The organism is Hansschlegelia quercus, assembly GCF_004310425.1.
GTDB classification, from domain to species: domain Bacteria; phylum Pseudomonadota; class Alphaproteobacteria; order Rhizobiales; family Methylopilaceae; genus Methylopila; species Methylopila quercus.
This window is the reverse complement of record NZ_SIUB01000001.1, coordinates 1-113,831: the sequence shown is the minus strand read 5'-3', so window position 1 is coordinate 113,831 and position 113,831 is coordinate 1. Positions and strand designations below refer to the sequence as shown.

Sequence of the window (113,831 nt, the reverse complement as noted above, 5' to 3'; positions counted from 1 at the left end):
AATGCGCTCGGCCGCGTGACTGCCGCCCGCGGCGAGGCAGGAGACGATCAGCGCCGCGATGCGGAAGGCGTTCAGGCTCATGAAGCCGATGGAACGCCTGACGTCGTTAACGCCGCGTTTCGCTCAGATCAGCACGCCGGGATTGAACAGCCCGTTTGGATCGAGCGCGGACTTCACCGCCCGCATCATGTCGAGCTCCACGCTCTGCTTGACCGTCGGCAGCAGCCCCCGCTTCAGGCGCCCGACGCCGTGCTCGGCTGCGATCGAGCCGCCATAGGCCTCGACGATCCCGTGGACGACCTCGTTCATCGCACTCCAGCGCTCGAGATAGGTCGCCTTGTCCACGCCTACGGGCTGGCTGACGTTGAAGTGGATGTTGCCGTCCCCAAGGTGGCCGAAAGCCACGACGCGGGCGCCGGGCTCGAAAGCCTCGACCGCCGACGTCGCCTCCGCGATGAACGCCGCGACGCGTCCCAGCGGCACGGAGACGTCGTGCTTGATCGAGCCGCCTTCCTTGCCCTGAACCTCCGACATGCCCTGCCGGATGCGCCAGAAAGCCTCCGCGTGCTCGCCGGAAACCGCGATCGCCGCGTCCTCGACGATCCCGGTTTCGAAGGCTTCCGCCAGAGCGCTTTCGAGCGTCGCGGCGAGGCCGATCGAGAGCGGCGACGAGAGTTCGACGAGCACGTACCAAGGGTGAGGCTCGGAGAGCGGATCGCGCGTCGCGGCCATGTGCCTGAGCGTGAAGTCGAGACCGATGCGCGGGAGGATTTCACAGCCCGTGAGCGCCGAGCCGGCCTTCGCGCGCAGCAGCCGGAACAGCGCCAGAGCTGCGGCGGGGGAGGGCACGCCGCAGAAGGCGGTCGCGACCTCACGGGGAGCCGGAAAGAGCTTGAGCACGGCGGCGGTGACGATGCCGAGCGTGCCTTCCGAGCCGATGAACAGGTGCTTGAGGTCGTAGCCGGTATTGTCCTTTCGGAGCCGGCGGAGGCCGTTCCAGATGCGTCCGTCGGGCAGCACCGCCTCGACGCCGAGCACGAGGTCGCGGGTGTTGCCATAGGCGAGCACGCCAACGCCGCCGGCGTTGGTCGCGATATTGCCGCCGACGGTGCAGGAGCCCTCCGAGCCTAAGCTGAGCGGGAACAGCCGGTCCGCGGCCTTCGCCGCATCCTGGATCGCAGCGAGCGTGACGCCCGCTTCCGCCACGATCAGGTTCTCGTCCGCATCGACCTCGCGGATACGGTCGAGCCGCTTCGTCGAGAGTAGGATAGCGCCGCCGCCCTGGTCCGGGGTCTGCCCGCCGACGAGCCCGGTATTGCCGCCCTGCGGGACGATCGGAGTGCCGGTCTCGTGCGCGAGCCGCACGATCGCTGCGACTTCTTCGGTGCTGCGCGGGCGGATGACGATCGCCGCGCGGCCTTTGTAGAGTCCGCGAGGCTCGACGAGGTGCGGCGCGGCGTCTTCGGCGTCGAGCATGTCGTTCGGCGCGACGAGCGCGGCGAAGCGGGCGACGAGGTCAAGCGGCATCGGGAGGGTCATGGCGGGGAGAGTATAGCGCGGCCGTGGGCGGGCCGCTTGATGATCCGCCGCCTCGAGCCCCGGACTTGATCCGGGACCCAGAGCCGCTGAGTGGGCAGGAGTCTAGCAGGCGCTACGGGACGTCCGCGCGTCTGGGTCCCTGATCAAGTCCGGGACGCGAGGTCGAGGGTCGGTCGGGCGTCGCGCTCTACCCTCGCGGCGCCGCCGCCCGCTTGAGCCGGTCTCGTATGGCGTCGCCCAATCCTCCGACCGGGATCGGCGCCACCGCGATACGCGCGACGCCTGTCGCATCCAGAGACCGAAGCGTTGTGAACAGGCGCGCCGCGGCTTCCGCGAGATCTCCTGACGCACTGAGCGTATCCCGCACCCCGTCCGTGACATCGTCCGGACCGAAGCCAAGCCATGCCTCTCCGGCTGCCGGCGCCGCGGCGTCCAGCCGAAGCGCGGCCGCGGGAGCGTAATGCGAGGCGAGGCGGCCCGGAGAGGCCGGGGCGTGCTCGTCTTCGGCGGGGAGCGCGAGCGCCCGGCCGAGCGCCGCCTCGATCGCTTCGCGCGGGACCCCGCCCGGCCGAAGCAAAGTCGCCGCGCCGCCGAGACAGGCGACGATCGTGGATTCGAGCCCGACCCGCGTCGCGCCGCCGTCCAACACAGCGTCGATCAGCCCATCGAGGTCGGTAAGCACGTGATCAGCCGTCGTCGGGCTCACTCGCCCTGAGCGATTGGCCGACGGCGCCACGATCGGGCGTCCGGCCGCGCGAAGGATCGCCTCGGCGATGGGATGATCCGGCGCGCGCACCGCGACCGTTTCGAGGCCCGAGCGCGCGAGTTCGCAGACCGGGCAGCCCGAGGCGGCGGGGAGTACGAGGGTCAGCGGCCCCGGCCAGAAAGCGGCGGCGAGCCGTTCCGCGTCGACATCGAAGACGGCGACGGTCCGAGCCTCCACGACTGAAGGAACATGCGCAATCAACGGGTTGAACGAAGGTCTTCCCTTGGCGCCGTAAAGCGAAGCGACCGCGGCAGCGTTGCCCGCATCCGCGCCAAGGCCGTAGACCGTTTCGGTCGGAAACGCGACCAATCCGCCGCGCGCAAGCAGAGCGCCGGCTTCTTCGGCGTCTTCCGGCGTCAGTTCTCGGGTTGTGCGGGCGGTCAATGCGATCTGTCCCTTGGGCGAAGAGCGCATTGACGGTCCGCCGCCCCGTCCGTCAAGCGAAGAGGCGGAAAACGGAGAACGCTCCATGACGTATCGCGCGCCCGTCGCTGAGATGCTGTTCACCCTCGACCATGCGGCGGGGCTCGCTCGCGCGCGCTCTGAGGGTCTCTACGGCGACATCGACACGGAGACAGTTGCGGCCGTGATCGAGCAGGCCGGCGCGTTCGCGACCGACATCATCGCCCCGCTAAACCGCGTCGGAGATCGTGAGGGCGCGCGTTTCTCCGATGGCGCAGTGACCACGGCGCCGGGCTATGCGCAGGCCTATCGCACCTGGTCCGCAGCCGGGTGGAACGCAGTGTCGGCCGAGGAAGCGCATGGTGGGCAGGCGTTGCCGACGGCGGTGTGGGCGCTGACCAGCGAACTCTGGGCGCAAGGCTCGATGGCCTTCGGACTCTGTCCTCTGCTGACGCATGGCGGGATCGAATGTCTCGAGCGCCACGGTTCGGACGAGATCAAACGGATCTATCTGCCGAAGTTGGTCGCCGGCGAGTGGACGGCGACGATGAATCTGACGGAGCCGCAGGCCGGCACCGATCTCGCGCTGCTTCGCACGCGCGCCGAGCGCGCAGACGACGGCTCTTATCGCATCAAGGGCCAGAAAATCTTCATCACCTATGGCGAGCACGACATGGCGGAGAACATCCTCCACCTTGTGCTCGCGCGCTTGCCGAACGCACCGGAGGGTGTGCGCGGGATCTCGCTGTTCCTCGTGCCGAAACGCCTCATTGAAGAGGGCGGCGAGCTGGGCGCGCGCAACGACCTCGTCTGCGCGGGCATCGAGCACAAGCTCGGCATCCACGGCAGCCCGACCTGCACGATGGTCTTCGGCGAAGGAGAGGGCGCCATAGGCTACCTCGTGGGCGAGGAGAACCGCGGGCTCGCCTGCATGTTCACGATGATGAACAACGCCCGCCTCGCCGTAGGCCTGCAGGGCGTCGCCATCGCCGAGCGTGCGACGCAGGCTGCCCTCGCTTACGCGCATGAGCGTCGACAGGGGCGGTCCGGGGGCAGCCTATCGCCGAGCCCCATCGTCGCCCATCCGGACGTGCGACGCATGCTCATGACGATGCGCGCTTTGACGGCGGCGGCCCGCGGGATCTGCTACCGCGCCGCCGTCGAACTCGACCGCGCCAATCGCGCGACGGACGACGTCGAGCGCAAGGCGGCGCACGAACGGGCGAGCCTGCTGATCCCGATCGCGAAGGCGTTCTCGACCGATATCGGCTGCGAGGTCGCGTCGCTTGGGCTGCAGGTCCATGGCGGCATGGGCTATGTCGAAGAGACCGGGGCCGCCCAACACCTGCGCGACGCTCGCATCGCGCCGATCTACGAGGGGACAAACGGGGTGCAGGCGATCGATCTCGCCACCCGCAAGCTTGCGCAGTCTGACGGTGCGTCGGCGGAGGAGGTGCTCGCGTCGATCGAAGAGACAATCTCGCGCCTCCGCGCCACGGGGCCGGCGCTCGGCGACAGCGCCGCCCGCCTCGCCGAGGCGAAGGCGGCGCTTGGGCGGGCGACCGCGTTCATGCGCGAAGCCGCGAACGATCAGGCGGCGATCCTCGCCGGCGCGACGCCTTATCTCCGGCTGTTCGGCCTGACGCTCGGCGGGGCCGCCCTCGCCGAGAACGCGCTCGCCGCGATGGGGAGCAATCAGGACGGCGGAGCCTATGTGGCGCTCGCGCGTTTCCATGCGGAAAACCTTCTCGGAGGAACCGAGGGCCTAGCGCGCGCCGTCATATCCGGCGCGGCGTCTTTGGGAGAGGCGGCGGACGCTGCGCTCGCGCTCTAGATAAGGTTCGTCGCGCACGGTCAGGACTTCTGGTATCCCAGAAAGAAAAGCCGTCCGGGAGGCCGTCCGTTGAGCACGCTCTACATCACCCATCCTTCCTTCGCCCAGCATCTCGTCACGCCCGGTCACCCCGAGCGGCCTGACCGCATGCGCGCGGTCGAACAGGCGCTCGAGGCCGAGACGTTTCAGCCGCTGATGCGCGTCGAGGCGCCGCTCGCGGAAGCCGAGGTCGCGGCGCTCGCGCACCCCCGCGCGTTCGTGGAAGCGTTGGAAGACGCCCGACCCCGCGAGGGCATGGTGATGATCGACGGCGACACGATGATGAGCCCCGGCACCTGGGAGGCGCTGCTGCGCGCGCTCGGCGCCTCGACGCTCGCGGTCGATGAGGTGATGGCGGGCAAGGCGAAGAACGCCTTCTGCGGCATGCGCCCGCCGGGTCACCACGCGGAGGCGACCACCGCGATGGGCTTCTGCTTCTTCAATAACGCCGTCGTCGCCGCGCGTCACGCGCAGAAGACACACGGCGCCCAGAAGGTCGCGATCGTCGATTTCGACGTCCACCACGGCAACGGCACGCAGGCTCTCGTCTGGGACGACCCGACGCTGTTCTACGCCTCGACCCACCAGATGCCGCTGTTTCCCGGCACCGGCGCGCGCTCGGAGACCGGCTGCGGCAACGTCGTCAATGCGCCGATGCGGGCGGGCGACGGCGGCGCGAAGTTCAAGGAGGCGTTCGACGACGCCATCCTTCCGGCGCTCAGGACCTTTTCGCCCGATCTGCTGATCATCTCCGCCGGCTTCGACGCCCACGCCCGCGATCCGCTCGGCGGGCTCTACCTCCAGGCCGCAGACTACGACTGGATGACGCGCGCGCTGATGGAGGTGGCCGACGAGCACTGCGGAAGCCGTATCGTGTCGGTCATGGAGGGCGGCTACGACCTCAAGGGCCTTGCGGAATCGTCCGCCGCTCATGTCCGCGCCTTGATGGGGGCTTGAGCTTCGCGCATGAAGGCGGCCCGGACGCTTCACGAGGATCGCCCATGACGGACGCCGCAGCCGACGTCTCTACGCTCTCCTTCGAGGCGGCGTTGGCCGAGCTAGAGAAGATCGTCGCGCGGCTCGAGCAGGGCCAGGCGCCGCTCGAGGAATCGATCGAGATCTACCGGCGCGGCGAACTGCTCAAGGCGCGCTGCGACGAGTTGCTGAAGCGCGCCGAGGCGCGCGTCGAGACGATCGCGACCGGCTCCGGCGGAGCCGCTGTCGACGTCCGCCCGCTCGACCCGGAGTAGACGACGATGATCATCGTCTATGCGGCGCGCGACGGCGCGCTCGCCCAGGTCGCGCTGACGGATGGACGCGTGCCGAACGACGCCGTCTGGATCGATCTTCTCCAGCCGACGCCTGAGGAGGACAAACTGGTCGAGGCCGCGGTCGGCGCGAGCGTTCCGACGCGGGACGAGATGGTCGAGATCGAGCCTTCGAGCCGTCTCTATATCGAGAGCGGCGCGCGCTATATGACGGCCTCGGTGCTGTGCAATGTCGACACGGCGACGCCGGTGCTCTCCGCGGTGACCTTCATCCTGACGAAGCAGGCGCTCGTCACCGTCCGCTATGACGATCCCAAGCCGTTCCAGATTTATTCGACCCGGGCCTGCAAGGCGCAGGCGGGGGAACGGACCGCGGAGGCCGTGCTGATCGGCCTGTTCGACGCTATCGTGGACCGGGTCGCCGACATCCTCGAGCATGTGGGGGCCGACGTCGACGATCTGTCACGCATCATCTTCCAGCGTACGGGCTCGCAGGCTTATCGCAAGCCCTACCAGGAACTGCTGAAGGCGATCGGCCGCAAGGGCGACCTGAGCTCGAAGTCGCGCGAAAGTCTGGTCACGCTCCAGCGGGTTTTTCTCTATCTCACCGCGGAGATCGAGGGGGCGAAGCCCTCGAAGGACACCAAGTCGCAGATCCGGACGCTGCAGCGGGACGCGTCCTCGCTCACCGAGCACGCGAGCTTCCTGAACGACAAGGTCACCTTCCTGCTTGACGCGATGCTTGGTATGGTCGGCTTGGCGCAGAACGACATCGTAAAGCTGTTTTCGGTCATGGCGGTCGTGTTCCTGCCGCCGACGCTCGTGGCCTCGATCTACGGCATGAACTTCGAGCACATGCCAGAGCTTAAATGGGCTCACGGCTACCCGTTCGCGCTCGGGCTGATGCTGGTGAGCGCGGTTCTGCCGTACCTGTTCTTCAAGTGGCGTCGCTGGCTCTGAACTGCGGCCGAAGCGCGCATTTCATCGTCGATCATTACACATCGTTATCGAACCTCGACGTAGAGAATGAGTTGCCGTCCATTCTCCGGTCACACGCATGCCCCTCCTCGAGGTCTTCGATGAAACTCAGGTGACGAGCGCGACCGCGCTTCTGGCCATGTGCTGCGGCGCGGGGCTCGCTTGGACGCTGGCGCTCGGCCCCGCGGTCAAAGCGCGAATCGTTGGTCCGTTCGGCGCGGTCTGGACCGGCATCCTGGCGCTCTCCTGCGCGGCCGCTCACTGGGCCGTCGCGTTTTCCACCTTTGCGACGGCGGCGCCCTACGCGGTCTACGACGCCACCATGTGCTTCGTCGCCATTCTGGTTTCGCTGGTGATGAACGGCGCCGCGGCGGGCTTCGCGCTGCCCCACCTCAGGCGCAACGAAGTCGGTATGGCAGCGGCGGGCGGCGCGATCATCGGCGCCGCGGCGGCGGTGACTTTCTACATCGGCCTGGCCGCGGTTCGCGTGCCGGGCCGCGCGGTTCTCGACATCGGCGAATTCGCTCTTGCGGGCGGATTAGCGATCGCCGGTTGCGCGGCCGCCATGGCGATCGGGGCGCGTCTAAGCTCGACCATCGGCCGCACGGCGGCGGGCGCCATGGTGGCGTTGTCGCTCGTGATGTTCGCTGTGCTCGTGCATGGGTCGGTGGGGATCGTGACCAACCTGCGCGTTCCGCTGCCAGGCGACGCCCTTGGCGCGGACGTCGTCAGCATGGGGCTGGCGGTCGTCTATCTCGGCGTCCTTGTCGGGCTGATCGTACTTCTGGGCGTGGCCCCCGCGGGAATCCGCGCGGAATGGGAGCGCGACCGCGCCTTCGCCGATCTGACCCGCGAGGGCATCGTGATCTGCGAGGACGGCAAGATCGTCGACGTGAATCTGTCGGCCGGACGGCTCATGGGGCTCGACCGAGTGGCTTTGCGCGGGCGCGCGTTTCGCGACTTCCTGGACGCGCCCGATCCGGACCGCATCCTATCCGCAAGCCTCGCGAAGCCTCAGGAAGTCGGCCTGCGCGCCACCGGCGGCGAGGGCATGTTCGTGGAGATTTCGAGCCGGGACCTCACCAGCGACGGCAAGCGGCGGCGGGTCTTCACGCTTCGCGACCTCAGCGACCATAAGCAGAAGGATCACCAGATCCGCCACCTCGCCTATCACGACCCGCTGACTGGCCTCGCCAACCGCGCCGCCTTCAACGAGGCGCTGGCGAGCTCCATGAAGCGCGGCGGCGAGGTCGCCTTGTTCTGCATCGACCTCGACAAGTTCAAGGAGGTCAACGACGTCTTCGGCCATTCCGCCGGCGACGAGATCCTGAAGACCGCCGCCCGACGCATCATCTCGGCCGGCCCCAACGCCATGGCTTTCCGGCTCGGCGGCGATGAGTTCGTCGTAATCGGCACTGGCGCGGACGCCGGCGACGCCAACAAGCTGGCCGCCTTGTTCGCCGAACGCCTGAACACCGAGACCACAATCGCTGGCCGCACGATGCGCTGCGGCGCAAGCGTCGGCTACGCCGTCTTTCCGCATCACGGCCAGACCGCGGATGCGCTGTTCGCGAACGCCGACGCCGCGCTTTATCGGGCGAAGGCTGACGGGCGCGGTCTTTCCCGCGGATTCGAACCGGAGATGGACCTCGCGCTCCGCGAGCGCCGCGCCCTGCAACAGGACCTCGCCACCGCGCTTTCGCGCAACGAGCTGTTCCTGCACTGGATGCCGCAGGCCGACACCAAGACCGGCGAGATCAACGGGTTCGAGGCGCTCGCCCGCTGGAAACACCCGGTGCGCGGCGTCGTCCCGCCGATCATGTTCATCCCAGTCGCCGAGGAGACGGCCGCGATCGTCCAGATCGGCGAATGGGTGCTGCGCACCGCCTGCCGCGAAGGCATGCGCTGGCCCAAGCCCGGCAAGGTCGCGGTGAATCTCTCACCCGTTCAGTTTCAGCACGGCGACATCGTGCAACTCGTCCACTCGATCCTGCTCGAGACTGGCCTTCCCGCCGAGCGTCTCGAACTGGAGATCACCGAAGGCGTGCTGCTCGACGATCTATCCGGCGCGCTGAACACGCTCCGTCGGCTGAAGGCGCTCGGCGTGCAGATCGCGATGGACGATTTCGGCACCGGCTACTCGTCGCTGTCCTACCTTCAGGCCTTTCCCTTCGACCGGATCAAGATCGACGCCTCGTTCATCCAGACGCTGTCGACGAGCCCGCAGGCTAAGGCGATCGTGCGCGCCGTCGTCGCGCTCGGCGCGAGCCTGGATATGCCGATCACCGCCGAGGGCGTGGAGACGCCCGAGCAGCGCGCGTTCCTGGCCGAGCTGAACTGCGAAGAGATTCAGGGCTATCTCGTCGGGCGGCCGAGCCCGGTCGTTTCGTTCGAGTCGCCCTTCATCAAGCAGCGGATGCGCGCGGCCGGCTGATCGCCGCGTAGTCTGAGGCTGGCCGACCGCGCCAAGGGCCGTCGGGGCAGTTGAAGCGATCAAGGTCGCCTTACGAAGACGTAGTCGGCTTCGTAAGGCGCGTTCGCTTGTGCGCCGACATCCTTGCACGCGCCCTGGAGCACGCCGCCCTCGGTATTGATCCGCAGGACGATGCTGACGCCATCCAGTTCGCCCGTGCCGGCGTGACTTTGAACGCTGACGCGTAACCAAGGGATGTCCTGCGCCGGCCGGGCGCTATCCGCTTTCCCGACCGCCTTGCCCGTGATCCGGCTACCGTCACGGTATTCCCAGCTTGGGCCGGCGAAGTGATGTCCAACCTTCTCCTCGCCGAGAAACAGGTCAGCTTCGGGAGCTTTGAACGTCCACTCGGGCGAGCCGTCTCCGCCAGCCTTGCAGTCATAGATCTGCGAACCCTTCGCGTGCAGGGTTAGCGCAATCTGGTCATCCGGGAACCGAAGAGCCGCGCGCGGATCATCGACTGCGTATGTCTGGGTCGCGACGAGAAACGCCGACACAATGATCGCTGACGTCAGGCGGAAGCGGAAGTTCATGAGCTTGCCAAACCGGATTATGATGCGGCGGCATCGCCGCATGCTGCCATCCCGTCACTTCATTGAGGCGGGATTTGGTCCGGCCATGCAGCGATCATGTCTGGTCGGAAAGCGAAATCCTTCGGCGGCGCAATCCTTCGCCCGACCCGCCGTCACACGTGCTGGCCGCCGTTGATGTGGATCTCGGCGCCGGTCACGTAGGACGAGGATTCCGTGCACAGGAAGTAGATCGTCTTCGCCACCTCGTCCGGAGTGCCGAGGCGGCGGAGCGGGATCTGGGCGACCATCTTGTCGGTGCCGGGCGACAGGATCGCGGTGTCGATCTCGCCGGGCGCGATCGCGTTGACGCGTACGCCGAGCGGTCCGAAGTCCGCCGCCATCTCGCGCGTCAGGGCGTTCAGCGCCGCCTTCGAGGTGGCGTAGGCCGCGCCTGCGAAGGGATGCACCCGGCCGCCGGCGATCGAGGTCACGTTGACGATGGAGCCACGCGCCGCGGTGAGCTCGGGAGCGAGGCCGCGCGCCAGCATGATCGGCGCGAAGAAGTTGACCTGGAACACCGTCTTCCAGTCATCGAGCGCAGTGTCGATCGCGCCCAGTCGTTCGCCGCCCGAGCCCTTGGGCGAGATACCGGCGTTGTTGACTAGCGCTTGCAGCGCGCCGCCCTCCAGCCGGTCGCGGATCTCCGCGATCGCCGCGACGGTGCTGTCGGTATTGGCGAGGTCGACCTGGATGTGGTCCTCCGGTCCTGCACCCCACGGGCATTCCTCGGGGAAGGCGTGGCGCGAGCAGGTGATGACGCGCCAGCCCGCCGCAGAGAAGCGCTTAACCGTCGCATGGCCGATGCCGCGGCTGGCGCCTGTCAGCAGCAGGGTTTTCCGCGGCTCGTTCGAGCCCGCAATGCGAGGACGAGGAGCAAGGGCCGGCGCGGGCCCTCCGGCCTGCGTCATGGCTGGCGACGCTGAGGTCGGCGCCACCGCCTGGCCCGCGCGGGCGCCGGTGAAGGGGCAGGTCGCCGGGGTGTCCGTCGACGTGTCGTCGGGCGTGCTCATCAGTGGTCCGTTCCGAGGGGCATCAGGGATAGAGCCTGGTCCGGCTCCACCCGCCGTCGCCGCCGCGCGTAAAGGTCGCGCGGTCGTGAAGACGATAGGGCATATCGAGCCAGAACTCGACGGAGATGGGGACGATGCGGAAGCCTGACCACCATGTCGGTCGCGGCGGCTCGCGGCCTTCAAATTCGGACTCTCTTGCGGCCACGGCATTCTCGAGTTCCGCGCGCGAAGACAAAGGATGCGACTGGTGCGACGCCCATGCGCCGATGCGGCTCATGCGCGGCCTTGTCGCATAATAAGCATCGGCCTCTTCGGCGCTCACCTGCTCCACCGTCCCGCGGAACCGAACCTGCCTGCGGAGCGATTTCCAGTGGAACACGGCGGCCGCTTTCGGTTGGGAGCTCAGCTCCATGGCCTTAGCGCTGCCGAGATTGGTGTAGAACACGATCCCGCGGGCGTCGTAGCCGTTCATGAGAACCACGCGAACGTCGGGCATGCCGTCCGCATCCACAGTCGCCAGCGCCATCGCGTTGGGGTCGTTCAGCTCCGTCCCGCCGGCTTCCTGGAGCCAGCTCTCGAACACAGGGAACGGGTCGTCCGCTGCGTGGAAGTCACGCGACATTAACTGCTCCTGCCGTTGACTGTCCGGGCGATCAAGGAGTTCCCCGGTTTGATGCGTAGCCTCGATCAGCGCGCCGTCTCAGGCGCTTCATCTACACGAGCCTCGGTCGCCCCGCGAGCGTCCGGCGCCGCGTTTGCGATCGTACTGGGTTGCGCTCTCTCCGGGTGCAGCATCTCGTACCCGCTGACGGGCGGCGACAAGGATGACCTCCGCACCGGCTCGATCCAGCCTGCCGTGACGCCAGCGCCGCGCGACAAGGTGACTTCGCAGCCGCTCGCGCCGCCGCCCGGCGCCGCCGCCCCGGAGGGGGCTGCGGCCACGCCCGCCGCCTATGCGCCGACCGCGCCTCAGCCGGCCGAAGACACGACACTGAACCCGTCCGACTGGGCTTACGCGCGCGGCGCGCTGTCGATCGCGATGAGCGCCGACGCGACCTACGCCTCCGTACCCTGGGCCAACCCCGATTCCGGCGCGTACGGCTCGTTCAGCGCGACCGCGGGCCAGACCACCGAAAATGGCGCGACCTGCCGCGCCTTCTCCGCCACGCACAGCGCCGGCGGCGCCGAAAAACGGCTCGAGGGCAACGCCTGCCGCACGGCTTCGGGGCACTGGGAAGCCGTGTCGATCCATACGGCGCAAAGTCACGCACTCTGAGGCGCGAGGCCCTGTTGCATTGCGGCAACAGACGCCCACATTGAGGGCGAACGACGCGTCGGGCTAGACTGTCCGCCGCAACCACCTCGAATGCATGGATACCGTCTCCGCGATGCGCGACCCCTATGACGTGCTCGGCGTGGCGCGCCAGGCGACCGCGGCCGAGATAAAGAAGGCCTATCGCCGGCTCGCCAAGACCTGGCACCCCGATCAGAAGCCCGACGACCCGACCGCCAAGGAGCGTTTCTCCGAGATCGGCTCGGCATACGATTTGCTGTCCGATGAGACCAAGCGCGGCCAGTTCGACCGCGGCGAGATCGACGCTGAGGGCAAGCCGCGCTTTGCGGGTTTTGGCTCAGGGCAGGGCGGTCCCTGGGGGAACACCGGCGCTGGCGGTCCTTTCCGCCAAAGCGGCGGTTTCGGCGCCGGCGGCCCGTTCGGCGGGGCCAGAGCGGCGGGCGGCGAGGACATCATCGACGAAATCCTCGGCGCGTTCGGCGGCCGCAGGCCGCGGCGCGGCGCGGGCCTTGGCGGCGAGCCGCCGAAGGGCGAGGATCTGCGGGTCGAGGTTTCCGTACCGTTCCGCGACTGGGCGCGCGGCGCGAAGCAGCGCGTGCGCCTGCCGACCGGCAAGGAGCTCGACGTTACGATCCCGGCAGGGATCGAGGACGGCAAGTCGATCCGCCTCCGCGGGCAGGGCCGGCCAAGCGGTTTCGGCGGCGAGAGCGGCGATGCGCTGGTCGTCGTCCGCGTAACGCCGGATCCGGCTTTTCGTGTCGAAGGCCGTGACGTGCGCGTGACCGTGCCCGTGACGATCTATGAGGCGGTGCTCGGTGGAAAGGTCCGCGTGCCGACGCTCGATGGCGCTGTGGAAATGACGGTGCCGGCAGGCTCAGACGGCGGTCGCACGCTCCGGCTACGCGGCAAGGGCGTCGGCGCTACGGGGGAGGCGGGCGATCTGCTGGTCGAGCTCCGCATCGTCCTGCCGAAGGGCGGCGACCCCCGCCTTACCGCGGTAGCGGAGACCATGCGCGACGAAGCGCCTTACGAACCGCGCGGCTGAACCGCGGCGCGCGAGCCACTATGAAACGCGCTGTGAAGGTCGAGCGCTCACGTCCGCTTGAGTGGCGTGAGGGGCTATGCCATAGGCAGTCGCCTTAAGCGCTGCCGCCGAGCGCGCGTTTCGAGGTGTTTTCATGACGGATGTCCGGGGTCTGATGGCTGGAAAGCGCGGGCTCGTGATGGGCGTCGCCAACAACCGGTCGATCGCCTGGGGCATTGCGAAGGCGGCGGCGAACGCGGGCGCGAAGCTCGCCTTCACGTATCAGGGCGATGCGTTGCGCAAGCGCGTCGAACCGCTGGCCGCCGAACTCTCGGCCGAAGTCGTCGGGCATTGCGACGTGACTGATCCGGCGACGATCGACGCCGTGTTCGAGAAGACGGGCGAACTGCTCGGCGGGCTGGACTTCCTGGTCCACGCCGTCGCCTTCTCCGACAAGGACCAGCTCGACGGCCGCTACATCGAGACGACCGCCGACAACTTCCACAAGACGATGTTCATCTCCTGCTACTCGCTAACCGCGGTTGCGCAGCGGGCCGAGAAGCTGATGAACAATGGCGGCTCGATCCTGACGCTGACCTATTACGGCGCCGAGAAGTGGATGCCGCACTACAACGTCATGGGCGTCGCCAAGGCCGCGCTCGAGGCCTCCGTGCGTTACCTCGCCGCCGACCTTGGCCCGAACAACATCCGCGTCAACGCGATCTCCGCCGGCCCGATCAAGACGCTGGCGGCCTCCGGGATCGGCGACTTCCGCTACATCCTGAAGTGGAACGAGCTCAACGCCCCGCTGCGCCGCACCGTGGCGATCGAAGAGGTCGGCGACAGCGCGCTCTATCTGCTCTCCGATCTCGGTCGCGGCGTCACCGGCGAGGTCCACCACGTCGACGCCGGCTATCACATCGTCGGCATGAAGAACCCCGACGCCCCCGACATCTCGGTGGTCGGCTGAGCGGCGCTCACGCGCCGCTTATCCCCCTGATCCTCGTCCGCCACGGCGAGACGGACTGGAACGTCGAAGGCCGCCTGCAGGGCCGTCGGGACGTGCCCCTCAACCCACGCGGCCGTGATCAGGCGCGCGCGGTCGGGCGGTTGCTCGCGGGCGCCGTTCCCGATCTCAGCAAGCGCCCGTTCTTTGTCAGCCCGCTTACGCGCGCCACGGATACCGCCCGGCTGCTGCGGGAGGCCGCAGGGCTTGATCCCGATCTCTTCGTCACCGAGGAGCGCCTCGCCGAACTCGGCTTCGGCGCCTGGGAAGGCTCGACCATGCGCGAGATCCGGGAGAGGGAGCCGGCGGAGGCCCGGCGCCGGGACGCCGCCCGCTGGACCCACCGGCCGCCCGGCGGAGAGAGCTACGAAGATGTCGAAAGCCGCCTCGCGACTTTTTTCGCCGCCCTCGATCGGCCATCGGTGATCGTGGCGCATGGCGGCGTCATCAGGGCGGCGCTGGCGTTGCTCGGCGCCGGAGCCCGCGAGACGTTACCTGGCCTTCACGTAAGGCAGGGGCGAGCTATTCTTTTAAATAGCGAGGGCTGGCGCTGGCTTTCACAGTAACGTGATAGTTGAGCCAAATGTAAAGAAAACGTGATCGCGTTTAGCTCTTTGTCGGGCTTCCCCTGCGACATACTGGCATGCCACCTATTGCATACCAGCCATGCAAAAAAGCTGGCAATCGACCGACTGGGCATGCGCGGCGAAGCCGGCTGCGGTCGAAGAAAAAAGTTCTTGGGAAGAAACGCTCCAACGAGGCGCGGCGGTCCAAGGTCGTCAGCCAGAACAAGACGGGGAATGTGATAATGAGCGCACCATCGAATCCGGCGTTGCGGCCGGACGTAAAAGAATCAACGCGCTGGCTACAGATTGTGGTCGGCGTCATCTGCATGATTGCGACCGCGAACATCCAGTACGCCTGGACGTTGTTCGTGCCCGAGATCCAGAAGAGCTTTGGTTGGGATCGCGCGAGCATCCAGGTGGCGTTCACCATTTTTGTTCTGGTGCAGACGTGGCTGACGCCGATCGAAGGCTATTTCATCGACAAATACGGCCCCCGCGCGATGGTCGCCATCGGCGCGGTCTTCATGGGCTCGTCCTGGATCATCAACTCCCAGGCGACCTCGCTGATGGGCTTCTACGTGGGCGCGGCGATCGGCGGCGTCGGCGTCGGCTGCATCTACGCCACCTGCATCAACAACGCGCTGAAGTGGTTCCCAGATAAGCGCGGCCTTGCGGTCGGCCTCACCGCCGGCGGCTATGGCGCGGGCTCCGCGGCGACCATTCTTCCGATCGCGGCGATGATCGAGTCGAGCGGCTTCCAGCAGACCTTCCTGGTGTTCGGCATCATCCAGGGCCTGCTCGCCTTCACGGCGGCGTGGTTCCTGCGCGGTCCAAGCGCTTCCGAGGTCAAGGTCTCCGATAAGATCGTCCAGACCCGCAAGGACTACACGCTGAAGGAAGCGCTCAACACCAAGCTCTTCTGGCTGATGTTCCTGATGTTCATCTGCGTCGTGACCGGCGGCATGATGGCTGTCGCCCAGCTTGGCGTCATCGCGCAGGATCTCGGCGTTAAGAACTTCCAGGTGAACCTTGGCTTCGCGGTCATGGCCGCCCTGCCGCTCGCCTTGATGCTCGACCGCATCATGAACGGCATCTCGCGTCCGCTGTTCGGCTGGATCTCGGACAATATCGGCCGCGAAAAGACGATGCTGATCGCCTTCACGCTGGAGGGCCTCGGCATCGTGGCCCTCGGCTATTTCGGCTCGAACCCTTACGCCTTCCTGATCCTCTCAGGCGTGGTGTTCCTGGCCTGGGGCGAGGTCTACTCGCTGTTCTCCGCGCTCGCCGGCGACGCCTTCGGCACCAAGCACATCGGCAAGATCTACGGCGTGCTTTACTGCGCCAAGGGCATCGGCGCGCTGTTCGTGCCGGTCGGCAACCTGCTGATGGAGGCGACCGGCACGTGGTCGACCGTACTCTATACGGTCGCCGCCATGGACCTGTTCGCAGCCTTCCTGGCGATCACGCTCCTGCGCCCGGTGCTGGCCGCCCATGTGAAGCGCTCCGGCGTGGCGAACCCTGCGACCCTCGACGGCCCAGCCTCGCCTACGCAGCCGACGCTGGCGCGCGCCTGACGAGACAGGCGGGACCGGAGGCCTCCTCCGGTCCCGCCTCCAGATCACGCGGGCGCCGCGAACCGAATACCCCAGTCTCGGAACCTGTCGGGGACGAGGCCAACTCGCGGGCTTCCATAGGGAGCCCGCGTTTTTCGTTCTGGCGGGCGGGCGGACTAGGCTGGCAGGACGACCGAAACGTCGCTGCGAAATGCCCGGCGAGCGACGCTGCTGGCCCCGATCTCGCTCCTCCGTTTATCCTGGCCGCCATAGCCGCTTAGGGCGCTGACATGACCGACACCGCGCAGAACAAGGCGAACGTGATCGCCTTCTATGAGCTGATGTTCAACGACTGCCGGCCGCGCGAGGCGATCGAGCTTTATGCCGGCGACGAGTACATCCAGCACAATCCGCATGTCGCGAGCGGCAAGGACGGCTTCATCGGGTATTTCGAGCGCATGGCGCGCGAATGGCCTGGCAAGCGGGTCGAGGTGAAGCGGGCGATCGCCGAAGGCGATCTGGTGACCCTCCATTGCCTCCAGCATTGGCCGGGCGACCAGGACTATGCGGCCATCGACATCTTCCGATTGGATGGCGCGGGCAAGATCGTCGAGCACTGGGACGTGCTTCAGGCGCTACCCGAGGCCTCGGCCAATCCGAACGGCATGTTCTGACGCGGGCGGCGCTTTCCGAGGCCCCCAACGGCTCGATCTGGTCGACGGCGCACTAGCCGGTCACTCACCGCGACGCGCGCTCTGAGCCACGGCAGCCTTTCCCACGCGCTGTCGCCAAGCCTAGAGGCGCGTCCGAGCCGCATAACAAAAGCGGCGGGCTCAGGACTGTCCCGAACCCGCCGCCTGCAGTGTTGCTCAGGTCGAACGCTCAGACCTTGCCGAACTTACCCGAGGCGTGCGCCAGCATGGTGTAGACCTTGCCGGTGTCCGAGGTCAGGTAGGTTTGCGTCATCGCCTCGTTCGGATCGTCGCCCGCGACCTCCTCAATGAGCTTCTCGAACTCGTCGACATAGCGGTCGACGGTGGTCCGGAAGTCCGGATCGGCTGCGTATTTACGTCGGATGTCCTCGAAGGTCTGCTGGCCCTGCAGCGTGTAGAGCCGGCGCGTGAAGACGTCGCGCTCGCCGCGGCGGTAGCGGTCCCAAAGCTCGGCGACGGCCTTGTCGTCGATCATCCGCGTGATGTCGATCGACAGCGTGTCGAGCGTCTCCAGCGACTGCGACGCGGCGTTGGCGTCGCTGCGGGGCTCCTCGTCGCGTGAGGCGCGGGCGAGCAGGCCCGAGATCCAGCTGCCGCCTTCGTCGTCGCCGAGCGAAGCGGGAGCGGAAGCCGAGGGCAGGGCCGCGGCGGGCGCCGGCGCGGGCCGGGCTGGAGCCGGACGCGGAGCGGGCGGGGTCTGCGTCCGCACGGGCTCGCTAACCGTCGCCGTGCGCGGAGCGGCGAGCGCCTGGGCGCGGACGGCGCGCTGGCCGGCCTCCGCCACGTCGAGGCCTGCGCCGTGGCGCGCTGCGATCTCGCCCAGCGCCGTCAGCGCCTTGATCTGGTCGGCGACCACGCGGCGCAGCTCGCCCGCGCTGTGCTCGGCTTCCTTCGGCATTTCGAGTACGCCCCGACGCAGCTGCTCGCGCGTCTGGTCGAGCTCGCTCTGGATCGATGCCGTCATCGTCCGCATCTCGCGGGCGACCTCATTGAAGCGCGAGCTCGCGTCGGTGAGCATGCGGCCGATCTCGCGGGACGCCTCCTCATTGACCGCCTTCAGGGCGCTCGAGGTGCGCTGGCGCTCGGCCTCGCTGGTGTGGCGGACCTTCTCGAACTCCGACGCGATCGACTGGGTGGTCGCGCCGACCTGGGCGGCAAGGCCTTCGGCGACGCGGCTTGCCCGCTGCTCGGACTTCGAAAGCGAAGCGTCGATCGAGGCCGAGAAGCTCTCGAGCGACGATGTCAGCTCGCGCGCCTTCTGGCCAAGATTGACGCCCAGCGCGTCGAGCGCGGTGCGGCGCTCTTCGAGTGCGCCTGCAAGACGCCCCTGTGTATTGTCGAGATGCTCCGCAACGCGGGCGAGGGCGTGCTGCTGTCCTTCGAGCTGACGGGAGACTTCGCCGACCCGGTCGAGCACGCCGGCCGAGATGTCGCGCAGCGACGCCACCTGGCCGCCGACACGCTCGCCGGTCCTCGTAGTGGTCTCGGCGATGTCGGCCATGATCTCCTCGAACGCGTTGACGCGTCCGCTGAGGTCGGTTTCGACCGCGCCGAGCTTGCGCGTCGCGCTGTCCAGCAAGCCCTGCAGCGCGCCGTTGGCGTCCGAGAGACGCGAGAGGGCGTCCAGAAGCTCGGCCGTGAGCGCGCTCTGCGTTTCCGTGAGCTCGGCGACGGCGCGCTTGCTCTCCCGGGAGATGGTGCGGGCGAGCGACGAGGTCGCCTCGGTGACGGCCTCCTGCAGCTTGCCGCTCGACTCGTCGAGCTGCTCGATCGCCTTGGTGGTCTCCGCGCCCATCGTCTCGCCGAGCCGCTGGGCCGTCAGGCGCAGGCGGTCGGAGACCTGGTTGAGGTTCGCCACGGCGGAAGCGCCGCGCGTCTCGAAGGTCGCGACAAGGTCGCCGTTCAGCGCGTCGATGGTCTCGCGCAGCGTCTCGCCGCGTGCCCCGATGAGTTCGACAAGCGCGGAGGCGCGTTCGTCGAACTTGGCGGCCACGTCCTCGCCGACATTCGCGAGCTCGCGTGTGACCTCGCCGCCCTGGCGGCCGAGCCGCTCGAGCAGGCCGGCGCCGTTGCGGTCGATCGTATGGGCGAGTTCGCCGATCTGGGCGTTGAGCGCTTCCGCGGTGTCGCTCGCAAGCCTGGCGAGCTCCGCCTCGACGCGGGACGAAGCGTCGCCCATCGCCTGCGCCACGCCTTCGACGCGGCCGGCGATGCGATCAGCGACATTCTCGCCGCGCTCGTCGAGCGAGGCGGAGACCGAGTCGAGGCGACCGAGCACGGTCATCTCGAAGCGGGCGATGCGGGTGTCGAGCGTGTCCGCCACCTCGATCGCCTTGGAGCCAAGAGCGCGGTTCACCGCCTCGGCCTTGCCGTCGAAGGACGCGACCAACTCGTCGGTTCGGGCCGACAGCGTAGCGGCGAACTCCGCCGCGCGCTGGGCGAGGGCGGATGCGACGCCGGTGGAGCCTTCGCCGAGCGTGCGGGCGAGCTCCAGCGTGCGCTGGGCCAGCGTCTCGTTCAGCGTGCGGGTGCGCGAGCTCAGGCCGTCGTCGATCCGCGTGATGCGGCTCTCGAGCGAGAGCGCGAGATCGCCCATCCGGGTCGACATCTGGTCGTCGAACGAAGCGAAGCGGCTCGCGAGCAGCGCGTCGAGATCGCCCGCGCGGGACGTGAACGTGTCGGCGCGGGACGCGATGCCGCGCTCGAGGTCGGCCGCTTTGGCGTCGAACTGCGCGAGATGCGCGGCGACGGCGGCGGTGAGCCGGTCCGCGCTGTCGTCGAAGCCGGCGAAGCTCTCCGCCACCGCCGAGCCGACGGCGCCCGCGCGATCGGCGAGAGCCGCGATCCGCTCGTCGAGCGCGCCGTCCAGCGCGCCGATGCGCGAAGAGAAGGTGTCGAAGCGCGCGCCGAGTGCGCTGTCGAGCGCCGAGACGCGGTTGTCGAAGGCGCCGAGCCGCTCGCCGATGATGCGGTCGAGCGTCGAGATCTTGATGTCGATCTTGCCGATATGAGCGCCGACCGTCTCGTCGATGTCGCCGACCTTGGTGTCGAGCGATGCGACGCGCTGGGCAAACGCTCCGTCGAGGCGGATGATCTGGTCGTCGATGGTCGCGACCCTGTCCTCGAAGGAGCCCATCCGAGCCACGATCGTCTCGCCGACCCGCTCGACCCGATCGTCGAGCGTCGCGGCGTGCGAACGCGCAGCGGCGTCGAAGGTCGCGATCTTGTTGGCGATCTCGTGAACCACGCGGTCCGCGCCGCTGTCGATCGCGCCGACATGGGCGTAGGCGGCTTCCTCAAAGGCGCCGATCCGCGCCGTGATGGTCTCGCCGACACGCTCGATGCGCTCGTCGAAGCCTTCCGCCTGCTGACGGGCGACTTCGTCGAACGAGTCGATCTTGGCTGCGAGCTCGGCGCCGACACGGCCGGCGCGCTGGTCGAGAGAGTCCGCATGCTCGCGGGCCACGCGATCGAACTCGGCGACCTTCGCTGCGATCTCCGATGCGACGCGCTCGGCGCCGCGATCGAGCGATTCGACGTGAGCCTGCGACGTTTCCTCGAAACCGGCGAGCCGGGCCGCAACGTCCGCAGAAAGACGTTCCGCGCTCGACGCGATCGCGCCGACATGATCGCGGGCCGAGGCGTCGAGCGCGCTGATGCGATCGGCGACCTCGCGGTCGAGGCGGGAGATTCGCTCGTCGAGGGCTTCCGCCTGGCTGCGGGTGACCTCGTCGATGGCGCCGAGGCGCTGGCCGATCTCGTCGGCCACCTGCGCCACGCGGTCGTCGAGCTTTTCGACATGCCCGCTGGCCGCTTGGTCGAAGTGGGCGAGCGTGTCGGCGACCGCTTCGATGCGCTGGTCGAGGGACACGGCGACCTTGTCGGTCTCCGTGGCGAGGCGGCGTTCGACCTGGGCGACGCGCTCGGCGAGCACGTCCGCGAAGCGGCTGCTCTCGGTCGAAAGGCGCTCGACGAGCGCCGGGCCGTTGGTGGAGAGCGTCTCGTCGAAGCCCGCAAGCTGCATGGAGAGCTGGTCGCTGAGCGCGCCGCCGCGCGCGGCGATGGCGTCGCTGAAGGCGCTCGCCGCGTTCGTCAGCGCCTCGCCGACCCGTTCGCCGCGCTGCGCGACCGAATCCTCGATCTCGCCGACGATCCGATCGAGCTGCTCGCGAATGGCGTCGACGCGGTTGTTCATCAGGCCGCCGAAGATGACGACCGATTCCTCGAGCGTTCCGCGGGCGCCGGCCGCGCCCTCCTCAAGACGGATCGCGACATGATTCGCGGCTTCATTGAGCATGCGCTCGGCAAGGACGATTTCGCCGGTGAGGCGGTCCCCGAGCGACGTGCCGGCGGCGTCGAAGCGCGCCTCAAAGGTCTTGATGCGCTCCTCGAGCGCAGCGGCGGTCCGCTCGTCGGCTTCGGCGAAAGCGAGTTCGGCCGCCTGCGAACGCTCCGCGACCGCGGCCACGATGCGGTCTTCGACCGACGCGAGGCGCTCCTGGAGGTCGCCGCCGCGGACCACGATCGTGTCGTGGATCCGCTCGGCGGTATCCGCCAGCGTCATGGTGAGCTGGCCGCCGCGGTCGGAGATCAGCTCCGACACGGTGTCGCTGGTGGAGGCCAGACGTCCCTCGAACTCCCGGAGCTTCTCGACCATACCCTCGTCGAGGCGGCGGGTCGCGGCTTCAAGCGCCGCCTGCGCCCCGGCGGCGCGCTCGTCGATCGTCACGCCGATGCGGTCGCCGCTCGCCTTCAGGCGATCCTCGAGGTCGCCGCCGCGGACCACGACGACGTCATGGATACGCTCGGCGGCGTCGCCCAGCGTGTTGATGAAGATGGCGCTACGCTCGGCCAGCACGTCGGCGATGGTGACGCCGGCGGTCTCGATCTGCTCGCGCGCCTCGCCGGCGCGGCCGTCGATGGTCGCGGCGATGCGGCGGCCGGCTTCGTCGAGCGTCTGCTCGGCCACTTCGCTGCGCACCACGATCGCGTCGTGCACCCGGTCGGCCGCGCTGCTGATCCGGCCGGCGACGTCGTCGCCGCGCGCCTCGAGCAGGCCGGCGATACGCTCGCCGTCCTCGCGGAACTGCTGCGCGAGATCGCCGCCCTTGGAGACGATGGCCTCGTGAATACGGGCGCTCGCCTCGACGATGCGCTCCGACAGGTCCTCGCTCCGCGCGGAAACCTCGTCGACCAGCGTCCGGGCGTTGGCGTCGAGACGATCCGAAATTGCGGCGCCATGGGAGCCGAACAGCTCCGCGGCGCGCTCGCCCGCGTCGCGCAGCGTCGCGCCGATTTCCTCAGCGCGCTCCGAAATCGTGGTCTCGACGCTGCCGCCGACGTCGCGGAGCGAGAGAGCGGCGGCCTCGGCCCGCGCGGAGATGGCGGCGACGATGCCTTCGGCGTGATCGCCGAAGCCTTCGGTGAGCACCAGGCCTGCGCGCTCGAGGCTGTCCGTAAACAGGGCTCCGCGGGCGGCGAACTCGCCCGACAGACGCGAAGCGTTCGCAGAGAAGCGTTCGATAACATCATCGCCGCGGGCGGCGAAGGCCTCGGTCACGTCGGCCACGCTCTCGCTGAGCCGGCTCGGCAGCTCCACACTGCGCGCATCGAGCGCGTCGATGATCTCGCGGCTGCGGGACTCGATCACACCGTCGAACCGCGCGCCGGCCTCGCCAAGCGCTTCGGTCACCTCGTGCGAACGGCGCCCGATCGTCTCGAGAATCTCGCCCGAGCGGACGTCGAGGACGCGGTGGAAATCGCTACGCGTCGCGGCGAGCGAGTCCGTCACGGCGCCTGCGCGCGCGGAGAAGGATTCGGTCAGATCCGAGCCGGTGCGATGAAGCGCCGCCACGATCTCGTCGGACTTGCGAGCGAGCCGCTCGGTAATGTCCGAACCGAGGCGGTCGAGGCTTCCGACGACGTCGTCGCCGCGCGAGCTCAGCGTCAGCGTCGCCTCAGTCGCGGTGGCGGAAAGGCGCTGCTCGAATTCCGTGCTCGCCGCAGCAAGCCTTTCGGTCAGCAGGTTGGTGCGCTCCTCGAGCGCGTCGACGATGTAGCCGCCGGAGCTCTCGAGCGCCCGGCGGGAGGCTTCCGAACGCTCGACGAGCAGGTCGGCGAGCTTGCGGCCGGTTTCATCGATGTCGCGCGCGACGTCGCCGCCGCTGGTCGCGAGGCGCTCGATCATCTCGGCGCCGCGGCCGCCGATCGCGGCCAGCATGTTCTCGCCGGCGCGCTGGATGGCCTGTGCGATCTCGTTGCTCTTCTCGTTCAGGTCGGAGGCCGCGCGCTCGCCGGATTCGGTGACGTTCGAGGCGAGAAGCACGGCGGCCGCGTTGAGGTCACGCGCCAGAAGGTCGTGGGCGCCAGCGATGGTGTCGCGAAGCTGCTGCGCGTTGCCGTCGATGCCGTCGCGCTGCGCCTGGATCTCGGCGATCAGCTTGCCGACGCGGACCTCGTTCTCATGGAACGAGCGTTCGAGCGCGGAAACCTCGCCGCGCACCATGGATTCCAGATCGCTCGCGCGGGCGACCGCGCGCTCGACGCCATCGCCCATCGCAGCAACTTCGCGGCGAACCGCCTGACCGAGCGACGACACCGCATCAGCGGAGGAAGCGTCTGGCTCCGCGAGGCGCAGCGCGACCTCGGTCATGGAGCGGGCGACGAGCCGCATCTCCTGCGCGCGCCACGACATCATGGCCAGCACGAAGAAGAACACGACGGGCGCAATCATGCCGCCGACGACGGCCGCGAGCTGAGCTTGCGAAGCCGGCTCGGCGAGGTCGAGCCCGCCGCGGCCAAAGCCGAGCACGCCGAACAGATAGACCGCCCCGAGGACGAGCCAGGCGACCGAGGCGATGGCCGCGAGGATGAACGGGGTTTTGGAGGGCTTGCGCTGGAGGGCGTAGACGATGTGGGCGAAGGAGCGGGCGTCGTCGTTCGCCGGAGCGCGGCGGTTGCGATCGAGCGAAGGGGCGGGGCGTTCTGCGGGCGGGGTAAGAGGCGGCTCGGGACGCGCCGCGGGATTCTGCGGGATCGGAACCGGCTTCGCCTGCTCGACCGTGGCGTCCGCCCCCGGCGCCATGAGGCTCAGAGCCTCTTCGATCGCGGAAAGGGCGGCCTCGGCCGGATCCTTCGCCTTGTTGACGTTCGCCATTTCACCGCCTCGCCCGTACGCTTTACCCATCGGTCGCACAGAGCGAGCCCGAAGGTCTTGCGTCAGATCTTGGAATACGCACCAAGCGCCTGACAGACCTACGAATTCGCCCAGCGATCGCACCGTCATCCCGTTGGCGCCGCGTCGCCTTCGGGATGCCTTATCACGCGATGCGATGCTAGCGACGATCCTGCCGCTAGAGAACCGTGGAATCACTTGATTAGCAAACGTCGTTAACGCCTTGTTCACCATCTTCTCAAAGAGCGCGCCCAAGCCATGATCGTCTAGGGCCGGCGGACATGCGAGGAGAAGCAGTGAGGTTGGGGAGAAGGCCCCAATCCTTAACCCTGGCGTTCGGGAGTCTGGACGACGAGCCCGTCGAGTTCGGGCCGAATGGCGATCTGGCAGGATAGCCGGCTGTTCGGGCGGACGTCGTAGGCGAAGTCCAGCATGTCCTCCTCCATCGGCTCCGGTCCGCCAACGGCTTCGACCCAGGCTTCGTCGACATAGACGTGGCAGGTCGCGCACGAGCAGGCGCCGCCGCAATCGGCGTCGATGCCGGGGACGTCGTTGCGTACGGCGGCTTCCATTACGGACGATCCGTCAGGAGCCTCAACCGTGCGCTTCTCGCCGGACTGATTGATGAAGGTGATCTTCGCCATGAGCCGCTCGCCGGATGTGAGGCGCGCGGGCAAACGCGCGCCGCCTCGGGCGGGCTCTTTAGAGCGTTTTTGAAGAACGCGCCAGTTGGCGGCGCGTCCGCGTCAGTCGCGAATTGTGTCGATCGATCAGTGGTCGAGGCCGAACCGCAGCTCGATCGCCGAGGTCACCTCGGCCACCGCTTCCGCGAGCTCCGCAAGCGCCCGACCGGTCGGCTCGCCAGACTTGGCGGAGCGCTCCAGTTCGTCGGCGGCGAAGGCGACGCGATTGGCGCCGACGCCGCGGGCCGAGCCCTTCAGCGTGTGGGCCACGTCCGCGCGTTCGGAGGGGCTGGTCAGCGCCTCGAACCGGAAAAGGAGGACGCGCGCCTGACGGCGAAACAGCTCCAGCACCTCGTGCTCGAGGTTGCGGTCGCCCATCGTCTGGCGGTTGAGGTGCACGACATCGATCGCCGAAGCGAAGGCGCTGCTCGCACGTTGTTCGTATTGTTCCATGATGCTCATTGTGACTTCACGCTCCGATCCCGCTTTAGAGTCACGCTGCGGGACGACTCCTCGTGTTTAGCTCGACCGTCATGTCGAGATTGCGGCGTCAATGGTTCAACATTCGCTACGGTCTTTTTCTTTCGGTGCGCCGTGGCCAATTCGCAACGCCTTCCAGATTGCGCCCAGTTGTTTGAACCCTTGAGCAACTGACCGTTCATCAGCCGTTCACTGCGCTGCACAATGACGGTCGCCCCGCAAGGGTTAGCGGGCGGTGAAGAAACATGGTTGAGAAGCAAGGATTCGCTCACCATCTCCAGCGTCGCGCAGCGGCCGCTCGCGCGACCGTCTTGCGGGAGTCCCATGCGCCGACTGATCCTGTTCCGCCACGCGAAATCCGATTGGCCGGAGGGCGACGTCGACGACCATGACCGGGCGCTCGCGACGCGCGGCCGCCGGGCTGCGCCCCCCATGGGCGCGTGGCTCGCCGGGCGCGGCTTCCGCCCGGACCTGACGCTCTGCTCGACCGCCCAGCGGACGCGCGAGACTTGGGCGCTCGCCGCCAAAGCGTTTTCGCCATCGCCGCCTGAGCGGTTCGAAGCGGACATCTACGAATCGTCCCCCAAAACACTCCTCACGCTGGTGAAGAGCGTGGACAGATCTGTCCAGACACTGATGATCGTGGGCCACAATCCCGGTTTGGAACAGTTGGCAAAAGTACTTGCGACGAAAGGCGATCCGGAGGCGCGGCGTTTACTTTCGGAGAAGTTTCCGACCGCGGCCATCGCCGTTTTCGACTTCCCCATCGACGACTGGTCCGCCCTCAAGCCCGGCGGGGGGAGGCTCGACCGGTTCGTCACGCCGCGTGGTCTCGGGATCGGGGCGCAATGAGCCTCGAAAGCTGGCTCGACGAAGCCCGGATCGTCGCGCGCAGCCTGGCGGACGCCGCGGCCGGCGCGCTCGATCCTACTATCCGTCTGGGCGTGACAGGTCTCTCTCGCGCCGGGAAGACGGTATTTCTGACCGCGCTCGTCCAGGCGCTGACAAGCGGCGGACGGCTGCCGGCGTTCCGCGCCTATGCGCAGGGCAGGGTGGCGGGCGCCAGGCTCGCGCCGCAGCCGGACGACGCGGTGCCGCGCTTCGAGGTCGAACGCCATCTCGGCGCGCTGCTCGCTTCCGATCGCGCTTGGCCCGAATCCACCAACCGCATCTCCGAGCTCCGCGTTGTCGTGGACTTCGAAAGCCGCGGCTTCTTCTCCAGCTCGCGGCCCGGCCGCAAGCTGACCCTCGACATCGTCGACTATCCCGGCGAATGGCTGCTCGATCTCGCGCTGCTCAGCCAGGATTTCCGCACCTGGTCGCGCCGCACGGTCGAGACCTCCAACGGGACGACGCGAGCGCCGATCGCCGAGCCCTGGCGAGCCCATCTCGCGACGGTGGACCCGCTCGCGAAGGAGAACGAAAGCGTCGCGCGTGAAGCGGCAGCCCGCTTCACCGCCTATCTCCGCGCCGGCCGCGCCGACCGCGTCGCGCTCTCGACGCTGCCGCCGGGGCGCTTCCTGATGCCGGGCGATATGGAGGGTAGTCCCGCGCTGACCTTCGCCCCGCTCGCGCTGCCGGCGGAGGGCGACGCGCCGTCGGGCTCGATCTGGGCGATGATGGAGCGGCGCTACGAGGCCTATCGCAGCCATATCGTGAAGCCGTTCTTCCGCGACCACTTCTCGAGGCTCGATCGCCAGGTCGTCCTGGTGGACGCGCTCGCGGCGCTGAACGCCGGACCGGAGGCGGTGGCCGATCTCGAGACTGCGCTCTCCGACGTGCTGCAGGCGTTTCGTCACGGCCAGAACTCATGGCTGTCGAGCCTGTTCCGGCCGCGCGTCGACCGGCTGCTGTTCGCCGCCACCAAGGCCGATCACCTTCATCACACCAGCCATGACCGGCTGGAAGCAATTCTGCGGCGTCTGGTCGGGCGCGCGATCGAACGCGCGGAGTTCGGCGGCGCGACCGTCGATGTCGTCGCGCTCGCCGCGGTGCGCGCGACCCGCGAGGCGACGGTCCGGCAGGGCAGGGACGAACTTCCGGTCATCGTCGGCGTGCCCGAGGTGGGCGAAGGCTCCGGAGGGCAGCATTTCGATGGCGAGGAGGAGATCGCGGTGTTCCCCGGCGACCTGCCGACCGATCCCGAAGTCGCGCTTCGAAGCGGCGGCTATCGCGGGCGCACCGTGAGCGAGGCCGACGGCGACATCCGCTTCGTGAAGTTCCGCCCGCCAAAGATCGTCGCCGCGGGCGGTCCGGCGCAACTGCCCCATATCCGGCTGGACCGCACGCTGGAATTCCTGATCGGAGACGCGCTGGCGTGAATGAACAGACGCAAAGCCCACGCCGGCCTGCGGCCTTCCGGCTGAACGATCCCGCGGTCACGCTCGCTCGTCCCGACGAGGCGACCTCGACCGTCCGGGGCGGCGTCGTGCTGACGGCTGATCCGGACCCGTTCGAAGCCGAGCCCGCGGCCATTCCCGTCAAGCCGCGCCGGAAGAAACTGACTCTAGGCGGCCTGTTCTGGGGCGCGCTCGGCGCGCTCGGCTCCATGGCCGTCGGCCTCTGGGCGACGCGGGTGGTGGAGGATCTGTTCGCCCGCTCCGACTGGCTCGGCTGGATCGCGCTCGGCCTCGCCGCGCTTGCGGGCTTGGCGGCGCTTGCGATCGTGATGCGCGAAGCGCTTGCCTTGATGCGGCTCGGCAAGATCGAGGATCTCCGCGCTTCGGTGGAAGAGACCCACAAGACCGACGACGCCAAGGCGGCGCGCAAGGTCACGAGCGAGGTCGTGACGCTCTACGCCACGCGGCCCGAAACCGCTCGGGCGCGCGCGGCCATCGCCTCCAACGACGACGAGATCGTCGATGGGTCGGACCGGCTTCGGATCGTGGAGCGTGAGCTGATGGAGCCACTCGACCGCGAAGCGACGCGGGCGATCGCCGCCGCCTCGAAGCGGGTATCGGTGGTCACCGCCGTTTCGCCGCGGGCGCTGGTCGATCTTGCGGTGGTGCTGATCGAATCGATGCGGCTGATCCGCCGCATCGGCATGATCTATGGCGGCCGGCCGGGCACGCTCGGCTTCCTCAAGCTCGCCAAGCATGTTGGCGCGCATCTCGCGGTCACCGGCGGCATGGGCGTCGGCGACGGTTTGCTCGAGCAGGCGCTCGGCCACGGCCTCGCAGCGAAGATCTCGGCGCGCCTCGGGGAGGGGGTGCTCAACGGAATCCTGACCGCCCGAGTCGGCCTCGCCGCCATCGCGGTCTGTCGGCCGATGCCCTTCGTCGAGCGGCGTCCGCCCTCGGTCCGTGAGGTGGCGGGAAACCTCTTCGATAGGACTTCGGCGAAGCCCGAATAAAAAACCGCCGACGCGGGACTGCATGCCGCGCCGGCGGGGTCATCAGTTGATCGACGCCCTGGCAAGATGCCCTGACGTTCTGAGGGTGGATACGGGCCAGAACACGTCCTGGATTGCAAGCCCAAAAATTGGCGCAAGTCCTTGTGGGGTAGTGAAATCCGGCGATCGAGGATCAGCCGCCGTTCTGTCCGCGGTTGCGGAGCGTCTGGTCGGCGAGCACGATCGCCATCATCGCCTCGCCGACAGGCACGGCGCGGATGCCGACGCAGGGATCATGGCGGCCCTTTGTCGAGACATCGACCTCTTCACCGGCCTCGTTCAGCGACTGCTTCGGCGTCAGGATCGAGGACGTCGGTTTGACCGCAAAGCGCGCCACGATCGGCTGCCCGGTGGCGATGCCGCCCAGCACGCCGCCCGCGTTGTTCGACAGGAAGATCGGCTCGCCATCGGGCCCCACCCGCATCTCGTCGGCGTTCTGCTCGCCGGTCAGCCGCGACGCCGCCATGCCTGCGCCGATCTCCACGCCCTTCACCGCATTGATGCTCATGAGCGCGCTGGCGAGCTCGGCATCCAGCTTGCCGTAAATCGGCGCGCCGAGACCGGGCGGCACGCCCTCGGCTACGACCTCAATGGTCGCGCCGACCGAGGAGCCGGATTTCCGGAGACCGTCGAGATAGCCTTCCATCTCCTTGGCCGCGACAGGATCCGGGCAGAAGAAGGGGTTGCGGTCGACTTCCTCCCAATCCCAGCGGGCGCGATCGATCTCGATCTCGCCCATCGCGACAAGCGCCGCGCTGATCTCGACGCCGGGGATCACGAGGGATGCGATGGCGCCCGCCGCGACCCGGCTCGCGGTCTCCCGCGCCGAGGAGCGCCCGCCGCCGCGATGGTCCCGCACGCCGTATTTTGCGATGTAGGTGAAGTCGGCGTGGCCCGGTCGGAAGCTCCGGGCGATGTTGGAATAATCCTTCGATCGCTGGTCGACGTTGCGGATCATGAGCGCGATCGGCGTGCCGGTCGTGGTCAGCGTCCCGTCTTCGGCCTCGATCACGCCGGACAGGATCTCGACCTCGTCGGGCTCGCGGCGTTGCGTCGTGAAGCGGGACTGACCCGGCCGACGGCGGTCGAGCGCGGCCTGCACATCCTCGCGCCGAAAGGAGAGGCGCGGCGGACAGCCGTCGACCACCGCGCCGATGGCGGGTCCGTGGCTCTCGCCGAATGTGGTGACCCGGAAAAGGTGGCCGAACGTGTTGTGGGACATAAGCGCGAGGCTATGCCACGGCTGAAGGCTCCCGAAAAGCGGCGCTGTCCACCGAAACTTCGGCGCAGGCCTGGGGTTCTCCTAAGGAGAGTTGCGGCGAGCGGCGAACTTCGCGCTAAGCTTCGCGAGCGTTTCCGCCGATTCCCCCGGACTCCACATATCCATGTCGACGCCCCTCGAAAGCATCGCCGCCGGCGAGACGCCCTACGTCTTCTTCGATCTGGAAACCACCGGGCTGACGCCGAAGCGCGACCGGATCATCGAGATCGCTGCGCTGCGCTTTGATAGAAACACGGGCGAGCTCGAAACTTTCCAGACGCTCGTGAAGCCTGACCGAGCCATCCCGGCCTTCGTGCGCGCCATGACGGGCCTCGACGACGCAGCGTTCGCGGAGGCCCCCGACGCCCGCGAGGCGCTCGACGCCTTCTTCGCCTTCGTCGGGGACGATCCTCTGGTCGCCTACAATATCGGCTTCGACCACGCCTTCCTTGTCGCCGAAGCCGAGCGGGAGGGACTGACGGCTCCGCCGACGACGGTGTGCGCCATGCGCTTCGCGCAGTCGCGGATCAGAGACGTGCCGAACCACCGGCTGGAGACGGTCGCTAAGGCCCTCGACTGTCCGCGTCCGCGCGCCCGCAGGGCGATGGAGGATTGCCTGACCGGCCTCACAGTGTTCGAGAAGACGCTGGAGCTCTGAGGGCGTCCGGGGGCCGAAGCGCAGCAGCCCGCCAGCCCTTCAGTGCGTCTCGACCTTCGTCGTCGACTCTCCGCTGTCCGCCTGCTTCTGGGGCGCCGCCGCGACGCGGTCGACGGGCTCTCCGCCACAGGTCGTGTCAAGCCGGGGCCCGAGCCAGGCGAGCGCTGGACCGAGCTCCCGCCGCCAAAGCGCCCATTCGTGCCGGCCGTCGACGATCCTGAGCGTGCTGTCCACGTGTCGCCGGAGCAGAGCGAGGTGCAACTCGGTCGTGCCCTGGATGATGCCGCCGAGGTCGTTGTCGCCGGCGTTCAGGTACACGGCTGGCTTCGGCGTCTCGCCAAGACCGAGCGTCGATACGCGCGGGAACAGATTCCAGGCGTTGAACCGGCCGACCTTGAAGGGCGCGCCGAACGCGCCGTCGTAGAAATTCTTCGCGCGCTTCAGCCGGTTGGTCATCTCGGGTCTGATCGGCTGGATGATGCTGCCGGACAGGCTGATCGCTGAACCGAATTCGCGCGGGTGGTCGAACGCGTAAAGCAGAGCGCCATAGCCCCCCATCGACAGCCCCGCGACCGCGCGTCCGGAGCGGCAGGCTGCGGTCGGAAGGCTCGAGTCGACCGCATCGACGAGGTCGCGCGTGATGGCCGTCGCCATCATGCCTTCGCCGCCGGGATCGGGATTGTTCACGTACCAACTGTTGCCGGCCAGCGGCATAACGACGACGGTCGGCGGAATCCTCTTCGCGGCGATCGCGCGATCCATCGTCTTGGCCAGGTCTCCGGCATCCAGCCAGTCAGCTTCGCCCGGTCCGCCGCCGTGTAGCAGATAGAGCACCGGCCAGCGCTGACCGGGAGGAGGCGCCTCGGCGGGCTTGTAGAGGCTGTAGCGGATCGACTTACCGAGCGCCGCGCTCGGGGCCTTGAGGCCGCGCGTCACGATGCTGCTGGTATGCGGCTGGGGCGCGGCTGCGAGCGGATAGACCGCCGCCACGAGGCAGGCGGTTGAGGCTGCGACCAAGGCGCGGACTGACCACATGGCGAGCGCTCGCGAAGTGCCGGGAGCGGCTGACCCGGCGGCGCGTGCCGTCACCAGGGAGCCTGTCACAAAACATTAACGCCGCATTGCAGCGAACGTCACGTGCGAAAACGTCACGGCGCCTGCCGCGGTCGCTCGAAGTTAGGACTTGGATGCGTCTCAACGATGTTCTCGCTGCAGGTCGGATCGAGCCTAGGCCCAAGCCAGCGCAGCGCATCCAGGAGGTTCGCACGCCATGTCGGCCAGTCGTGGCCGCCGGGTCCAACCCGAAAGGTGCTGTCTATGCCCAAGCGCAGAAGGTCGATGTGGAAGCGCGTCGTCGTCTGAAGCAGGCCGCCGCGGTCACGGTCGCCGACTGCGAGGAAGATGTCCGGCTTCGGCCCTCTTCGCAGGGCCGGAAGGCGTTCAAACAGCGTCCACTGGTTGAAGCGCTCACGCGATAGCGGCCTGCCGAAAGCCCCGTCGTAAAAAGCGTTCGCTCGTTTGAGCCGTCCCGGATCGTTCGTCGGGATCCGCGGCGCGATCGCGCCGGAGAAGCTGGCGGCGGCGACGAATTCGTCTGCGCGGTCGATCGCGAACAACAGCGCGCCGTAGCCCCCCATGGAGAGCCCTGCGACAGCGCGGCCGGAGCGGCACGCTGCAGTCGGATAACGAGGTCGCGAATCAGCGCCGTGCGCACCATCCCGGCGCCCCCCGGATCGGGGTTGTCGACGTACCAGCTGTAGGGCGACTGCGGCATCACGACGAGCGTTGGCGGGATCGCGCCCTCGTCGACCGCCTGATCGACGATCTCGTTGACCGCCCCAAGATCGAGGAGCCCGCTGTCGCCGGGACGTCCCTCAAGGAGATAGAGAACCGGCCAGCGCTCCGCCCCCCGCGGGTCGTCCCCGGGCCGGTAGACGTTAAACGTAACGGGGCCCTGCAACGCGTCGCTGTAGGCGGTCTGGTTACGCTCTACAGTTCCAAAGCCCTGGGCTGCGGCAGGCGGGGCCACGGCAAGGGCGGAGGCGCAGAGCGCGCAGCGGATAAGGCGGGCGACCATCGATGGCGGGACATAGCGCCAGACGGCGATGCGCCACCGGGTTTAAAGCTTTCGTGAATGCTGGTGCGGACGGCGGGACTCGAACCCGCACGCCTTGCGGCGCAAGATTTTAAGTCTCGTGCGTCTACCGGTTTCGCCACGTCCGCCCGTGGCGCGATATCGCACGAAAACGGCGCGCCGCGAAAGCGACGCGCTTCGATCATTGCGGTTGCGCTCAGAGCCCGCGATAGCGGGTCAAAACTTCCGCGTGCTCGAGGCCGGCCTGCTCGAGGTCGAACTTCCGCGGGGCCGCATGCGCCCGAACCGCCGCGCCGACGCGCCCTGCGGCTGCGATGCTCTGCACGAGGTCGATCGCGCGACGAAGCGTCTCCGGCATGCGCAGAACGGGCATCTGACGGCCCGTCGCCAGATAGATGTTGCGGGCCATGGCATTCTCCTTGAGCTCTGACGCGCTTCTGCGTCTAAGCCAAAAGTATAATCTCCTGCTTGGGGCGCAATGCGGGAGCTTGCGCACGAGCTATGCGAAAATGCTCGCACTTGGGTGCCGCGGGCGACACGTTTCGTTAAAGTTGTTCTATTTCCTCAGCGCTGAGAGCATGGCTTTGACAGCTCTTGCGGCTGCAGCCAAGGCTTCGCCATCGCGCGAGCGCAGGACGAGATTGGTGTTGAAGCCGGTCTCGTCGACATAGGGGTAGCTGCCGATCGCAACGCCGGGATGCGCCCTCTGGACCGCGGCTAGCGGCATCGCGATGTCGCCCTCCTTGGCGTCCGCGCGGATGGTGGCGCTCTCGATGACCACACCGGTCTTGAGGGTCGGGCCGACCACGTCGAGCATCGCCTGCATGATCGAGGGCACGCCGGCCATCACCATGACGTTGCCCAGGATGAAGCCCGGCGCCTTGGAGATGCGGTTCGCGATGAGCTCCGCGCCGAAGGGAATGCGCGCCATCCGCAGGCGGCCCTCGTTCAGGTCAGCCGGATCGGTGAAGCGCTCGCGCAGCATGGCGACGGCGCGTGGGTCGTGGTCGATGCCAACCCCGAAGGCCATCGCGATCGCGTCGGCTGTGATGTCGTCATGGGTCGGGCCGATGCCTCCGGTCGTGAAGACGTACGTGTAGCGAGCCCGCAGCGCGTTCACGGCTTCGACGATCGAGGCCTCGTCGTCGGAGACGACGCGGATCTCCTTGAGGTCGATCCCAAGGCCGGTGAGATAAGTCGCGATATGGCCGCTGTTGGTGTCGCGCGTGCGGCCCGACAGCACCTCATCGCCGATGACGAGGATTGCGGCGGTGACTGGTTCGAATGGTTCGGTCATCGGAGGCTCTTCGGCGGCGTTGAACCCTAGTCCGTGGCGCGCGCAAACGAAAAGGGGCGGCCGAAGCCGCCCCTTGAGCTATCGATCCGAATGGGATCAGCCGCGGTCGTTGGCGCGGCGATCGCCGCCCTGCGGACGGCCGTCGCGGCGCGGAGCGCGGGGCTTGTTGGCCTGCATGAACGGCATGCCGCCCATCTCGCCATTGCCGCCGCCGCCCTGACGCGGCCGACCCTGGCCTTCGCCATGGGCGCGGCGCTGCTCGCCATTGCCGTTGGATCCGCCCCCGCCGTTCTGGCGATGGCCACGGCCCTGCTGGGGCCGGCCGCCGTCGCGACGCGGCTGCTGGCCTTGCGGCCTGCCGCCGCCGCGGTTCTGGTTCTTCTGCGAAGCCGCGCCGTCGCCTTCCGGTTCCAGCTTGCCTTCAGCCGAGCGCCGGTCGGTCGACGGGATCGACTGCTTGATGAGCCGCTCGATGTCGCGGAGATACATCCGCTCGTCGTTCGCGACCAGCGTGACAGCAAGGCCCGCCGCGCCGGCGCGGGCCGTGCGGCCGATGCGGTGGACGTAGGATTCCGGCACGTTCGGCACGTCGTGGTTGACGACGTGGCTGACGCCGTCGACGTCGATGCCGCGGGCCGCGATGTCGGTCGCGACCAGGATCTTGATGTGGCCGGTGCGGAAGGCGCCAAGCGCGCGTTCGCGCTGCGCCTGGCTCTTATTGCCGTGGATCGCGGCGGCCTCGATCTTCGCTTCGCTCAGCTGACGGACGACCTTGTCGGCGCCGTGCTTGGTGCGGGTGAAGACCAGCGCGCGGCTGACGCCGGGGGCGCCGAGGATCTCCGTGAGCACGGCGCGCTTGCCGCCCTGCTCGACGAAGATGACGCTCTGCTCGACGCGGTCGGCGGTCTTCGCGACCGGCGTTACGGCGACCGTCGCGGGCTCGGTCAGCATGCCGTCGGCCAGGTCCTTGATCGCCTTCGGCATGGTCGCCGAGAAGAACAGGGTCTGGCGGCGCGACGGCAGCATCGGCACGACACGACGGATGGCGTGGATGAAGCCGAGGTCGAGCATTTGGTCGGCCTCGTCGAGCACGAAATGCTCGACCTGGTCGAGCCGCAGCATCTTGCCGTCGACATGATCGAGCAGGCGGCCCGGCGTCGCGACGAGGATGTCGACGCCGTTGGCGAGCTTGCGGACCTGCGGGCCGGCGGCCACGCCGCCGAACACGACGGCGACCGAGAGCTTCAGGTTCTTGGCATAGGACTGGAAGCTCTCCGCGATCTGGCTTGCGAGCTCACGGGTCGGCGAGAGCACGAGCACGCGGCAGCCGCGGCGCGGCGCCATGCGGGGCTGGGTGATGAGCTGCTGGATGATCGGCAGCGCAAAGGCGGCCGTCTTGCCGGTGCCCGTCTGGGCGATGCCCATGAGGTCGCGGCCGGCGAGCACGATCGGGATCGCCTGCGCTTGGATCGGGGTCGGAGTCTCGTAGCCATCGGCCGCGAGCGCCTTGAGAATGGGCTCGGCGAGGCCGAGATCGGTGAACTTGGTCAAAGGTGTGGTTCTTTCGAATACAGCCGCACGTCCGCGCCAAGCCACTTCGGGCGCGCGGGTGCAACGAGGGTGCGTACTAGACGCGCCCCGCGTGATCTGGGCTGTCGATGAAGGTTCTTGGGCGTCCGGCAGGTCCGGCAAAGGCCGGCGTCACGCGGCTCAGACGCGGGTGGTCGCGGTTAGGCGATGTGAGACTATGTGCGCGTGCGATGCAAAAAAGTCAAGCCGAATCCGCCTCGTTCAAGGTTCTTACCTCATTATGGATTTCAGAACATTTGCATAGGCTCTGCCGAAAGATCCGAGCTCATTCAAAATCGGAAACAGATCAACCTGCTGTCCCGCAATAGCGATTATGAGCTTCCTCGAGCGAGTAGGGCCAAAATTACGTTCAATATCTCTCAATATGCTCTGCAGATGATCTGCTCTCTCACTGCGCTCTATGACGCCATCAAGAGCTTTTAATCGGAATTTGAGGTCATCATAGTCATTTAGTAAATTACTTAGTACCTCATCGCTTTGAACTTTGCGGTCAAGTTCGATAGCCGTATATCGCAACCTTTCTTCGATAAACGCCTTGAGGCTGGCTTGCCGCACGAGCAGCTCAATATCCGCTCGCTCCGCTGCCAAGCGATCAATTTCCTCACGTCCTGCAATAGCTTTTTTTTCATAATCTTTTACAGCTTGCGCGGTTTCTGCAAGATTCTTGAATAATTCGGCATCTATCTCTCTTACGTCAGTAGAAGATATTTTACTGGTGAAAAGAGCAACTAAGCCAATTACGGAGGCTGTGCTGCCAATAATGCCCGTTATGATGATGTAGGTGTTGGCGGGGAGGCTTCCTTGCCAAGCCGCGAATGCGCCAACTGCGAAAAGAATCACGCAGCCGGCGATCAGAATTTTTGCGACTATCCTCATCGGGATTGATAGCTCACCCAAACAGTAAACTGACCCGCGGGAAACAACCTACTAGTGTGCCCTGCGCAATTTTTCAATGTGGTGCACCAGACCTCTTGTCGAAGCGTCGAGGCCGGATGTGTCCTTTTCCCCCTTCACCACGGGGATCAGACGGTTCGCGAGCTCCTTGCCGAGCTCCACGCCCCACTGATCGAAGGAGTTGATCCCCCAGATCGCGCCCATCGTGAACACCCGGTGCTCGTAGAGTGCGATCAGGCGGCCGAGCGTCCGCGGGTCGAGCGTGCGATAGGCGATGGCGCAGGTCGGACGGTTCCCCGGGAAGGTCTTGTGCGGGGCAAGCGCTTTGGCTTGGCCCGCGTCCTTGCCGGCGTCGCGCAACTGCGCCTCGGCTTCTTCCGTTGTCCGGCCGCGCATAAACGCCTCGCCCTGAGCGAGCGCGTTGGCGAGCAGCATGGCGTGCTGGTCGGCGACCTGCTCGTGTGGGATCGCGGCCATCAGGATGTCGGCCGGCACGACGTTCGTGCCCTGATGCAGCAGCTGGTAGAAGGCGTGCTGGCCGTTGGTCCCGGGCTCGCCCCAGACGATCGGCCCGGTCTTGAGGTCGACCGTCGAGCCGTCCAGCGTCACGCTCTTGCCGTTCGATTCCATGTCGAGCTGCTGGAGATAGGCCGGGAAGCGCGCGAGGCGCTGGTCGTAGGGCAGCACGGCATGGGTGTCGTAGCCGCAGACATTGCGGTGCCAGACGCCGATGAGGCCCATCAGCGTCGGGATGTTCTCCTTCAGCGGCGCCGTGCGGAAATGCTCGTCGATCTCGCGGGCGCCGTCGAGAAAGGCTTGGAAGTTCTCGGCCCCGATCAGGATCGTAACCGACAGGCCGACGACGGACCAGAGCGAATACCGGCCGCCGACCCAGTCCCAGAAGCGGAACATGCGGCTCTCGTCCATGCCGAAGGCTTCGACCGCCTCCGCATTCGTGGAGATCGCCGCGAAATGCTTGCCGACCGCGTCTTCGCCGAGCGCGTCGACGAGCCAGCCGCGGGCGGCGTGGGCGTTCGCCATGGTCTCCATCGTCGTGAAGGTCTTGGAGGCGACGAGCACCAGCGTGCGCTTGGGATCCAACGGGCGCAGCACGTCGGTGATGTGGGCGCCGTCGACGTTCGAGACGAAATGGCCGGCCAGTCCCGCCTGTGTGTAAGGGCCGAGCGCGATCGCCGCCATCGCCGGGCCGAGGTCGGAGCCGCCGATGCCGATGTTCACGATATCGGTGAAGGTCTCGCCCGTAGCCCCCGTCAGCGCGCCGGAGCGAATGGCCTCGGCGAAGTCGAAGGCCTTGGTGCGCTCCGTCAGCACGTCGGGCATCACATCCGCGCCGTCGACCATGATGCGGGCGCCGGGACGCGCGCGAAGCGCGGTGTGAAGCACCGCGCGATTCTCGGTCGTGTTGATCTTCTCGCCCGAAAACATCCGGTCGCGTCGGCCTTCCACGTCGCAGGCGCGAGCGAGATCGACGAGAAGGTCGATCGTCTCCGCCGTCACGTGAGTCTTGGAATAGTCGAACAGAATGTCGTCGAACTGCGCGGAGAAGCGGGAGAAGCGCTCCGGGTCGGCCGCGAACAGGTCGCGCATGGACCGCCGCTCGGTCGCCTCGCGATGGGCGGCGAGCTTTTCGAGCAAAGCGTCGCGGGCGGCGTTCATGCGAATCTCCGAAAACCAGAAGACGTCATCCCGGCCGAAGCCCAGCGCAGAGCCGGGATCGTCATCAGGATCTGGCGCCGCTTCATGAAATACGATCCGGGATCGCCAGCTGCGCCGCCGTTTGGGATGACGTTCGGCCCGTCATATAGCGCTGGCGCCCTGTTCGGCGGAGCCCACCGAGGCGCGGAACGCCGCAAACAGGTTTCGGCCCATGCCGAACTGAGGCTCGGTGATCTTGGTCGCGGTCTCGCGCGCGGCGAAATCATCGGCGGTCGCAAGAATCTCCAGCGTGCCGCGCTCGGCGTCGACGCGGATCAGGTCGCCGTCGCGGATGCGAGCGATCGGTCCGCCGTCGGCGGCTTCCGGCGTGACGTGGATCGCCGCGGGCACCTTGCCCGACGCGCCCGACATCCGCCCGTCGGTCACCAGCGCGACGCGGTGCCCGCGCTTTTGAAGCACGGCGAGGGCGGGCGTCAGCCGGTGAAGCTCGGGCATGCCGTTCGCCTTCGGTCCCTGGAAGCGCACGACCGCCACCACGTCGCAATTGAGTTCGCCGGCGCGGAAGGCGGCCTCCAGTTCGTCCTGCTCGGAGAACACCCGCGCCGGCGCCTCGATCACCCATTTGTCGCGATCGACGGCCGACACCTTGATGACGGCGCGGCCCATATTGCCGTCAAGCAATTTTAGGCCGCCTTCGGGCTGGAACGGCGCCGCGACCGGGCGCAACACGCCCGCGTCGCCGCTGGGGCCGTCATTGCCGCGCCAGACGATCTCGTCGCCGACCAGCGTCGGCTCCTTCTCGTATTCCGCGAGGCCGGGGCCCATCACGGTGAGCACGTCGTCATGCACCATGCCCGCGCCGCGCAACTCCCGGATCAGGAACTGCATCCCGCCCGCCGCGTGGAAGTGGTTCACATCCGCCGAACCGTTCGGATAGATGCGGCAGAGCAGGGGGGTCGCGGCCGAGAGCCGGTCGAAGTCAGTCCAGGTCAGCGTAATGCCGGCGGCCTTCGCCATCGCGACCAGATGGATCGCGTGATTGGTCGAGCCGCCCGTCGCGTTCAGCCCGACGATGCCATTCACGAAGGCCTTCTCGTCCAGGATCTGCCCGATCGGGGCATAGCCGTTACCGGAGCGCGTGATCGCGAGCGCCTGCGTAACCGCAGCGGTCGTCAACGCGTCGCGCAACGGCGTGTTCGGCGGTACGAAGCTCGCGCCGGGCAGATGGAGGCCCATGATCTCCATCAGCATCTGGTTCGAATTGGCCGTGCCGTAGAAGGTGCAGGTGCCCGGCGAATGGTAGCTCGCCGACTCCGACTCCAGTAGTTCCTCGTGGCCGACCTTACCCTCGGCGTAGAGCCCGCGGACGCGCGCCTTCTCGTCATTCGAGATGCCGGTCGGCATCGGTCCTGCCGGCACGAACACCGCCGGCAGATGCCCGAACGACAAGGCCCCGATGACGAGGCCGGGCACGATCTTGTCGCAGATGCCGAGGTAGAGCGCGGCGTCGAACATGTCGTGGCTGAGCGCGACCGCGGTCGAGAGCGCGATGACGTCGCGCGAGAACAGCGAGAGCTCCATGCCGGCGCGGCCTTGCGTGACGCCGTCGCACATAGCGGGAACGCCGCCCGCGACCTGCGCCACGGCGCCGGCCTTGCGCGCCGCGGCGCGGAGCAGCTCAGGATAGCGCTCATAAGGCTGGTGGGCCGAGAGCATGTCGTTATAGGCGGTGACGATCCCGATGTTCGGAACGATCTGGGCCTTCAGCGCCGCCTTGTCGTCGTGACCGCAGCCGGCAAAGCCGTGGGCGAGGTTCCCGCAGGCGAGCGCCGCACGGTTCGGCCCCTCGGCGCCGGCCTTGGCGATGCCGTCGAGATAGCGAGCGCGGCTCTCGCGCGAGCGGGCGACGATGGCTTCGGTCACATCTGCGATGCGGGCGTCGAGGCTCATGCTCTCACTCCGTCGCAAAGGTCATCACGGCGCCCAGACCACGTCGAGCGGGCGCGGCGATGCGGCGATAACGGCGCGGATCGGCATCTCGCGCGGATCCTCTCCGGCAAGCGCCTTCTCCAGCACCTCGAGCTTATCCTGTCCCTCGATGTGCAGAATCAGCGTCTCCGCGGCGATCAGCACGGGCAGCGTCAGGGTGATGCGCGGCTCACCGGCGGCCGCCGCGTGCATCGGAGCGACGAGCGCCTTGCCTGCGATGTCGATCGCCTCCGCCAGATGGTCGCCGCCGGGGAAGAATGACGCGGTGTGCCCGTCGGACCCCATCCCAAGGAACGCGACCGTCAGCGGTCCGTGGAGATCGGCGATCCGCTGATCGGCCTCGTCGAGGCCCTCTTCGGGCGAGTCCGCGCCGGTAAAGAGCGGCGTAAAGCTCGCAGCCGAGGCGTCGTTCTGCAGCAGGTTCTGCTTCACCAGCCGAGCGTTCGAACGGTCAGAGGTCTCGGGGACCCAGCGTTCGTCGACGAGCGTGACGGCGACGGACTCCCAGTCCAGCTCGGCGCCGGACAGCGCCCTGAAGAACTTGGCCGGCGTCGAACCGCCGGAGACCGCGAGCGTCGCCGCGGCGCCCGTGCCGATCGCGGCGCGGAGCGCGTCGGCGGTCTCGACCGCGAGCGCCTGCGCAAGCGCTTCCCTGTCGGCGAATTTTCTGAGGTTGATCCGCTCGTTCACGCCGGATCCTCATGCCATGTGAAGCCGTCGCGCTCGATCAGCGCCACGGCCGCCGATGGGCCCCAGGTGCCGGCCGTGTAGCCCGCAGGCTCCTGCCCCATTCGCGACCAGGCCTCAAGGATCGGATCGGCCCAGACCCAGGCGGCCTCCACCTCGTCGCGTCGCATGAACAGAGCCTGGTTGCCGCGGATGACGTCCATCAGCAGACGCTCATAGGCGTCCGGGTTCGGCCCCTTGAAGGTGTCGGCGAAGGAGAGGTTCAGCGGCACCTCGCGGAAGCGCAGGCCGCCGGGACCGGGATCCTTGATCATCAGGAACAGCTTCACCCCTTCGTCCGGCTGGAGGCGGATGACGAGGCGGTTCGGCGCTAGAAAGCCGCCGGCGGAGCCGAAGATCGACAGCGGCACCGGCTTGAACTGGATGACGATCTCCGAGACGCGGCTCGGCAGGCGCTTGCCGGTTCGCAAATAGAACGGCACGCCGGCCCAGCGCCACGTGCGCACCTCGGCTTTCAGCGCCACAAAGGTCTCAGTGGAGCTGGGGCCCTTGTCCTCAAGCTCGTCGGCGTAGGCCGGCACGGATTTTCCGTCGATCGCGCCGGCGCGATACTGCCCCCGCACTGTAAGCGTGCGGATGTTGCCCTCATCGATCGGCTTCAGCGCCCGCAGGACCTTGAGCTTCTCGTCGCGCAGCGCGTCGGCCTGCATGGCGGAGGGCGGCTCCATCGCGACGAGGCACAGCAGCTGCAGGATGTGGTTCTGCACCATGTCGCGCAACGCGCCGGAATGATCGTAATAGCCCGCGCGAGCCTCGACGCCGACCTTCTCCGCCACCGTGATCTGCACATGGTCGACATGGGCCGAGTCCCACACCGGCTCGAACAGCACGTTGGCGAAGCGCAGAGCCATGAGGTTCTGCACCGTCTCCTTCCCGAGATAATGATCGATCCGGTAGATCTGGCTTTCCGGCAGCACGTCTGCGACGGCTGAGTTGATCTCCTGCGCGGACGCGAGGTCGTGGCCAAGAGGCTTTTCCAGCACGACGCGGGATTTCGGGGTCAGCAGCCCGTGCTTGGACAGCTGGTGCGTGATCGCGTCGAACAGGTCCGGCGAGGTCGCGAGATAGAAAGCGCGGACCCGGTCGAGCCCGTCGGCGATCCGGCTCTTGAGCTCGTCCCAGCCCTCGTCCGTCAGAGCGTCGACCGCGACGTAGTCGATGCGGTCGAGGAAGCGCGACACCGCTTTCTTTTCGAGCTCCTCCTTCGGCACGAAGGTCTCGAGCGCGTGTTTGACGGACGCCTTGAACTCCTTCGCGTCCATATCGCGGCGCGAGACGCCGATGATGCGGCTGGGATCGGTGAGCTGGCTGTCGTGATCGCGGCGGAACAGCGAGGGGAACAGCTTGCGATAGGCGAGGTCGCCGGTGCCGCCGAACACGATGAGATCGAAGGGTTCGACGGCGACGATGCGGCTCGTCATCGGGTGATGCTCCACGCGGAAATCACAGTGTGCGAGTGCGAGATGATAGGGCGCGGACCCGGCTGTCAAACCGGGCGATCGTGCAGATCAAGCTTGCGGCTCAGGGCCGCCATGTGAAGCGGGGAGAGCGCTTTTCGAGGAAGGCGCGGGCGCCTTCCTTAAGGTCCTCGCCCGCGAAGCCGCCGCGCCAGAGCATCTCAAGCGCGGCCTCGTCGCCGGCGTTCTCAGCGATCGCGTCGATCGTACGCTTGGAAGCCGCGATGGAGTAGCGCGAGTTCGCGGCGATGGCGGCCGCGAGGGAAGACACTTCGGCCTCCAGCGCGTCCGCCGGGACGACCCGGTCGACGAGGCCGAGGCGAAGCGCCTCCTGCGCGTCGATCAGCCGCCCCGTGAACAGCAGGTCCTTTGCGGCGGATCTTCCGACGGTCGCGACCAGCCGGCGCGTGCTGGTGACCGGATAGACGATGCCGAGCTTCGCCGGCGTCACGCCGAACCGCGCGCCCTCCGCCGCGATCCGGACGTCGCAGGCGAGCGCGATCTGGCAGCCGCCGCCGACGCAGGGACCTTCGATCGCGGCAATGGTCGGCTGGGCGATGCGCGCGACCGCCTCCTCCCCGCCGCGGACCGCGTCCGCGAACGCGTCTCGGCGCGCCTCGTCGGCTTGCGCGAGCGCCACGAACTCGCCGATGTCGGCGCCCGCGCTGAAGACGCCGCCAGCGCCGCACACGATCACGACGGCGATCTCGGGATCGGCGGCGATGGCTGCGGCGACCTCGCCGAACGCGTTCCAAGTCGTCTCGTCGATGGCGTTCTTGCGTGCGGGCCGATCGATGGTGATCGTCGCCCGCGTTCCTTCACGGCGCAACGCCAGAGAACCGGCCTGCATCTCGGTCATCGCTCGCTCCATGAAGTCGCCGGTCCTGCGCCGTGGAAACACATAATTTCCAAACCGCGCATTGTGGAAAGGCGACGAGCCCGGCACTTAAAACGCACGACATTCCCGGCGGCCGTCGCCGGCCGGATCAACAGCAGGAGCCGGTCATGGCCAAAGTCCTCGTGCTTTACTACTCGACCTACGGACATATCGAGACGATGGCGAACGCGGTCGCTGAGGGCGCGCGCGAGGCGGGCGCCGAGGTCGCGCTGAAGCGCGTTCCGGAAACCGTGCCGGAAGAGATCGCCCGCCAGAACCATTTCAAGCTCGACCAAGCCGCGCCGGTCGCAACGGTCGAAGAGCTTCCGGAATACGACGCCATCATCTTCGGCTCGCCGACCCGCTATGGCTCGTTCACCTCACAAATGCGCGCCTTCATCGACCAGACTGGCGGCCTCTGGGCCAAGGGCGCTCTGGTCGGCAAGGTCGGCTCGGCCTTCACCTCGACCGCGACCCAGCACGGCGGCCAAGAGACCACGCTGACGACCTTCTACCCGACGCTTCTGCATCACGGCATGGTCGTCGTCGGCCTGCCCTACAGCTTCCCCGGCCAGACCAAGATGGACGAGGTCAGCGGCGGCACCCCTTACGGCGCCTCTACTCTCGCCGCCCCCGACGGCTCCCGTCAGCCGAGCGAGAATGAGCTCGCCGGCGCGCGCTTCCAGGGCGCCCATGTCGCAAAGATTGCTGCGAAGCTGGCGGGGTGACGCCGCCTCAGGACGTCATCTCGGGCGGCCGTAGGCCAATCCGGGATCGTCATCCGCACAGGGCGCGATTGCGCTCCGTTCTGAGGACGATCCCAGCTCTCCACTTCGCTTCGGCCGGGATGACGGCTCACCTGTCTCGCCAACTATAAATCCAGTCCAGCCCTGACAGCAGCACGCCAGCCGGCGTCGCCATGAGCGCCGCGTTTCTGGCGAGCGCCGCCACGCCGGACAGGTGGTCGATCTGGATCTGCCGCCGGGCCCGCATCTGCATCCGAGCGACCCGCACCAGGCGGGTCTTCTCGTAAGCTTCGAACGGGTCCGGCCCGCTTTCGACGATCAGGCGCGCGAGCGTCGCGGCGTCCTCGATCGCAAAGGCTGCGCCCTGAGCGAGCGAGGGCAAGGCGGCGTGTGCGGCGTCGCCGAGCAGGGCGATCCGGCCACGATGCATCCGCGCGTCGGGATCGCGGTCGGCGAGCGGCCATTCGGTCCAGGATTGCGCGGCAGCGACGATCGCGCGGGCCGGAGGCGCAAAGCGCGCGACCATCGTCTCCGGCGAAGCGACGGCCTCCGAGCCGATCAGAACCAGATTGGCTTCCCGTCCACCGCGGACGGGATAGACGACGAAATGCGCGGAAGGGCCCAGCCAGACAGCGACGTCCGCCACGGAGAAGCGGCTGGAAAGGGCGCCGGCGGGCAGCACCGTGCGCCATGCCTTCAACCCTGTCTTCCGCACGTGAGGGGGCAGCTTTACCGCCGTCCGCATCACCGAGCGCAAGCCATCGGCGCCGACGAGCCGCGCGCCTTCGACCGTCTCTTCGGCGCCGTCCCTGACGAAGTCGAGCGCCACGCCCGTCCCGGTCTCGCGGACGGTTCTCACCTCGGAGCCGAGGCCCAGAGCGGCGGCCGGCTCCGCCAGCACGGCGTCGCGCAGGATGGACTGCAGATCGGCCCGGTGGATCACGCGGTAGGGCGCGCCCCATCGTCGCTCGGCGGCAATCCCAAGCGGGAGGCGCTTGAGCTCCCGCCCGCTCAAACCATCGACGATCGAGACCGCTTCGGGCCTAGTCGCCGCCGCATCGAGCGCGGGGCCGAGTCCAAGCCCGTCGAGGATGCGGGAGGCGTTCGGGGAAAGCTGGACCCCGGCGCCGGTTTCCTCAAGCTTCTGAGCGCGCTCGAACAAACGGACGCTGTGGCCTCGACGCGCTAAGGAAAGAGCGAGCGTCAGGCCGCCGATTCCGGCGCCGACAATAAGCGTCGCGCTGTCGCTCACGGCCGGCTCACGCCGCCGCGGGCGTCTTCCACAGGCAGCCCGCAGGGTCGCTCTCGTCGGCGTGGAGGTCGGCGCGGAACTTGAACAGCGTCGAGCAGTACGGGCAGATGATCTCCGCCTCGTCGCCCATGTCGAGGAAGACATGCGGGTGGTCGAAGGGCGGCTTCGCGCCCACGCACATAAACTCGCGCGCGCCGATATGGATCGCGGACACGCCCGCGTCGTTGGCGAAATGCGGGATCGCGTGGTCGGCCATGGCGGCTCCTCCGGGCAAGGGTTTCGGGATACGGGACTTAGCGGAGCCCCGCAACCCGCGGCTTCTCATCCTGGCATGCCGCAGCTAGGGTCCGCGGCCTTCAAGCCGGAGCTTCGCCCTGATGCCGACCTTCCAGTCCGACGGTCTCGAACTCGCCTACCGCGATGAGGGCGAGGGCGACCCGATCCTGCTGATCCACGGCTTCGCCTCGTCGATCGACGTGAACTGGTCGGGCACCGGCTGGATCGACCTGCTGAAGGCCGACGGCCGCCGCGTCGTCGCGATAGACAATCGCGGGCACGGCCACAGCGAGAAACTCTACGATCCCGCCTTCTACGGCGCTGACGTGATGGCGGGCGACGCCATCGCGTTGCTCGATCATCTCGACATCGAACGCGCCGACGTCATGGGCTATTCGATGGGTGCGCGCATCACGGCGCTGCTCGCGATCCGCAAGCGCGAGCGCCTGCGCTCCGCGATCCTCGGCGGCATGGGCGAAGGGATGCTGCGCGGCGCGCCGTCCGCGGACGCGATCGGGGAGGGTCTGCTTGCGGATGACCCGGAAGACATTTCCAACCCGATGGCCAAGATGTTCCGGCGTTTCGCGGACGCGACCAAATCCGACCGCCGTGCGCTCTCCGCCTGCATGCGGGCCCAGCGATCGCTGGTTAACGAGGCGATGCTGGCGACCATCGACACGCCGACGCTGATCGCCGTCGGAACCGAGGACGAGGTCTCCGGCGATCTCGACAAATTGGTCGCGCTAATCCCTGGCGCTGAGGCCCTGCCGATCCCCCGCCGCGATCACAATCGCGCAGTGGGAGACAAGGTCTACAAGGAAGGCGTCTTGTCTTTCCTGTCGCGACGTCCTTAATCCACGCAAACCAGCTTACGCCTTTTTAGGGGAAGAGGCGTTTACCGGGCTGCGATAAAGATGCGCGGGCGTCGCCTCCGCGCCGGAGATATTCGATGACCAAGCTCGCGCGCATCGAGAGCCACAACCTGATGACCCTTGACCCCGTCTGGGCGCGCGTTCGCGCCGAGGCCGAGGACATCGTCCGCCGCGAACCCGAGATCGCGAGCTTCGTGATGAGCACCGTGCTCAACCACGAGCGGCTGGAGCAGTCGGTCGGCCATCGCGTCGCCTCCCGGCTGGACCATGTCGAGGTGCCGAGCGCCCTGATCCGGCAGGCCTTCGAGGAGGCGGTCGCAAATGACCCGACGATCGCACAGGCGATCCGCGCGGATCTCAACGCCGTCGTTGACCGCGACCCGGCGTGCAGGCGCGCGATCGAACCGCTGCTGCACTTCAAGGGCTTTCACGCGATCCAAGCGCATCGGCTGGCCCACTGGCTGTGGACCAACGGCCGCAAGGATTTCGCGCTCTACATACAGAGCCGCGCCTCGGCGGTGTTCCAGGTCGACGTCCACCCGGCGGCGCCGTTCGGCCGCGGCGTGTTCTTCGACCACGCGACCGGCGTCGTGATCGGCGAGACCGCAGTGATCGAGGACAACGTCTCCGTGCTTCACGGCGTGACGCTCGGAGGCACCGGCAAGAGCCACGAGGACCGTCATCCCAAGATCCGGCACGGCGTGCTGATAGGCGCGGGCGCCAGCATTCTCGGCAACATCGAGATCGGCCACTGCTCGCGGGTCGCGGCGAACTCCGTCGTGCTGCGCGACGTGCCGCCGAACGTCACCGTCGCAGGAGTGCCGGCCCGCGTCGTCGGCGCCGCGCCGTGCTCGGAGCCGTCGGTCGCGATGGACCAGGTGTTCTTCGACGCCGGCATCTAAGTTGACGCGCGATGGCCTCCCGGCCGCGAAAGGCGCAAAGCCGCGGGGCGCAGGAGCCCGATAAGCTTCGCGCGCTTCTCGGGACCGAGGAGGGCGCGCCGCTCAGGGCGCTCGCCGCCCCGGATATGGCGACCCTCGGACGAATCGCGGACGGCTCGGTCTTCCTCTGGGGCCTGATCGAACGCGATCCCGCGCGAGCCGCCGAACTCATCGGCGATAAGCCTGAAGTCCGCTTGCGCGCCATCCTCAAGGGCGCCGCCGCCTTTCGCGAAGACCGGCCGACGCTCGCCGCCGCCTTGCGCCGCGCGCGGAACGAAGCCGCGCTGCTGATCGCGCTAGCGGATCTCGGCGGCGTCTGGGATGGGGCGAGAGTTACGCAGGCGCTGTCGGATTTCGCCGACGCCGCCATTTCGGCCGCCGTCGCCTTTGCGCTGCGCGAGGCGCACCAGGCCGGCAAGCTCAAGCTAGCCCACTCCAACAACCCGGAACACGGCTCCGGCTATTTCATCATCGGCATGGGCAAGCTCGGCGGAGCGGAGCTCAACTACTCATCGGACGTCGACCTGATCGCCTTCTTCGATCCCGAGATCGCGGTCGTCGGCGAAGACGAGGAGGCTGTCGCCGTCTTCTCTCGCGTGACGCAGACCGTGGCGAAGCTGCTGCAGGAACGCACCGCCGACGGTTATGTCGCGCGCGTCGATCTACGGCTCCGTCCCGACCCAAGCTCCACCCCGGTCGCGATCCCGCGTGAGATGGCGCTGTCTTATTACGAGAGCGTCGGCCAGAACTGGGAACGCGCGGCCATGATCAAGGCCCGCATCGTCGCGGGCGACCGCGACGCCGGCGACGCCTTCCTCGCGGAACTCAGGCCCTTCGTCTGGCGGCGCTCGCTCGATCACGCCGCGATCGACGATATCCACGCGATGAAGCGCCAGATCCATGTCCACAAGGGACATGGCGAGATCGCGGTGGCCGGGCACAATCTCAAGCTCGGCCGCGGCGGCATCCGCGAGATCGAGTTCTTCGTCCAGACGCAGCAGCTCGTCGCCGGCGGACGCGACCCCTCGCTGCGCACGCGCCGAACGGACGAGGCGCTTCGCCTGCTCGCCGAAGCCGGCTGGATCGACGATCGCGCGCGGGATGAACTGATGGAGGCCTACTGGTTCTTGCGCGCCATGGAGCATCGGCTCCAGATGGTCGAGGACGCGCAGACCCACACGCTGCCTGACGAGGAGGAGGCGTTGGAGCGGTTTGCGCGGTTTGCGGGCTTCGCCGATTGCACGGCCTTCACCAAAGCGCTGCTGAAGCGAATGAAACTCGTCCAGCGCCATTACGGCCGACTGTTCGAAGACGCGCCGTCGCTCTCCTCGGAGGCCGGCAGCCTGGTCTTCACCGGCGAGGAGGACGATCCGGAGACGCTGACGACGCTCGAACGCATGGGTTATTCGGAGCCGGCGTCCGCCGCCCGTACCGTCCGCGAGTGGCACAGAGGCCGATTTCCCTCGATGCGCACCGCCAAGGCGCGCGAACTGCTGACGGAGCTCACGCCCGTCATCCTCGACGCCTTCGCAAAATCCGATCGACCGGACGCTGCGCTGAACGGCTTTTCGCGCGTGCTGGAGCGGACGACCGCGGGTGTCGGCCTGCTCGCGCTGATCCGCGCCAACCCTCATGTGCTCGACCTGCTAGCCAGCGTGCTCGGGATCGCGCCGAAGCTCGCCGAGACGCTGGCGCGTCGACCGCGTGTGCTGGACGCGCTGCTCGATCCGACCTTCTTCGACCATCTTCCGACCCGCGCCGAACTCGACGAGCGTGTGGAGCAGGGATTGAGCGAGGCGCGCTCCTACGAGGATGCGCTCGATCGGGCGCGCATCGTCGGCCAGGAGCTGAAGACGTTGATCGGGCTGCGCGTCGCGGCCGGCGCCGCGCGGGCCGATCAGGCGGGGCCGGCCTTCGCACGCGTCGCCGTCGCGCTGGTCTCGGCCGTGTTCGAGCGGGCGGAAGCCGAATTCGCTGTGGCCCACGGGCGCATCAAAGGCGGCGTCGCGGCGATCGTCGCGCTGGGCAAACTCGGCGCCGAGGAAATGACCGCGGCGTCCGACCTCGACCTGATCCTGCTTTACGACCACCCGGAGAAGGCGTCCGACAGCGACGGCGAAAAGCCGCTCGCGCCGAGCCAGTATTACGCTCGGCTGACGCAGCGCCTGTTGGCGGCGCTCTCTGCGCCGACGGCGGAAGGCGTGCTCTACGAGGTGGATTTCCGGCTCAGGCCCTCCGGACGCGCCGGCCCGCTCGCGACGCGCCTCAAGGCGTTCGAGGCCTACCAAGCCGAAGACGCCGAGACCTGGGAGCAGATGGCGCTGTCGCGCGCCCGCGTCATTGCGGGGCCGGCGCGCTTTCGGGGCAAGGTCGCCAAGGCGATCCGCGCCGCGCTTGTCACCCCACGCGAGCCGCGCAAGGTCGCGAAGGACGTCGCGGCGATGCGCGCGCTGCTCGACAAGGAGAAGGGAGCTGGCGGCCCCTGGAACCTGAAGCATGCGCCGGGCGGGCTCGTGGACATCGAGTTTATCGCGCAGGGCCTGCAACTTTCCTACGCCGCTCGCGAGTCGGACCTGCTCGGCGCCGTGACGATCCCCGCGCTCGAACGGGCGCAGGCGGCAGGATTTCTGTCTGAGGAGGATTGTTCAGCCCTGACGGCCGCTTGCCGGCTGCAGCAGGACCTGACCCAGGCGCTGCGCCTCGCGCTCGACGGCCCGTTCGACGCCGACGAGGCGGGCGAGGGGCTGAAGGGATTCCTGGCGCGCATCGGCGCCGCGCCGGACTTCGGGTCGCTCACCGCGACGCTTGCCGAAACCCAAAGCACGGTGCGCAAGATCTTCCGCCGCGTGATCGCCGAGATGCGCTGACGCTTCAGAGCGCCAGAACCGCGCCCATCAGGTGCGTCTCGAGGAAGAAGCTGTGCGGGGTCGCCGCCCGAAACTCGTCGATCGCCTGCGTCGCTCCGGGAAAGTTCGCCGAGCCGTAATCGTCGAAAACGATCACGCCGCCCGGGCTCATGCGAGGACCGAAGAAGGCCAGAGAATCGCGGGTGGGCTCGTAGAGGTCGACATCGACGTGAACCAGCGCGAAGCGGCGCTCGGCAAGACCCTGCGCGGCGTCGAAAACCTGCGGGATCCAGCCTTTGTGGATCGAGACGAAGGGGAAGCGCTCGAAGTTCTTCTTCACCGCGTCATAGCTGGAGATGAACTTGTCCTTCTCCGCCTTCTCGCTAGCGTTGTCGCGCTTGGCCGCTCTCCCCCGACGGTCCTCTGCGACCTTGCTGGACAGGCCGCCCTCGAAGCTGTCGAAGACCCAGACCTTGCCCGTCCAGCCGCGCGCGGCCAGCGTCTCCGCGGTGATGAAAGCGGACAGGCCGTGCCAGCAGCCGCACTCCGCGACATCGCCCTCGACGCCTCGGTCGAGCAGGCGGTTGACCATCTGGTAGAGGGTGAAGAAGCGGTTCTGAGTGACGAACTTGTTCTGCGAGCCGGTGATCTCGGCCGCCCGGTCGTAGAGCGAGAGATAGGCGTCGCCGCCATTCGCATGCGCGTAGTAGCGCTGGATGTTGGTCTTCCTGACCGCGGCGTCGGACGGCTTCAGTCGTGGGCCCTTCGAGGGCGAAAGCAGGCGCGAGAGCGATTTGCCGAAAGCCATGCGGGACCCCGAATGAAGCGCGCGGCGTCCGCCGGGCTCGGCCTGCCTTAAGGCCGCTTTCGGGGACGCGCAACAGCGCGAAGCCTTCAGGCCACCAGCTCTTCGGCCATCTCCGCCTCGGCGGTCACCGGCAGGCGGACCAGCACGACCGTGCCGACGCCGACGGTGGAGCGGATGCGCATCGAGCCGCCATGAAGCTCGGCGAGCGACTTCGCGATTGCGAGGCCAAGGCCCGAACCCTTGTGACTCTTGGAGAATTGGTTCTCGACCTGCTCGAACGGGCGGCCGAGCTTGTCGATCGCGTCCTTTGGGATGCCGATGCCGGTGTCCTCGATATAGAGGTTCATCGCGCCGCCGACCGCGCGGGTGCGGATCGTCACGCGGCCGCCGGCAGGAGTGAACTTCACCGCGTTCGACAGCAGGTTGAGCAGGATCTGCTTCAAGGCGCGCCGATCGACCTCGACGGTCACGCCGCAGGCGGCCTCGGCGCGAAGCGCGATCGATTTTTCTTCGGCGCGCGGCGTGATCACGCGGATGGCGTCGAGAACCACCTTGTCGATGTCGATCGCCTCGCGCGACAGCTTGAAGCGGCCGGCCTCGATCTTCGCCATGTCCAATACGTCGTTGATGACGTCGAGCAGGTATTCGCCGCTCTCGCGGATGTCGCGGAGATACTCGACGTATTTGTCGGAGCCGAGCGGGCCGAACAGGCCGGATTCCATGATCTCGGAGAAGCCGAGAATGGCGTTCAGCGGCGTGCGGAGCTCGTGGGAGATGTTGGCCAGGAACTCCGACTTCGCCTGGCTGGCGAACTCGGCCTGGCTCTTCTGCTCGGCATATTTCTCGGCGAGGTCGGCGAGCTGCTGGGCTTGAACCTCCAGCGTCTGGCGGGACTTGCGAAGGTCGGCGACGTTCGCCATCAGCGCCTTCTCGGAATCCATCAGGCGCTCCTCCTGCCGCTTCAGCGAGGAGATGTCGGTGCCGACGGAGACGAAGCCGCCGTCCTTGGTGCGGCGCTCGTTGATGCGCAGCCAGCGGCCGTCCTCGATCTGCGCCTCATAGGATCGCGCGCCGTCCTCGACGCGTCCGTCCGGGCGCACGGCGTTCACGACGGCGGGCTGGCGGCCGGCGGCGATGATCTCCTCGCGGGCGGCGCCCGGCAGCACGTCGTCGTCGCGCAGCTCGTAGAGCTGCTGGAACTTCGAATTGCAGGTGACGAGCCGGTTCGAGGCGTCCCACAGCACAAAGGCCTCGGAGATGGTCTCGATGGCGTCGCGCAGCCGCATGTCCGCGGTCGCGGTGCGCTCGGCCAAAGTCCGGTGTTCGGTGACGTCGACGCAGATGCCGACGAGCCGGACGCCGGTCTCGTTGCGGGCGCGGACCGCCTCGGCGCGGGCTCGCAGCCACTTCCAGTCGCCCTTGGCGTCGCGGACGCGGAAGACGCGGTCGATGTTGAGGGTCTGCCCGCCGGCGACCTCATCGGCGAGGGCGTAGAAGTCGACGTCCTCGGGATGCACCAGCGCGTTGAATTCGCCGAAGGAGACAAGGTCATCGCGGTGGGGATAGCCGAGGAGCTCGAACAGCGAGCGCGACCAGAAGATGCGGCCTTTGGCGATGTCCCAGTCGAACAGGCCGCAATGGCCGCGCGACAGCGCGGTCTCGATGCGCAGCTGCACGCGGTCGTAGATCTCGTCGGTGCGGCGGCCGCGGCCCGACTGCCAGCGGAAGGCGAAGCCGAGGAGGACGAGCACGAGCCCGGTCGATCCATAAAACGCGACGGAGGAGCGGACCCTGGCGCGCCACGGTTCGAGGATGTCGTCGAAGGTCTGGACGAAGGCGACCTGCGCGGCCCGGTCCGCATCGACGGCGCGCACCGTCGCAAGCGCGGCCGAGCCGTCCGGCAGCGTCAGCGCCATCACGCCGGCGCGGTCGGCGAAGGTCGTAAGCGGTTGCGCCGGCCCGAGCAGGGTGACGAGATCGGCGGGGGCTGCGCCCTCGGGCGCGCCACGGGTCGCTATGATCCGGCCGGCGTCATCCGTGAGGTAGATCCGCCGGCCGCGGTCCGTCGCCTGGGTCGGAAGACTGACGGAGAGCGCCTCGCGGGGCGGCTGAGCCTCGTTGGGCTGAGCGCGGGGCAGTTGCAGGGCGGTCATCGCGGCGATGGTCGCCATGTCGTCGGAGGCGGCTCGGATCGCCCGCTGGCGGGCGTCCAGGCACTCCATCGTGACGACGACGCCGAAGACCACGAGGAAGGCGACGATGACCGAGGGGACGATCCGCCCGAGCATCCGCTCGGTGGCGATCTGCCTCAGTGCGTAGGAGACGGATCGAAGCTTCGCGAACAGGTGTTGGTCCGGTCGAGCCAAAATCATCCCTGCCACGGTGGCGCGCGCCATCGCAACGTCCTTCTGTCGATACTGGAGAAGCCGATCCGTGTACCCCACGTCGAATCGACATCTGTATTAGAATCAACAGGCTGGGGTGCTGTCCAGCTCTAATTAAGAGGTCGTTAATTACTTGGACGATCGTGCCGCGAAAACATGAGTCGGAAGAATCACTTGGCTCTCATCCGCCAAGCGCGCGATTGACGATGTCGGCGACATCCGGCGACAGGTCGGGCATGGCGGCCAAGGCCCGAAGCGCGGTCTCCGCGCGGGCGCGCCTTTCGGGCTCCAGCGACCGCCATGTGCGGAAGGCGCCGAGCAGCCGCGCGGCCACCTGCGGGTTGAGCGTATTCAGTTCGGCCACGACGCCCGCGATGAAGGCGTAGCCGCGCCCGTCAGCCCTGTTGAACTGGGTCGGGTTGCCCGAGCCGAACGCGCCGATCAGCGAGCGGACGCGGTTCGGGTTCCTCATGTCAAAGCCCGGCGCCGCCATCAGCGCCTCGACGCGGTCGAGCGTGTCCGGCAGCGGCGCAGAGGCCTGGATCACGAACCACTTGTCGAGCAGCAGGGGATCGCGGCTGTAGAGCGTCGCGAAGTCCGTCAGCGCCTCCTCGCGCTCCGGCGTCGCGTGGATCGACAGCGCGTGGAGCGCCATGACCTTGTCCGTCATGTTGCGGGCCGACTTGTAGAGGGCGAAGACGCGCTCAACGCCCTCCGCCGCGCCGCCGGCGCTCAGCAGATCGAGGGCTGCGTATTTCAGCGCGCGCCGTCCGGCGGATGCGGCGTCCGGCGAATAGGGGCCGGTCTCGGCGAGCCGGTCGGCAGCGGCCGCCAGCGGGCCTGCAAGCCGGTCGCGGATATCGGCCTTCAGCAGGGACCGCACGGCGTGGATCGCGTCGGGGTCGACGTTCTCGCCGATCTCCCGGGCGACGTCGCCTTCGGCGGGAAGCGCTGCAATCTGGGCGGCATAGGCGCAGTCCGTCTCGGCTGGATCGAACGCCCGGCCGATCGCCTCGGCGAGCTTCGGCTCCGGCGAGATCGGCCGGACTGCGCGGAAGGCCGCGACGTCCGCGACGAGCTTCCTCAGCGCGACCGTCTGCGTCGCCTGCCAGCGGTTGAACGGATCTCTGTCGTGGGCCGCGAGGAACAGCAGCTCCTCGTCGGTGACGTCGGAGACCACCTTCACCGGCGCGGAGAAGTTGCGGAACAGCGACGCGGCCGGACGGGTGGCGATGTCCTCGAATACGATGCGCGTGGTCTCGTCCGTCAGCGCGAAAACGGGGCCCGCGGGCGCGCCGTCGACGACGAGCGGTAGGTCGTCGCCATCCTGGCCGACAAGGCCGAGCGCGAGCGGGATGACCATCGGCTGCTTCGACGGCTGCCCCGGCGTCGCCGGCGTTTTCTGCGTCGCTTCAATGGTGAAGGTCTTCGCTTCAGCGTCATGCGTGGTGCGGATCGTGACCACCGGCGTGCCGGCCTGCGCGTACCAGCGAAGGAACTGAGCGAAGTCGCGGCCGGAGACCTCTGCGAAGCAAGCGATGAACTGCTCGATTGTGCAGGCCTGGCCGTCGTGCCGCTCGAAGTAGAGGTCCATGCCGGCGCGGAAGGCGTCGCCGCCGATCCACGTCTTCAGCATGCGGATGACCTCCGCGCCCTTCTCGTAGATCGTCGGCGTGTAGAAGTTGTTGATCTCGGCATAGGCGTTCGGCCGCACCGCGTGGGCGAGGGGACCCGCGTCCTCCGCGAACTGGATCGAGCGCAGATTGCGCACGTCCTGGATGCGCTTCACCGGCCGCGAACGCATGTCGGAGGTGAACTCCTGATCGCGGAACACGGTCAGCCCTTCCTTCAGGCAGAGCTGGAACCAGTCGCGGCAGGTGATGCGGTTGCCGGTCCAGTTGTGGAAGTATTCGTGGGCGATGATCGCCTCGATATTGGCGTAGTCGCCGTCGGTCGCGGTCTCTGGGCTCGCCAGAACGTACTTGTCGTTGAAGACGTTGAGGCCCTTGTTCTCCATCGCGCCCATGTTGAAGTAGGACACGGCGACGACCATGAAGACATCGAGGTCGTATTCGCGGCCGAACGCCTGCTCGTCCCAACGCATCGAGGCCTTGATCGACTCCATGGCGTGGGTCGCGCGGTCCTCCTTGCCGTGCTCGACGAACACCTTGAGCGCGACCTCGCGGCCGCTCATCGTGACGAACTCGTCCTCCACCACGCCGAGATCGCCCGCGACCAGCGCGAACAGGTAGGAGGGCTTCGGGTGCGGGTCATGCCAGACGGCGAAGTGGCGGTCGTCGCCAAGGTCGCCGGTCTCGGCCAGGTTGCCGTTCGACAGCAGAACCGGGTTCTCGGCCTTCGAACCCTCGATCCGCGTCGTATAGACGGCGAGAACGTCCGGCCGGTCGAGAAAATAGGTGATGCGCCGGAAGCCTTCGGCCTCGCACTGCGTGCAATAGGCGCCGTTCGAGCGGTAGAGCCCCATCAGCCGCGTATTGGCGGAGGGGTCCACGATCGTCGTGATCGTGAGCTCGAAGGGACCGCGCGGCGGATTGGCGAGCTTGAGCTGGTCGGGGCTGACGTCGAGATCGTCCGGCCTCAGATCCGCCCCGTCGATCGACGCCGCGACGAGATTCAATCCGTCGCCGACCAACGTCAGCGCCGCGTCCGCCCGGCCCTCGGGATTGGGGCGAATCGCCAGCCGAGCCGTCACCCGCGTCGCGGTCGGATCGAGCCGGACGTCGAGCTCCACCGTGTCGATCAGGAAGTCCGACGGGCGGTACTCGTCGAGACGAATTGTGCGGGGATCCTCGGCGCGCATGTCTGCTCCGGCGGGAGAATAAGGCTGCGCCGGTTTAGGCCCCGGAGCGGGGCAGGGGCAAGGCTTGCCGCCAGCCAAGGTTCCGCAGGCGCTTCGATCTCCGTCTAGCGGAACGGTCCGGAGCCCCCAGCGCCCGTCTGCTCACCCCCTCAGGCGGTCGGCGATCACCGCGCCGCGCGCCTGCATCACGTACAACCCGATGTGATGCGTCTCCGCCTGCGGATGCGCCGCCGTCTCCGGGAGGCCGAGTTTCGCCGCCACGTCGCCCGCCAAATCGTAGGTCGCGCAGCCCGGCTCGTAGAGCACGACGTCCTTCAGCGGCCCGAGCATCGGCCGCCCGCCCATGTAGTGATTGCGCGCCGACAGCAGCGTCGACACGAGATCGAGGTCACAGATATCCGTGCAGATGCCTGTGATCATGACGCTTTCGAGTTCGGCGGCGCGGATCCACTCGACCAGGATGTTCGAGCCGTCGGCGAGCGTCGTCCCGACATAGCCGTCGATCACGTCCTTCTCGACGATCCGCGCGCCGGGTTTCCGCTCAAGGAAGCTCAGCGCAGGCGCGAGCTTCTCCTGTCCGGTCCCGCGTTCGCAGTGCGGCGGGTAGGGCGGCTCGGGCCGGCCGGGCTCGTGCGTGTCGCAGAGCGCGAGCACCGGGCGCTGTTCGTCAAGGAACCGGCGGGCGAGCGCCGCGATCTCGGAGAGCATGCCGTCGATCGCGGCGTCCGGCGCTATCGGCGCCAGCGGGCCCGCGCCCGGCGTGCAGAAGCCGTTCACCGCGTCGACGATGACGAGGCCTGTCCGCTTCGGCAGATCGTAGCTCCGCCGCGCGACCGGCAGCCGCTCGCGCAACGCGCCGGCGAAATCGCTCATTTCGATGCGCGTTCCAGAACGCGGGCGAGGCGGCCGGAGAAAGCCTTCGGGTCAACCACCCGCTCGCCGTCGAGGATCTTGGCCTCGTCGAACAGCAGCGACACCGCATCCTCCCGGAACGTCTGGTCCTCCGCGCCTTTGGCGGCGAGCGCGACGACGAGAGCGTGAGCCGGGTTGATCTCGAGAATGGGTTTTGCGCCGGCGCCGCCGCGGCCGGAGCTCGCCATGATCTTCTCGAGCTGCCGGTCCGGCCCGAAATCGGGCGCGACGAGGCAGACGGCGCTGGTCGTCAGGCGATCGGAGGCGCGGACGTCCTCAACGGCGTCGCCCAGCGTCGTCTTCGCAAAGGCGATGAAGTCGGCGACGGAGGCTTGCGCTTCAGGCGCCGGCGTCTCCGCGGCCTCGGGCTTCGCGATCAGCGAAAGCTCCGCCGCCCCTTGCGTCACCGACTTGAACGGCTTGCCGCCGAAGTCGGCGCCGGCCGTCACCCAGAAGCTGTCGACGGGATCGGAGAGCAGCAGCACCTCGACGCCGCGGGCGGCAAAGCCTTCAAGGTGCGGGGAGGCTAGCAACTGCTCGGCCTTGCCCCCGGCGAGATAATAGATCGCCGTCTGGTTCTCCTTCATCGCCTCGACATAGTCGGAGAGCGTGCGCCATTCGGCGCCCGAGGTCGTCGTCTTGAAGCGGGCGAGCTTCAGCAACTGCTCGCGGCGCTCGTAATCCTCGTAAACGCCTTCCTTGATGACCGGGCCGAAGGCTTCCCAGACGGTCTCGAAGGTCGGCTTGTCGTTCTCGGCGAGCTTCTCCAGGTCGCCGAGGATGCGGCTGGTCAGACCTTTGCGGATGGCCGCGAGGATCGGGCTTTCCTGGATCATCTCGCGGGAGACGTTGAGCGGCAGGTCGTTGGAATCGACGAGCCCGCGCACGAAGCGCAGCCAGCGCGGTAGCAGCTCGGCATCGTCGGTGATGAAGACCCGGCGGACGTAGAGCTTCATCCGGCCTTTTCGATCGGGGTCGAACAGGTCGAAGGGCTCGGCCGAGGGCACGAAGGCGAGCGCGGTGTATTCGTGGCGGCCTTCCGCGCGGTAGTGCACGGTCATGGCGGGATCGTCATAGGCGCCGGCGACAGTGCGGTAGAATTCGGCGTATGCCTCCTTCGAGATCTCGGACTTCGGCTTGGTCCAGAGCGCCGCGCCGTCGGCGATCTCGACTGGCTCGGCGCCCGGCTTCTCGACCAGTGAGATCGGCACCGGCACATGGCCGGACTGCGCCTTGACGATGCGCTCCAGCGTCCAGCGCTCGGCGTAGGACTTGGCGTCCTCCATCAGGTGCAAGACGACCTTGGCGCCGCGCGTCGGCGCCTCATCCGTGGCCGCAGGGGCGACCGAATATTCGCCCTTGCCGTCCGAGGACCAGACCCACGCCCCGTCGGCGCCCGCCCGGCGCGAGAAGACCTGGACGCGGTCGGCGACCATGAAGGCGGAGTAGAAGCCGACGCCGAACTGGCCGATGAGCTGCGCGCCCTCCTTGCCTTGGGCGGCCTCCAGCCGGTCCATGAACGCTTTGGTGCCCGAGCGCGCGATCGTGCCGAGCGCTTCAATCATCTCGTCGCGGCTCATGCCGACGCCGTTGTCCTCGATGGTGAGGCGGCGCGACTCCTCGTCGGCGGAGATAGTGATGTGCGGCTTCGGGTCGTCGCCGAGCAGCGACGGGTTCTCGATCGCCTCGAAACGCAGCTTCTCGCAGGCGTCTGCCGCGTTCGAGACGAGCTCGCGCAGGAAGACGTCTTTGTCGGAATAGACGGAGTGCACCATCAGGTGCAGCAGCTTGGCGACGTCGGCTTCGAACGCGCGGTTCTCGACGGGTTTTTCGGCTGTTTCGGTCATGATGGCCCCTCGACGATTGCGGCGGGGGACATGGCCGGCTTCGCGCCCGAGTTCAAGAGGCGATGCCGCTGGCGGAAAGCCGGCGCGTCGCGCCGGTGACGGCCAGTCCGCAGGGAAGGCCAAGAACAGGCGTGGTAAGGCTCAAAGGCTCGGGCGACGAACCGACGGTCCACCTTCCGTTCATTATGAGTTCAGCGATGAGATGGAAACATTCCGGCAGCCGCCCGCGTTTGATAGTCTGAATTCACAATCATCCGCGCGGCAGTGAAGACCGCGCCGACGGGAGCAACTTGAAATGACCTCGACTTATTCGAAGAAGCGCATCATCAGCGGCCTGATAGCTGCGGCGATGACGGCAGCGATCATCGCGCCGACTGCCGCCAAGGCCGATCGCTGGCATCATCATCACAATGGCAACGGAACCGCCGCGGCCGTTGTCGGCGTCGGTGCGCTCGGCCTGATCGCCGGCACCGCGATCGCGAACAACAACGCCCGTCACTATCGCGACGACGACGAGTGCGTCCTGGAGCGCCGCCGCTACGTCGACCAGTACGGCCGCACCTACTTCAAGCGCATCGAAGTCTGCGAATAACGCTTCGGGGCGCCTCGCGTCGCTGACGTCTCAGACTACAAAAGGGCCTTTCCGCGAGAGCGGGAGGGCCCTTTTTCGTTGCTCGCGATCTTTGGCGATCTCGAACGAACGCGACCATTCACGCGCAACGGCGGAGCCGCCTTGTTTCGTCGTCGCCGCAGATGGGGAGAGAAGTGGAGGCTTCTGTTGCCAGGCGCCTCCGGGCCCCGCCCAATAGCTGCTAGACCATCAGGACTTTAGGTTCGGTTTCCCGGACCGCTCACGCGGCCAGAGCAACCGGAGCATAGTTGTCGTTGGCAACTATAGAATGGCCCGATAACGGTGGAGCCATGCCGGGCAAAAGCCCGCTCTTTACGCCCCCGTCGATCCTGTTTCGCCCCCGCCGAAACCCTTAATATCAAGGGCTTGGGTGGAGGCGCCGGGTACTGCCCCCGGGTCCGAAGGGTTTATTACAGCGGCCGTTTATCACCATAGCCGGATATCTCCGACGCCGAGGAATATAGGGCGCCCGGCCGCCGGACGGAAGGGGTGACGCGCCAAAGTCCAGTCCACGCCGTTAGCGTTAATGCTCGGTCAACGGAGTGGAGGGTACTTACAGGAGGCAACAATCAACGCGAGCAGTTCGCCATGCGCATCAGCGCCAAAATCTTCGCCCTGGTCGGATCTCTGGGCGCGGTCGCGCTCACCATCGCTGGAATCGGCCTCTGGGGTCTGCACTCCTATGACGCTGCAGCCGACGAGACGGAGGCCGCTTACAGCCGTGCGATCTATGGCGAGAAGCTGAACAGGCTCGTAACCGCGGCGGTGATGGATGCTCGCGGCATCTATGCGGCCGACACCTCCGCCAGCGCCAAGAAATTCGGCGAAGGCGTCATGACGGCGCTCGACGGCATCGACACGCTGCTGAAGACTTGGCAGCCTTTGGTGCCGGACGCCGACCGCGCGCTGTTCGACGCGGTCGTGGCGGACGCCGGGCGGTTCCGCCAGTTCCGCACCGAGACCGTGCGGCTTGCAGCCGAGGTTTCGCCCGCCGCAGCCAACGAGCAGGGCAACAACGAAGGCAACCGCGCCAACCGCAAGGCCTTCCAGACGAGCATCGACGCCCTGGTCAAGCGCAGCCTGGAGGAGAAGGAGGCGGTCAACCAGGAGCAGGACGCGGTCTATGAGAAGACGCTGATGATGCTGGCGATTCTGGCGCTCGGCGGCACGGCGGTCGCGCTCGTCGCCTCCGTCCTGGTCGCCCGACGCCACATCACCCAGCCGCTCGCCGGCGTCACCTCCGCAATCGCGCGGCTCGCCGCCGGCGACCACAAGCTCCCGGACGTCAAGGCGCGAAAAGACGAAATCGGCGAGATCTGGTCCGGCATGCGCGTGTTCGCCGCCGCGATGGCGGAAGCCGACGAGATGCGCGCCCGACAGGCTGCGTCGGACGGCGAGCGCGCCGCGCTGCGCCGCCAGGAGATGAACGCGCTCGCCTCCCAGTTCGAAGGCAGCGTCGGCGAGCTCGTGCAGAGCCTCGCAGCCGCTGCCCAGGAGATGGAGGCGACCTCGCGCGGGCTCGCCGCCAATTCGGAGCAGACCAGCCGCCAGTCCGAAGCCGCGATGTCGACCGCCAAGGACACTTCCGGCAACATGCAGGCCTGCGCCGCCGCGACCGAACAGCTCGCCGCGAGCGCGCAGGAAGTCGGCAAACAGGTCGCCGTCACCTCCCGCGCGGCGTCGAGCGCCGTCGAGAACGTGCGTCAGGCGCAGGAGCGCGTCGACCAGCTCGTCGCGGGTTCGCGCAAGATCGGCGAGATCGTCTCGCTCATCCAGGACATCGCCGAGCAGACCAACCTTCTCGCGCTGAACGCCACGATCGAGGCGGCGCGGGCGGGTGAGGCCGGCCGCGGTTTCGCCGTCGTCGCCTCTGAGGTGAAGAGCCTTGCGGGCCAGACTGCCAAGGCGACCGAGGAGATCACCGCCCAGATCAGCGCGATCCAGGGAGCGACGGGCGAAACGGTCTCGGCGATCAAGGAAATCGCGAACATCATCGACGAGGTCAATCAGATCGCGACCGATGTCTCCGCCGCGGTCGAGGAGCAGCAGGCGGCGACGAGCGAGATCGCCCGCAACGTCAGTCAGGCGGCGGACGGCACCGTGAAGGTGACGAACGACATGTCGGACATGCAGATCGCTGCGAACCATGCCGGCGCCGGAGCGTCGGACGTGAATGCCGCCGCGGGCGAACTGGCCCGGCAGTCGACCCGGCTCGCCCGCGAACTCGACGGCTTCCTCGCCGGCGTCCGCGCGGCCTGACGACAGAACGGGGAGGGCGGGGCCTTAGCGTCCCGCCTTCGCCTCCAGCCTGAACGAGATCAGCAGGACCACCAGCCCGCCGCAGGCGAGCACGGCGCCGACGAGGCCCGGCGAGGTCCAGCCGAGACCCGCCGCAATGGCGACGCCTCCAAGCCAGGCGCCGAGCGCGTTGGCGAGATTGAACGCGGAGTGGTTCAGCGCCGCGGCCAGCGTCTGAGCGTCGCCTGCGACATCCATCAGGCGGGTCTGCAGGGCAGGGCCCATGGCGATGCAGCCGCCGATCAGGAACAGGTTGATCGCCGCGAGCAGTGGGACCGCCGACGTGAAGGCGAAGGCCGCGAGCGTCGCGCCGTTCCACACCAGCGCGCCGACGAGCGTCGCCTTCAACGCGCGGTCGGCGAGCCGGCCCCCGACTATGTTGCCGACGATCATGCCGACGCCGAGGAATCCGAGCATCACGGGGACCAGCGACAAGTTGAGACCGGTCACCTCCGTCAAGGTGGGCGTCACGTAGCTGTAGACCGCGAACATGCCGCCGAAGCCGATCGCGGCGACGCCGAGCGTCAGCCAAACCTGCGCGCTGCGGAACGCGCCGAGTTCGCGCTTGGCGCTCGCGCCCTCCTCCGGCTCGATCTCGGGAGTGAACACGCGCACCAGGATCGCCGTAAGGACGGCGAGGCCGGCGACCGTGAAGAACGTCGCGCGCCAGCCAAGCGCCTGTCCGAGCCAGGTCGCGAGCGGCACGCCGACGACGTTCGCGATGCTGAGGCCGAGCAGCACGTTGCCCGCCGCCTGCGCGCGCCGATTCCGCGGCACGAGCGAGGCGGCGGTGAGCATCGCCACGCCGAAATAGGCTCCGTGCGGCAGGCCCGCGACGAAGCGGGCCGCGACCACCGAGACATAGGAGCCGGCAAGCGCGCTGAAGAGGTTGCCGAGCGCGAACACCGCCATCAGCGCGATCAGCAGCACCCGGCGGGGAGCTCTTGCGAACAAGATCGTCAGGATGGGCGCGCCGATTACCACGCCGAGCGCGTAGGCGCTGATCATATGGCCGGCTTCGGGGATCGTGACGCCGACGTCGGTTGCGACCGAGGGCAGAATGCCCATGGAGGCGAACTCGCCGGTGCCGATCGCCAGACCGCCGACGGCGAGCGCGAACTGCGCGGGTCCGGGGCCATAGGGGCTCGCGACCGGCGCTGCGGGAAGGGCTTCGGTCGGAATGTGTGGATCGTCGCCGTCGGCGACGACATCGAGCGTCGACATGGTGCGGTCCCCGCGTACTGGTCTGAGGCCGGCAAACTGAGGAGCCACGATCGATGTTGCAATGCACCGCGTCGCATCGCCGCTATGCCATCGGCCTTCTGTGTACGAGCGCTGCGCGCGTCTCGCGGCTTGGCGCGCCGAGGCGTATGATCGGACGAGGTCCTGGAGCTCCGGGGCAAGGTCGAGGACGAGAACGATGGCGAGCGGCGCGCCCCTTCAGAAGGCGTCGGATCTGACCGGCGAGCATCCTGAGCGGCAATATCTCGACTTGCTCGGCGAGCTGCTGGCGAACGGCGACTACCGCGCCGACCGGACGGGCGTCGGCGCCTATTCGCTCTTCGGCCGTCAGATGCGGTTCGATCTGGCCCAGGGTTTTCCCCTGCTCACGACCAAGCGGATCTTCTTCCGCGGGGCCGTCCACGAGATGATCTGGTTCCTCAGCGGCGACACCAATGTCGGCTATCTCCGCGACAACGGCGTCACGATCTGGGACGAATGGGCGGACGAGAACGGCGAGCTCGGCCCGGTCTACGGCAAGCAATGGCGCGCTTGGACGGGCCCCGACGGCCGGACGCACGACCAGATGGGCGAGCTGGTGAAGGGCATCCGCGAGAATCCCGCGAGCCGGCGGCTTCTGTTCACCGGCTGGAACGTCGGCGAACTCGACCGGATGGCGCTGCCGCCCTGCCACATGACCTATCAGTTCCATGTCGCCGACGGCCGGTTGTCCGGCCTCGTCTTCCAGCGCTCGGCCGACGTTTTCCTCGGGCTCGGCTGGAACGTCGCGGAGGCCGCGCTCCTCATCCACATGCTGGCGCAGCAGTGCGATCTCGACGTGGGAGAGCTCGTGTGGATGGGCGGCGACGTCCACCTCTACGCCAATCATGTCGATCAGGCCCGCCAGCAGCTGGAGCGCGCGCCGCGCCAGTTCCCCCGCCTCGATCTGCTGCGGCGGCCGGCGGACCTGTTCTCCTACGCCTATGAGGATTTCTCGCTGGCCGGCTACGATCCGCACCCGGCGATCGCCGCCGCGGTCGCCGTGTAAGCGAGACCCCGTAGCGAGCGGACCTTAGACGGTGTATCGGCATCTTGGGTTGCGGGGCGCGACTCAAGACGGGTTGAGGCTCGCGTCATTCAGACGCGTTCGGGGACGAGGACAGACGATGGTTTCGAGCAAGGCGGCGGCGCTGGCGGCCGTGATGATTGCGGGCGCGATGGGCGCGGCGCTCGCGCAGGACACCCCCACGGTTTACGCGCAGACCGAGCAGGCCCTGAGGGCGAAGCTCAAGTCGGCCTATGCCGGCCAGCCGGCCCGGTTCGGCTTCGAGAACTTCAAGCGCCGCAGCAACGGCAAGGACGAGGCGGTCTGCGGGCAGGCCACGATCTATATCGGCCGTGAGAAGCCGAGCCTGGTGCGCTTCGTCTACCGCTACAACTCGGGCGACGCCGCCATCGAGACGCTGAACGCGGGCGAGACCGCGACGGTGCAGAAACTTTGGCAGACGCTCTGCCTGCGTGGACGGGTCATCGAGTGAGGGTACCGATCGCGATCGTCGCGGCCGTCGCCCGCAACCGGGTCATCGGCCACCACAACGGAATGCCCTGGCGGCTGTCGAGCGACCTCAAGCGTTTCAAGGCGCTGACCTGGGGCAAGCCGTTGATCGTCGGGCGGCGTAGCCACGCCGCCATCGGACGGCCGCTGCCGGGGCGCGAGACCATCGTGCTGACCCGCGACCGGGCTTTTCGGGAGGAGGGCGTCCATGTCGCGCACGAGCTCGCGGACGCCCTCGGCCTCGCCGAGGCGCTCGCGGAGGAGATGGACGCGAGCGAGATCATCAGCGTCGGGGGCGGCGAGATCTACACGCTGACCATGCCGCTCGCGAGCGTCATGCACCTCACCGAGATCGACGCCGAACCCAAGGGCGACGTGCTGTTCCCCGAGTACGATCCGTCGCTCTGGAAGGAGACGTTCAGCGAGCGTCACGAGGCCGGCGCGCGCAACGAGTACCCATTCACGTACCGCGATTTCGTGCGCGTCCGTCGCTCGTGAGACTCGTGATCGCCGCACACGGTTATTTACGTTGACGCCCGAAATCCGGCGCCGCACTGCGTCACCGGCCGCGCATCCGTTGGAACGCGCGGTTGCGCCATCTATATCTGGCGCGTGACAGTCGAGCGGCCCGCCCTGGGTTTCGCGTACGCCCGAGCGGCGAGGAGCATAGATGCCCTGGAGCAACCAGAGTGGCGGCGGCGGTGGACCCTGGCGCGGCAATCAGGGCGGACCGTGGGGCCAGGGCCCGCAGAACCAGGGGCCGAACCCGCCTGATCTCGAGGACTTCCTGCGCAGGGCGCAGGACAGGGTCCGCGGCTTCATTCCCGGCGGCGGAAGCAGCAAGGGCATCTTCGCGCTCGTCGTCGTCGGCCTGATCGGCTGGGGGCTCTCGGGCTTCTACCGCGTCGAAGCGGACGAAGAGGGCATCGTCCTCCGGTTCGGCGAATATGTTCGCACCACGCAGGCGGGCTTGAACTACCACCTTCCCTATCCGATCGAGACCGTGCTCACCCCGAAGGTGACGACGCAGAACTCGATCGAAGTCGGCATGCGCACCAGCGTCGGCGGCGCGCGCAACGTTTCGTCCCGCGAGGTCACGCAGGAAAGCCTGATGCTGACCGGCGACGGCAACATCGTCGACGTCAACTTCTCGGTCGTGTGGGTGATCAAGCCCGCCGACGGCGCCGCCGGCCGCCCGAGCGGTGCGGCCGACTATCTCTTCAACCTCGAGAACCCCGAAGGCACGATCAAGGCGGTCGCCGAGAGCGCCATGCGCGAGGTCGTGGGCCGGTCCAAGCTCCAGCAGATTCTGACCGAAGGCACGCCCGCGACGGATGCGGCGACCCAGGCGCCGCCGTTGGCCGGCGCTCCCGCTCCCGTTGATCCGGTCCTGCCCAAGGCCGAGACGCAGAATCCCGACGTCACCGCCGCGGCGGTCCGGGAGCTGATGCAGAAGACGCTCGACAGCTACCAGTCCGGCGTCGATATCTCCTCCGTTCAGCTCCAGAAGATCGCGCCTCCGGGCGAGGTGATCAGCGCGTTCCGCGAGGTTCAGGTCGCGCAGGCCGACCGCATCCGCCTCACCAACGAGGCGCAGGCCTACGCCAACCGCGTGGTTCCCGAAGCGCGCGGCCGCGCCGCGCAGACCATGCAGGCGGCCGAGGGCTACAAGGCCGCGACCGTCGCCGAAGCCCAGGGCCAGGCGTCCCGCTTCGAGCAGGTCACCGCCGCCTACAAGGTCGCGCCCGACGTGACCCGCGAGCGCCTGTTCCTCGAGACGATGGAGCGGATCTTCCAGAGCGTCGACAAGGTGATCATCGACCCGAAGGCGAGCGGTCAGGGCGTCGTGCCCTTCCTGCCGCTCGATCAGGTCCAGCAGGGCGCCCGGCAGCAGCAACAGCGCGCAGGCACGGGAGCAGGCCAGTGAACCGCAGCATCCTCGGCGGTTTTCTCGCCGCCATCGCCGTGCTCGCCTTCGTCGCGATCTACAGCGCGCTCTACGTCGTCCACCAGACCGAGCAGGTCATCGTGCTGCGCCTCGGCCAGCCGGTCGCGACCGTCACCGAGCCCGGGCTTCACGCCAAGGTGCCGTTCATCGAGAGCGTGACGCGCATCGACAAGCGCATCCTCGATCTCGACATGCCCGAGAAGGAAGCCACCGCTAACGACAGCCAGCGGCTCGTGGTCGACGCCTTTGCGCGCTACAAGATCGTCAACCCGCTGCGCTTCCGTCAGGCGGTCGGCACCGTCGAGCAGGCGAACCAGCGTCTGACCTTCGTTCTGAACGACGCGCTGCTCGAGGCGATCCGCTCCAACAGCTTCGAGCAGATCGTCCGCGATCGGCGCGATCAGATCATGGCCCGCATCCGAGACCAGGCGAACCGCGAGGCCGACCGTTTTGGCCTGCAGATCGTCGACGTCCGCATCCGCCGCGCCGACCTGCCGGAGCAGAACTCCAAGGCCGTGTTTGACCGGATGTCGTCGGAGCGGGCGCAGGAGGCGGCGCAGATCCGCGCCCGGGGCGCCGAGCAGGCGCAGGGCATGCGCGCTCGTGCGGATCGCGACGCTCAGGTGATCGTCGCCGAAGCCAACCGCGACGCGGAAGTCGTCCGCGGCCAGGGCGAGGCCGAGAAGACGCGCGTGCTCGCAGACGCCTATGGCGCCGACCGGGAGTTCTTCGCCTTCTACCGTTCCATGCAGGCCTATGACACGGCTCTGAAGAGCCAGACGCGTCTGGTGCTCTCGCCCGACAGCCCTTTCTTCCGCTTTTTCGAGCAGCCGAACGGCGTCCCGGCCGCCGCTGCCGCCGCTCCGGCGGCGCGATAGGCATGAGCGACTTCTTCGCGGCGCTTGGATTGGTGCTCGCGATCGAAGGCCTGCTGTTTGCAGGTTTTCCCGCGGCCGCGAAGAAGGCGAGCGCGAACATCGTCGCGACGCCGGATCAGGCGCTCAGATGGGTCGGCGTGTTGTCGGCCCTGCTGGGCGTCGTGATCGTCTGGGTGGTGCGCGGCTGAAGCCCAAGCGCCGGCGGGGGTGGCGGCCTCGCCTTTCGTCGTGCTAGACCGCGCGGCTCCCGCAATCAGCCGATCGGTCCTGAAGATGGACGGCTTTCCAATGACCGGGCTCATCGACGCCCAGGCTTATATCGACGGCGCCTTCGTCGGCTCGCCGACCGTCGACGTCCTTGATCCCGCGACCGGCGAAGTCGTCGGCCGCGTGCCGGACCTCGGCGCCGCCGAGGCCAGGTCCGCCGTCGAGGCGGCGCAGCGGGCGTTCAAGCCTTGGGCCGCGAAGCTCCCGAAGGAGCGCGCCGCGATCCTGCGGCGCTGGTTCGACCTCATCATCGCGAACAAGGACGAGCTCGCGCTCGTCATGACCCGCGAGCAGGGCAAGCCGCTGGCCGAGGCCAAGGGCGAGATCGATTACGCCGCCTCTTTCGTCGAGTTCTACGCCGAGGAGGCCAAGCGCGTCTCCGGCGACACCCTGCCGACCCACAGGACCGACGCGCGCATCCTCGTGCTGCGCCAGCCCGTCGGCGTCGTGGCCGCCATTACGCCGTGGAACTTCCCGGCGGCGATGATCACCCGCAAATGCGCGCCGGCTCTCGCAGTCGGCTGCACCTTCGTGGTGAAGCCGGCGATGGAGACGCCGCTCACCGCTCTGGCGCTCGCACGTCTCGCGCATGAGGCCGGAATCCCGAAGGGCGTGCTGAACGTCGTGACCGGCGAGGACGCGCCGGCGATCGGCGAGGTCTTCACCTCGCATCCGGCGGTGCGCGTGGTCTCGTTCACCGGGTCGACCGAGGTCGGCAAGATCCTGATGCGGCAGGCCGCCTCCGGCGTGAAGCGCGTCGCGCTCGAACTCGGCGGCAATGCGCCCTTCATCGTGTTCGACGACGCCGATCTCGACGCGGCGGTCGAAGGCGCAATGGTCTCCAAATATCGCAACATGGGCCAGACCTGCGTCTGCGCGAACCGCATCTACGTGCAGTCCTCGGTCTACGACGCCTTCGTCGACAAGCTGACGGCGGCCGTCGGCAAGCTCAAGGTCGGACGCGGGACTGAGGAAGGCGTGACGCAGGGGCCGCTTATCGCCCCGGACGCCATCGAGAAGGTCGAGCGCCACATCGCCGACGCCACCGCGAAGGGCGCCAAGGTCGTGCTCGGCGGCAAGCGCCATGCGCTCGGCGGCACGTTCTTCGAACCGACGGTGCTATCGGGCGTCACGCAAGATATGGCGGTGGCGCGCGAGGAGACGTTCGGGCCGATGGCCCCGATCTTCCGCTTCGAGACGGAAGACGAAGCGGTCGGATACGCCAACGACACTGAATTCGGTCTCGCCGCTTACTTCTATGCGCGCGACGTTGGGCGGATATTCCGGGTTGGAGAAGCTCTTGAATACGGCATGGTTGGCATCAACTCAGGCTTGATCTCGACCGAGCTGGCGCCGTTTGGCGGCGTAAAGGAAAGCGGCCACGGCCGTGAAGGTTCGCAGCGCGGCGTCGACGAATTCGTCGATATCAAATATCTGCTCGTCGCCGGTCTCGCCGGCTGAAAGGACGGGACGTCTTGACCACTGAAGACTTTAAACGCGTAGCCGCGGAGGCCGCGCTCGCGCATGTCGAGCCCGGCATGAAGCTTGGGCTTGGCACCGGCAGCACCGCCTCGATCTTCATCGAGTTACTTGGCGAGAAGGTCGCGCAGGGCCTCGACGTGGTCGGCGTCCCGACCTCCGAGGCCACTCGCGAGATAGCGGAGCGCCACAACATCCCGCTGACGACGCTCAAGGATACGCCGGCGCTCGATCTGACAGTCGACGGCGCCGATGAGATCGACCCAGATCTCAATCTCATCAAGGGCGGCGGCGGAGCGCTGCTGCGCGAGAAGATCGTCGCATTCGCCTCGAAGCGGATGATCGTCATCGCCGACCAGAGCAAGCTGGTCGACACGCTCGGCGCCTTCCCGCTGCCGATCGAGGTCGTGCCCTTCGGCAAGGAGCCGACGCTGCGCGCCATCCGCGAACTCATCGGCGAACTCGGCGTCGAAGGCGACGTCGTGCTGCGCCGCGCCGAGGATGGATGCCCTGTCGTGACCGACAGCGGCCACGTCATCCTCGACGGCCATTTCCGCAAGATCCACAACCCAAAGGCGCTCGCCGCGACGCTGGTCGGCATTCCGGGAGTCGTCGAACACGGCCTGTTCCTCGACCTCGCGGGCCTTGCGATCATCGCCGGGCCGAACGGCGTCCAGACGCTCGAGCCGCGCGGCCGCTCCTTCGCCGACACCGCAAGGAAAATCGCATGACGCGCGTCGTCTCCATCCGCAGCCTCGGCTTCGCCGCCGCGCTCGCCTGCGCCATGGTCTCTTCCGCGTCGGCCCAGACGCCGAGCGCCGCGCAGATCGCAGCCGCCCGCGACGTCGTCGAGAGCACCGGCGTCGCCGACACGATGGGCGATACGGTCCGCGTCTTCATCGACGAGGGCAAGCGCACCTTCCTGACGACCAATCCGGGCCTCGCCAAGGATCTGGACGCCGCCGGAGACGCGCTGCTTCCGCAGCTCAAGGCGCGTCAGGACGAACTGATGGGCGCGATCGCGCAGGCCTATGCGCGCCGGTTCACCGCCGAGGAGCTTCAGCAGGTCGCGGCGTTCTACAAGACGCCCGTCGGCAGGAAGTTCCGCGAGAACCAGCCGGTCGCCCAGCGCGAGGCCTTCCAGAGCTTCCGCGAATGGAGCGACCAGATGAGCCAGGAAGTTATCACGCGCCTTCGCGCCGAGATGAAGAAGAGGGGCCACGACATCTGATCGTGGCGGAGGCGGTTCCGGCGTGAGCGATTACGAGGTCGATCTCTTCGTCATCGGGGCGGGGTCGGGCGGCGTTCGCGCCGCGAGGATCGCGGCCGGCCATGGCGCGCGGGTCGCGATCGCCGAGGAGTACCGCATCGGCGGGACATGCGTGATCCGCGGCTGCGTTCCGAAGAAGCTGCTGGTCTATGCCAGCCGTTTCGCTGACGTGTTCGAGGATTCTGCCGGGTTCGGCTGGAGCCTGCCGGCCGAGCCAACCTTTTCCTGGCCCGATCTGATCGCGGCCAAGGACAAGGAGATCGCCCGGCTCTCCGGGCTCTATGAGCAGAATCTGACCCGCTCCGGCGTCGCCATCCACCGCCAGCGCGCCGTGCTGGACGGGCCCAACGCCGTGCGTCTCGCGGACGGCACGCGGGTCACCGCGAAGACGATCCTCATCGCGGTGGGCGGCCGGCCCGTTCACGACGATTTCCCCGGCTGCAAGCTGACGATCTCGTCGAACGAGGCTCTCGACCTCGCGGAGTTGCCGCGTCGCATCGTCGTCGCCGGCGGCGGCTATATCGCGCTCGAATTCGCGTCGATCTTCGCCAGCCTCGGCGTCGAGACGACGGTGATCCATCGCGGCGCGAAGGTGCTGCGCGGCTTCGACGAGGACGTCCGCGACGACGTCCATGCCGGGCTGGCCGCCCGCGGCGTCCGCTTCGTACTGAGCGATCACATCGTCTCGGTCGAAGACGGCGCAGACGGCAAGACGGTCCGCACGAAGTGCGGCGAGACGATCGCGGCCGACGAGGTCATGCTCGCGATCGGCCGGCGTCCGCTCACCCCTGAGATCGGTCTCGAGGGCGCCGGAGTTGAGTGCGACCACAAGGGCGCGATCATCGTCGACGACACGTCGCAGAGCTCGGCGCCGTCGGTCTACGCCGTCGGCGACGTCACCGACCGGCTGAACCTGACGCCGATCGCGATCCGGGAAGGCCACGCCTTCGCCGACACCGTATTCGGCGGCCGCCGGACCGCGGTGTCGTATCAAAGCGTGCCGACGGCAGTGTTCACGACGCCGGAGGCCGCTTCGGTCGGCATGACGGAGGAGGTCGCCCGCGAAGACGGCCACGAGGTCGACATCTACAAGACCCGCTTTCGCCCGATGAAAGCGACTCTGTCGGGCCGCGACGAGCGGATGCTGATCAAGCTCGTGGTGGATGCGGGGAGCCAGAAGGTTCTGGGTGTCCACGTCGTCGGCGAGGACGCCGCCGAGATCGTCCAGGCCGCTGCGATCGCGGTGAAGATGGGCGCGACGAAGGCCGATTTCGACGACACCGTCGCCCTCCATCCGAGCGCGGCCGAAGAGCTCGTGACGCTCCGGACGAAATGGACGGGCTGACGCGGCAGCCGGGCGCGATGACCGAAGTCCGCAAGCGGCAGATCATCGTCGGCGTCCTGGCCGCGATGCTGCTCGCGGCGCTTGACCAGACGATCGTCGCGCCGGCCATGGCGACGATCGGGCGGAGCCTCGGCGACGCCGAACATCTGCCCTGGGTCATCTCCGCCTATCTCGTCACGGCCACGGCCGTCACGCCGCTTTACGGCAAGCTCGCCGACCTCTACGGCCGGCGCAGCGTCATCTTCGCCTCGGTCTCGCTGTTCGTCGCGGCGTCGATCCTCTGCGGGCTCGCGCAGAACCTCTGGATGCTGATCGGCGCGCGTGCGCTCCAGGGCCTTGGCGGCGGCGGGCTTATCGCGCTCGCGCAGACCGTGATGGGCGATCTTGTGCCGCCGAAGCAGCGCGGGCTTTATGCCGCGCACATCTCCGCCGTGTGGGCGACCGCGAGCGTGGCGGGCCCTCTGGTCGGCGGCGTTTTCGCGGAGCACCTGCACTGGTCGCTGGTGTTCTGGATCAACCTGCCGCTCGGCTTCGCCGCGCTGCTCGTGATGTGGGGGCCGCTAAAGGACCTGCCCTTCGTTCCCCGTCGGCGGCGGCTCGACATCCCCGGCGCAGCGCTCGTGATGGCCGGGGCGTCGCTCGCGATGCTCGCGCTCTCCATCGGCCGCATGACGGGCGTTTGGCTCTCGACCCCGGTGCTCGGCCTCGCAGCCGCGTCCGTGGTGGCGACGATCCTCTTCCTGTTGCGGCTGAAGACGTTCGAGGAGCCGCTGATCCCGCTCCGCGTGCTGCGCGACCCCGTCGTGCTTCGGGGGACCCTTGCGGTCGCGTGCGGCATGGGCGGCTTCGTCGGGCTCTCGGCGGTCGTGCCGGTCTATTTGCAGGCGACCAACGGCGTCTCACCGGATGTCGCGGCGCTCGGCCTGATCGTGATGGCGGGCGGCACCGTGGTCGGCTCGCTTATCACCGGCCGGCTGATCCCTCGGCTGGAGCGCTACCGGATGCCCGCGATTGCGGGCCTCGCGATCTCGACCATCGCGCTTGGCGCGATCGTCGCGAGCGAGGGCGCGCGGCCTCTGCTCGCCACGCAGATCCTGTTCTTCCTCTACGGCCTCGGCCTCGGGCCCATATTCCCGACGGTCACGGTCAGCGTTCAGAACGCCGCCGGTCCAAAGGATCTCGGCGCGGCGACCGGTCTGCTCGCCTTCATGCGTTCGCTCGGCTCCGCCTTTGGCGTCGCGATCCTCGGCGCGATCGTCTTCGGCGCAGGCGGGGAGGGCGCTCAGCATGGGACGCTGAGCTTCGATCCAGCCACCTTCCGGCTGGCCTTCACCGCGGCGCTCTGCTCCGCGGCCGGCGCGTTCCTCCTGGTGGTCGCGATGCCGGAGCGGCCGCTTCGCGACGCGCCCGAGCCTCTCCTCTCAGAATCCTGAAGGTTCCTTCCTATCTCTTGCGGTGCTAGAAGGCGCCCGCACGAGCGGCCGGCTGCGGCCGGGCGACGCATCGCCGTCGCCTTTCGTCCGCTTCGTGGACGGTTTTGGAGCTTGAGGACATGACGGAGCGTTGGAGCCCATCCAGCTGGCGTGACAGGCCGATCGAGCAGTCGCCGGTCTATCCGGATGCGGCCGCCCTGAAGGCGGCCGAGGCTCAGCTTTCGACATTTCCGCCTCTGGTGTTCGCAGGCGAAGCGCGCAAGCTGAAGCGCCACCTGGCGCAGGTCTCGCGCGGCGAGGCGTTCCTGCTGCAGGGAGGCGATTGCGCGGAGAGCTTCGCAGAGCATTCGGCCGACAACATCCGCGACTTCTTCCGTGTCTTCCTGCAGATGGCGGTCGTGCTGACCTACGCCGCGGCGTCGCCCGTGGTGAAGGTCGGCCGCATCGCCGGCCAGTTCGCCAAGCCGCGCTCCTCGCCGACGGAGATCGTCGACGGCGTCGAGCTGCCGATCTATCGCGGCGACATCATCAACGGCACGGAGGCGACCCCGGAGCAGCGGATCCCCGATCCGCGCCGTCAGCTCGAGGCGTATCGCCAGTCGGCGGCGACGCTGAACCTGCTGCGCGCGTTCGCGAACGGCGGCTACGCCAATCTCGACTTCGTGCATCAGTGGATGCTCGGCTTCGTGAAGGAGAGCCCGCAATCCGGCCGCTACCGAGAGGTCGCCGACCGCATCGCCGACGCGCTCGACTTCATGCGCGCCTGCGGCATCGATCCGGAACGCCACCCCGAGCTCAAGTCGACGGAGTTCTTCACGAGCCACGAGGCGCTGCTGCTCGGCTACGAGCAGGCGCTGACGCGCGTCGATTCCACGACGGGCGACTGGTACGCGACCTCCGGACACATGATCTGGATCGGCGATCGCACCCGCCAGCCCGATCACGCCCACATCGAATATTGCCGCGGCGTGAAGAACCCGATCGGTCTGAAGTGCGGCCCATCGCTGAAGCCCGACGAGCTGATGCGCCTGATCGAGTTGCTGGACCCGGAGAATGAGCCCGGCCGGCTGACGCTGATCGCCCGCTTTGGCGCGGACAAGGTGTTCGACCACCTGCCGGGACTGATCCGCGCGGTGAAGACGGAAGGGCGCCACGTCGTGTGGTCGTGCGATCCGATGCACGGCAACACGATCAAGTCGCAGTCCGGCTACAAGACGCGGCCGTTCGACCGCATCCTGCAGGAGGTGCGCGCCTTCTTCGACGTCCACCGGGCGGAAGGCTCCTACGCCGGCGGCGTGCATGTCGAGATGACGGGCAACAACGTCACCGAGTGCACCGGCGGCGCCCGCGCGATCTCCGACGCGGACCTGCGGGACCGCTATCACACGCATTGCGACCCGCGCCTCAACGCGGAGCAGGCGATCGAACTCGCCTTCCTCGTCGCCGAAGAGGTGAAGAAGGAGCGGCTCGCTCGCGGTCCCCGTCAGGTGATCGCGGCCGAGTGATCGCGCGGGCGTGATGGGCGCAATGCGGGTCCGATAGCAGGGTACGCGCTCTCGCTGCGTGAGAAAGGGAAAGGCGCCGAGATCCTCCGGGCTAAAGCGCCGTCCTCAACACGTATGAGAGAAAACATGCGCAAGCTTTTGATTCTGCCGTCGGCTCTCGTCGTCGCCGCCGGCGTCGCAACCGCCGGCGTCGCGCTGGCTCAGTCGAGTCCGACGGCTCCGCCTCCGCCGCCACATCACGATTGGAATGGCGGAGACGGCATGGGTCCCCGAGGCGGCATGGACCGTCACGGCATGCGCGGGCATGGCATGCAGGGCGATCCCGCGATGCGGCTCGCCAAGCGCCTCTCCGCCATGGAGACGCTGATCGGGATCCGTTCCGACCAGCTCGACGCGTGGCGCGCGTTCACCGCCGCATCGGTCGACATGGTCAGCCGCCCGCCGCGCCCGGACAAGAAGCCTGAGCCGGAAGCCTTCGGCATGGCGGACCGCATCGCGGACATGGCCATCGCCCGCGCCGAGAAGGCCAAGGCGCTGAAGGAAGCGACGGCCGCGCTTCGGCAGAAGCTGACGCCGGAGCAGCTTGAGCGTGTGAAGACGGTCGAGGCCGAGATGCGCGACCGCTTCATGAGCCGCCACGGCGGCGGGCATGGCTGGGGAGAGCGCGGACCGAGGCCGGGCCCGGACGCTCCGCAGGGCCCGGATCGCCAGCGTCTCTGATCACCTGAGTTGAAGCTCCGCGCATGTCGCGGGGCTTTTCTTTCGAGGGCGGTCGATTGCCGGAGGCGCCTGGGACCGCTAGACGACGGGCATGTCCGCCCGCCCAGACGTCTACCGCTTCGCGCCGTCGCCGACCGGCTATCTGCATCTCGGCAACGCCCGCACGCTGCTGCTGAACGCGCTGCCGGCGCGGCAGGGCGGCCGCTTCATCCTGAGGCTCGACGACACCGACGCCGCGCGGGTGCGGCCGGAATTTGTCGAGGGGATCCGCGAAGACCTCGATTGGTTCGGGATCGTCCCGGACGAGGAGCACAGCCAGTCCGAGCGCACGGCGATTTATCAGTCCGCATTCGAGCGTCTGAGGGCGGAAGGCCGCATCTATCCTGCTTACGAGACGCCCGAGGAGCTTGACCGCGCGCGGCGTCTGGCGCGCGCTTCCGGTCGGCCCCCGGTCTATGACCGTCGCGCGCTGAAGCTGACGGAGGCCGATCGCGCTGCGCTTGAGGCCGAAGGCCGCCGGCCGCACTGGCGGTTCCGCCTGTCGGACGGTCGGATCGGCTGGGAAGACGGGTTTCGCGGCGCGCAGGAGATCGATCTCGCGAGCCTGTCCGACCCCATTCTGGTGCGCGACGACGGCGCGTTTCTCTACGTCTTCACGAGCGTGGTCGACGATGCCGATCTCGGCGTCACCCGCGTTATCCGCGGCGAGGATCACGTCACGAACACCGCCGTGCAGCTCGACCTGTTCGCCGCGCTCCGAAGTAGGCCGCCGGCCTTCGCCCACCACAATCTGCTGACGACGGCAGACGGGGAGGGTCTGTCGAAGCGGCAGGGCAGCCTCTCGCTGAGATCGCTGAGAGAGGAAGGTGTAGAGCCGCTCGCGGTCGCGGCCTATGCTTCGCTGATCGGCTCGTCGGAGGCGGTGCGACCGGTCGCGAGCCTCGACGCGCTGGCCGCGATCGTCGCCGAGGAGCGACCCTCCCGCGCGCCGGCCCGGATCGATTCCGTCGAACTTGCGGCCTTGTCGGCCAAGACGCTGCACGGACTACCCTTCGAGGCCGTCTCATCGCGCCTGGAGGCGCTAGGCGTCGGAGGCGGGGAAGCGTTCTGGGAGATGGTGCGCGGCAATCTCGCGACGCTCGGCGAAGCCGCCGAGTGGTGGCGGATCGCGACCGTCGCGCTCAAAGAGAATGCGGAGCGGCCCGACCCCGACAGCGCGGCGTTGATCGCCGAGGCGGCTCGCTTGGCTCCGCTGGAGCCATGGGACGAGACGACGTGGAAAGCCTGGAGCTCGGCGGTTTCCGCGGCGACGGGCGCGAAGGGCCGCGCGCTGTTCCAGCCGCTGCGCCTCGCGCTGACCGGCTGGCCGCACGGACCGGAGCTCGCCAAGCTGCTGCCGTTCATCGGACGGGAGCGCTCGCTCGAGAGGCTTAAAGGGGTAGGTGGCGAACCTGCACCCGCAACTTCACGCTAAGGCCTGTCGTGCTACGACGTCTCACGTAACGACACGAACGGGCGCCACTTCATGTGCGGAATTGTCGGAATCCTGTCGCGCGACGCGGCCGCTCCACAGCTCGTCGATGGGCTGAAGCGGCTCGAATATCGCGGCTACGATTCCGCGGGCGTCGCCACGCTGGAGGGCGGCCGCATCGTTCGCCGCCGCGCCGAAGGCAAGCTCCGCAACCTCGAGGCGAAGCTCGCCGCCGAGCCGCTGTCTGGGCGCGCCGGCGTCGGACACACGCGCTGGGCGACGCATGGCGCGCCGACGGAGGCCAACGCCCATCCGCATGCGACCGAGCGCGTCGCCGTCGTCCATAACGGCATTATCGAGAATTTCCGCGAGCTGCGCGAGGAGCTGACCGCCGAGGGGGCGGTCTTCACCAGCCAGACCGACACCGAAGTCATAGCGCATCTCGTCTCCAGCCTGCTCGAGGCCGGGGCGGCGCCGCGGCTCGCGGTCGCCGAGGCGCTGAAGCGGCTGCGCGGCGCCTTCGCGCTCGCCTTCCTGTTCGCGGGCGAAGAGGACCTGATCATCGGCGCGCGTCGCGGCAGCCCGCTTGCGATCGGTCATGGCGACGGCGAGGTCTATCTCGGCTCCGACGCCGTCGCGCTCGCGCCCTTTACGGACGAGATCACCTATCTCGAGGACGGCGACTGGGCTGCGCTCACGCGGTCGAACGTCGAGATCTTCGACGAGAACGACGCTCCCGTCGCCCGCCCAACGGTGCGCTCCGCGGTGGCCTCCGTCGTGGTCGACAAGGGCCAGTACCGCCACTTCATGGCGAAGGAGATCGCCGAGCAGCCGGAGGTCGTCGGCCATACGCTGACGCGCTTCGTCGACATGACGTCGGGCCGCATCAGCCTGCCGGCCGGCGCCGACTTCGACTTTTCACGCCTCGACCGCCTGGCGATCTCGGCCTGCGGCACGGCCTATTACGCCGGCCTCGTCGCGCGCTACTGGTTCGAGAAGTTCGCGCGGCTGCCGGTGGACATCGATATCGCCTCGGAGTTCCGCTACCGCGAGCCGCCGCTCACCCCCGGCGGGCTGGCGCTGATGATCTCGCAGTCCGGCGAGACCGCGGACACGCTTGCGACGCTCAGGCACTGCCGCGCGCAGGGCATGAAGATCGGCGCGGTCGTCAATGTGCCAACCTCGACCATCGCCCGAGAGGCGGACGTCGTGTTCCCGACGACCGCAGGCGTTGAAGTCGGCGTCGCCTCGACCAAGGCCTTCACCTGCCAGCTCGCCGTGCTCGCTGCGCTCGCCATCAAGGCCGGGCGCGACCGCAAGGTGCTATCGGAGGCCGACGAGGCCAGGCTCGTCGCGTCGCTGATCGAAGTGCCCCGGCTGATGGCGGAGACGCTGCATCTCGAGCCCGAGATCGAGAAGCTCGCCTCCGCCTTCGCGAAGGCGCAGGACGTGCTCTATCTCGGCCGCGGCACCAGCTACCCGATCGCGCTTGAAGGCGCGCTGAAGCTCAAGGAAATCTCCTACATCCACGCCGAGGGCTACGCCGCGGGCGAGCTCAAGCACGGGCCGATCGCGCTGGTCGACGAGAACGTGCCGGTCGTAGTGCTCGCGCCGTTCGACGTACTGTTCGAGAAGACGGCGTCCAACATGCAGGAGGTCGCGGCGCGCGGCGGCAAGATCGTGCTGATCACCGACGCAGAAGGCGCGGCCCATGCCGGTGAGACCTTCGCGACGCTCGTCGTGCCGAAGGCATACGCCTTCGTGTCGCCGCTGATCTACGCCGTGCCGATCCAGCTGCTCGCCTATCACACCGCGGTTTTTATGGGCACCGACGTCGACCAGCCGCGCAATCTCGCAAAGTCCGTGACCGTCGAGTAGCTCAGGTCAGCCGGATCAGCAGCGCAATCGCGCCGACCGCGAGGACGAGCAACGTCGCGAGGATGCCGCCGCCACGGCAGGCGAACTGGCGGGGCGAGTTCACCGGCGCGAACATCCCGATAGGATGCAGAGCGCGCGCGATCAGGAGAACGACCAGCAAGCCGTGAACGAGGGCGTGACTTCCGCCGCTCGCTTCGTAAAGCGCGACAACGATCAGCGCGAACGGCACATACTCCTGAAAGTTGCCGTGGCTGCGGATGCGCTTCGAAAGGCCCTGATCGCCGCCGTCGCCGAAGAGCGTGTCGTGACCGACGCGCCCGGCGATCACCCAGCCCGCCAGACCGACGTAGAACAACGCGAGAATGGACGCGTAAGCGGCTGTAATCGCTGGGAAGGTCATGCTCATCTCCATGTGGGGAACGGCGTCGGCGGCGTTGCGTCAGGCCTTGGTTTCGTCCGCGAGCATAGTGACCACGGCGAGCATGGCGTCGCGGTCCCTCGTCCCGGCGGCGCGCGCTTGCCGATAGGTCTCCAGCTGGCGCTCGGCGGCCGAGGGCCGCGCGACCATCTCGCGCGTTCGCGCAACCCACGAGGCGGAGCCGAGCGCATCGACGTCTTCCGCAACAAGGTCGAGCGTCGCCTCGAGCTTCTCGACCACCGAGATCGTGCCGCCACGCGCCGGATCGATCAGCTTGGCGTCGCGGCCGAATTGCTGGACCTGCCAGATATTCGACGTGCAGACCGCGCGATCGACAGGCCCGACGCCGCCGTTGAGGCCCGGCATCCGGGACGCGCAACGCAGTAGCGCCTGATAGAGCGCTGCGATGGCGACCCCGTCCTCGACGCGCGGAGCTGCGTCGCAGATGCGGAGCTCGATGGTCGGATAATGCTCGGACGGCCTGATGTGCCACCAGAGAAAGCTGGAATCCCGGATGACGCCGGCGTCGACCATCAGCGTCACGTAGTGACGGTACTCGTCCTGATCGGCGAACAGCTCCGGGACGCCCATCCGCGGCCACTCCGAGAACGCCGAAGGGCGGAATCCCTTCAGTCCCGTGTCCTGCCCCTGCCAGAACGGCGACGCGACGGAGAGCGCATAGAACAGCGGGAGAAAGGGGATCAGCCGGTTCATCAGCTGAATGCGCGCGTCCGGCTCCGGCGCGGAGACGTGGATGTGCGTCGCGCAGACCATCGAGCGCTCGGCGATGATGCGGAGCTCCGCCTGCAGCTTCTCGTAGCGCTCGGCCTCGGTGATCTCCTGGCTTCGCGCTTGCGCCAGCGGATGGCTGCCGGCGGCGAACAGCAGCAAGCCTTCCGCCTCCGCTGTCTTCGCGAGCGTCTGGCGCATCCGCCGCAGCTCGGCGCAGGCCGCATCGAAGTCGGTCCCGGGCTCGGTCTGGATCTCGATCTGACCCTTCAGCAGCTCATGCGAAGAGGCCTCGACCCGCTTCTCGGCGCGGGCATGGAAGCGGTCGGCGGTCGCGCCGTCCGGCGACGCGCCGGTGCTGACGTCTGCGAGGAAGAACTCCTCCTCGATGCCGAACTGGAAGCCGTCGTCCATCAATCCCCCTGGTCGTCCGCGCAGATCACACGGGACAACGACTGGAGGAACAGCTTCGTTCATGAAGCGCGTGACGGACGCGTCGCGACGTAGATTGCCCCTGCGCCAATCAGCACCGCCGATGAGAAGATTGCGATCGGCGGAGCGCCGGAGACGGACACGATAACGAGCGACAGCGCCATGCCGGCAGAGGCCATGAGCTTGGCGCGGGGAGGGATCGCGCCGTCGCGTCGCCACGCGACGACGGAAGGGCCGAGCCTCGGATGGTTCAGCAGCCACGATTCGAGCCGCGGGGAGCCGCGGGCGAAGCAGGCGGCGGCCATGATCAGGAACACGGTTCCAGGCATCACCGGCAGGATCAGCCCGACGATCCCAAGGCCGACGCAGACCATTCCCGCGGCGAGCCACAGCCAGCGCCGCGGCCCGCGCGCTGCCGCGGCGATCTCCGCGTCTTCTGTCTGAGGGTTGTCGTCCCGTCGCATCCTCGTCCCGAATTTATGCGCTATCTTTGAGATGGACGCGCCGCTGCGAGCGGCCGGGCAGGCGACGACACATGAAGCAACCCATTCCCGGACCGATCGGCCCCCGCGGCGAACCTCCGCTTCCGGCGGCGAAACCCCGCGGGATGGCGCGCCTGCGCACCTATTTCCTCACCGGTCTCGTCGTCGCGGGCCCGGTGGCGATCACGATCTGGCTGACGATGTGGCTCATCAACCTCATCGACGGCTGGGTCAAGCCGCTGATCCCGCCCGCATGGAACCCGAACAGCTATCTGCCTGTGGCGGTTCCGGGCGTCGGCGTGCTGGCCGCGGTGCTCGGCCTCACCATCCTCGGCGCGCTGACCGCGAACCTGGTCGGCCGCTCGGTGGTGCAGTCCGGCGAGCAGGTGCTCGACCGCATGCCGATCGTGCGCTCGCTCTACAAGGGCGTGAAGCAGATCTTCGAGACCGTATTCAAGCAGGACGGCACGAGCTTCCGCCGCGTCGGCCTGATCGAATGGCCGGGACCAGGCCTGTGGTCGCTGTGCTTCATCACCGAGCCGGCCCGCGGCGCACTAGCGGCCGGTCTGCCGGGCCCCGATCATGTCTGCCTGTTCGTGCCCTGCACGCCGAACCCGACGACCGGCTATCTCGTGATGATGGAGGCCTCCAAGGTGACGGAGATCGGCGTCACCACGGACGAGGCGTTCAAGCTGATCATGTCGATGGGCATCATCCAGCCGCCGGAGCTCGCCTCGCCCGCGACGCTCGAGCCGCCGACCGAAACGTCGCCGCCGGGCAGGCGGTCGCCGGTTCCGGCGGAGTAGGCGCGAAACGCTTCACCCAGCCCGCAGCAGCCGCACCGCGGCGTCGCGCTCGAACAGATGCAACAGCAGCCTCAGCGCCTCTCCGCGCGGGCTCGTCAGGTTCGGATCGCGCGCGAGGATCAGCCCGGCGTCGTCATGCGCGGCGCGAACGAGGTCGCCATGCGCCTCGATGCGCGCCAGCCGGAAAACCGCGGCGCCGCTCTGCCTTGAGCCCAGAACCTCGCCCTCGCCGCGAAGCTCGAGATCCTTCTCGGCGATAACGAAGCCGTCCTCGGTGTCGCGCAGCGTCTCCAGCCTCGCCTTGGCGGTGTCGCCGAGCGGGCCCTTCCAGAGCAGCAGGCAGGTCGAGCGTCCGGCGCCGCGGCCGACGCGGCCCCGGAGTTGATGGAGCTGGGCGAGGCCGAAGCGCTCGGCGTGCTCGATCACCATGATCGTCGCTTCCGGCACGTTGACGCCGACCTCGATCACCGTGGTCGCGACCAGGATCGGCGTCTCGCCGGAGACAAATTGCGCCACCGCCGCGTCCTTGTCGGCGCCCTTCATCCTGCCGTGAACCAGCCCGACCTTGCCGGGAAACACCTCGGCCAGAGCCCCGAACCGGTCCTCGGCGGCCGCGACGTCCAGCGTCTCGGACTGCTCGACCAGCGGACAGACCCAGTAGACCCGTGCGCCCGACGCCACCGCGCGGCCAATGGCGGCGATCGTCTCGTCCAGCCGCTCCAGCCCGACCAGCCGCGTGTCGATCGGCGTGCGGCCGGGCGGCTTCTCGTCGAGGGCGGAAGAATCCATGTCGCCGAAGGCGGTGAGCACGAGCGTGCGGGGGATCGGCGTCGCGGTCATCACCATCACGTCCACTGCGGCGCCCTTTGAGGCGAGCGCCAGCCGCTGGCGGACGCCGAACTTGTGCTGCTCGTCGACGATGGCGAGCGCGAGGTCGTGGAAGACCACGTCGTCGGAGAACAGCGCGTGGGTGCCGACGAGGAGGTCGACGTCCCCCGCCGCCAGTCGTTCGAGCAGGGCCACTCGCTCGCGCCCCTTCTCGCGGCCGGTGAGCACGGCGAGGCGGATGCCCGCCGCTTCGGCGAGCGGCTGAAGCGTCGCGAGGTGCTGGCGCGCGAGAATCTCGGTCGGCGCCATCAGGGCCGCCTGCCGTCCGGCTTCGATCGCGGTCGCGCTCGCGAGCAGCGCGACGACCGTCTTTCCCGAGCCGACGTCGCCCTGCAGCAGGCGCAGCATGCGGCGGGGCGCGGCGAGGTCTTCACGGATCGCCGCCACCGCGCGGGTCTGCGCCCCGGTCAGCGAAAAGGGCAGGGCCGCCTCGATCTTCCGCGACAGGCGTCCGTCGCCCACGACGGCGCGGCCCGAGCCGCGGCGCATATGCGCGCGCACGAGCTGCAGCGCGAGCTGGTTTGCGAGCAACTCGTCATAAGCGAGGCGGGTGAGCGCGACGCCTTCGGACGAGACGTCCAGCGGCGATTGCGGGAAGTGCAGCGCGGCCAGCGCCGCTGCGAAGCCGGGAAAGCGCCGCTGTTCGCGGAACGCGTCGTCCTGCCACTCCGGCAGCTCTGCGAGGCGCTCCAGCGCGGCGCGCGCGAACTTCGCGACCAGATGATGCGACAGCCCCTCGACCAGCGGATAAGTCGGCTCGACCGGCGGCAGCTTGGCGAGACCCTCGGCGTCGACGACATGGGGCGGGTGCACGATCTGAAATGAGCCGTCGAATAGCTCCGGCATGCCCGACACCCAGCGCTTTTCGCCGACCGGCAGCAGCCGTTCGATGTAAGGCCCGTGCGCCTTGAAGAAGACCAGCGACATCGCGCCGGTCTCGTCGGCGACCACCACGCGGTGCGGCCCGCGCGCGCTGCGCGGCGGCTGGTGGCGCTCGACCTCGACCTCGACGGTCGCCACCTCGCCCGCGACGAGGTCGGCGATCTTGGGTCGCGACCGCCTGTCGATCGCCCCGGTCGGCGCATGGAACAGCAGGTCGACCACCCTCGGCGGCCCGCCCGCAGGCCCCGCGCCGAGCAGCCGCGCCAGCGCCTTCGCGACCTTGGGGCCGACGCCGGGCAGAACGGTCGCTTCCGCGAAAAGGGGATCGAGCCGCGAGTCGCGCATCGCGGCTTAAGGGAGGGGAGCGCGGGGATTGAGGCAAGAGGTTCAAGTGGGACCATGACGCCTCATCCTGGTGACGATCCCGGCTCGGCCCGCGGCCGTGCGGGATGACGCAGGGCTTGCGGGCTGGTAGGAGACCGCAAAACCCCTCATATCCGAGCCCATGACAGGAACGACCCGCACCACCGAGGGCCTTTCGCCCGCCCGCCGCCGCGCGCTCTATCGGTCCTGGCGGCGGGGCACGCGCGAGATGGACCTGCTGATGGGCCGCTTCGCCGACGCCGAGATCGACCGTTTCGACAGTGCCGAGTTCGCGACTTTCGAGGCGCTGATCGAGGTTCCCGACCGCGACCTGTTCGCCTGGATCGCGGACAAGGAGCCGACGCCCGCCAATTACGACACCTCAGTCTTTCGCCGCCTCCGGGCGTTCCACGAAGCCTTTCCGACTACGGAACATCTCGGTTGAACGGCGCGCTTCTGCGTGTTTCGAGACGCGCCTGTGGCGCTCCTCGAGCCATGACGACCGTCGAGCAGCTCAAACGATCCTCATGCTGAGGAGCTCGCGTTAGCGAGCGTCTCGAAGCACGCAGGACTTTCCCGTACGCCTTCCGACCCCATGACCCTGAACCTCAAGACTCTGCTCGACGCAAAGCCTGTCACCGTCGCATCCGCGCCGGAAGGGTTCGACGCGCTCGTCATCGCCGATCTCGCGCGCGGCCTCGCGGGCCAGCGACACGATTCCGGCGGCGTGCTGCACATCGCGCGCGACACGCGGCGGCTCGCCGCGATGGAGCGGGCGCTCGGCTTCATGGCGCCGGACGTCGAGCTTCTGGTCTTTCCGGGCTGGGATTGCCAGCCCTATGACCGCGTCTCGCCGAACGCCGCGATCGTCGCGCAGCGCACCACGACGCTCGCCCGCCTTGCGGCGTCGCGCGGCGGCGAGAAGCCGCGCATCACGCTCACCACCGTGAACGCCGCCCTCCAGCGCGTGGCGACTCCGGCTTATGTCGCGCGGCAGAGCTTTTCGGCCGCGCCCGGCAACGTCGTCGACCTCAAGCAGCTCGCCGAGTGGCTCGAGGTCAACGGCTTCATGCGGTCCTCGACCGTCCGGGACTATGGCGAATACGCCATCCGCGGCGGCATCGTGGATCTGTTCCCGGCCGGCCACGCCGAGCCGATCCGGCTCGACTTCTTCGGCGACATTCTCGAAACGATCCGGCCGTTCGACCCTGAGACGCAGCGCTCGACGGGGCAGCACCGGTCGCTCGACCTCGTGCCGATGAGCGAGGTCCAGCTGACCTCGGAGACCATCCGCCGCTTCCGCCAGTCCTACGCCGCGGCGTTCGGCGCGCCCGGACGCGACGACCAGCTCTACGCCGCGACCAGCGAAGGGCGGCGCTATCCCGGCATGGAGCATTGGCTCCCGCTGTTCCACGACGGGCTCGCGACACTGTTTGACCACCTCCCCGACGCGCGGGTGACGCTCGACCCCCAGGTCGAGGACGCCGCCGGCGAGCGGCTGGCGCTGATCGCGGACTACTTTGACGCGCGGAAGACCAACCTCGCGCAGGACAAGACCGGCGGCGCCTACAAGCCGCTGCCGCCGGACGCGCTCTACCTCGCGCCCGAGGAATGGCGCGACCGGCTGGCCGGCGCGGCGCCGATCCGTTTTGCGCCCTTCGCGCTGCCGGCGGGACAGGGCGGCCTGGTGCTGGACGCCGGAGTCCATGCCGGGCGCAGCTTCGCGGCCGAGCGCGCCGACGAGAACGCCAACGTGTTCGACGCCGTCGTCGCTCACGTCCGCGCCAAGCGCGAAGAGGGCAAGCGGGTCGTCATCGTCGCCTGGACCGACGGCGCGCGCGACCGCATGCAGACCGTGCTGAACGACCACGGCCTCGTCGCGACCCGTAATGTGCCGAGCTGGCGCGACGCGATGGCGTCGCCGTCCGACGCCGTGCCGCTCGGCGTGTTCGGGCTGGAGCAGGGCTTCGAGACCGACGACGTCGTGGTCATCGCCGAGCAGGACGTGATTGGCGACCGGCTGGTCCGGGGCAAGGCCAAGCGCAAGCGCGCGCAGAACTACCTGACCGAGGCCGCCGGCCTCGCGCCGGGCGATCTCGTGGTGCACGTCGATCACGGCATCGGCCGCTTCGTCGGCCTCAAGTCGATCGAGGCCGCAGGCGCGCCGCACGACTGCCTGGAGCTGCACTACGCCGACAAGGCTAAGCTCTTCCTGCCCGTCGAGAACATCGAGCTTCTGACGCGCTACGGCTCGGAGGACACCGAAGCCCAGCTCGACAAGCTCGGCGGCTCCGGCTGGCAGGGCCGGAAGGCGCGGCTGAAGAACCGCATCCGCGAGATGGCGGGCGAGCTGATCAAGATCGCCGCCGCGCGGATGACCAAGGAGGCCCCGCGCGCCATTCCCGCCGAGGGACTCTACGACGAGTTCGCCGCGCGCTTCGCCTTCGACGAGACCGAGGACCAACAGGCCGCGATCGACGCCGTGCTGGACGATCTCGCCGCCGGCCGTCCGATGGACCGGCTTGTGTGCGGCGACGTCGGCTTCGGCAAGACGGAGGTGGCGCTCCGCGCGGCCTTCGTGGTCGCGATGACGGGGCGGCAGGTCGCCGTCATCGTGCCGACCACGCTGCTGTCCCGCCAGCACTACAGGACTTTCGCCGAGCGCTTCCGCGGCCTGCCGCTCAAGGTTGGGCACGCCTCGCGCTTCGTCTCGTCGAAGGAGATGAGCGAGACCAAGAAGGGGCTCGCCTCCGGCGACGTCGACATCGTCGTCGGCACCCACGCGCTGCTCGGCAAGACCATCGAGTTTAAGGATCTCGGCCTCGTCATCGTCGACGAGGAGCAGCACTTCGGCGTCGGCCACAAGGAGAAGATGAAGCAGCTGCGCGCCGAGGTGCACGTGCTGACGCTTTCCGCCACGCCGATCCCGCGCACGCTGCAGCTCGCCATGACGGGCGTGCGCGAGCTGTCGATGATCGCGACGCCGCCGGTCGATCGTCTGGCGGTGCGGAGCTTCGTCGCGCCGTTCGATCCGCTGATCGTGCGCGAGGCGCTGCTGCGCGAGCGCTACCGCTCCGGTCAGTCCTTCTTCGTCTGCCCGCGTATCGAGGACATCGCCGACGCGCGGCGTTTCCTCGATGCGGAGGTGCCGGAGGTGAAAGTCGCCGTCGCCCACGGGCAGATGGCCGCGACCGAGCTAGAGCAGGTGATGACCGACTTTTACGAGGGCCGCTTCGACGTGCTGCTCTCGACCGCGATCGTCGAGAGCGGTCTCGACATCCCGAACGCCAACACGCTGATCGTCTATCGCGCCGACATGTTCGGCCTCGCGGCGCTCTACCAGCTTCGTGGCCGCGTCGGCCGGGCGAAGACGCGCGCCTATGCGCTGTTCACCATTCCCGCGAACAAGACGCCGACCGCGAACGCCGAGCGCCGCCTCAAGGTGCTGCAGTCGCTTGAGGGACTGGGCGCCGGCTTCCAGCTGGCGAGTCACGACCTCGACATCCGCGGCGCGGGCAATCTGCTCGGAGAGGAGCAGTCCGGCCATATCCGCGAGGTCGGCTACGAGCTCTACCAGCAGATGCTGGCCGACGCCGTCGAGGCGCTGAAGGAGGGCGGCGCGGTGGTCGTCGCCGACCAGTGGTCGCCGCAGATCACGCTCGGCGCGCCGGTGATGATCCCGGAGGAGTATGTCGGCGACCTCGCGATCCGCCTGTCGCTCTACCGCCGCCTCGCCGAGATCGACACCGACGAGGCGCTCGACCAGTTCGCGGCCGAACTCGCCGACCGCTTCGGGCCGATGCCGTCGGAGGTGAAGCAGTTGCTCGAGATCGCCGCCATCAAGGCGCTCTGCCGCCGGGCCAACGTCGAGAAGATTGACGCCGGCCCGAAGGGGGTCGTGCTGTCGTTCCGCGACAATTCCTTCGCGAACCCGGATGGGTTGGTGATGCACATTGCCCGCGAAGAGGGGCCTAACGCCAAGGTGCGGCCGGATATGAAGATCGTGTTCCGGCGGGAGTGGGCGAGCGTGAACGCGCGGCTGAAGGGGGCGGCCAAGCTGCTGCGGGAATTAGTGAAGATCGCAGAGGCGACGAAGAAGGCGGCTTGAGGCGGCAGGGCGGTGGCGGTTACAGGCCCTCACCCTTACCCTCTCCCGCAAGCGGGAGAGGGGGCCGGCAGCGGCGGCGCGATCTCAGAGGCAGATGGAGCCCGGACGTCGAAGCCCCCTTCTCCCGCATGCGGGAGAAGGTAAGGATGAGGGTGCGTCCGGAGCCCTCTGAATGCGTGACCAACAGAAACGCGACGTCGCACGCGTGTTCAGAAGAGACGCCACGGATGCGGAACGCGCGATGTGGCGGCTGTTGCGCAACCGGCGTCTCGCCTCGCTCAAGTTCCGCCGGCAGACGCCGATCGGGCCGTATGTCGCGGATTTCGCCTGCGTCTCGAAGCGGCTGATCGTCGAGATCGACGGCGGGCAACATGCCGAATCCGACGCCGACAGGCGGAGAGACGCCTATCTCGCGCGAGAAGGCTGGATCGTGCTGCGCTTCTGGAACAACGAGGCGTTCGAGAACCCGGAAGGCGTGCTCTTGAAGATCGCGGCGGCCGCCGGGGTCATGTTCGACTGACCCTCACCCTTACCCTCTCCCGCACGCGGGAGAGGGGGGCGGCAGCGGACGCGCGATCTCAGAAGCCGATAGAGCGACGTAGACGCCCCCTTCTCCCGCATGCGGGAGAAGGTAAGGATGAGGGCGCTTCAACAGCCTCCGTCCTCAGCCCTTACTCCTCCACGTCGTCCTCGTCGCCCAGCGCGCGATCCATGGCTTCGACCAGCACCTCCGGCGGATGGGCGCCCATCACGACCAGCTTGCCGGCGAAGATGAAGCACGGCACGCCCTCGACGCCGATGGCGCGGGCCTGGTCGATTTCCTCGCGGATCTCCTCGGCCTGCTCGTCGCCTTCGAGCCGGTCGCGCAGGGTCTCCCAATCGAGGCCGGCTTCCTCGGCGGCGCGCGCGATGACGTCGTGGTCGGAGATGTCCTCGCCTTCCGTGAAATAGGCCTCGAACAGTCGCTCCATCAGCGCGCCCTGCGCGATCGGGCCTTCCTCGGCGGCGATCCGGATGGCGCGGTGGGCGTCGAGCGTATTGGGCGCGCGCTCTATGTCGCCGAACAGGAAGGCGATGCCCTCGTCACGCCCGATCGCGGCGAGCTGGTCATGCGTCGCCCGCACCCGGGCGGGATCGTCGAACTTGGTCTCGAGATATTCCGCGCGATCGAGGCCTTCGGGCGGAATGGTCGGATCGAGCTGGTAGGGCCGCCAGCTGATCGTGGCGTCGACATCGGGCCGGGCGGCCAGCGCGGCCTCGAGACGGCGCTTGCCGATCCAGCACCATGGGCAGACGGGGTCCGCGAAGATTTCGATCTGGAGCGGCGCGGACATCAGCTGGCAAACCTCGTCTGAGGAACGAAGCCGCCGATATGGCGCCGGACAGGCCGGGACGGAACCCCTCAGGCGGTGCGCCGCGCGCTTTCGGCGCGGATGGCGACGGGCGCGAGCGCCGGCCCGAAGCCGGCGAGATCGAGCGCGAGCGCTGCGGCCTCGACCGAAGCGTCGGCGCCGTCGGCGGCCTTGAGCGCGAACCGCAGTCCGAAGACGGGGTCGTCCTCGACGACGAGCGCGCCGCGAAGGCCTGTTCCTCGCGCGGCGGCGGTGGCGTCGGCCATCGAGATCGCGAGCCCGCCGACCATCGCGACGCCGCGCCGCAATCCGCCGAGCGCCGTCCGGCCCGCCGCCCGGTCAGCGATGCCCGCGAGGCCTGTCTCGATATAGCCGTCCGCCGAGAAGGGCAGGGACGGTTCGCCGGGCTCGGCAGGATAAGCCGCCTGCGGACAGGCGGGACCGCGGACGAATAGCCGCCCGTCCTGGAGCACCCTCAGATCAACCAGCGGATCGAGGCCGCCGACCGCGTGGGGGCCGAGCGGCAGCGGCGCGTGGCGGTTCGGCGCGGGCCGCGGTGACGCCAGCACGGCGAGCTCGCCGATCAGCAGCACGTCGACCACTGTCGCGCCTTCGAGGGGCACGGGCCTTGCGACGCCGCGGCCTTCAGGAGCGCGCCAGACCGCGAGCACGGTCGAGGGGGCGGCGCGATCGAGAGCGCCGTCGGCGGCCAGCCGGTCGGCGATCCGGCCGGGCAGCACGACATGCGTTGCGCCGAGCGCCGCCGCAGCCGCCGCAAAGGCTGCGGTGGTCGTCGGCTCGTGGAAGCAGGCGACGGCGCCCGTCGTGAGCCAGGGCGCGAGCCCGGTGCAGAGACCCGCGAGGCTTGCGAGATCGAGCGTCGAGAACAGCCGGGCCTTCTCCGTCACCTCGGCGACGAGCAGCGGCCCGACGCCGGCCGCCACCAGATCGTTGTGGCTCCGAGGCGCGGGCGCGCCGCCGACCTCAAAGGTGATGATCGCGACATGGTCGGCCGCGCCCGGCCGGCGCGCATAGGAGGCGTCGGCGCGCTTCAGCAGATAATCGTCGAGCCGCGTCGCGCCGTCCGGCGCCGCGCCGAAGCAGCCGACATAGCGCATCGTCTCCAGTCCGGCCGCGACCTCGCAGGCGATCTCGGCGAGCCGTGCGCCGCCGCCCTCGGAGAGGGTGACGATGGCGGCCGCCTTGACCGCTGCGAGCGCGCGCGCCGTCTCGCGTCGCCGCCACGCGGTCGGCAGCATCGCGGCGATCAGGCCCGCGCGCCACAGCGCGAGGCAGGTCAGCGCGCCCTCGAAGCTCGATCCGAGCTGCACGCCGACCACAGCGTCCTCGCCGAGCTTCCACGACGCGAAGACGCTTGCGAGCGCGGACACCGCCCTGTCGACCTCGGCCCACGTGCTGGGGAAGGGCAGGCGGGAGTCGATCAGCGCATCCGCGCGCGGTCGCCTGCGGGCGTTCAGCGACAGCACGCTGTCGAGCGTCGCGCCGCCGGCCACCGGGTTTGGCATCGTGTCCTGCGAGAACGGTTCGAGGCGCATGGGGGTAAGCTTTCCTCAGCCGGCGGTGGCGGATGGCGCGCGCCACCACGTTTCGGGGGTCGGTCCGTAGAGCGAAGTCTTTTCCGGCCGCTCGATCGTCTTCCACCGCGCGATCCACTGCTCCTTCACGTGGAACAGCGGCACGACGTAGAAGCCCGAGAGCAGCACGCGGTCGAGCGCGCGGACTGCGGAGACGAAGTCCGGCCTTTCGCGGGCCGCAAGAAGCGCCGCGATCATCGCGTCCACCGCGGGCTCGCGGACGCCCATGTAGTTCCGCTCGCCCGGCGTGTCGGCGGCGGCGACCGACCAGTATTTCTTCTGCTCGGTTCCGGGCGAGAGCGACGACACCCAATTGTAGACGACCATGTCGAAATCGTAGGTCTGCAGCCGCCGGAACGCCTGAACGGAATCGGCGAGCCGCACCGTCGCGCGGACGCCGATGCGCTCCAGTCCACGGGCGAAGGCGAGCGACAGGCGCTCGTGATCCTTGGTCGAGACCATGATCTCGAAGCGGAACGGTTCGCCGTCGCTCGTCCGGCGGAGCTCGCCGTCCTTCACCGCCCAGCCGGCCTCGGCCAGCGCATCGAGCGCCTGGCGGGCCTGCTCGCGGTCGCGGCCTGAGCCGTCTGTGGACGGCGCGCTCCAGCGCCCTTCCATGACGTCCTCACGGACGACGCTCGGGAACGGCGCCAGCAGCGCCCGCTCGCGCGCATCCGCCGGCCGCCCGTGGGAGGAGAGCTCCGAGCCCTCGTAATAGCTCTGGGTGCGGACCGTCGCGCCCGCGAACAGATTGCGATCGATCCATTCGAAGTCGAACAGCCGGCCGAGCGCCTCACGCACGCGAGGGTCGGAGAAGATCGGTTTTCGCGTGTTGAAGACGAAGGCGTTCATTCCCCAGGGCAGGCCGGAGGTGAAGCTTTCGAGCGCGACTTCGCCGCGGCGTACGGCGGGCGTGTCGTAGCCCGTCGCCCAGCGCGTGGGGTCGCCCTCTGGGCGGACGTCGACCAGGCCCTTCTTGAAGGCCTCGAACATGACGTTGTCGTCGCGGTAGTAGTCGAAGCGGATCTCGTCGAAATTGTTCATGCCGCGGTTCACCGCGAGCTCCGCTCCCCAGTAGTCCGGATCGCGGCGGAAGGTGATCGAGCGGCCGGGGTCGACGGCTGATATGATGTACGGGCCCGTGCCAAGCAGCGGCTTGAAGGTCGTCGACTCGAAGGTCGCCGCGTCGGTCGCGTGCGCGGCGAGCACCGGCATGAGGCCGAGGATCAGCGGCAGTTCTCGGTCGTCCGCGCCGGAGAGGTCGAAGCGCACCGAACGCTCGCCCTCGATCGTGGCCGCCTTGACGCGCCGGTAGTTCGAGCGAAAGGTCGGGTGGCCGCGGTCGCGCAGCAGCTCGAAGGTGAAGACCACGTCTTCCGCCGTGACGGGCTCGCCGTCGGAGAAGCGCGCGCGCTCGTCGATGTGAAAGACGATGAAGTCGCGCTCGTCCGGCAGCTCCACGCTTTCGGCGACGAGGCCGTAGAGTGAAAACGGCTCGTCGTAGTTGCGCGCCATCAGGCTCTCGTAGACGAAGCCCTTCAGCCCCTGCGCCTGGTGGCCCTTGTAGGCGTAAGGGTTGAGCGTATCGAAGCCGCCGAGCCAGCCGTTCACAAGACGGCCGCCCTTCGGCGCGTCCGGGCGGGCATAATCGAAGTTCCTGAAGCCGACCGGCAGAGTGGGCTCGCCATGCATCGCGACGCCGTGGCGCGGCGTCAGTCCGTCCTCGCGCACCTGCGCCGTAGCGCGCGCCGGAAGGGCGAATGCAAGCGCGCAGCCGGGCAGCAGGCCCAGCACGTCCCGCCGGGCGAAGCCCGCTTGCCCTTGTCGCCCGATCGCCATTCCCGGCCAGCGCGCCTTTCGCGATTCGCTTTTGGTTAGGAGAAGGTTAACACAACCAGCTCCTCGGAGCCCTGACGGCCCCGCGACGTCGGCCTCGACCAAGGTCTGTCACTCTGTCGCCGCATTTGCTCGACAGACAGCCGGTCTTCGCCTACGCCACGTCGGTCGTCGCCGGCGACCTCATGTTCCGCGCCATCTCACCGGCGCGGAGGCAGCTTAAGGCCAAACCGGTCGTCCCGACCGACAGGAAGGAACGTCGCATGGAACTGGGTAAGTTCGCCCGCCTCGCAGCGCTCGCCGCCGGACTCGGTGCCGTGGCGAGCCCCGCCTACGCACAGGACAAGCCCGCGGCCGCGCCGGCTGACGTTCCGGGTCCCGGCCCGATGTCTGCGACCCCGCCGGCGCCGCCGCAGCCGAACTGGGTCAAGATCTGCAACACCGATCCGAACGCCAAGAAGGAAGTCTGCCTCGTCTCGCGCGACCTGCGCGCCGAGACCGGCCAGACCGTCGCCTCCGTGGCGGTCCGCACCATTACCGGCGAGCCGAAGAAGTTCATCCTTGCGGCCGTGCCTCCCGGGCTGCTGATCCAGCCGGGCGTGCGCGTCGCGGTCGATCAGAACGCGCCCGCGAACGGCAAGTACTCGATCTGCTTCCCGAACGCCTGCTACGCCGAGCTCGAGATCAACGACGCCTTCTTCAAGAACATGCAGAAGGGCAGCAATCTCATCATCCAGGCGATGAACCAGCAGGCCAAGACGCTGAACTTCCCCGTCGGCCTCGGCGGCTTCTCGAAGGCGTTCGAAGGTCCGGCTGCGGACCCGAAGGCGATCGAGGAGTACAAGAAGGAGATGAACGAGGGCATGAACCGCCTCGCCCAGGAGCGCCGCGACAAGCTGCAGGCGCCGGGTTCGGCCGTGCCCCCGAGCGACGGCGGCCCGCAGATGGGCGACCGCGCTCCGGTGAAGGGTCAGTAATCTCGGACTTGGTCGACTGAAACGCCAAACGCCCGGACCGCGAGGTCCGGGCGTTTTTGTTTCTTATCCCTTCGCGCAGAGGAAGGGGATCAAGCCGCCCTCAGTTCACCAGCGTGCGGCGAAAGCGATAGGAGCCGTCGGCCTCACGGTCGAACATCGCGTCGATCTGCGGATGGAGCACCGGTTCGCCGCTTTCGTCATGCACGAGGTTCTGCTCGGAGACGTAAGCGACGTACTGCGAATCCGCGTTCTCGGCGAGCAGGTGGTAGAACGGCTGATCGCGGTCGGGACGCGTCTCGGCGGGGATCGACTCCCACCATTCCTCGGTGTTCGCGAAGCTCGGATCGACGTCGAAGATCACGCCGCGGAAAGGGTGCAGCCGGTGGCGCACCACGTCCCCAAGCGTGAATTTCGCGTCCCTGCGTCGACCCGCGTACATGCCTGATCCATCCGGCCTTTTGGGCGCGCGAGATGATCTGAACCGCGCCCGGCCGTCAATCGGCCGTCACAAACCCGATCGTCACAGGCCGTAGCGCTCGGCGGCTTCCGGCTCGCGCTCCGCGATCTGGCGGGCGAGGTCGACGATGACCTTGGCCTGCTTCCAGGTGGCGTCGTCCTGCATCTTGCCGTCGAGCATCACAGCGCCGGTGCCGTCCGGCATCGCGTCGACGATGCGCTTGGCGAACTTCACCTCCTCGACATCGGGCGAGAACACGGACTTGGCGATCGCGATCTGGCTCGGGTGCAGCGTCCAGGCGCCGACGCAGCCGAGCAGGAAAGCGTTGCGGAACTGGGCCTCGCAGGCCGGTCCGTCCGAGAAGTCGCCGAATGGTCCATAGAATGGCTTGATGCCGTTCGCCGCGCACGCGTCGACCATCTTGGCGATCGTGTAGTGCCAGAGATCCTGCTGGTAGAAGGCGCGGGGCGCGTCGCCCTCCTTGTCGGTGAGGACGCCATAGCCAGGGTGACCGCCGCCGACGCGGGTGGTCTTCATGCGACGCGAGGCGGCGAGGTCAGCGGGGCCGAGACTCATGCCGTGCATGCGGGGGCTCGCCTTCGCGATCTCCTCGACGTTCATGACGCCCTGCGCCGTCTCGAGGATGGCGTGGATCATGATCGGCCGCTCGATCTTGTGACGCGCCTCGAGCTGGGCGAGCAGACGGTCGAGATAATGGACGTCCCACGAGCCTTCGACCTTCGGCAGCATGATGACGTCGAGCTTGTGACCGACGGCGCCGACGATCTCGATCACGTCGTCAAGCGCCCACGGGCTGTCGAGCGCATTCATACGGATCCACAGGCCGGCGGCGCCGAAATGATTGGCCTTGGCCATCTCGATGAAGCCGGAGCGCGCCGCCTCCTTGGCGTCCGCCGGAACGGCGTCTTCGAGATTGCCGAGTACGACGTCGACTTCGGCCGCGAGCTGACCGGCGCGGGCGCGGATCTTCTCCACATGCGGCGGCACGAAGTGGATCATCCGCTCCACCTTCACCGGCGGCTCGCGGAAGGGCGCGGGCGCGCCGAGGGCGAGCGGGCGGTAATAGGCGCTCGGGACGATCATTGCGCTGCCTTCCGGAAGAGATCTGGATGGCGGCGATTAAGGCCGCGGGCCGATGCTGCAGCGCAAGACGCCTTTCGTCGCAAAAGCCCGCGATGCGCGCTCAGGCCGCGCGGTCGACCACGCAGGCCCCGAGCGGGGTCACGTCCCATCCCTCGTTCGACAGCTCGACAAGGCCGATCGTCTCCAGACGCTGCAGAGCGACGTGGTCGACCACCGTGTGTTCGCCGCCTGCAGCAACGAGTTCGAGCGTGAACTGTTCTTCGGGAGCAAGGTCCTTCATGCGCGCCTCCTTTTGGCGATCGCATGCAAAACGGGTCCGTCAGTCCCCGCGTTCCGAGGGGTTGAGACAACAACGCAGTAGGGTTACCCGCAGCTTAACCACCCCCACTCCCGTCCTTCAGGGTTTTCCGCATGGCTCAGGTCGCCGGCCTGACATTCCCATTCTTCGGCCTGATCGGGCTCGGCTATCTCTGCGGAAGACTGATCAGGGCCGACGCCGCCGGCCTCGCCTGGTTCAACCTCTACATCCTCTATGTCGCCGTGCCGGCGCTCTATTTCGTGCTGATCTCGCGCACGCCGTTCGAGGAGCTCGCGAATGTCGGCTTCGTCGCCTCCACCACGACGGCGACGTTCATCGCTTTTCTGGTCGCGTTGGGAATCGGTTGGCTGGCCTCGAAGGGGAACTTGCGCGAGGCGACGATGCAGGGGGTCGCCGGCAGCTACTCCAATGTCGGCTATATGGGCCCGGGCCTGACGCTCGCTGCGATGGGCCCCGCCGCCGCGGCGCCGACCGCGCTGATCTTCGTCTTCGACTGCGCGCTGCTGTTCACGCTCGCGCCCTTCCTGATGTCGCTCGCGGAGCCAGGCGAGCGCCATCTCGGCGCGACTGCGCTGCTGGTCGTGAAGCGCATCGCGCTCCATCCGTTCAACATCGCGACGGTGGTCGGCGGCCTCGCCGCCTATTTTCACTGGCTGCCGCCGGCCCCGGTCATGCAGATGGCGACGCTGCTGTCGGGCTCGGCCGCGCCCTGCGCGCTGTTCGTAATGGGCGTGACAGTGGCGCTACGGCCGCTGAAGCGCGTGCCCGCTGAGCTGCCGGCGCTGCTCGCCGTGAAGCTGCTGCTCCACCCGCTGCTCGCTTGGACGATCCTGCACGCGGTCGGCGGCTTTGATCCGCTCTGGGTCGCGACCGCCGTGCTGATGGCCTCACTGCCGCCGGCCCTCAACGTCTTCATCATCGCGAGCCAGTACGGCGCCTATGTCGAGCGCGCCTCCAGCGTGGTGCTGCTCGGCACGGCGGTCTCGGTTCTGACGGTGACGGGGCTGCTCGCGCTGATCCTGCACGGCGGGATCGGGTAGAGGACTTCAGAACGACGGCGCGCCGGAGAGGCCTTCGCGCATCACTAGACGCCGCAGCGGGCCGACATGGGCCAGCAGGCCCAGCCCCAGACCCCGCGCGATGTGCGCCGGGGCAAAGCTGGTGAGCAGCGATCGGTTCAACAGGTCGGTCGCAGCCGTGCGTGTCAGCACGTCGGCGGCGCGCGCGCGGGCGTAGGCGCGCATCGTGGTCTGGTCGCCCAGGTCGCGACCGGCCGCCAGCGCCTCGGCAATGACGAGACCTGCGCGGGCGGCGTCCCGGACGCCGAGGTTCAGCCCCTGCGCGCCGATCGGCGGCAGGGCATGGCCGGCCTCGCCCACGAGCAGCGTGCGGTTGGCGGCGAAGCGCGTAGCGACCCCGACGGTGATCGGAAACGATCCGACGCGGCTGTCGATCGTCATCGCGCCGAGCAGCCGCCCGCTCTTTTCGGTCGCAGCAGCGCCGAGCGCCTCGCGCGGCAGCGCCAGCAAACGCTCGGCCTCGTCCGGCTTGGCGACCCAGACCACGCTCGAACGGCGGCCGGGGAGCGGGACCAGCGTGAAAGGCCCTTCCTCGGACTGGATCTCCGTCGAGACGCCGTCATGCGGCCGCTCGTGCGCGGTCGAGAAGGCGAGCGCCGTCTGCGCCGGCTTGTGGCTGCGGAAGCCGATGCCCGCCGCATCGCGCAACAACGAGTTCCTGCCGTCTGCGGCGATCGCGAGCGCAGCGTCGATCCTCTCGCCGCTCGCTGCGACGACCGAGACGCCGTCCTCCCGGGGCTCGTAGGAGCGCGCCTCCTCGGCGACGATGCGGACGGCGGGCTCGCGGGCCAGCGCCTGGCCAAGCGCTGCGGTCAGCGCGGCGTTGGCGACGTTCCAACCAAAGGCCTCGACGCCGATCTCGGCGGCGGCGAATGTCACCTCCGGCGCACGGAACAGGCGGCGGCTGCCGTCAGCGATGCGGAGCTTTTGCAACGGCGCCGCGCCGTCGCTGATGGCGCTCCAGATCCCGGCCTTCCGGAGGATCTCGACAGAGCCTTCGAGCAGCGCCGTGGTGCGCGCGTCCTCGCGCGGCGGCGGGGCGATCAGCGTCACGGCCGCGCCGACGCGGGCGACCAGCAGCGCCGCAAGCAGGCCGGCCGGGCCGCCGCCGACGATCGCGACATCGTTGCGTCGATCGGGTCTGGAGTTCATGACGCTGCCTTAGTCTCGTTGTCCGGCGTATGAAAGCCCGCCTGCTGATACGTTCGTGATCGGCCGCGCCCCCGCCGACCGCTTGCGCCGGAAGCGCGCGTGGCTATCTCGCGCCATGACGTAACGACTGGGAACTGAAAAGCGATGCTCGAGGTGTTTTCGACTCCCGAGGCGTGGGCCGCGCTGCTCACGCTGACCGCGATGGAGATCGTCCTCGGCATCGACAACGTCGTCTTCATCTCGGTGCTGGTCGCGAAGCTGCCCGAGGCGCAGGCCAAGCGCGCCCGGCAGATCGGCCTTGGCCTCGCGCTCGGTTTCCGCATCGCGCTGCTGTTCGTGCTGAGCTGGCTGATCGGGCTAAAGGAGCCGGTGTTCTCGCTGTTCGGGCACGGCTTCTCGTGGCGCGACATCATCCTGATCGCCGGCGGCGGCTTCCTGATCGTCAAGGCGACGCTGGAGCTCCACAATTCGATCGAGGGCGCGGAGCACGGCGCCGGCGGCGGCGTGCAGAAGGCCTTCGCCATCATCATCGCCCAGATCATCGTCATCGACCTCGTGTTCTCGGTCGACTCGATCATCACGGCCATCGGCATGGCCGAGGACATCGAGGTCATGATCGTCGCCGTCATCATCGCGGTCGCGGTGATGTACATATCCTCCGGCCCGATCTCCGACTTCGTCGCGAAGCATCCGACCACCAAGGTGCTGGCGCTCGCCTTCCTGCTGCTGATCGGCATGGTGCTGGTCGCCGACGGCTTCGGCTTCCATGTGCCGAAGGGCTACATCTACGCGGCGATGGCGTTCTCGCTCGCGGTCGAGATCCTCAACGTCATCGCGAAGAACAAGAAGCTGAAGCTGAGCGAGGCGGCGGGCGTCGCCGACGCGCCGGAGAAACCGCATCAGCGCGTCACGGGGTGACGGGGGCAGGGCCGCCGCGCTATGAGCGGCCGTCCATCGCTCGGCCCAGGAGACGACCGTGACGACCCTTCTCAGCCGCGGCGCCGCAGGCGCGCTTCTCGCCTGCCTCATCGCCGCTTCCGCTTTCGCCGCGGGGGACGCGCCCGGCGCGGCATGGGTCGAGAACCGCAGCCACCCGACGAGCTGCGCCGAGTTCGACAATGTCTATTACACGCTGACCGGCCAGGATGTCGGGCGCTTCAGCCTTGAGGTCTCGGCGCCGGTCTACCTTCCCGACCTCAAGGTCGACGACACCGCGCCCAACTTCGCCGATTGCGAGGCGATGAAGGACGACCCGAAGAACAAGTTCACGCCCAAGCAGGCGACGCTCTACGACGATGGGCAGACCCGCATCGTCGGCCATACCTACGCTGAATCCTGGCGCCCCCACGGAGCGCAGGTGACGGTCGGCGAGACGTCGGAGAACGACCTCCACCTCGTCCAGCTGTTCGAGAAGATCGACGGCAAGTTCGTCGAATATCTCGTGGTCTATCCCTTCGACGGCTACTGGCGGGCGAAGCCGATTCCCACCGAGAAATTCCCGAACGCGGCCTATGGCACGTCCTTTCTGGTCGGCCCGGTCGAGGAGCAGCATCGCCCCATCGTCGACATGACGACGCTCGCCATCGATCCCAAGCAGCGGACCTTCCGCATGACTTTCGCCAAGGGGGGAAGGGCGGAGCTCAAGGTCGACGTCGCGGACCAGAACAAGATCGCGATGACGGTGACCTTCGCCGACATGCCGAAGACCGAGCCGCAGCTTCCCTTCGCCGCGATCCGGTCCATGTTCGTCACGCCGACCAACGCCGACGCCGCGCGCGTCAACTGGCGGACGGCGACGGGGCTCTACAACGAGCCGATCATGGACTTCAAAGGCGCCGACGCCCGGGAAGTCCGGTTCGATCGCATCGAGCTCTCGAAGCACAACACCAGCGCGCCTGACGTGACCTTCAAGAACTTCGGGCCGGCGCTGCGGCCCTGAGGAGCCCAGGCCGGTCGTCGCGCCGAAAAGCCGCGCCAACGGGCGTCTCGAAGCATGCATGCCGACGCCCCAGATAGGTCTCCGGACCAATGCACGAGGAGCGAGCCGCATGGCCAAGGCGATCCGGATCCACCAGACCGGCGGGGTTGACGCCCTCAAGTTCGAGGACGTCGACATCCCAGCGCCGGCCAAGGGCGAGGCGGCGATCAGGCACACGGCGATCGGCGTCAACTTCATCGACGTCTACCACCGCACCGGCCTTTATCCGCAGGCGACGCCCTTCACGCTGGGCTCCGAAGGCGCCGGCGTCGTCACGGCAGTCGGCGAGGCCGTGACGGACGTGGCCGTCGGCGACCGCGTGGCCTATGCGGGCGGTCCGCTCGGCGCCTACGCCACCGAACGCGTGATTCCGGCCGACAAGCTCGTGAAGATCCCCGCAGGCGTCTCCGACGAGATCGCCGCGGCCGCGATGCTGAAGGGCATGACGGCGCAGTATCTGCTGCGGCGCACGTTCAAGGTCGGGCCGGAGCACACGATCCTGTTTCACGCGGCGGCGGGCGGCGTCGGGCAGATCGCCTGCCAGTGGGCCGCCCATCTCGGCGCGACAGTGATCGGCACCGCCGGCGGTCCGGAGAAGGTCGCGCTCGCGAAGACCAAGGGCTGCTCCCACGTGATCGATTATCGGAGCGAGGATTTCGTCGCGAAGGTTCGCGAGATCACCGAGGGAAAAGGCGTCGACGTCGTCTATGACAGCGTCGGCAAGGACGCCTTCCCCGGCTCGCTGGACTGCCTGAAGCCGCGCGGCCTTTGGGCCAGCTTCGGCCAATCCTCCGGCGTCGTGCCGGACTTTTCGATTGGCCTGCTGAGCCAGAAGGGCTCGCTCTACGCGACCCGCGCCGGCCTGCCTCATTACACTGCGACACGGCCCGAACTCCTCGCGACCGCGGAGGACCTGTTCGACGTCATCGCTTCCGGGGCGGTGATCATCGACATTGGCCGCCGCGTGCCGCTCAGCCAAGCCGCCGAGGCTCACAAGGCGCTCGAAGGGCGCGAGACGACGGGCTCGACAATCCTGCTGCCGTAACGGCCGGAACGGCCTTCCCGCGCAAGCGCGCCTTGCGTCGGGAGGGCGTCGCGCCGGGTTTGCAGCGCAACAAGGGAACCCTATCTCCGGCTGCGACGCGCCGGCTCCATGCCGGCTCCTGCAACGCCCGGAGATCGCTTCTCATGTCTGACGTCGACGCCCTGTTCTCGCCGCTGAAAGTCGGCGCCCTCGACCTCAAGAACCGCGTCGTCATGGCGCCGCTGACCCGCTCGCGCGCCGACCACAAGACGCTCGCACAAGGGCCGATGAACGCGGAATATTACGGGCAACGCGCGTCAGCCGGCCTGATCATCGCCGAAGCCACGCAGATCATGCCCGAGGGGCAGGGTTACGCCTGGACGCCCGGCATCTACTCCGACGAGCAGATCGCGGGCTGGAAGCTCGTCACCGACGCCGTCCACGCGAAGGGCGGCAAGATCGTGCTGCAGCTCTGGCACGTCGGGCGCATCTCGCATCCCGATCTGCAGCCGGGCAACGTCCTTCCCGTCGCGCCGTCCGCGATCAAGCCCGAGGGGATGGCGTTCACGGAGTCCGGCTTCAAGCCGCACGTAACGCCTCGCGCGCTGGAGACCGACGAGATTCCCGGTATCGTCGCGCAATATGGCGTCGCCGCGAAGAACGCCGTCGCGGCCGGGTTCGACGGCGTCGAGGTCCATGCCGCGAACGGCTACCTGCTCGACCAGTTCCTGCGCGACAAGACGAACAAGCGCACGGACCGTTACGGCGGCTCGATCGAGAACCGGGCGCGCTTCCTGATCGAGGCGACCGGGGCGGCCGCCAATGCGATCGGCGCGGATCGCGTCGGCATTCGCCTGTCTCCGCTCAGCCCCTTCAACGACATCTCGGACTCGAACCCCGAGCCGCTCTTCACCTATGCGGTCGAGCAGCTTTCAGGTCTCGGCGCGGCCTATATCCACGTGATCGAGGGTGAGACGCAGGGTTCGCGCGCGCCCGAAGGCGGCTTCGATCTCGCCGTCCTGCGGCAGGCCTTCAAGGGCGCCTTCATCGGAAACAACAATTACGATCCGGCGCTAGCTGCCGAGCGCGTTGCGTCCGGCGCGGTCGACCTCGTCGCCTTCGGGCGGCCGTTCATCGCTAACCCCGATCTCGTCGAGCGGATGCGCGCCGGCCAGCCGCTCGCCACGCCGAACAAGGACACGTTCTACGGCGGGGCGGAGGCCGGCTACACCGACTATCCGCGCTACGAGGAAGCGGAAGCGGCCTGAGTTCGGCTCAGGCGACCTGGACGTCGCCGTCGCCGCCGTCAGGGGCGAACCTGCGGCCGGAATCCTCGATCATCCGGGAATCGTCCTCGGAGACCACGACGTTCCGGCCGCTACGCTTCGCCATGTACATGCAGCGGTCGGCGCGATCGAGGATCGTCTGAGCGCTGTCGCCACGCCGCCAGGTCGCGACGCCGATCGAAACGGTGACGCGACCGAGATGCTCGCCGGTGGACCGTTTGACGAGATCCTTGGTCATGACGGCGCGGCGCACGCGCTCCGCCACCGCCGTCGCCCCGCCGAGAGCGGTGTCGGGCAGCATGATCGCGAACTCCTCGCCGCCGAAACGAGCGGCGAGGTCCTGACCCTTGACGTTCTGCTTCAGGGCCATCGCGACGAGTCGTAGGACCTGATCGCCGGTCAGATGGCCGTAGCGGTCGTTGAACGTCTTGAAATGGTCGATGTCGATGACGAGCAGCGAGAAACGCTGGCCGTTCAGCGCGTCGTTCAACGCCTGCTCGAGCGTGCCCTGCAGGAACTTGCGGTTGGCGAGGCCGGTCAGGGGATCGGTCAGCGATTCCGCGCGGATGATCTCCAGCATGCTCTGGAGTTCGTGCATCTCGTGATGCGACGAGAGCAGCTGCTCCTCGAGCACCCGCGTGCGCTCGGCCATGGCGCTCGTCGCGTCGATCAGCTTGAGCGCGATCGACTTGAGTTCGAGGCCGCCCTCGCCGAGCGCGTCGGCTTCGCCCGCGAGGCGCTGGATCGTCTCGGTGTAATGCACGCTCGAACCGTGCGCCGTCTTCAGGACGACGGCGACCTCGGCGAGCTCCGCCATGATCCGCGCGCCGACGTGGTCCACGCGCTCCGAGAGGCGCAGCGGCGACAGATAGGTCTCATAAAGGAGGTCGAGGTCCGGCTCGGACAGCACGCTGTCGCGCTGGAGCGCCTCGTTCACCGCGCGGTTGAGGGCCTGATTGTAGCCCGTGGCGTAGGTGTACCAGAACTCGTAGTTCCGGGGGTAAGCGGGATGCCGGTGCGCCTTGATGCGCTCTAGGGCGGCGCTGCAAAAAGCCATCGTGCGACTGAAATCGCTTGAAGAGCCCGTCATCGCCTTTCGCCCCCCGGCGAGCGACGGGACTCATCGTCCTCGCCTCATAGCCGTAAGTTGCGTCTTCTTGGTAAAGGTCGCGTTAAAAGGGTATTCGGCTAACCGGCCCTGACCGGCCTGAGCAGAAAGGCCGGCACGTGGTCGCCCAAGCCGACCACCTTGTCGTCAGGAGACTGAGCGGCCGGACGGCGGTCGGCGGGACGGCGTTCGTCCTGCCTGGGGGCGGGACGGCGCTCATCCGGCCTCGAGGCTGCGTGCGGCGCGCGCTCCCGAGTCGGGGCGGGAGGCGCCGCGACGGCGGCGGGGATCTCGGCGACGGGCGTCGGCGCAGTCTCCTCCGGAGCCGTGGAGCGGCCCTTCGACCGGCGAGGCCCGCGGGCGGGCGCGGCCGGCTCCTTCGCAGCGCCGCTCTTGCCGCCGCGCGAACGGCCGCGGGGACGCGCCTCGGAAAGCGCTTCCGCATCGAGCGGAGCGCCGGCCCAGGTGATCGCGGACTTCTGCAGGGTCTCGATCGCGGAGAGGTTCTTGCTGTCGGACGGCGCGACTAGAGTGAGGGCGACGCCGGTCAGTCCGGCGCGGCCGGTGCGGCCGATGCGGTGGACGTAGTCTTCCGCGTGAATCGGCACATCGTAGTTCACGACATGGCTCACAGCCGGGATGTCGAGGCCGCGGGCCGCGACGTCGCTCGCCACCAGCAGGTCGACCTCGCCGGTCTTGAAGCTGTCGAGAGCCGCCATGCGGGCGCGCTGGTCCATGTCGCCATGAAGCGCGGCGACCTTGAAGCCGTGCTTCTCCAGCGATTTGTGAACCACCGCGATGTCGCGTTTGCGGTTGCAGAACACGATCGCGTTCTTGAAGTCCTTGGCGTCCTGGATGACGCGGCGAAGCACGTCGCGCTTTTCGGACGCGTCGTCGCTGGTCGCGACCAGAAGCTGGGTGATCGCCGCGTTTGTGGAGGACGCGCGCTGGACCTCGATGCGCTCCGGGTTCTTCAGGAACTGCTGGGTGAGGCGCGTGATCTCCGGCGGCATCGTGGCCGAGAAGAACAGCGTCTGGCGCTTCGGTGGGATGAGCTTGCAGATGCGCTCGATGTCCGGGATGAAGCCCATGTCGAGCATCCGGTCGGCCTCGTCGATCACGAGGATCTCGATGCCGGTGAGCAGCAGCCGGCCGCGCTCGAAATGGTCGAGCAGGCGGCCCGGAGTGGCGATCAGAACGTCGACGCCGCGGGTCAGCTTGGCGTCCTGATCGCCGAAGGACACGCCGCCGATCAGCAGCGCGACCGAAAGCTTGTGGTTCACGCCGTACTTGACGAAGCTTTCCTCGACCTGCGCCGCGAGCTCGCGCGTCGGCTCGAGGATCAACGTCCGCGGCATGCGCGCCCGTGCGCGGCCCTGCTCGAGGCGGGTCAGCATCGGCAGCGTGAAGGACGCGGTCTTGCCCGTGCCGGTCTGGGCGATGCCGAGCACATCCCGCTTGTCGAGCACGTGCGGGATCGCCGCCGCCTGGATCGGCGTCGGCTGCGTGTATCCGGAGGCCTCGACGGCGGCCAGCACCTTCGGACTCAGTCCAAGTTCGGAAAAGCTCATGTCGTCCTTGGGTTCGTGGCGGGCGGCCGTCCGCGTCGGACTGAGCCGTCACCCGCAGGGCGCGAGGCGACGAGCGTCGCCAGGGCCAGGGAACTCCGTGGGAAATGAGGCTTTAGCCGCAGTTTGTCAATCGCGCGGCCGGGCGGCGCAGCCATTCCAGAACCGGAGAGACCCTCCGAGAGGTAGCGGGTTCAGTTGGTGGCGGGGCCGAAACGCACGTCGCCCGGCGCGCCGAGCACCATCACCCAGGTGTCGCGCATCCCGTCTTTGTCCGGCTCCGTGTCGAGGAAGACGGTGACGCCCTCGTCTCCCGGCTCCGCCCGGATGTCGCCGAAGGTCAGCTTGGCGGCTTCTTCGTCGACAACCTCCTTGGTCGCGACGACATGGCCGTCATCCCCCGCGATCCACTGGGCGTAAAGACGCTGCTTGCCCGCGTCGAGCACCCCAATGACCCGCGAAAAGCCTTTGCCGGAATCGCTTTGCCAGTCTCCCGCGCGGCGGACCGCGAATACCGAGGATGGCACGCCTGATGTCGCGTCCTCCGCCCGCGAGGGCGGCGTCGAGACGTCGGGCTTGATCGGGCCCGGATCGATCTTGTCGGGCGGAGTGGTCTCGGACGGCGCCTGCGCGAAGGCGGGCAAGGCGAGAAGCGACAGGGCGAGGATCAGACTGCTGCGACGTCGCATGAGCGGCTCCGATGCGTTGCGCATCGCCGCGATATAGAGCCGACGCCTGAGAAGGCGAAGGCTCACACGTCGATCAGGTCGCCCGCGAACGCCGCGTTCTCCTGGATGAAGCGGAAGCGCGCTTCGGGCTTCACGCCCATCAACCGGTCGACCGCGTCGCGCGTGCCCTCAGCCTCCGCCTCCAGAACGCCAACACGCAGCAGCGTGCGCTTGGCTGGCGCCATGGTGGTGTCGCGCAGCTGCGCCGGCATCATCTCGCCAAGGCCCTTGAAGCGGCCGATGTCGGCTTTCTTGCCCTTGAACTTCTTCGCCAGCAGCTCGTCCTTGTGCGCGTCGTCGCGGGCATAGACGGTCTCCGCCCCGACCGTGATGCGGTAGAGCGGCGGCACGGCGAGGAAGAGGTGCCCGTTGCGGATCAGCTCCGGCAGCTCGCGGAAGAAGAACGTCATCAGCAATGAGGCGATATGCGCGCCGTCGACGTCGGCGTCGGTCATCACGATCACACGGTCGTAGCGGAGGTCGGCTTCCGAGTAGCGCGCCCGCGTCCCGCAGCCGAGCGCCAGCATGAGATCGGCGAGCTGCTGGTTCTGGGCGAGCTTGTCGCCGCTCGCGCTCGCGACGTTCAGAATCTTGCCCCGCAAGGGCAGCACCGCCTGCGTCGCGCGATCGCGCGCCTGCTTGGCTGATCCGCCGGCCGAGTCGCCCTCGACGATGAAGAGCTCGGAGCCCTTCGAGCCGGCCTGGCTGCAATCGGCGAGCTTGCCCGGCAGCCGAAGCTTGCGGGTCGCCGTCTTGCGGGCGACGTCCTTCTCCGCGCGGCGGCGCAGCCGGTCTTCGGCGCGCAGCACGACGACTTCGAGCAGCTTGTTGGCCTGCTGGGGTGAAGCCGCCAGCCAGTGGTCGAACGCGTCCTTCACCGCCTGTTCGACGATGCGCGAGGCTTCCGCCGTCGCCAGCCGCTCCTTGGTCTGGCCCTGGAACTCCGGCTCGCGGATGAAGGCGGAGAGCATCGCCGCCGCGCCGGACATCACGTCGTCGCCGGTCATGATCGCGGCGCGCTTATTGCTGACGCGCTCGGCGTAGTCCTTCAGCCCGCGCAGCAGCGCGACCCTGAGGCCTTGCTCGTGGGTGCCGCCCTCAGGCGTCGGGATCGTGTTGCAGTAGGAGCGGGTGAAGCCGTCGTCATTGTCGTCAGTCCAGGCGATCGCCCATTCGACCGAGCCATGGCCGCCGGCTTTCTTGTGCGACCCCGCGAAAATCTCCGCGGCTAATTCGCGGCCCGAAACGTTCGCCGACAGATAGTCTTTGAGCCCGCCGGGGAAGTGCAGAGTGGCCCGCTCGGGCGCGTCCTCGGAGGCGATCTCGGCGGCGCAGCTCCAGCGGATTTCGACGCCGGAGAACAGGTAGGCCTTGGAGCGCGCCATCGCGAACAGGCGCGCGGGCTTGAGCCGGGCGCCGGCGCCGAAGATCTGGTCGTCCGGCAGGAAGCGAACCTTGGTGCCGCGCCGGTTGTGCACCGGCCCGACCTCTTCGAGCGGCCCCAGCGGATGCCCCCGCGAAAACGCCTGACGGTAGAGCTTCTGGTTGCGCGCGACCTCGACTTCCAGCCGTTCGGACAACGCATTGACCACCGAGACGCCGACGCCGTGCAGGCCGCCGGAGGTCTCGTAGACCTTCGAATCGAACTTCCCGCCTGAATGCAGCGTGGTCATGATGACCTCGAGCGCGGACTTGCCCGGAAATTTCGGGTGCGGGTCGATCGGCACGCCGCGGCCGTTATCGGTGACGACCACCGAGCCGTCGGCGAGCGCGTCGACGGCGATGAAGGTCGCGTGGCCCGCGACCGCTTCGTCCATCGCGTTGTCGATGACCTCGGCGAAGAGGTGGTGCAGCGCCTTCTCGTCGGTTCCGCCGATATACATGCCCGGCCGCCGGCGGACCGGCTCCAGCCCTTCGAGCACCTCGATGTCGGCCGCGGTGTACCCGGCCTCCGGCGTCGCGGGCGCAAGCCGGGGCTCGGCCGCCCGTCTGCGGGGCTGCTCCGGCGTCAGACCGTCCAGAAAACCGACGGTCACTTCGGGCTTGGCTTCGGGTTTGGCCATAGAGCTTTCAGTCTGTCGTGATTCGGCCGACATGAGATCGACGTCATTCTTGCATATGCGAACCCGCCTTGCGGCGTTGCGAAGACGCTACAGGCGGCCCGCTCTCTCGCGTGGCCGAAGATGACGATCGGAAACGGCGATCATGAACCTCGGAATCGACGCCGGCGCGAGCGCGCAGGCGATGCTGCTGCGCCTCTTCATGCGCCATGCGGTGAAGGCGCGCGTCCACGCCAAGCCGGACATCCCCAAGATTCGTCGCTCGATGGAGCGCGTCGCGCGATTCGCGCCGGACAAGCCGCGCGGCGTCGCCGTCCGCAAGGACGTCATCGCAGGCGTGGACGTGGAGTGGAGCGCGCCGACCGGCCTCACGACCGAACGCCACGTGCTCTACCTCCATGGCGGCGCATTCGTCTCCGGTTCGCCGCGCACCCATCGGGGTATCGTCGGCAGGATCGCCCGCGGCGCCGGAGCGCGGATCGTGACGCCGGACTACCGTCTCGCGCCCGAGCATCCATTCCCGGCGGGACTGGAGGACGCGACGGCCGTCTACCGCGCAATGATCGAATCCGGCGTGCGCCCGGATCGTCTGGCCGTCGCGGGCGATTCCGCGGGCGGAAACCTCGTCTTCGCGCTGCTTCTGAAGCTGAAGCAGGAAGACCTCCCGATGCCGGCCGCGGCCGTCGCGATGTCGCCCTTCGTGGACATGACGGGGAGCGGCGAGAGCATGAAGACCAACGCCGAGCTCGATCCGCTGCTCCATATCGACGGCCTGCCCTCGGTCGTCGGCGCCTATGCCGAGGGCCGCGATCTCCGCGACCCGCTGCTCTCGCCGCTGTTCGGCGACCTTGCCGGCCTGCCGCCTTGTTTCATCCAGTGCGGCAGCGACGAGATCCTCCTCGACGACGCCGTGCGGATGAAGGCTGCGCTGGAGGCGGTTGGCGTCACGGTCGAGCTCGAGGTCTGGAACCGCATGCCGCACGTCTGGCAGGCGTTCGCGCGGCTGATCCCCGAGGCGTCGGTCGCGATTGAGCGGATCGCGCGGTTTTTGGCGGCGCGTCTGGGGTGAGGGGTGGGACGGCTCTGCGTGCTTCAAGACGCGCCTTTGGCGCTCCTCAGCATGAGGACGGTTGAGCAACCCAAACGCTCCTCATGCTGCGGCACCCGCATTGCGGGCGTCTCGAAGCACGTAGGACGTTGCCGAGCACGTCACTCCGCCGCCCGACGCTCCGCCGCCTTCGCCTCGTTCCACAACCCGTCCATCTCTTCGAGGTCGCTGTCAGCTGGCGTTTTCCCCTGCGAGCGCAGCGCCTGCTCGATGAACCTGAAGCGGCGCTCGAACTTGGCGTTCGACCGCCTGATCGCGGCCTCAGGGTCGACGCCTACATGGCGTGCGAGGTTCGCCACCGCGCAGAGCAGATCGCCGATCTCGTCCTCGATCTTGTCGCGATCGCCGCTCTCCACGGCTTCGGCGACCTCGTCGGTCTCCTCGCGGATCTTTCCGACGACGAGCGCCACGTCGTCCCAGTCGAAGCCGACGGTCGCCGCCTTCTCCTGCAGTTTGATGGCTCGCGTCAGGCCGGGGAGGGCGGGCGTGATCCCGTCGAGCAGGCTTTTGGGCGCGTCCGCTGGAAGCCCGCGGGCCGCGGCGCGCTCGGCCTTCTCCTGCGCCTTGATCGCTCCCCACAGAGCCTTGACCTCGTCCGGCCCGAGATCGCGGGCCTCGCCGAAGATGTGAGGGTGGCGGCGTATCAGCTTGGCGTTGATCGCCTCGACCACGTCCGGAAACGCGAAGGCGCCCTGCTCCTCCGCCATGCGGGCGTGGAACACGACCTGCAGTAGGAGATCGCCGAGTTCTTCCCTGAGGTCGACAAGGTCGCCGCGGGCGATCGCGTCCGCGACCTCATAGGCCTCCTCGATGGTGAAGGGCGCGATCGAGGCGAAGGTCTGCTCGAGGTCCCATGGGCAGCCGGTCACCGGCGTGCGGAGGGCGGCCATGATCTCGATCAGGCGAGCGATGTCGGATGAGGGCGTCATGGGCGGAGGTGGCCTTGAGGGCGGAGGAGGGTCAAGCGCTGTTATCCCTCTCAGGCGCAAGGAGGGATAAAGGCTCCCGCACTTTTTTCGTGCGACATGCGGTCGTCATGGTATAGACGCCGCGCGTTTCACCGGGCTTGCCTTGGTGGAGCGCGTGCGCCCGGCGCGGGCGTGGTGGAACTGGTAGACACGCGGGATTTAGGTTCCCGTGGCGCAAGCCGTGGGGGTTCGAGCCCCTCCGCCCGCACCAGGCCAGACCCCGACGCCATCCATTTTCCGCTCGGAACGCGGGCGTGCGTTCTCTCCGATGGAGAACGCTGCGGCCGCGAGAGATTCGAACAGCTAAGAGATCGACGCCATGCAGGTGACGCAGACCCTCGACGAAGGGCTCAAGCGCGAGTTCAAGATCGTCGTTCCCGCGGCGGATCTCGAGAGCCGGCTGGTGGAGCGGCTGAACACGCTCAAGGACCGCGTCAACATCAACGGCTTCCGCAAGGGCAAGGTGCCGCTCGCGCACCTCAAGAAGCTCTATGGCCGCTCCGTGATGGCCGAAGTGGTCGAGCAGGTGGTGGCGGACGCCAACCGCAAGATCGTCGACGAGAACGGCCTGAAGCTCGCGATGCAGCCGCGCGTAAAAGTGACGGCCGAGGACGAGGCGGACGAGGAGAAGGCTGTCGAGGGCGTCATCGCCGGCAAGCACGACCTCGCGCTCTCGGTCGCGATGGAGATCCTGCCGAAGGTCGAGCTCAAGGACCTGTCGGACCTCAAGATCGAGAAGCTGGTCACCGAGGTCTCCGACCAGGAGGTCGACGAGGCCGTTGAACGCGTCGCCAAGCAGAACCGCGGCTTTTCGGCGAAGGCCGAGGGCGAGGCGGCGTCCGACGGCGACCGCGTCACCATCGACTTCCTCGGAAAGATCGACGGCGAGCCCTTCGAGGGCGGCGCGGCCGAGGACCAGCCGCTGGAGCTCGGCTCCAACACCTTCATCCCCGGCTTCGAAGAGCAGCTTGTCGGCGTGAAGGTCGGCGACGAGAAGACCATTACCGTGAAGTTCCCCGATGAATATCAGGCGCCGCATCTCGCGGGGAAGGAAGCGGCCTTCGACATCACCGTGAAGGGCGTCGAGACGCCCGAAGACCTCAAGGTCGACGACGCGCTCGCCCGCAGCCTGGGGATGGCCGACCTGCCGGCGCTGAAGAACGCCGCGCGCGAGCAGATCACCAAGGAATACGACCGCGTCTCGCGCCAGAAGGTGAAGCGCCAGGTGCTCGACGCGCTCGACGCCCAATACGCTTTCGACCTGCCGCCGACGCTCGTCGAGCAGGAGTTCGAGAACGTGTGGCGCCAGGTCCAGGGCGACCTCGCCCAGTCCGGTAAGACGTTCGATTCGGAAGGCACGACTGAGGACGCCGCCAAGGCCGACTACCGCAAGATCGCCGAGCGCCGCGTGCGGCTCGGCCTCGTCCTTGCGGAGTTCGGCGACAAGCACGAAGTGAAGATCTCCGAGGATGAGGTCCGCGACGCGCTGATGGAGCGTGCGCGCCAGTTCCCGGGGCAGGAGCGTCAGGTCTGGGAGTACTACTCCAAGACCCCTGAGGCTCTGGCCGAGCTCCGCGCGCCGATCTTCGAGGAGAAGGTCGTCGACCAGATCCTCGCCGGCGCGAGCGTCACCGAGCGTTCGGTGCCCAAGGAGGAGCTGCTTGCGCGCGAGGACGAGGAGGACGACAAATCCTCTTCGTGAGAACGGGATTCGGGCGGGCGGCGCGCCACGGCGTCGCCGCCTCTAATGCTCACGTGAAGGGATGAACGCGATGCGCGACATGTACGACCAGGCGACGAACTTCCTCATCCCGATGGTCATCGAGCAGACCAACCGCGGCGAGCGCTCGTTCGACATTTATTCGCGGCTCCTCAAGGAGCGAATCATCTTCCTGTCCGGCCCGGTGCAGGACGACATGGCGTCGGTGATCTGCGCGCAGCTGCTCTTCCTCGAGTCGGAGAACCCGAAGAAGGAGATCTCGCTCTACATCAACTCGCCGGGAGGCGTGGTGACGTCGGGCCTCGCGATCTACGACACTATGCAGTACATCCGCCCGCCGGTGGCGACGCTCTGCATGGGCCAGGCCGCCTCGATGGGCTCGCTGCTGCTGACCGCCGGCGAGAAGGGCATGCGCCACGCTCTGCCGAACGCGCGCATCATGGTCCACCAGCCCTCCGGCGGCTTCCAGGGCCAGGCCTCCGACATCGAGCGCCACGCCGAGGACATCGGCAAGATCAAGCGACGCCTGAACGAGATCTACGTCAGGCACTGCGGCCGCTCCTACGAGGAGATCGACCGCACGCTCGACCGCGACACCTTCATGTCGGCCGAGGTCGCCAAGGAGTTCGGCCTGATCGATCAGGTGATCGAGAAGCGCCCGGGCGACGAGGGCGAGCAGAAGGCCGCGTGACGCGAACCTTCACTCGGGCGACGATTACGTGACGAAAAGGTCGCGAATCGCGGAGCGGCGGCGATACGCCGCTCCCGGGCTGTTGCTGCGGACGCACAATTGCCTATCATCGACCAGAGGCGTTGCGTCGGCAGCGCCGCGTGCCCACCTGACGGCGCCGATTGGTTAACGACCAGCGGCTTAAGACGCTACGGTGGAGCGACGCGATCGTGCGGCGCTTCGACCCGAAAGGGATAGTGAGATGACCAGCAAGGGCGGCGGCGACGCCAAGAACACCCTGTACTGCTCCTTCTGCGGCAAGAGCCAGCATGAGGTGCGCAAGCTCATCGCCGGGCCGACGGTGTTCATCTGCGACGAATGCGTCGAGCTGTGCATGGACATCATCCGCGAGGAGAACAAATCCTCGCTGGTCAAATCGCGCGACGGGATCCCGACGCCGAAGGAGATTCGCAAGGTCCTCGACGACTATGTCATCGGGCAGGACCACGCGAAGAAGGTTCTCTCGGTCGCGGTCCACAACCACTACAAGCGGTTGAACCACGCGACCAAGCACAACGACGTCGAGCTCGCGAAGTCGAACATTCTGCTGATCGGCCCGACCGGTTGCGGCAAGACGCTGCTCGCGCAGACGCTCGCCCGCATCCTCGACGTGCCGTTCACGATGGCCGACGCCACGACGCTGACCGAGGCCGGCTATGTCGGCGAGGACGTCGAGAACATCATCCTCAAGCTGCTCCAGTCCGCCGACTACAATGTCGAGCGGGCGCAGCGCGGCATCGTCTACATCGACGAGATCGACAAGATCAGCCGCAAGTCGGACAACCCTTCGATCACGCGCGACGTGTCGGGCGAGGGCGTCCAGCAGGCGCTGCTGAAGATCATGGAAGGCACGGTCGCCTCCGTGCCGCCGCAGGGCGGCAGGAAGCATCCGCAGCAGGAGTTCCTGCAGGTCGACACGACGAACATCCTGTTCATCTGCGGCGGCGCCTTTGCGGGCCTCGACAAGATCATCAGCCAGAAGGGGCAGGGCACTTCGATTGGCTTCGGCGCCAAGGTGAAGTCGCCGGACGAGCGCCGGACGGGTGAGCTGTTCCGCCAGGTCGAGCCCGAGGATCTGCTGCGCTTCGGCCTGATCCCGGAGTTCGTCGGTCGTCTGCCGGTGCTGGCGACGCTCGAGGATCTCGACGAGGCGGCGTTGAAGACGATCCTGACCGAGCCGAAGAACGCGCTGGTGAAGCAGTATCAGCGGCTGTTCGAGATGGAGAACGTCGAGCTCTCCTTCAATGAGGAGGCGCTCTCGGCGATCTCTAAGAAGGCGATCGAGCGCAAGACCGGCGCCCGCGGCCTTCGCTCGATCATGGAGCAGATCCTGCTCGACACGATGTTCGACCTGCCCGGGCTCGAAGGCGTCGAGCAGGTGGTGATCTCCGGCGACGTAGCCGATGGCAAGGGCCGTCCGCTCTACATCTACGCCGACCGCGCGAGCGAGGCGGGCGTCAGCGCCTGACGTCGCTTACCGGCTGTGATCGAAACGCCCGCGGCGAAAGCCGCGGGCGTTTTTCGTTTTTGGCCTCAGCGATTCAAATGTCTTCGTTATGGCCAGCCTGTCATCCCGGCCGAGGCGGCAGCCGAGAGCCGGGATCGTCTTCAGGATGAAGCGCCCCTTTTTGACGACGATCCCGGCTCGGCCTGACGGCCGTCC

The 113,831-nt window shown here is 68.0% G+C and carries 95 protein-coding genes, 2 tRNA genes, 1 other RNA gene and 1 pseudogene (1 of these 99 running past the window's edge); 51 read left to right on the top strand and 48 right to left on the bottom strand.

From position 1 onward, the window contains the following. The 3 genes from EYR15_RS00490 to EYR15_RS00480 form a co-directional block, all read right to left on the bottom strand. A protein-coding gene (locus EYR15_RS00490) for a hypothetical protein (protein WP_131000938.1) crosses the window boundary here: on the bottom strand, positions 1 to 81 show its 5' end (the start). The gene continues 192 nt to the left of window position 1, outside the view; 81 of the gene's 273 nt are visible here — the first part of the coding sequence; the start codon lies at positions 79 to 81; its stop codon lies off the left edge, out of view. A gap of 42 nt (positions 82 to 123) precedes the next feature. After that, positions 124 to 1,527, bottom strand: coding sequence for an FAD-binding oxidoreductase (locus EYR15_RS00485; RefSeq protein WP_131000937.1), 1,404 nt, complete (start codon positions 1,525 to 1,527; stop codon positions 124 to 126). Positions 1,528 to 1,726: 199 nt separating this feature from the next. Then, complete coding sequence (locus tag EYR15_RS00480; protein ID WP_131000936.1) at positions 1,727 to 2,719, bottom strand: L-threonylcarbamoyladenylate synthase; 993 nt, start codon at positions 2,717 to 2,719, stop codon at positions 1,727 to 1,729. A 55-nt stretch (positions 2,720 to 2,774) separates the two neighbouring features. Here EYR15_RS00480 and EYR15_RS00475 point away from each other — a divergent pair, with 55 nt between their 5' ends. From EYR15_RS00475 to EYR15_RS00455, 5 genes are all read left to right on the top strand, one after another. Further along, the gene (locus EYR15_RS00475; protein ID WP_131000935.1) at positions 2,775 to 4,541 is read left to right on the top strand and encodes an acyl-CoA dehydrogenase family protein; all 1,767 of its coding nucleotides are present in this window, start codon (positions 2,775 to 2,777) and stop codon (positions 4,539 to 4,541) included. A 69-nt stretch (positions 4,542 to 4,610) separates the two neighbouring features. Continuing rightward, positions 4,611 to 5,537 carry a histone deacetylase family protein gene (locus EYR15_RS00470; protein ID WP_131000934.1) on the top strand — a complete coding sequence of 309 codons (927 nt, stop codon included), beginning with the start codon at positions 4,611 to 4,613 and terminating at the stop codon, positions 5,535 to 5,537. Between the two features lie 44 nt (positions 5,538 to 5,581). Further along, a complete protein-coding gene (locus tag EYR15_RS00465; protein WP_131000933.1) occupies positions 5,582 to 5,830 on the top strand; it encodes an exodeoxyribonuclease VII small subunit in 249 nt (82 codons plus the stop codon). 6 nt (positions 5,831 to 5,836) lie between these two features. Next, positions 5,837 to 6,808 carry a magnesium transporter CorA family protein gene (locus EYR15_RS00460; RefSeq protein WP_131000932.1) on the top strand — a complete coding sequence of 324 codons (972 nt, stop codon included), beginning with the start codon at positions 5,837 to 5,839 and terminating at the stop codon, positions 6,806 to 6,808. Positions 6,809 to 6,938: 130 nt separating this feature from the next. Next, positions 6,939 to 9,260 carry a putative bifunctional diguanylate cyclase/phosphodiesterase gene (locus EYR15_RS00455; RefSeq protein ID WP_245498074.1) on the top strand — a complete coding sequence of 774 codons (2,322 nt, stop codon included), beginning with the start codon at positions 6,939 to 6,941 and terminating at the stop codon, positions 9,258 to 9,260. Positions 9,261 to 9,319: 59 nt separating this feature from the next. On the opposite strand, the gene EYR15_RS00450 is transcribed toward EYR15_RS00455, so the two are convergent. The 3 genes from EYR15_RS00450 to pdxH form a co-directional block, all read right to left on the bottom strand. Then, a complete protein-coding gene (locus EYR15_RS00450) occupies positions 9,320 to 9,832 on the bottom strand; it encodes a DUF3455 domain-containing protein (RefSeq protein WP_165455380.1) in 513 nt (170 codons plus the stop codon). Between the two features lie 152 nt (positions 9,833 to 9,984). Then, on the bottom strand, positions 9,985 to 10,779 hold the full coding sequence (locus EYR15_RS00445; protein ID WP_245498131.1) for an SDR family NAD(P)-dependent oxidoreductase: 795 nt from the start codon (positions 10,777 to 10,779) through the stop codon (positions 9,985 to 9,987). A gap of 124 nt (positions 10,780 to 10,903) precedes the next feature. Beyond that, positions 10,904 to 11,503, bottom strand: a complete 600-nt coding sequence (gene pdxH / locus EYR15_RS00440; RefSeq protein WP_131000930.1) for a pyridoxamine 5'-phosphate oxidase — start codon at positions 11,501 to 11,503, stop codon at positions 10,904 to 10,906. A gap of 51 nt (positions 11,504 to 11,554) precedes the next feature. On the opposite strand from pdxH, the gene EYR15_RS00435 reads away from it, so the two are divergent. The 6 genes from EYR15_RS00435 to EYR15_RS00410 all read left to right on the top strand — a co-directional run bounded on the left by EYR15_RS00435 (position 11,555) and on the right by EYR15_RS00410 (position 16,998). After that, positions 11,555 to 12,157 (top strand): RT0821/Lpp0805 family surface protein, encoded by a 603-nt coding sequence (locus tag EYR15_RS00435; protein WP_131000929.1) that lies wholly within the window; start codon positions 11,555 to 11,557, stop codon positions 12,155 to 12,157. 112 nt (positions 12,158 to 12,269) lie between these two features. Next, complete coding sequence (locus EYR15_RS00430; RefSeq protein ID WP_131001555.1) at positions 12,270 to 13,220, top strand: DnaJ C-terminal domain-containing protein; 951 nt, start codon at positions 12,270 to 12,272, stop codon at positions 13,218 to 13,220. A gap of 133 nt (positions 13,221 to 13,353) precedes the next feature. Then, positions 13,354 to 14,169 carry an enoyl-ACP reductase FabI gene (gene fabI, locus EYR15_RS00425; protein ID WP_131000928.1) on the top strand — a complete coding sequence of 272 codons (816 nt, stop codon included), beginning with the start codon at positions 13,354 to 13,356 and terminating at the stop codon, positions 14,167 to 14,169. Then, positions 14,166 to 14,771, top strand: coding sequence for a histidine phosphatase family protein (locus EYR15_RS00420; protein ID WP_245498130.1), 606 nt, complete (start codon positions 14,166 to 14,168; stop codon positions 14,769 to 14,771). Before fabI ends, EYR15_RS00420 begins: the two co-directional genes overlap by 4 nt. A 242-nt stretch (positions 14,772 to 15,013) precedes the next feature. Beyond that, positions 15,014 to 16,345 (top strand): oxalate/formate MFS antiporter, encoded by a 1,332-nt coding sequence (gene oxlT, locus EYR15_RS00415; protein WP_131000927.1) that lies wholly within the window; start codon positions 15,014 to 15,016, stop codon positions 16,343 to 16,345. A gap of 269 nt (positions 16,346 to 16,614) precedes the next feature. Further along, positions 16,615 to 16,998 (top strand): nuclear transport factor 2 family protein, encoded by a 384-nt coding sequence (locus EYR15_RS00410; protein WP_131000926.1) that lies wholly within the window; start codon positions 16,615 to 16,617, stop codon positions 16,996 to 16,998. 208 nt (positions 16,999 to 17,206) lie between these two features. Here EYR15_RS00410 and EYR15_RS00405 read toward each other — a convergent pair whose 3' ends face one another. From EYR15_RS00405 to EYR15_RS00395, 3 genes are all read right to left on the bottom strand, one after another. After that, on the bottom strand, positions 17,207 to 24,193 hold the full coding sequence (locus EYR15_RS00405) for an apolipoprotein A-IV repeat region-like domain-containing protein (protein WP_165455379.1): 6,987 nt from the start codon (positions 24,191 to 24,193) through the stop codon (positions 17,207 to 17,209). 341 nt (positions 24,194 to 24,534) lie between these two features. After that, complete coding sequence (locus EYR15_RS00400; RefSeq protein WP_131000924.1) at positions 24,535 to 24,855, bottom strand: 2Fe-2S iron-sulfur cluster-binding protein; 321 nt, start codon at positions 24,853 to 24,855, stop codon at positions 24,535 to 24,537. 126 nt (positions 24,856 to 24,981) lie between these two features. Then, positions 24,982 to 25,356: an Hpt domain-containing protein gene (locus tag EYR15_RS00395; protein ID WP_245498073.1), complete on the bottom strand. Its 375-nt coding sequence runs from the start codon at positions 25,354 to 25,356 to the stop codon at positions 24,982 to 24,984. 222 nt (positions 25,357 to 25,578) lie between these two features. Here EYR15_RS00395 and EYR15_RS00390 point away from each other — a divergent pair, with 222 nt between their 5' ends. From EYR15_RS00390 to EYR15_RS00380, 3 genes are read left to right on the top strand one after another with little or no spacing between them, the layout of a single operon-like run. Beyond that, on the top strand, positions 25,579 to 26,226 hold the full coding sequence (locus EYR15_RS00390; protein WP_382237916.1) for a SixA phosphatase family protein: 648 nt from the start codon (positions 25,579 to 25,581) through the stop codon (positions 26,224 to 26,226). Then, complete coding sequence (locus EYR15_RS00385; protein WP_131000923.1) at positions 26,223 to 27,695, top strand: YcjX family GTP-binding protein; 1,473 nt, start codon at positions 26,223 to 26,225, stop codon at positions 27,693 to 27,695. Before EYR15_RS00390 ends, EYR15_RS00385 begins: the two co-directional genes overlap by 4 nt. Then, positions 27,692 to 28,726, top strand: a complete 1,035-nt coding sequence (locus EYR15_RS00380; RefSeq protein ID WP_131000922.1) for a YcjF family protein — start codon at positions 27,692 to 27,694, stop codon at positions 28,724 to 28,726. The genes EYR15_RS00385 and EYR15_RS00380 overlap by 4 nt, the downstream gene beginning before the upstream one ends. A gap of 172 nt (positions 28,727 to 28,898) precedes the next feature. Here EYR15_RS00380 and aroC read toward each other — a convergent pair whose 3' ends face one another. Beyond that, positions 28,899 to 29,987, bottom strand: coding sequence for a chorismate synthase (gene aroC, locus EYR15_RS00375; protein WP_131000921.1), 1,089 nt, complete (start codon positions 29,985 to 29,987; stop codon positions 28,899 to 28,901). A gap of 163 nt (positions 29,988 to 30,150) precedes the next feature. On the opposite strand from aroC, the gene EYR15_RS00370 reads away from it, so the two are divergent. Next, positions 30,151 to 30,684 carry a 3'-5' exonuclease gene (locus EYR15_RS00370; RefSeq protein WP_131000920.1) on the top strand — a complete coding sequence of 178 codons (534 nt, stop codon included), beginning with the start codon at positions 30,151 to 30,153 and terminating at the stop codon, positions 30,682 to 30,684. Between the two features lie 39 nt (positions 30,685 to 30,723). On the opposite strand, the gene EYR15_RS00365 is transcribed toward EYR15_RS00370, so the two are convergent. The 13 genes and pseudogenes from EYR15_RS00365 to EYR15_RS00310 form a co-directional block, all read right to left on the bottom strand. Continuing rightward, positions 30,724 to 31,719 carry an alpha/beta hydrolase gene (locus EYR15_RS00365; RefSeq protein ID WP_131000919.1) on the bottom strand — a complete coding sequence of 332 codons (996 nt, stop codon included), beginning with the start codon at positions 31,717 to 31,719 and terminating at the stop codon, positions 30,724 to 30,726. Positions 31,720 to 31,832: 113 nt separating this feature from the next. Continuing rightward, the gene (locus EYR15_RS17240; protein ID WP_280986903.1) at positions 31,833 to 32,321 is read right to left on the bottom strand and encodes an alpha/beta hydrolase; all 489 of its coding nucleotides are present in this window, start codon (positions 32,319 to 32,321) and stop codon (positions 31,833 to 31,835) included. Between the two features lie 167 nt (positions 32,322 to 32,488). Further along, a pseudogene (locus tag EYR15_RS17235) lies at positions 32,489 to 32,761 on the bottom strand (alpha/beta hydrolase); the annotation flags it as partial. 61 nt (positions 32,762 to 32,822) lie between these two features. Next, positions 32,823 to 32,907: transfer RNA gene (locus tag EYR15_RS00355), tRNA-Leu, on the bottom strand. Positions 32,908 to 32,975: 68 nt separating this feature from the next. Then, entirely contained in the window at positions 32,976 to 33,188 is a 213-nt protein-coding gene (locus EYR15_RS00350) for a hypothetical protein (RefSeq protein ID WP_131000918.1), read from the bottom strand. 147 nt (positions 33,189 to 33,335) lie between these two features. Next, a complete protein-coding gene (locus EYR15_RS00345; RefSeq protein WP_131000917.1) occupies positions 33,336 to 34,076 on the bottom strand; it encodes a competence/damage-inducible protein A in 741 nt (246 codons plus the stop codon). A 96-nt stretch (positions 34,077 to 34,172) separates the two neighbouring features. Next, the gene (locus EYR15_RS00340) at positions 34,173 to 35,627 is read right to left on the bottom strand and encodes a DEAD/DEAH box helicase (RefSeq protein ID WP_131000916.1); all 1,455 of its coding nucleotides are present in this window, start codon (positions 35,625 to 35,627) and stop codon (positions 34,173 to 34,175) included. 249 nt (positions 35,628 to 35,876) lie between these two features. Next, the gene (locus EYR15_RS00335; protein WP_131000915.1) at positions 35,877 to 36,542 is read right to left on the bottom strand and encodes a hypothetical protein; all 666 of its coding nucleotides are present in this window, start codon (positions 36,540 to 36,542) and stop codon (positions 35,877 to 35,879) included. 51 nt (positions 36,543 to 36,593) lie between these two features. Then, positions 36,594 to 38,237 carry a glucose-6-phosphate isomerase gene (pgi, locus tag EYR15_RS00330; protein ID WP_131000914.1) on the bottom strand — a complete coding sequence of 548 codons (1,644 nt, stop codon included), beginning with the start codon at positions 38,235 to 38,237 and terminating at the stop codon, positions 36,594 to 36,596. Between the two features lie 141 nt (positions 38,238 to 38,378). Next, positions 38,379 to 40,187: a phosphogluconate dehydratase gene (edd, locus tag EYR15_RS00325; protein ID WP_131000913.1), complete on the bottom strand. Its 1,809-nt coding sequence runs from the start codon at positions 40,185 to 40,187 to the stop codon at positions 38,379 to 38,381. Between the two features lie 24 nt (positions 40,188 to 40,211). Then, positions 40,212 to 40,916: a 6-phosphogluconolactonase gene (gene pgl, locus EYR15_RS00320; RefSeq protein ID WP_245498072.1), complete on the bottom strand. Its 705-nt coding sequence runs from the start codon at positions 40,914 to 40,916 to the stop codon at positions 40,212 to 40,214. Then, on the bottom strand, positions 40,913 to 42,394 hold the full coding sequence (gene zwf, locus EYR15_RS00315) for a glucose-6-phosphate dehydrogenase (RefSeq protein ID WP_131000912.1): 1,482 nt from the start codon (positions 42,392 to 42,394) through the stop codon (positions 40,913 to 40,915). Before zwf ends, pgl begins: the two co-directional genes overlap by 4 nt. Positions 42,395 to 42,494: 100 nt before the next feature. Continuing rightward, positions 42,495 to 43,289: an enoyl-CoA hydratase/isomerase family protein gene (locus EYR15_RS00310; protein ID WP_131000911.1), complete on the bottom strand. Its 795-nt coding sequence runs from the start codon at positions 43,287 to 43,289 to the stop codon at positions 42,495 to 42,497. 146 nt (positions 43,290 to 43,435) lie between these two features. On the opposite strand from EYR15_RS00310, the gene wrbA reads away from it, so the two are divergent. Beyond that, positions 43,436 to 44,035: an NAD(P)H:quinone oxidoreductase gene (gene wrbA, locus EYR15_RS00305; protein ID WP_131000910.1), complete on the top strand. Its 600-nt coding sequence runs from the start codon at positions 43,436 to 43,438 to the stop codon at positions 44,033 to 44,035. A gap of 127 nt (positions 44,036 to 44,162) precedes the next feature. On the opposite strand, the gene EYR15_RS00300 is transcribed toward wrbA, so the two are convergent. Both EYR15_RS00300 and EYR15_RS00295 read right to left on the bottom strand, forming a co-directional pair. Next, on the bottom strand, positions 44,163 to 45,305 hold the full coding sequence (locus tag EYR15_RS00300; RefSeq protein ID WP_131000909.1) for an FAD-dependent monooxygenase: 1,143 nt from the start codon (positions 45,303 to 45,305) through the stop codon (positions 44,163 to 44,165). Between the two features lie 7 nt (positions 45,306 to 45,312). Beyond that, positions 45,313 to 45,561: a zinc-finger domain-containing protein gene (locus EYR15_RS00295; protein ID WP_131000908.1), complete on the bottom strand. Its 249-nt coding sequence runs from the start codon at positions 45,559 to 45,561 to the stop codon at positions 45,313 to 45,315. A 121-nt stretch (positions 45,562 to 45,682) separates the two neighbouring features. Here EYR15_RS00295 and EYR15_RS00290 point away from each other — a divergent pair, with 121 nt between their 5' ends. The 3 genes from EYR15_RS00290 (at position 45,683) to EYR15_RS00280 (ending at position 50,261) form a co-directional block, all read left to right on the top strand. Beyond that, entirely contained in the window at positions 45,683 to 46,435 is a 753-nt protein-coding gene (locus tag EYR15_RS00290; protein ID WP_131000907.1) for an alpha/beta fold hydrolase, read from the top strand. A 95-nt stretch (positions 46,436 to 46,530) separates the two neighbouring features. Next, positions 46,531 to 47,355: a serine O-acetyltransferase gene (gene cysE, locus EYR15_RS00285; RefSeq protein WP_131000906.1), complete on the top strand. Its 825-nt coding sequence runs from the start codon at positions 46,531 to 46,533 to the stop codon at positions 47,353 to 47,355. Positions 47,356 to 47,366: 11 nt separating this feature from the next. Continuing rightward, entirely contained in the window at positions 47,367 to 50,261 is a 2,895-nt protein-coding gene (locus EYR15_RS00280; RefSeq protein ID WP_131000905.1) for a bifunctional [glutamine synthetase] adenylyltransferase/[glutamine synthetase]-adenylyl-L-tyrosine phosphorylase, read from the top strand. A 4-nt stretch (positions 50,262 to 50,265) separates the two neighbouring features. Here EYR15_RS00280 and EYR15_RS00275 read toward each other — a convergent pair whose 3' ends face one another. The 5 genes from EYR15_RS00275 to htpG all read right to left on the bottom strand — a co-directional run bounded on the left by EYR15_RS00275 (position 50,266) and on the right by htpG (position 59,012). Next, entirely contained in the window at positions 50,266 to 51,048 is a 783-nt protein-coding gene (locus EYR15_RS00275; protein ID WP_131000904.1) for a TylF/MycF/NovP-related O-methyltransferase, read from the bottom strand. Between the two features lie 86 nt (positions 51,049 to 51,134). Then, positions 51,135 to 53,444, bottom strand: coding sequence for a PAS domain-containing sensor histidine kinase (locus EYR15_RS00270; protein WP_131000903.1), 2,310 nt, complete (start codon positions 53,442 to 53,444; stop codon positions 51,135 to 51,137). Positions 53,445 to 53,613: 169 nt separating this feature from the next. Further along, the gene (gene pepN, locus EYR15_RS00265) at positions 53,614 to 56,253 is read right to left on the bottom strand and encodes an aminopeptidase N (RefSeq protein WP_131000902.1); all 2,640 of its coding nucleotides are present in this window, start codon (positions 56,251 to 56,253) and stop codon (positions 53,614 to 53,616) included. A gap of 141 nt (positions 56,254 to 56,394) precedes the next feature. Next, positions 56,395 to 57,126 carry an isochorismatase family protein gene (locus EYR15_RS00260; RefSeq protein WP_131000901.1) on the bottom strand — a complete coding sequence of 244 codons (732 nt, stop codon included), beginning with the start codon at positions 57,124 to 57,126 and terminating at the stop codon, positions 56,395 to 56,397. Beyond that, on the bottom strand, positions 57,123 to 59,012 hold the full coding sequence (htpG, locus tag EYR15_RS00255) for a molecular chaperone HtpG (RefSeq protein ID WP_131000899.1): 1,890 nt from the start codon (positions 59,010 to 59,012) through the stop codon (positions 57,123 to 57,125). The genes EYR15_RS00260 and htpG overlap by 4 nt, the downstream gene beginning before the upstream one ends. Positions 59,013 to 59,307: 295 nt before the next feature. On the opposite strand from htpG, the gene EYR15_RS00250 reads away from it, so the two are divergent. Then, entirely contained in the window at positions 59,308 to 59,604 is a 297-nt protein-coding gene (locus EYR15_RS00250) for a hypothetical protein (RefSeq protein WP_131000897.1), read from the top strand. A gap of 172 nt (positions 59,605 to 59,776) precedes the next feature. Here the strand turns inward: EYR15_RS00250 and ssrA are convergent. Next, positions 59,777 to 60,133, bottom strand: a transfer-messenger RNA (tmRNA) gene (ssrA, locus tag EYR15_RS00245). Between the two features lie 98 nt (positions 60,134 to 60,231). Here ssrA and EYR15_RS00240 point away from each other — a divergent pair. After that, a complete protein-coding gene (locus tag EYR15_RS00240; RefSeq protein ID WP_131000895.1) occupies positions 60,232 to 61,902 on the top strand; it encodes a methyl-accepting chemotaxis protein in 1,671 nt (556 codons plus the stop codon). 24 nt (positions 61,903 to 61,926) lie between these two features. Here the strand turns inward: EYR15_RS00240 and EYR15_RS00235 are convergent, their stop codons facing one another. Next, entirely contained in the window at positions 61,927 to 63,165 is a 1,239-nt protein-coding gene (locus EYR15_RS00235) for an MFS transporter (RefSeq protein WP_131000893.1), read from the bottom strand. Between the two features lie 196 nt (positions 63,166 to 63,361). Between EYR15_RS00235 and thyA the strand changes: the two genes are divergently transcribed. The 15 genes from thyA to glmS all read left to right on the top strand — a co-directional run bounded on the left by thyA (position 63,362) and on the right by glmS (position 78,911). Next, positions 63,362 to 64,210 (top strand): thymidylate synthase, encoded by an 849-nt coding sequence (gene thyA / locus EYR15_RS00230; RefSeq protein ID WP_131000891.1) that lies wholly within the window; start codon positions 63,362 to 63,364, stop codon positions 64,208 to 64,210. A 118-nt stretch (positions 64,211 to 64,328) separates the two neighbouring features. Then, positions 64,329 to 64,700: a hypothetical protein gene (locus EYR15_RS00225; RefSeq protein ID WP_131000889.1), complete on the top strand. Its 372-nt coding sequence runs from the start codon at positions 64,329 to 64,331 to the stop codon at positions 64,698 to 64,700. Then, entirely contained in the window at positions 64,697 to 65,215 is a 519-nt protein-coding gene (locus EYR15_RS00220; protein ID WP_131000887.1) for a dihydrofolate reductase, read from the top strand. Before EYR15_RS00225 ends, EYR15_RS00220 begins: the two co-directional genes overlap by 4 nt. Before the next feature lie 172 nt (positions 65,216 to 65,387). Next, a complete protein-coding gene (gene hflK / locus EYR15_RS00215) occupies positions 65,388 to 66,644 on the top strand; it encodes a protease modulator HflK (RefSeq protein WP_131000885.1) in 1,257 nt (418 codons plus the stop codon). Continuing rightward, the gene (hflC, locus tag EYR15_RS00210; protein ID WP_131000883.1) at positions 66,641 to 67,543 is read left to right on the top strand and encodes a protease modulator HflC; all 903 of its coding nucleotides are present in this window, start codon (positions 66,641 to 66,643) and stop codon (positions 67,541 to 67,543) included. The genes hflK and hflC overlap by 4 nt, the downstream gene beginning before the upstream one ends. Before the next feature lie 2 nt (positions 67,544 to 67,545). Next, positions 67,546 to 67,731, top strand: a complete 186-nt coding sequence (locus EYR15_RS00205; protein ID WP_131000881.1) for a DUF2065 domain-containing protein — start codon at positions 67,546 to 67,548, stop codon at positions 67,729 to 67,731. Between the two features lie 100 nt (positions 67,732 to 67,831). After that, positions 67,832 to 69,271 (top strand): NAD-dependent succinate-semialdehyde dehydrogenase, encoded by a 1,440-nt coding sequence (locus EYR15_RS00200; RefSeq protein ID WP_245498071.1) that lies wholly within the window; start codon positions 67,832 to 67,834, stop codon positions 69,269 to 69,271. A gap of 14 nt (positions 69,272 to 69,285) precedes the next feature. Next, positions 69,286 to 70,020, top strand: coding sequence for a ribose-5-phosphate isomerase RpiA (rpiA, locus tag EYR15_RS00195; RefSeq protein WP_131000877.1), 735 nt, complete (start codon positions 69,286 to 69,288; stop codon positions 70,018 to 70,020). Continuing rightward, complete coding sequence (locus EYR15_RS00190; RefSeq protein WP_131000875.1) at positions 70,017 to 70,520, top strand: DUF2059 domain-containing protein; 504 nt, start codon at positions 70,017 to 70,019, stop codon at positions 70,518 to 70,520. The genes rpiA and EYR15_RS00190 overlap by 4 nt, the downstream gene beginning before the upstream one ends. 22 nt (positions 70,521 to 70,542) lie before the next feature. Continuing rightward, positions 70,543 to 71,904, top strand: a complete 1,362-nt coding sequence (gor, locus tag EYR15_RS00185) for a glutathione-disulfide reductase (RefSeq protein WP_131000873.1) — start codon at positions 70,543 to 70,545, stop codon at positions 71,902 to 71,904. Beyond that, a complete protein-coding gene (locus EYR15_RS00180) occupies positions 71,892 to 73,337 on the top strand; it encodes an MFS transporter (protein ID WP_131000871.1) in 1,446 nt (481 codons plus the stop codon). The genes gor and EYR15_RS00180 overlap by 13 nt, the downstream gene beginning before the upstream one ends. A gap of 119 nt (positions 73,338 to 73,456) precedes the next feature. Next, positions 73,457 to 74,842 (top strand): class II 3-deoxy-7-phosphoheptulonate synthase, encoded by a 1,386-nt coding sequence (locus EYR15_RS00175; RefSeq protein ID WP_131000869.1) that lies wholly within the window; start codon positions 73,457 to 73,459, stop codon positions 74,840 to 74,842. Between the two features lie 126 nt (positions 74,843 to 74,968). Further along, on the top strand, positions 74,969 to 75,562 hold the full coding sequence (locus tag EYR15_RS00170; protein WP_131000867.1) for a Spy/CpxP family protein refolding chaperone: 594 nt from the start codon (positions 74,969 to 74,971) through the stop codon (positions 75,560 to 75,562). A 91-nt stretch (positions 75,563 to 75,653) separates the two neighbouring features. After that, positions 75,654 to 77,036, top strand: a complete 1,383-nt coding sequence (locus EYR15_RS00165; RefSeq protein WP_131000865.1) for a glutamate--tRNA ligase — start codon at positions 75,654 to 75,656, stop codon at positions 77,034 to 77,036. A gap of 51 nt (positions 77,037 to 77,087) precedes the next feature. Then, on the top strand, positions 77,088 to 78,911 hold the full coding sequence (glmS, locus tag EYR15_RS00160) for a glutamine--fructose-6-phosphate transaminase (isomerizing) (protein WP_131000863.1): 1,824 nt from the start codon (positions 77,088 to 77,090) through the stop codon (positions 78,909 to 78,911). 1 nt (position 78,912) lies between these two features. Here the strand turns inward: glmS and EYR15_RS00155 are convergent, their stop codons facing one another. Genes EYR15_RS00155 through EYR15_RS00145 form a run of 3 tightly spaced genes read right to left on the bottom strand, consistent with a single transcriptional unit; the run spans position 78,913 to position 80,954 of the window. Further along, positions 78,913 to 79,311, bottom strand: coding sequence for an MAPEG family protein (locus EYR15_RS00155; protein WP_131000861.1), 399 nt, complete (start codon positions 79,309 to 79,311; stop codon positions 78,913 to 78,915). 39 nt (positions 79,312 to 79,350) lie between these two features. Next, positions 79,351 to 80,472, bottom strand: coding sequence for a carboxylate-amine ligase (locus EYR15_RS00150; RefSeq protein ID WP_165455378.1), 1,122 nt, complete (start codon positions 80,470 to 80,472; stop codon positions 79,351 to 79,353). A gap of 59 nt (positions 80,473 to 80,531) precedes the next feature. Beyond that, on the bottom strand, positions 80,532 to 80,954 hold the full coding sequence (locus tag EYR15_RS00145; protein ID WP_131000857.1) for a YbaN family protein: 423 nt from the start codon (positions 80,952 to 80,954) through the stop codon (positions 80,532 to 80,534). A 71-nt stretch (positions 80,955 to 81,025) separates the two neighbouring features. Between EYR15_RS00145 and EYR15_RS00140 the strand changes: the two genes are divergently transcribed. Next, positions 81,026 to 81,778, top strand: a complete 753-nt coding sequence (locus EYR15_RS00140; protein ID WP_131000855.1) for a DUF502 domain-containing protein — start codon at positions 81,026 to 81,028, stop codon at positions 81,776 to 81,778. A gap of 12 nt (positions 81,779 to 81,790) precedes the next feature. On the opposite strand, the gene recG is transcribed toward EYR15_RS00140, so the two are convergent. Then, positions 81,791 to 83,893, bottom strand: a complete 2,103-nt coding sequence (recG, locus tag EYR15_RS00135) for an ATP-dependent DNA helicase RecG (RefSeq protein ID WP_131000853.1) — start codon at positions 83,891 to 83,893, stop codon at positions 81,791 to 81,793. Between the two features lie 160 nt (positions 83,894 to 84,053). Between recG and EYR15_RS00130 the strand changes: the two genes are divergently transcribed. From EYR15_RS00130 to EYR15_RS00120, 3 genes are all read left to right on the top strand, one after another. Next, a complete protein-coding gene (locus tag EYR15_RS00130) occupies positions 84,054 to 84,356 on the top strand; it encodes an FAD assembly factor SdhE (RefSeq protein WP_131000851.1) in 303 nt (100 codons plus the stop codon). 150 nt (positions 84,357 to 84,506) lie between these two features. Beyond that, the gene (gene mfd / locus EYR15_RS00125) at positions 84,507 to 88,019 is read left to right on the top strand and encodes a transcription-repair coupling factor (RefSeq protein WP_131000849.1); all 3,513 of its coding nucleotides are present in this window, start codon (positions 84,507 to 84,509) and stop codon (positions 88,017 to 88,019) included. Positions 88,020 to 88,191: 172 nt separating this feature from the next. Next, entirely contained in the window at positions 88,192 to 88,539 is a 348-nt protein-coding gene (locus EYR15_RS00120) for an endonuclease domain-containing protein (protein ID WP_131000847.1), read from the top strand. Positions 88,540 to 88,690: 151 nt separating this feature from the next. On the opposite strand, the gene EYR15_RS00115 is transcribed toward EYR15_RS00120, so the two are convergent. From EYR15_RS00115 to EYR15_RS00105, 3 genes are all read right to left on the bottom strand, one after another. Next, positions 88,691 to 89,353, bottom strand: a complete 663-nt coding sequence (locus EYR15_RS00115; RefSeq protein WP_131000845.1) for a DsbA family oxidoreductase — start codon at positions 89,351 to 89,353, stop codon at positions 88,691 to 88,693. Positions 89,354 to 89,421: 68 nt separating this feature from the next. Continuing rightward, on the bottom strand, positions 89,422 to 90,927 hold the full coding sequence (locus EYR15_RS00110) for an AMP-binding protein (RefSeq protein WP_131000843.1): 1,506 nt from the start codon (positions 90,925 to 90,927) through the stop codon (positions 89,422 to 89,424). A 15-nt stretch (positions 90,928 to 90,942) separates the two neighbouring features. Beyond that, positions 90,943 to 92,805 (bottom strand): extracellular solute-binding protein, encoded by a 1,863-nt coding sequence (locus EYR15_RS00105; protein WP_131000841.1) that lies wholly within the window; start codon positions 92,803 to 92,805, stop codon positions 90,943 to 90,945. 260 nt (positions 92,806 to 93,065) lie between these two features. On the opposite strand from EYR15_RS00105, the gene EYR15_RS00100 reads away from it, so the two are divergent. Further along, the gene (locus EYR15_RS00100) at positions 93,066 to 93,779 is read left to right on the top strand and encodes an invasion associated locus B family protein (RefSeq protein ID WP_245498070.1); all 714 of its coding nucleotides are present in this window, start codon (positions 93,066 to 93,068) and stop codon (positions 93,777 to 93,779) included. Between the two features lie 100 nt (positions 93,780 to 93,879). Here EYR15_RS00100 and hspQ read toward each other — a convergent pair whose 3' ends face one another. The 3 genes from hspQ to EYR15_RS00085 form a co-directional block, all read right to left on the bottom strand. Next, positions 93,880 to 94,218 carry a heat shock protein HspQ gene (hspQ, locus tag EYR15_RS00095; protein WP_131000839.1) on the bottom strand — a complete coding sequence of 113 codons (339 nt, stop codon included), beginning with the start codon at positions 94,216 to 94,218 and terminating at the stop codon, positions 93,880 to 93,882. Between the two features lie 81 nt (positions 94,219 to 94,299). Beyond that, positions 94,300 to 95,340: an HpcH/HpaI aldolase/citrate lyase family protein gene (locus EYR15_RS00090; RefSeq protein ID WP_131000837.1), complete on the bottom strand. Its 1,041-nt coding sequence runs from the start codon at positions 95,338 to 95,340 to the stop codon at positions 94,300 to 94,302. A 100-nt stretch (positions 95,341 to 95,440) separates the two neighbouring features. After that, positions 95,441 to 95,620, bottom strand: coding sequence for a hypothetical protein (locus EYR15_RS00085; protein ID WP_131000835.1), 180 nt, complete (start codon positions 95,618 to 95,620; stop codon positions 95,441 to 95,443). A 131-nt stretch (positions 95,621 to 95,751) separates the two neighbouring features. On the opposite strand from EYR15_RS00085, the gene EYR15_RS00080 reads away from it, so the two are divergent. Continuing rightward, positions 95,752 to 96,699 carry an AEC family transporter gene (locus EYR15_RS00080; protein WP_131000833.1) on the top strand — a complete coding sequence of 316 codons (948 nt, stop codon included), beginning with the start codon at positions 95,752 to 95,754 and terminating at the stop codon, positions 96,697 to 96,699. A gap of 6 nt (positions 96,700 to 96,705) precedes the next feature. Here EYR15_RS00080 and EYR15_RS00075 read toward each other — a convergent pair whose 3' ends face one another. Continuing rightward, positions 96,706 to 97,890, bottom strand: coding sequence for a UbiH/UbiF family hydroxylase (locus tag EYR15_RS00075; RefSeq protein ID WP_131000831.1), 1,185 nt, complete (start codon positions 97,888 to 97,890; stop codon positions 96,706 to 96,708). A gap of 144 nt (positions 97,891 to 98,034) precedes the next feature. Between EYR15_RS00075 and EYR15_RS00070 the strand changes: the two genes are divergently transcribed. The 4 genes from EYR15_RS00070 (at position 98,035) to EYR15_RS00055 (ending at position 102,160) form a co-directional block, all read left to right on the top strand. After that, on the top strand, positions 98,035 to 98,808 hold the full coding sequence (locus EYR15_RS00070) for a TerC family protein (RefSeq protein WP_131000829.1): 774 nt from the start codon (positions 98,035 to 98,037) through the stop codon (positions 98,806 to 98,808). Positions 98,809 to 98,866: 58 nt separating this feature from the next. Next, positions 98,867 to 99,829: a hypothetical protein gene (locus tag EYR15_RS00065; RefSeq protein ID WP_131000827.1), complete on the top strand. Its 963-nt coding sequence runs from the start codon at positions 98,867 to 98,869 to the stop codon at positions 99,827 to 99,829. 109 nt (positions 99,830 to 99,938) lie between these two features. After that, entirely contained in the window at positions 99,939 to 100,913 is a 975-nt protein-coding gene (locus EYR15_RS00060; protein WP_131000825.1) for a quinone oxidoreductase family protein, read from the top strand. A 143-nt stretch (positions 100,914 to 101,056) separates the two neighbouring features. Beyond that, entirely contained in the window at positions 101,057 to 102,160 is a 1,104-nt protein-coding gene (locus tag EYR15_RS00055; protein ID WP_131000823.1) for an alkene reductase, read from the top strand. 7 nt (positions 102,161 to 102,167) lie between these two features. Here the strand turns inward: EYR15_RS00055 and EYR15_RS00050 are convergent, their stop codons facing one another. The 4 genes from EYR15_RS00050 to parE all read right to left on the bottom strand — a co-directional run bounded on the left by EYR15_RS00050 (position 102,168) and on the right by parE (position 107,645). After that, positions 102,168 to 103,268: a GGDEF domain-containing protein gene (locus EYR15_RS00050; RefSeq protein ID WP_131000821.1), complete on the bottom strand. Its 1,101-nt coding sequence runs from the start codon at positions 103,266 to 103,268 to the stop codon at positions 102,168 to 102,170. 98 nt (positions 103,269 to 103,366) lie between these two features. Continuing rightward, complete coding sequence (locus EYR15_RS00045; RefSeq protein WP_131000819.1) at positions 103,367 to 104,857, bottom strand: DEAD/DEAH box helicase; 1,491 nt, start codon at positions 104,855 to 104,857, stop codon at positions 103,367 to 103,369. 191 nt (positions 104,858 to 105,048) lie between these two features. Then, positions 105,049 to 105,543: a hypothetical protein gene (locus EYR15_RS00040; RefSeq protein ID WP_131000817.1), complete on the bottom strand. Its 495-nt coding sequence runs from the start codon at positions 105,541 to 105,543 to the stop codon at positions 105,049 to 105,051. Positions 105,544 to 105,605: 62 nt separating this feature from the next. After that, entirely contained in the window at positions 105,606 to 107,645 is a 2,040-nt protein-coding gene (gene parE / locus EYR15_RS00035; protein WP_131000815.1) for a DNA topoisomerase IV subunit B, read from the bottom strand. A gap of 142 nt (positions 107,646 to 107,787) precedes the next feature. Between parE and EYR15_RS00030 the strand changes: the two genes are divergently transcribed. Further along, complete coding sequence (locus EYR15_RS00030) at positions 107,788 to 108,711, top strand: alpha/beta hydrolase (protein WP_131000813.1); 924 nt, start codon at positions 107,788 to 107,790, stop codon at positions 108,709 to 108,711. Positions 108,712 to 108,851: 140 nt separating this feature from the next. Here EYR15_RS00030 and mazG read toward each other — a convergent pair whose 3' ends face one another. Further along, complete coding sequence (mazG, locus tag EYR15_RS00025; protein WP_131000811.1) at positions 108,852 to 109,679, bottom strand: nucleoside triphosphate pyrophosphohydrolase; 828 nt, start codon at positions 109,677 to 109,679, stop codon at positions 108,852 to 108,854. 165 nt (positions 109,680 to 109,844) lie between these two features. Here mazG and EYR15_RS00020 point away from each other — a divergent pair. From EYR15_RS00020 to clpX, 4 genes are all read left to right on the top strand, one after another. Beyond that, positions 109,845 to 109,929: transfer RNA gene (locus EYR15_RS00020), tRNA-Leu, on the top strand. 108 nt (positions 109,930 to 110,037) lie between these two features. Then, the gene (gene tig / locus EYR15_RS00015) at positions 110,038 to 111,420 is read left to right on the top strand and encodes a trigger factor (RefSeq protein ID WP_131000809.1); all 1,383 of its coding nucleotides are present in this window, start codon (positions 110,038 to 110,040) and stop codon (positions 111,418 to 111,420) included. 79 nt (positions 111,421 to 111,499) lie between these two features. Then, complete coding sequence (gene clpP, locus EYR15_RS00010; RefSeq protein ID WP_131001549.1) at positions 111,500 to 112,129, top strand: ATP-dependent Clp endopeptidase proteolytic subunit ClpP; 630 nt, start codon at positions 111,500 to 111,502, stop codon at positions 112,127 to 112,129. Between the two features lie 241 nt (positions 112,130 to 112,370). Further along, positions 112,371 to 113,636: an ATP-dependent Clp protease ATP-binding subunit ClpX gene (gene clpX / locus EYR15_RS00005; protein ID WP_131000807.1), complete on the top strand. Its 1,266-nt coding sequence runs from the start codon at positions 112,371 to 112,373 to the stop codon at positions 113,634 to 113,636. Positions 113,637 to 113,831: the final 195 nt, after the last annotated feature.

What these genes read in the sequence shown, in the direction of transcription:
- EYR15_RS00485 (WP_131000937.1), bottom strand. Translation starts at nt 1,527, where the DNA reads ATGCCGCTTGACCTCGTCGCCCGCTTCGCCGCGCTCGTCGCGCCGAAC.
- EYR15_RS00480 (WP_131000936.1), bottom strand. Translation starts at nt 2,719, where the DNA reads ATGCGCTCTTCGCCCAAGGGACAGATCGCATTGACCGCCCGCACAACC.
- EYR15_RS00475 (WP_131000935.1), top strand. Translation starts at nt 2,775, where the DNA reads ATGACGTATCGCGCGCCCGTCGCTGAGATGCTGTTCACCCTCGACCAT.
- EYR15_RS00465 (WP_131000933.1), top strand. Translation starts at nt 5,582, where the DNA reads ATGACGGACGCCGCAGCCGACGTCTCTACGCTCTCCTTCGAGGCGGCG.
- EYR15_RS00460 (WP_131000932.1), top strand. Translation starts at nt 5,837, where the DNA reads ATGATCATCGTCTATGCGGCGCGCGACGGCGCGCTCGCCCAGGTCGCG.
- EYR15_RS00450 (WP_165455380.1), bottom strand. Translation starts at nt 9,832, where the DNA reads ATGAACTTCCGCTTCCGCCTGACGTCAGCGATCATTGTGTCGGCGTTT.
- EYR15_RS00445 (WP_245498131.1), bottom strand. Translation starts at nt 10,779, where the DNA reads ATGACGCAGGCCGGAGGGCCCGCGCCGGCCCTTGCTCCTCGTCCTCGC.
- pdxH (WP_131000930.1), bottom strand. Translation starts at nt 11,503, where the DNA reads ATGTCGCGTGACTTCCACGCAGCGGACGACCCGTTCCCTGTGTTCGAG.
- EYR15_RS00435 (WP_131000929.1), top strand. Translation starts at nt 11,555, where the DNA reads ATGCGTAGCCTCGATCAGCGCGCCGTCTCAGGCGCTTCATCTACACGA.
- EYR15_RS00430 (WP_131001555.1), top strand. Translation starts at nt 12,270, where the DNA reads ATGCGCGACCCCTATGACGTGCTCGGCGTGGCGCGCCAGGCGACCGCG.
- fabI (WP_131000928.1), top strand. Translation starts at nt 13,354, where the DNA reads ATGACGGATGTCCGGGGTCTGATGGCTGGAAAGCGCGGGCTCGTGATG.
- oxlT (WP_131000927.1), top strand. Translation starts at nt 15,014, where the DNA reads ATGAGCGCACCATCGAATCCGGCGTTGCGGCCGGACGTAAAAGAATCA.
- EYR15_RS00410 (WP_131000926.1), top strand. Translation starts at nt 16,615, where the DNA reads ATGACCGACACCGCGCAGAACAAGGCGAACGTGATCGCCTTCTATGAG.
- EYR15_RS00405 (WP_165455379.1), bottom strand. Translation starts at nt 24,193, where the DNA reads ATGGCGAACGTCAACAAGGCGAAGGATCCGGCCGAGGCCGCCCTTTCC.
- EYR15_RS00400 (WP_131000924.1), bottom strand. Translation starts at nt 24,855, where the DNA reads ATGGCGAAGATCACCTTCATCAATCAGTCCGGCGAGAAGCGCACGGTT.
- EYR15_RS00395 (WP_245498073.1), bottom strand. Translation starts at nt 25,356, where the DNA reads ATGAGCATCATGGAACAATACGAACAACGTGCGAGCAGCGCCTTCGCT.
- EYR15_RS00390 (WP_382237916.1), top strand. Translation starts at nt 25,579, where the DNA reads ATGACGGTCGCCCCGCAAGGGTTAGCGGGCGGTGAAGAAACATGGTTG.
- EYR15_RS00385 (WP_131000923.1), top strand. Translation starts at nt 26,223, where the DNA reads ATGAGCCTCGAAAGCTGGCTCGACGAAGCCCGGATCGTCGCGCGCAGC.
- aroC (WP_131000921.1), bottom strand. Translation starts at nt 29,987, where the DNA reads ATGTCCCACAACACGTTCGGCCACCTTTTCCGGGTCACCACATTCGGC.
- EYR15_RS00370 (WP_131000920.1), top strand. Translation starts at nt 30,151, where the DNA reads ATGTCGACGCCCCTCGAAAGCATCGCCGCCGGCGAGACGCCCTACGTC.
- EYR15_RS00365 (WP_131000919.1), bottom strand. Translation starts at nt 31,719, where the DNA reads ATGTGGTCAGTCCGCGCCTTGGTCGCAGCCTCAACCGCCTGCCTCGTG.
- EYR15_RS17240 (WP_280986903.1), bottom strand. Translation starts at nt 32,321, where the DNA reads ATGGGGGGCTACGGCGCGCTGTTGTTCGCGATCGACCGCGCAGACGAA.
- EYR15_RS00350 (WP_131000918.1), bottom strand. Translation starts at nt 33,188, where the DNA reads ATGGCCCGCAACATCTATCTGGCGACGGGCCGTCAGATGCCCGTTCTG.
- EYR15_RS00345 (WP_131000917.1), bottom strand. Translation starts at nt 34,076, where the DNA reads ATGACCGAACCATTCGAACCAGTCACCGCCGCAATCCTCGTCATCGGC.
- EYR15_RS00335 (WP_131000915.1), bottom strand. Translation starts at nt 36,542, where the DNA reads ATGAGGATAGTCGCAAAAATTCTGATCGCCGGCTGCGTGATTCTTTTC.
- pgi (WP_131000914.1), bottom strand. Translation starts at nt 38,237, where the DNA reads ATGAACGCCGCCCGCGACGCTTTGCTCGAAAAGCTCGCCGCCCATCGC.
- edd (WP_131000913.1), bottom strand. Translation starts at nt 40,187, where the DNA reads ATGAGCCTCGACGCCCGCATCGCAGATGTGACCGAAGCCATCGTCGCC.
- zwf (WP_131000912.1), bottom strand. Translation starts at nt 42,394, where the DNA reads ATGACGAGCCGCATCGTCGCCGTCGAACCCTTCGATCTCATCGTGTTC.
- EYR15_RS00310 (WP_131000911.1), bottom strand. Translation starts at nt 43,289, where the DNA reads ATGACCGAGATGCAGGCCGGTTCTCTGGCGTTGCGCCGTGAAGGAACG.
- wrbA (WP_131000910.1), top strand. Translation starts at nt 43,436, where the DNA reads ATGGCCAAAGTCCTCGTGCTTTACTACTCGACCTACGGACATATCGAG.
- EYR15_RS00295 (WP_131000908.1), bottom strand. Translation starts at nt 45,561, where the DNA reads ATGGCCGACCACGCGATCCCGCATTTCGCCAACGACGCGGGCGTGTCC.
- EYR15_RS00290 (WP_131000907.1), top strand. Translation starts at nt 45,683, where the DNA reads ATGCCGACCTTCCAGTCCGACGGTCTCGAACTCGCCTACCGCGATGAG.
- cysE (WP_131000906.1), top strand. Translation starts at nt 46,531, where the DNA reads ATGACCAAGCTCGCGCGCATCGAGAGCCACAACCTGATGACCCTTGAC.
- EYR15_RS00280 (WP_131000905.1), top strand. Translation starts at nt 47,367, where the DNA reads ATGGCCTCCCGGCCGCGAAAGGCGCAAAGCCGCGGGGCGCAGGAGCCC.
- EYR15_RS00275 (WP_131000904.1), bottom strand. Translation starts at nt 51,048, where the DNA reads ATGGCTTTCGGCAAATCGCTCTCGCGCCTGCTTTCGCCCTCGAAGGGC.
- EYR15_RS00270 (WP_131000903.1), bottom strand. Translation starts at nt 53,444, where the DNA reads ATGGCGCGCGCCACCGTGGCAGGGATGATTTTGGCTCGACCGGACCAA.
- pepN (WP_131000902.1), bottom strand. Translation starts at nt 56,253, where the DNA reads ATGCGCGCCGAGGATCCCCGCACAATTCGTCTCGACGAGTACCGCCCG.
- EYR15_RS00260 (WP_131000901.1), bottom strand. Translation starts at nt 57,126, where the DNA reads ATGAGCGATTTCGCCGGCGCGTTGCGCGAGCGGCTGCCGGTCGCGCGG.
- htpG (WP_131000899.1), bottom strand. Translation starts at nt 59,012, where the DNA reads ATGACCGAAACAGCCGAAAAACCCGTCGAGAACCGCGCGTTCGAAGCC.
- EYR15_RS00250 (WP_131000897.1), top strand. Translation starts at nt 59,308, where the DNA reads ATGACCTCGACTTATTCGAAGAAGCGCATCATCAGCGGCCTGATAGCT.
- EYR15_RS00240 (WP_131000895.1), top strand. Translation starts at nt 60,232, where the DNA reads ATGCGCATCAGCGCCAAAATCTTCGCCCTGGTCGGATCTCTGGGCGCG.
- EYR15_RS00235 (WP_131000893.1), bottom strand. Translation starts at nt 63,165, where the DNA reads ATGTCGACGCTCGATGTCGTCGCCGACGGCGACGATCCACACATTCCG.
- thyA (WP_131000891.1), top strand. Translation starts at nt 63,362, where the DNA reads ATGGCGAGCGGCGCGCCCCTTCAGAAGGCGTCGGATCTGACCGGCGAG.
- EYR15_RS00225 (WP_131000889.1), top strand. Translation starts at nt 64,329, where the DNA reads ATGGTTTCGAGCAAGGCGGCGGCGCTGGCGGCCGTGATGATTGCGGGC.
- hflK (WP_131000885.1), top strand. Translation starts at nt 65,388, where the DNA reads ATGCCCTGGAGCAACCAGAGTGGCGGCGGCGGTGGACCCTGGCGCGGC.
- EYR15_RS00205 (WP_131000881.1), top strand. Translation starts at nt 67,546, where the DNA reads ATGAGCGACTTCTTCGCGGCGCTTGGATTGGTGCTCGCGATCGAAGGC.
- EYR15_RS00200 (WP_245498071.1), top strand. Translation starts at nt 67,832, where the DNA reads ATGACCGGGCTCATCGACGCCCAGGCTTATATCGACGGCGCCTTCGTC.
- EYR15_RS00190 (WP_131000875.1), top strand. Translation starts at nt 70,017, where the DNA reads ATGACGCGCGTCGTCTCCATCCGCAGCCTCGGCTTCGCCGCCGCGCTC.
- EYR15_RS00180 (WP_131000871.1), top strand. Translation starts at nt 71,892, where the DNA reads ATGGACGGGCTGACGCGGCAGCCGGGCGCGATGACCGAAGTCCGCAAG.
- EYR15_RS00175 (WP_131000869.1), top strand. Translation starts at nt 73,457, where the DNA reads ATGACGGAGCGTTGGAGCCCATCCAGCTGGCGTGACAGGCCGATCGAG.
- EYR15_RS00170 (WP_131000867.1), top strand. Translation starts at nt 74,969, where the DNA reads ATGCGCAAGCTTTTGATTCTGCCGTCGGCTCTCGTCGTCGCCGCCGGC.
- EYR15_RS00165 (WP_131000865.1), top strand. Translation starts at nt 75,654, where the DNA reads ATGTCCGCCCGCCCAGACGTCTACCGCTTCGCGCCGTCGCCGACCGGC.
- glmS (WP_131000863.1), top strand. Translation starts at nt 77,088, where the DNA reads ATGTGCGGAATTGTCGGAATCCTGTCGCGCGACGCGGCCGCTCCACAG.
- EYR15_RS00155 (WP_131000861.1), bottom strand. Translation starts at nt 79,311, where the DNA reads ATGACCTTCCCAGCGATTACAGCCGCTTACGCGTCCATTCTCGCGTTG.
- EYR15_RS00150 (WP_165455378.1), bottom strand. Translation starts at nt 80,472, where the DNA reads ATGGACGACGGCTTCCAGTTCGGCATCGAGGAGGAGTTCTTCCTCGCA.
- EYR15_RS00145 (WP_131000857.1), bottom strand. Translation starts at nt 80,954, where the DNA reads ATGCGACGGGACGACAACCCTCAGACAGAAGACGCGGAGATCGCCGCG.
- EYR15_RS00140 (WP_131000855.1), top strand. Translation starts at nt 81,026, where the DNA reads ATGAAGCAACCCATTCCCGGACCGATCGGCCCCCGCGGCGAACCTCCG.
- recG (WP_131000853.1), bottom strand. Translation starts at nt 83,893, where the DNA reads ATGCGCGACTCGCGGCTCGATCCCCTTTTCGCGGAAGCGACCGTTCTG.
- EYR15_RS00130 (WP_131000851.1), top strand. Translation starts at nt 84,054, where the DNA reads ATGACAGGAACGACCCGCACCACCGAGGGCCTTTCGCCCGCCCGCCGC.
- mfd (WP_131000849.1), top strand. Translation starts at nt 84,507, where the DNA reads ATGACCCTGAACCTCAAGACTCTGCTCGACGCAAAGCCTGTCACCGTC.
- EYR15_RS00120 (WP_131000847.1), top strand. Translation starts at nt 88,192, where the DNA reads ATGCGTGACCAACAGAAACGCGACGTCGCACGCGTGTTCAGAAGAGAC.
- EYR15_RS00115 (WP_131000845.1), bottom strand. Translation starts at nt 89,353, where the DNA reads ATGTCCGCGCCGCTCCAGATCGAAATCTTCGCGGACCCCGTCTGCCCA.
- EYR15_RS00110 (WP_131000843.1), bottom strand. Translation starts at nt 90,927, where the DNA reads ATGCGCCTCGAACCGTTCTCGCAGGACACGATGCCAAACCCGGTGGCC.
- EYR15_RS00105 (WP_131000841.1), bottom strand. Translation starts at nt 92,805, where the DNA reads ATGGCGATCGGGCGACAAGGGCAAGCGGGCTTCGCCCGGCGGGACGTG.
- EYR15_RS00100 (WP_245498070.1), top strand. Translation starts at nt 93,066, where the DNA reads ATGGAACTGGGTAAGTTCGCCCGCCTCGCAGCGCTCGCCGCCGGACTC.
- hspQ (WP_131000839.1), bottom strand. Translation starts at nt 94,218, where the DNA reads ATGTACGCGGGTCGACGCAGGGACGCGAAATTCACGCTTGGGGACGTG.
- EYR15_RS00090 (WP_131000837.1), bottom strand. Translation starts at nt 95,340, where the DNA reads ATGATCGTCCCGAGCGCCTATTACCGCCCGCTCGCCCTCGGCGCGCCC.
- EYR15_RS00085 (WP_131000835.1), bottom strand. Translation starts at nt 95,620, where the DNA reads ATGAAGGACCTTGCTCCCGAAGAACAGTTCACGCTCGAACTCGTTGCT.
- EYR15_RS00080 (WP_131000833.1), top strand. Translation starts at nt 95,752, where the DNA reads ATGGCTCAGGTCGCCGGCCTGACATTCCCATTCTTCGGCCTGATCGGG.
- EYR15_RS00075 (WP_131000831.1), bottom strand. Translation starts at nt 97,890, where the DNA reads ATGAACTCCAGACCCGATCGACGCAACGATGTCGCGATCGTCGGCGGC.
- EYR15_RS00070 (WP_131000829.1), top strand. Translation starts at nt 98,035, where the DNA reads ATGCTCGAGGTGTTTTCGACTCCCGAGGCGTGGGCCGCGCTGCTCACG.
- EYR15_RS00060 (WP_131000825.1), top strand. Translation starts at nt 99,939, where the DNA reads ATGGCCAAGGCGATCCGGATCCACCAGACCGGCGGGGTTGACGCCCTC.
- EYR15_RS00055 (WP_131000823.1), top strand. Translation starts at nt 101,057, where the DNA reads ATGTCTGACGTCGACGCCCTGTTCTCGCCGCTGAAAGTCGGCGCCCTC.
- EYR15_RS00050 (WP_131000821.1), bottom strand. Translation starts at nt 103,268, where the DNA reads ATGACGGGCTCTTCAAGCGATTTCAGTCGCACGATGGCTTTTTGCAGC.
- EYR15_RS00045 (WP_131000819.1), bottom strand. Translation starts at nt 104,857, where the DNA reads ATGAGCTTTTCCGAACTTGGACTGAGTCCGAAGGTGCTGGCCGCCGTC.
- EYR15_RS00040 (WP_131000817.1), bottom strand. Translation starts at nt 105,543, where the DNA reads ATGCGACGTCGCAGCAGTCTGATCCTCGCCCTGTCGCTTCTCGCCTTG.
- parE (WP_131000815.1), bottom strand. Translation starts at nt 107,645, where the DNA reads ATGGCCAAACCCGAAGCCAAGCCCGAAGTGACCGTCGGTTTTCTGGAC.
- EYR15_RS00030 (WP_131000813.1), top strand. Translation starts at nt 107,788, where the DNA reads ATGAACCTCGGAATCGACGCCGGCGCGAGCGCGCAGGCGATGCTGCTG.
- mazG (WP_131000811.1), bottom strand. Translation starts at nt 109,679, where the DNA reads ATGACGCCCTCATCCGACATCGCTCGCCTGATCGAGATCATGGCCGCC.
- tig (WP_131000809.1), top strand. Translation starts at nt 110,038, where the DNA reads ATGCAGGTGACGCAGACCCTCGACGAAGGGCTCAAGCGCGAGTTCAAG.
- clpP (WP_131001549.1), top strand. Translation starts at nt 111,500, where the DNA reads ATGTACGACCAGGCGACGAACTTCCTCATCCCGATGGTCATCGAGCAG.
- clpX (WP_131000807.1), top strand. Translation starts at nt 112,371, where the DNA reads ATGACCAGCAAGGGCGGCGGCGACGCCAAGAACACCCTGTACTGCTCC.